The organism is Sedimenticola thiotaurini (assembly GCF_001007875.1).
Classification (GTDB): domain Bacteria; phylum Pseudomonadota; class Gammaproteobacteria; order Chromatiales; family Chromatiaceae; genus Sedimenticola; species Sedimenticola thiotaurini.
The window spans coordinates 288358-403700 of sequence record NZ_CP011412.1 but is presented as its reverse complement, the minus strand read 5'-3'; the positions used below and the strand labels follow the sequence as shown (position 1 = coordinate 403700).

The 115343-nt window shown below is 57.0% G+C and carries 104 protein-coding genes (2 of these 104 only partly in view); 52 read left to right on the top strand and 52 right to left on the bottom strand.

Annotation, left to right across the window (positions count from 1 at the left end):
• Positions 1-465, bottom strand: the 5' portion of a protein-coding gene (locus AAY24_RS01745) for a hypothetical protein (protein ID WP_046858214.1). It extends 48 nt beyond the left edge of the window; only the first 465 of its 513 coding nucleotides appear in the window; the start codon lies at positions 463-465; the stop codon falls past the left edge of the window.
• A gap of 371 nt (positions 466-836) precedes the next feature.
• Here AAY24_RS01745 and AAY24_RS01740 point away from each other — a divergent pair, with 371 nt between their 5' ends.
• From AAY24_RS01740 to AAY24_RS01700, 9 genes are all read left to right on the top strand, one after another.
• On the top strand, positions 837-2777 hold the full coding sequence (locus AAY24_RS01740) for a sigma-54-dependent Fis family transcriptional regulator (RefSeq protein WP_046858213.1): 1941 nt from the start codon (positions 837-839) through the stop codon (positions 2775-2777).
• Positions 2778-3027: 250 nt separating this feature from the next.
• Complete coding sequence (locus AAY24_RS01735) at positions 3028-3525, top strand: 6-pyruvoyl trahydropterin synthase family protein (RefSeq protein ID WP_046858212.1); 498 nt, start codon at positions 3028-3030, stop codon at positions 3523-3525.
• On the top strand, positions 3518-4069 hold the full coding sequence (locus AAY24_RS01730) for a flavoprotein (RefSeq protein WP_046858211.1): 552 nt from the start codon (positions 3518-3520) through the stop codon (positions 4067-4069). Before AAY24_RS01735 ends, AAY24_RS01730 begins: the two co-directional genes overlap by 8 nt.
• Complete coding sequence (locus tag AAY24_RS01725; protein WP_046858210.1) at positions 4045-5457, top strand: DUF6513 domain-containing protein; 1413 nt, start codon at positions 4045-4047, stop codon at positions 5455-5457. The genes AAY24_RS01730 and AAY24_RS01725 overlap by 25 nt, the downstream gene beginning before the upstream one ends.
• A gap of 60 nt (positions 5458-5517) precedes the next feature.
• The gene (locus tag AAY24_RS01720; protein ID WP_199930458.1) at positions 5518-6684 is read left to right on the top strand and encodes a molybdopterin-binding domain-containing protein; all 1167 of its coding nucleotides are present in this window, start codon (positions 5518-5520) and stop codon (positions 6682-6684) included.
• Complete coding sequence (locus AAY24_RS01715; protein WP_046858208.1) at positions 6678-8312, top strand: formylmethanofuran dehydrogenase subunit A; 1635 nt, start codon at positions 6678-6680, stop codon at positions 8310-8312. The genes AAY24_RS01720 and AAY24_RS01715 overlap by 7 nt, the downstream gene beginning before the upstream one ends.
• A gap of 7 nt (positions 8313-8319) precedes the next feature.
• Positions 8320-8892 carry a DUF447 domain-containing protein gene (locus tag AAY24_RS01710; RefSeq protein WP_046858207.1) on the top strand — a complete coding sequence of 191 codons (573 nt, stop codon included), beginning with the start codon at positions 8320-8322 and terminating at the stop codon, positions 8890-8892.
• Positions 8889-9605: a (5-formylfuran-3-yl)methyl phosphate synthase gene (locus AAY24_RS01705; protein ID WP_046858206.1), complete on the top strand. Its 717-nt coding sequence runs from the start codon at positions 8889-8891 to the stop codon at positions 9603-9605. The genes AAY24_RS01710 and AAY24_RS01705 overlap by 4 nt, the downstream gene beginning before the upstream one ends.
• Positions 9605-9967 (top strand): S-adenosylmethionine decarboxylase, encoded by a 363-nt coding sequence (locus AAY24_RS01700; RefSeq protein ID WP_046858205.1) that lies wholly within the window; start codon positions 9605-9607, stop codon positions 9965-9967. The genes AAY24_RS01705 and AAY24_RS01700 overlap by 1 nt, the downstream gene beginning before the upstream one ends.
• 68 nt (positions 9968-10035) lie before the next feature.
• On the opposite strand, the gene AAY24_RS01695 is transcribed toward AAY24_RS01700, so the two are convergent.
• The 4 genes from AAY24_RS01695 to AAY24_RS01680 are packed head-to-tail and all read right to left on the bottom strand — an operon-like array spanning position 10036 to position 13934.
• A complete protein-coding gene (locus AAY24_RS01695; RefSeq protein ID WP_063370440.1) occupies positions 10036-10581 on the bottom strand; it encodes an amino acid kinase family protein in 546 nt (181 codons plus the stop codon).
• Positions 10572-11954: an aminodeoxychorismate synthase component I gene (gene pabB / locus AAY24_RS01690; RefSeq protein WP_046858204.1), complete on the bottom strand. Its 1383-nt coding sequence runs from the start codon at positions 11952-11954 to the stop codon at positions 10572-10574. Before pabB ends, AAY24_RS01695 begins: the two co-directional genes overlap by 10 nt.
• Complete coding sequence (locus AAY24_RS01685) at positions 11945-13000, bottom strand: hydantoinase/oxoprolinase family protein (protein WP_046858203.1); 1056 nt, start codon at positions 12998-13000, stop codon at positions 11945-11947. Before AAY24_RS01685 ends, pabB begins: the two co-directional genes overlap by 10 nt.
• Positions 12990-13934, bottom strand: coding sequence for an ATP-grasp domain-containing protein (locus AAY24_RS01680; protein WP_199930457.1), 945 nt, complete (start codon positions 13932-13934; stop codon positions 12990-12992). The genes AAY24_RS01685 and AAY24_RS01680 overlap by 11 nt, the downstream gene beginning before the upstream one ends.
• 63 nt (positions 13935-13997) lie before the next feature.
• On the opposite strand from AAY24_RS01680, the gene AAY24_RS19080 reads away from it, so the two are divergent.
• Entirely contained in the window at positions 13998-14684 is a 687-nt protein-coding gene (locus AAY24_RS19080; protein ID WP_046858201.1) for a HisA/HisF-related TIM barrel protein, read from the top strand.
• On the opposite strand, the gene AAY24_RS01670 is transcribed toward AAY24_RS19080, so the two are convergent.
• The 8 genes from AAY24_RS01670 to AAY24_RS01635 are packed head-to-tail and all read right to left on the bottom strand — an operon-like array spanning position 14677 to position 22337.
• Positions 14677-15903, bottom strand: a complete 1227-nt coding sequence (locus tag AAY24_RS01670) for a 6-pyruvoyl trahydropterin synthase family protein (RefSeq protein WP_082116984.1) — start codon at positions 15901-15903, stop codon at positions 14677-14679. The genes AAY24_RS19080 and AAY24_RS01670 overlap by 8 nt on opposite strands.
• A gap of 55 nt (positions 15904-15958) precedes the next feature.
• Positions 15959-16471, bottom strand: a complete 513-nt coding sequence (fae, locus tag AAY24_RS01665) for a formaldehyde-activating enzyme (RefSeq protein WP_046858200.1) — start codon at positions 16469-16471, stop codon at positions 15959-15961.
• Positions 16472-16496: 25 nt separating this feature from the next.
• Entirely contained in the window at positions 16497-17420 is a 924-nt protein-coding gene (locus tag AAY24_RS01660) for a triphosphoribosyl-dephospho-CoA synthase (RefSeq protein ID WP_052760995.1), read from the bottom strand.
• Positions 17417-18328, bottom strand: a complete 912-nt coding sequence (locus tag AAY24_RS01655) for an ATP-grasp domain-containing protein (RefSeq protein WP_046858199.1) — start codon at positions 18326-18328, stop codon at positions 17417-17419. Before AAY24_RS01655 ends, AAY24_RS01660 begins: the two co-directional genes overlap by 4 nt.
• Positions 18325-19308, bottom strand: coding sequence for a methenyltetrahydromethanopterin cyclohydrolase (gene mch, locus AAY24_RS01650; RefSeq protein WP_046858198.1), 984 nt, complete (start codon positions 19306-19308; stop codon positions 18325-18327). Before mch ends, AAY24_RS01655 begins: the two co-directional genes overlap by 4 nt.
• A gap of 1 nt (position 19309) precedes the next feature.
• Entirely contained in the window at positions 19310-20422 is a 1113-nt protein-coding gene (locus AAY24_RS01645; protein WP_046858197.1) for an ATP-grasp domain-containing protein, read from the bottom strand.
• A 1-nt stretch (position 20423) separates the two neighbouring features.
• A complete protein-coding gene (locus tag AAY24_RS01640; protein ID WP_046858196.1) occupies positions 20424-21323 on the bottom strand; it encodes an NAD(P)-dependent methylenetetrahydromethanopterin dehydrogenase in 900 nt (299 codons plus the stop codon).
• Between the two features lie 3 nt (positions 21324-21326).
• Positions 21327-22337, bottom strand: coding sequence for a beta-ribofuranosylaminobenzene 5'-phosphate synthase family protein (locus AAY24_RS01635; RefSeq protein WP_046858195.1), 1011 nt, complete (start codon positions 22335-22337; stop codon positions 21327-21329).
• 248 nt (positions 22338-22585) lie between these two features.
• On the opposite strand from AAY24_RS01635, the gene fhcD reads away from it, so the two are divergent.
• The 8 genes from fhcD (at position 22586) to AAY24_RS18825 (ending at position 30072) form a co-directional block, all read left to right on the top strand.
• Positions 22586-23482 carry a formylmethanofuran--tetrahydromethanopterin N-formyltransferase gene (gene fhcD, locus AAY24_RS01630; protein ID WP_046860928.1) on the top strand — a complete coding sequence of 299 codons (897 nt, stop codon included), beginning with the start codon at positions 22586-22588 and terminating at the stop codon, positions 23480-23482.
• The gene (locus AAY24_RS01625) at positions 23479-24294 is read left to right on the top strand and encodes a formylmethanofuran dehydrogenase subunit C (RefSeq protein ID WP_046858194.1); all 816 of its coding nucleotides are present in this window, start codon (positions 23479-23481) and stop codon (positions 24292-24294) included. The genes fhcD and AAY24_RS01625 overlap by 4 nt, the downstream gene beginning before the upstream one ends.
• A 56-nt stretch (positions 24295-24350) precedes the next feature.
• Positions 24351-25919, top strand: a complete 1569-nt coding sequence (locus AAY24_RS01620) for a PAS domain-containing protein (protein ID WP_199930456.1) — start codon at positions 24351-24353, stop codon at positions 25917-25919.
• On the top strand, positions 25916-26536 hold the full coding sequence (locus AAY24_RS01615) for a response regulator transcription factor (protein ID WP_046858193.1): 621 nt from the start codon (positions 25916-25918) through the stop codon (positions 26534-26536). Before AAY24_RS01620 ends, AAY24_RS01615 begins: the two co-directional genes overlap by 4 nt.
• Before the next feature lie 119 nt (positions 26537-26655).
• Positions 26656-27201: an OsmC family protein gene (locus AAY24_RS01610; protein WP_046858192.1), complete on the top strand. Its 546-nt coding sequence runs from the start codon at positions 26656-26658 to the stop codon at positions 27199-27201.
• 18 nt (positions 27202-27219) lie between these two features.
• Positions 27220-28434, top strand: coding sequence for an OmpP1/FadL family transporter (locus tag AAY24_RS01605; RefSeq protein WP_046858191.1), 1215 nt, complete (start codon positions 27220-27222; stop codon positions 28432-28434).
• Positions 28435-28497: 63 nt separating this feature from the next.
• Positions 28498-28875, top strand: coding sequence for a glycine cleavage system protein GcvH (gene gcvH / locus AAY24_RS01600; RefSeq protein ID WP_046858190.1), 378 nt, complete (start codon positions 28498-28500; stop codon positions 28873-28875).
• Between the two features lie 795 nt (positions 28876-29670).
• Entirely contained in the window at positions 29671-30072 is a 402-nt protein-coding gene (locus AAY24_RS18825) for a GFA family protein (protein ID WP_082116982.1), read from the top strand.
• A gap of 537 nt (positions 30073-30609) precedes the next feature.
• Here AAY24_RS18825 and AAY24_RS01595 read toward each other — a convergent pair.
• The 3 genes from AAY24_RS01595 to mtoX all read right to left on the bottom strand — a co-directional run bounded on the left by AAY24_RS01595 (position 30610) and on the right by mtoX (position 34558).
• Positions 30610-31110, bottom strand: a complete 501-nt coding sequence (locus AAY24_RS01595) for a TlpA disulfide reductase family protein (protein WP_046858189.1) — start codon at positions 31108-31110, stop codon at positions 30610-30612.
• A 10-nt stretch (positions 31111-31120) separates the two neighbouring features.
• Complete coding sequence (locus AAY24_RS01590; protein WP_234422225.1) at positions 31121-33076, bottom strand: cytochrome c peroxidase; 1956 nt, start codon at positions 33074-33076, stop codon at positions 31121-31123.
• Positions 33077-33181: 105 nt separating this feature from the next.
• Positions 33182-34558 carry a methanethiol oxidase gene (gene mtoX, locus AAY24_RS01585; RefSeq protein ID WP_082116981.1) on the bottom strand — a complete coding sequence of 459 codons (1377 nt, stop codon included), beginning with the start codon at positions 34556-34558 and terminating at the stop codon, positions 33182-33184.
• A gap of 323 nt (positions 34559-34881) precedes the next feature.
• On the opposite strand from mtoX, the gene AAY24_RS01580 reads away from it, so the two are divergent.
• The 6 genes from AAY24_RS01580 to idi all read left to right on the top strand — a co-directional run bounded on the left by AAY24_RS01580 (position 34882) and on the right by idi (position 41945).
• The gene (locus AAY24_RS01580) at positions 34882-35451 is read left to right on the top strand and encodes an SCO family protein (RefSeq protein WP_052760992.1); all 570 of its coding nucleotides are present in this window, start codon (positions 34882-34884) and stop codon (positions 35449-35451) included.
• Between the two features lie 62 nt (positions 35452-35513).
• Positions 35514-37184 (top strand): NAD(P)H-dependent oxidoreductase subunit E, encoded by a 1671-nt coding sequence (locus tag AAY24_RS01575; RefSeq protein ID WP_234422224.1) that lies wholly within the window; start codon positions 35514-35516, stop codon positions 37182-37184.
• Complete coding sequence (gene fdhF / locus AAY24_RS01570) at positions 37185-39929, top strand: formate dehydrogenase subunit alpha (RefSeq protein WP_046858186.1); 2745 nt, start codon at positions 37185-37187, stop codon at positions 39927-39929.
• Between the two features lie 270 nt (positions 39930-40199).
• Positions 40200-41012 carry a GTP cyclohydrolase FolE2 gene (gene folE2, locus AAY24_RS01565; protein ID WP_046858185.1) on the top strand — a complete coding sequence of 271 codons (813 nt, stop codon included), beginning with the start codon at positions 40200-40202 and terminating at the stop codon, positions 41010-41012.
• A 66-nt stretch (positions 41013-41078) separates the two neighbouring features.
• Complete coding sequence (locus tag AAY24_RS19075) at positions 41079-41402, top strand: hypothetical protein (RefSeq protein WP_199930455.1); 324 nt, start codon at positions 41079-41081, stop codon at positions 41400-41402.
• A gap of 45 nt (positions 41403-41447) precedes the next feature.
• The gene (gene idi, locus AAY24_RS01560; protein ID WP_046858184.1) at positions 41448-41945 is read left to right on the top strand and encodes an isopentenyl-diphosphate Delta-isomerase; all 498 of its coding nucleotides are present in this window, start codon (positions 41448-41450) and stop codon (positions 41943-41945) included.
• A 70-nt stretch (positions 41946-42015) separates the two neighbouring features.
• Here the strand turns inward: idi and AAY24_RS01555 are convergent, their stop codons facing one another.
• The 5 genes from AAY24_RS01555 to AAY24_RS19070 all read right to left on the bottom strand — a co-directional run bounded on the left by AAY24_RS01555 (position 42016) and on the right by AAY24_RS19070 (position 48765).
• Entirely contained in the window at positions 42016-44424 is a 2409-nt protein-coding gene (locus AAY24_RS01555) for a heavy metal translocating P-type ATPase (RefSeq protein ID WP_052760991.1), read from the bottom strand.
• A gap of 47 nt (positions 44425-44471) precedes the next feature.
• Complete coding sequence (gene cyoE / locus AAY24_RS01550; RefSeq protein ID WP_046858183.1) at positions 44472-45329, bottom strand: heme o synthase; 858 nt, start codon at positions 45327-45329, stop codon at positions 44472-44474.
• Between the two features lie 160 nt (positions 45330-45489).
• Positions 45490-46992: a cbb3-type cytochrome c oxidase subunit I gene (locus AAY24_RS01545; protein WP_082116978.1), complete on the bottom strand. Its 1503-nt coding sequence runs from the start codon at positions 46990-46992 to the stop codon at positions 45490-45492.
• A gap of 31 nt (positions 46993-47023) precedes the next feature.
• The gene (locus AAY24_RS01540) at positions 47024-47449 is read right to left on the bottom strand and encodes a cupredoxin domain-containing protein (protein WP_199930453.1); all 426 of its coding nucleotides are present in this window, start codon (positions 47447-47449) and stop codon (positions 47024-47026) included.
• Positions 47450-48606: 1157 nt separating this feature from the next.
• A complete protein-coding gene (locus AAY24_RS19070; protein ID WP_199930452.1) occupies positions 48607-48765 on the bottom strand; it encodes a hypothetical protein in 159 nt (52 codons plus the stop codon).
• A 139-nt stretch (positions 48766-48904) separates the two neighbouring features.
• Between AAY24_RS19070 and AAY24_RS01535 the strand changes: the two genes are divergently transcribed.
• A complete protein-coding gene (locus AAY24_RS01535; protein WP_046858181.1) occupies positions 48905-49579 on the top strand; it encodes a hypothetical protein in 675 nt (224 codons plus the stop codon).
• Positions 49580-49689: 110 nt separating this feature from the next.
• Here the strand turns inward: AAY24_RS01535 and AAY24_RS01530 are convergent, their stop codons facing one another.
• The 11 genes from AAY24_RS01530 to AAY24_RS19065 form a co-directional block, all read right to left on the bottom strand.
• Positions 49690-50016 carry a hypothetical protein gene (locus AAY24_RS01530; RefSeq protein WP_046858180.1) on the bottom strand — a complete coding sequence of 109 codons (327 nt, stop codon included), beginning with the start codon at positions 50014-50016 and terminating at the stop codon, positions 49690-49692.
• A gap of 54 nt (positions 50017-50070) precedes the next feature.
• Positions 50071-50286: a cbb3-type cytochrome oxidase assembly protein CcoS gene (gene ccoS / locus AAY24_RS01525; RefSeq protein WP_046858179.1), complete on the bottom strand. Its 216-nt coding sequence runs from the start codon at positions 50284-50286 to the stop codon at positions 50071-50073.
• A gap of 28 nt (positions 50287-50314) precedes the next feature.
• Positions 50315-52756 (bottom strand): heavy metal translocating P-type ATPase, encoded by a 2442-nt coding sequence (locus AAY24_RS01520; RefSeq protein ID WP_234422223.1) that lies wholly within the window; start codon positions 52754-52756, stop codon positions 50315-50317.
• Between the two features lie 231 nt (positions 52757-52987).
• On the bottom strand, positions 52988-53482 hold the full coding sequence (locus AAY24_RS01515; RefSeq protein ID WP_046858177.1) for a FixH family protein: 495 nt from the start codon (positions 53480-53482) through the stop codon (positions 52988-52990).
• Positions 53483-53581: 99 nt separating this feature from the next.
• On the bottom strand, positions 53582-55015 hold the full coding sequence (gene ccoG, locus AAY24_RS01510) for a cytochrome c oxidase accessory protein CcoG (RefSeq protein WP_046858176.1): 1434 nt from the start codon (positions 55013-55015) through the stop codon (positions 53582-53584).
• 419 nt (positions 55016-55434) lie between these two features.
• Positions 55435-56277, bottom strand: a complete 843-nt coding sequence (ccoP, locus tag AAY24_RS01505) for a cytochrome-c oxidase, cbb3-type subunit III (RefSeq protein WP_046858175.1) — start codon at positions 56275-56277, stop codon at positions 55435-55437.
• On the bottom strand, positions 56267-56479 hold the full coding sequence (locus tag AAY24_RS01500) for a cbb3-type cytochrome c oxidase subunit 3 (protein WP_046858174.1): 213 nt from the start codon (positions 56477-56479) through the stop codon (positions 56267-56269). The genes ccoP and AAY24_RS01500 overlap by 11 nt, the downstream gene beginning before the upstream one ends.
• On the bottom strand, positions 56472-57164 hold the full coding sequence (gene ccoO / locus AAY24_RS01495) for a cytochrome-c oxidase, cbb3-type subunit II (RefSeq protein ID WP_046858173.1): 693 nt from the start codon (positions 57162-57164) through the stop codon (positions 56472-56474). Before ccoO ends, AAY24_RS01500 begins: the two co-directional genes overlap by 8 nt.
• A gap of 14 nt (positions 57165-57178) precedes the next feature.
• A complete protein-coding gene (gene ccoN, locus AAY24_RS01490; protein ID WP_046858172.1) occupies positions 57179-58612 on the bottom strand; it encodes a cytochrome-c oxidase, cbb3-type subunit I in 1434 nt (477 codons plus the stop codon).
• A 232-nt stretch (positions 58613-58844) separates the two neighbouring features.
• Positions 58845-59591 carry a DNA/RNA nuclease SfsA gene (sfsA, locus tag AAY24_RS01485; RefSeq protein WP_046860922.1) on the bottom strand — a complete coding sequence of 249 codons (747 nt, stop codon included), beginning with the start codon at positions 59589-59591 and terminating at the stop codon, positions 58845-58847.
• A 9-nt stretch (positions 59592-59600) separates the two neighbouring features.
• Complete coding sequence (locus tag AAY24_RS19065; RefSeq protein ID WP_199930451.1) at positions 59601-60080, bottom strand: hypothetical protein; 480 nt, start codon at positions 60078-60080, stop codon at positions 59601-59603.
• On the opposite strand from AAY24_RS19065, the gene AAY24_RS01480 reads away from it, so the two are divergent.
• Positions 60055-61236: an efflux RND transporter periplasmic adaptor subunit gene (locus tag AAY24_RS01480; protein ID WP_046858171.1), complete on the top strand. Its 1182-nt coding sequence runs from the start codon at positions 60055-60057 to the stop codon at positions 61234-61236. The genes AAY24_RS19065 and AAY24_RS01480 overlap by 26 nt on opposite strands.
• Positions 61233-64334, top strand: a complete 3102-nt coding sequence (locus AAY24_RS01475; protein WP_046858170.1) for an efflux RND transporter permease subunit — start codon at positions 61233-61235, stop codon at positions 64332-64334. The genes AAY24_RS01480 and AAY24_RS01475 overlap by 4 nt, the downstream gene beginning before the upstream one ends.
• 6 nt (positions 64335-64340) lie before the next feature.
• On the opposite strand, the gene AAY24_RS01470 is transcribed toward AAY24_RS01475, so the two are convergent.
• Positions 64341-64601 (bottom strand): DUF5062 family protein, encoded by a 261-nt coding sequence (locus AAY24_RS01470; RefSeq protein WP_046858169.1) that lies wholly within the window; start codon positions 64599-64601, stop codon positions 64341-64343.
• A gap of 71 nt (positions 64602-64672) precedes the next feature.
• Positions 64673-65272, bottom strand: a complete 600-nt coding sequence (locus AAY24_RS01465) for a TMEM165/GDT1 family protein (RefSeq protein WP_046858168.1) — start codon at positions 65270-65272, stop codon at positions 64673-64675.
• A 355-nt stretch (positions 65273-65627) separates the two neighbouring features.
• Between AAY24_RS01465 and pdhA the strand changes: the two genes are divergently transcribed.
• The 3 genes from pdhA to AAY24_RS01450 all read left to right on the top strand — a co-directional run bounded on the left by pdhA (position 65628) and on the right by AAY24_RS01450 (position 68923).
• Positions 65628-66704, top strand: coding sequence for a pyruvate dehydrogenase (acetyl-transferring) E1 component subunit alpha (gene pdhA / locus AAY24_RS01460; RefSeq protein ID WP_046858167.1), 1077 nt, complete (start codon positions 65628-65630; stop codon positions 66702-66704).
• Positions 66697-67677 carry an alpha-ketoacid dehydrogenase subunit beta gene (locus tag AAY24_RS01455; protein ID WP_046858166.1) on the top strand — a complete coding sequence of 327 codons (981 nt, stop codon included), beginning with the start codon at positions 66697-66699 and terminating at the stop codon, positions 67675-67677. The genes pdhA and AAY24_RS01455 overlap by 8 nt, the downstream gene beginning before the upstream one ends.
• 115 nt (positions 67678-67792) lie before the next feature.
• Entirely contained in the window at positions 67793-68923 is a 1131-nt protein-coding gene (locus tag AAY24_RS01450; protein WP_046858165.1) for a dihydrolipoamide acetyltransferase family protein, read from the top strand.
• 42 nt (positions 68924-68965) lie between these two features.
• On the opposite strand, the gene AAY24_RS01445 is transcribed toward AAY24_RS01450, so the two are convergent.
• Positions 68966-69670 carry a transglutaminase domain-containing protein gene (locus AAY24_RS01445; protein ID WP_052760989.1) on the bottom strand — a complete coding sequence of 235 codons (705 nt, stop codon included), beginning with the start codon at positions 69668-69670 and terminating at the stop codon, positions 68966-68968.
• Between the two features lie 153 nt (positions 69671-69823).
• Positions 69824-70489: a HEAT repeat domain-containing protein gene (locus tag AAY24_RS01440; RefSeq protein WP_046858164.1), complete on the bottom strand. Its 666-nt coding sequence runs from the start codon at positions 70487-70489 to the stop codon at positions 69824-69826.
• Between the two features lie 492 nt (positions 70490-70981).
• Here AAY24_RS01440 and AAY24_RS01435 point away from each other — a divergent pair, with 492 nt between their 5' ends.
• The 3 genes from AAY24_RS01435 to modA all read left to right on the top strand — a co-directional run bounded on the left by AAY24_RS01435 (position 70982) and on the right by modA (position 74097).
• A complete protein-coding gene (locus AAY24_RS01435) occupies positions 70982-72082 on the top strand; it encodes a peptidoglycan-binding domain-containing protein (RefSeq protein ID WP_052760988.1) in 1101 nt (366 codons plus the stop codon).
• A gap of 407 nt (positions 72083-72489) precedes the next feature.
• A complete protein-coding gene (locus AAY24_RS01430) occupies positions 72490-73293 on the top strand; it encodes a TOBE domain-containing protein (protein ID WP_052760987.1) in 804 nt (267 codons plus the stop codon).
• Between the two features lie 57 nt (positions 73294-73350).
• The gene (gene modA, locus AAY24_RS01425; protein WP_046858163.1) at positions 73351-74097 is read left to right on the top strand and encodes a molybdate ABC transporter substrate-binding protein; all 747 of its coding nucleotides are present in this window, start codon (positions 73351-73353) and stop codon (positions 74095-74097) included.
• A gap of 163 nt (positions 74098-74260) precedes the next feature.
• On the opposite strand, the gene trpD is transcribed toward modA, so the two are convergent.
• The 3 genes from trpD to AAY24_RS01410 form a co-directional block, all read right to left on the bottom strand.
• On the bottom strand, positions 74261-75298 hold the full coding sequence (gene trpD / locus AAY24_RS01420) for an anthranilate phosphoribosyltransferase (protein ID WP_046858162.1): 1038 nt from the start codon (positions 75296-75298) through the stop codon (positions 74261-74263).
• A gap of 18 nt (positions 75299-75316) precedes the next feature.
• Positions 75317-76561 carry a heme oxygenase-like domain-containing protein gene (locus tag AAY24_RS01415; RefSeq protein WP_199930450.1) on the bottom strand — a complete coding sequence of 415 codons (1245 nt, stop codon included), beginning with the start codon at positions 76559-76561 and terminating at the stop codon, positions 75317-75319.
• A 96-nt stretch (positions 76562-76657) separates the two neighbouring features.
• Positions 76658-77566, bottom strand: a complete 909-nt coding sequence (locus tag AAY24_RS01410; protein ID WP_046858160.1) for a LysR family transcriptional regulator — start codon at positions 77564-77566, stop codon at positions 76658-76660.
• A gap of 7 nt (positions 77567-77573) precedes the next feature.
• Here AAY24_RS01410 and AAY24_RS01405 point away from each other — a divergent pair, with 7 nt between their 5' ends.
• On the top strand, positions 77574-77960 hold the full coding sequence (locus tag AAY24_RS01405) for a DUF2218 domain-containing protein (protein WP_082116976.1): 387 nt from the start codon (positions 77574-77576) through the stop codon (positions 77958-77960).
• On the top strand, positions 77957-79285 hold the full coding sequence (locus AAY24_RS01400; protein WP_046858158.1) for a ferredoxin reductase family protein: 1329 nt from the start codon (positions 77957-77959) through the stop codon (positions 79283-79285). The genes AAY24_RS01405 and AAY24_RS01400 overlap by 4 nt, the downstream gene beginning before the upstream one ends.
• Before the next feature lie 154 nt (positions 79286-79439).
• Here the strand turns inward: AAY24_RS01400 and AAY24_RS01395 are convergent, their stop codons facing one another.
• Complete coding sequence (locus AAY24_RS01395; RefSeq protein ID WP_046858157.1) at positions 79440-79916, bottom strand: hypothetical protein; 477 nt, start codon at positions 79914-79916, stop codon at positions 79440-79442.
• A gap of 528 nt (positions 79917-80444) precedes the next feature.
• On the opposite strand from AAY24_RS01395, the gene AAY24_RS01390 reads away from it, so the two are divergent.
• Positions 80445-81521, top strand: coding sequence for a hypothetical protein (locus tag AAY24_RS01390; protein WP_046858156.1), 1077 nt, complete (start codon positions 80445-80447; stop codon positions 81519-81521).
• Positions 81522-81654: 133 nt separating this feature from the next.
• On the opposite strand, the gene AAY24_RS01385 is transcribed toward AAY24_RS01390, so the two are convergent.
• From AAY24_RS01385 to AAY24_RS01375, 3 genes are all read right to left on the bottom strand, one after another.
• A complete protein-coding gene (locus tag AAY24_RS01385; protein WP_046858155.1) occupies positions 81655-83304 on the bottom strand; it encodes a P-loop ATPase, Sll1717 family in 1650 nt (549 codons plus the stop codon).
• A 210-nt stretch (positions 83305-83514) separates the two neighbouring features.
• Entirely contained in the window at positions 83515-84282 is a 768-nt protein-coding gene (locus tag AAY24_RS01380; protein ID WP_046858154.1) for an amidohydrolase, read from the bottom strand.
• Positions 84270-85421, bottom strand: coding sequence for a pyridoxal phosphate-dependent aminotransferase (locus tag AAY24_RS01375; protein WP_046858153.1), 1152 nt, complete (start codon positions 85419-85421; stop codon positions 84270-84272). The genes AAY24_RS01380 and AAY24_RS01375 overlap by 13 nt, the downstream gene beginning before the upstream one ends.
• A 263-nt stretch (positions 85422-85684) precedes the next feature.
• On the opposite strand from AAY24_RS01375, the gene AAY24_RS01370 reads away from it, so the two are divergent.
• The 4 genes from AAY24_RS01370 (at position 85685) to AAY24_RS01355 (ending at position 90686) form a co-directional block, all read left to right on the top strand.
• The gene (locus AAY24_RS01370; protein WP_046858152.1) at positions 85685-86392 is read left to right on the top strand and encodes an ABC transporter ATP-binding protein; all 708 of its coding nucleotides are present in this window, start codon (positions 85685-85687) and stop codon (positions 86390-86392) included.
• On the top strand, positions 86386-88905 hold the full coding sequence (locus AAY24_RS01365) for an ABC transporter permease (RefSeq protein WP_046858151.1): 2520 nt from the start codon (positions 86386-86388) through the stop codon (positions 88903-88905). Before AAY24_RS01370 ends, AAY24_RS01365 begins: the two co-directional genes overlap by 7 nt.
• A gap of 1 nt (position 88906) precedes the next feature.
• Complete coding sequence (locus tag AAY24_RS01360) at positions 88907-90016, top strand: lipocalin-like domain-containing protein (RefSeq protein ID WP_046858150.1); 1110 nt, start codon at positions 88907-88909, stop codon at positions 90014-90016.
• Between the two features lie 208 nt (positions 90017-90224).
• On the top strand, positions 90225-90686 hold the full coding sequence (locus AAY24_RS01355) for an Hsp20 family protein (RefSeq protein WP_046858149.1): 462 nt from the start codon (positions 90225-90227) through the stop codon (positions 90684-90686).
• Between the two features lie 38 nt (positions 90687-90724).
• On the opposite strand, the gene AAY24_RS01350 is transcribed toward AAY24_RS01355, so the two are convergent.
• Positions 90725-91051, bottom strand: coding sequence for a c-type cytochrome (locus AAY24_RS01350; RefSeq protein ID WP_199930449.1), 327 nt, complete (start codon positions 91049-91051; stop codon positions 90725-90727).
• 358 nt (positions 91052-91409) lie between these two features.
• Between AAY24_RS01350 and AAY24_RS01345 the strand changes: the two genes are divergently transcribed.
• The gene (locus AAY24_RS01345; protein ID WP_046858147.1) at positions 91410-93065 is read left to right on the top strand and encodes a methyl-accepting chemotaxis protein; all 1656 of its coding nucleotides are present in this window, start codon (positions 91410-91412) and stop codon (positions 93063-93065) included.
• Between the two features lie 93 nt (positions 93066-93158).
• Here the strand turns inward: AAY24_RS01345 and AAY24_RS01340 are convergent, their stop codons facing one another.
• Positions 93159-93434 (bottom strand): hypothetical protein, encoded by a 276-nt coding sequence (locus tag AAY24_RS01340; RefSeq protein ID WP_046858146.1) that lies wholly within the window; start codon positions 93432-93434, stop codon positions 93159-93161.
• Positions 93435-93603: 169 nt separating this feature from the next.
• On the bottom strand, positions 93604-94569 hold the full coding sequence (gene dmeF, locus AAY24_RS01335) for a CDF family Co(II)/Ni(II) efflux transporter DmeF (protein ID WP_046858145.1): 966 nt from the start codon (positions 94567-94569) through the stop codon (positions 93604-93606).
• Between the two features lie 691 nt (positions 94570-95260).
• On the opposite strand from dmeF, the gene AAY24_RS01330 reads away from it, so the two are divergent.
• Together AAY24_RS01330 and AAY24_RS01325 are read left to right on the top strand one after the other, a co-directional pair.
• Positions 95261-95473, top strand: coding sequence for an SHOCT domain-containing protein (locus AAY24_RS01330; protein WP_046858144.1), 213 nt, complete (start codon positions 95261-95263; stop codon positions 95471-95473).
• 84 nt (positions 95474-95557) lie between these two features.
• On the top strand, positions 95558-96727 hold the full coding sequence (locus tag AAY24_RS01325) for a cation:proton antiporter domain-containing protein (protein WP_046858143.1): 1170 nt from the start codon (positions 95558-95560) through the stop codon (positions 96725-96727).
• Between the two features lie 4 nt (positions 96728-96731).
• Here AAY24_RS01325 and AAY24_RS01320 read toward each other — a convergent pair whose 3' ends face one another.
• On the bottom strand, positions 96732-98357 hold the full coding sequence (locus AAY24_RS01320) for a formate--tetrahydrofolate ligase (RefSeq protein ID WP_199930448.1): 1626 nt from the start codon (positions 98355-98357) through the stop codon (positions 96732-96734).
• Between the two features lie 250 nt (positions 98358-98607).
• Between AAY24_RS01320 and pta the strand changes: the two genes are divergently transcribed.
• From pta to AAY24_RS01305, 3 genes are read left to right on the top strand one after another with little or no spacing between them, the layout of a single operon-like run.
• Entirely contained in the window at positions 98608-100716 is a 2109-nt protein-coding gene (gene pta / locus AAY24_RS01315; protein WP_046860918.1) for a phosphate acetyltransferase, read from the top strand.
• Positions 100713-101864 (top strand): acetate/propionate family kinase, encoded by a 1152-nt coding sequence (locus AAY24_RS01310; protein ID WP_046858141.1) that lies wholly within the window; start codon positions 100713-100715, stop codon positions 101862-101864. The genes pta and AAY24_RS01310 overlap by 4 nt, the downstream gene beginning before the upstream one ends.
• 27 nt (positions 101865-101891) lie before the next feature.
• Positions 101892-102074, top strand: a complete 183-nt coding sequence (locus AAY24_RS01305) for a hypothetical protein (RefSeq protein ID WP_046858140.1) — start codon at positions 101892-101894, stop codon at positions 102072-102074.
• 67 nt (positions 102075-102141) lie between these two features.
• Here AAY24_RS01305 and AAY24_RS01300 read toward each other — a convergent pair whose 3' ends face one another.
• Positions 102142-102927: a C40 family peptidase gene (locus AAY24_RS01300; RefSeq protein WP_046858139.1), complete on the bottom strand. Its 786-nt coding sequence runs from the start codon at positions 102925-102927 to the stop codon at positions 102142-102144.
• Between the two features lie 350 nt (positions 102928-103277).
• Between AAY24_RS01300 and AAY24_RS01295 the strand changes: the two genes are divergently transcribed.
• Positions 103278-105041, top strand: coding sequence for a SulP family inorganic anion transporter (locus AAY24_RS01295; protein ID WP_046858138.1), 1764 nt, complete (start codon positions 103278-103280; stop codon positions 105039-105041).
• 527 nt (positions 105042-105568) lie between these two features.
• Entirely contained in the window at positions 105569-107554 is a 1986-nt protein-coding gene (locus AAY24_RS01290) for an SLC13 family permease (RefSeq protein ID WP_046858137.1), read from the top strand.
• A 287-nt stretch (positions 107555-107841) separates the two neighbouring features.
• Here AAY24_RS01290 and soxZ read toward each other — a convergent pair whose 3' ends face one another.
• The 4 genes from soxZ to soxA all read right to left on the bottom strand — a co-directional run bounded on the left by soxZ (position 107842) and on the right by soxA (position 110339).
• Complete coding sequence (gene soxZ / locus AAY24_RS01285; protein ID WP_046858136.1) at positions 107842-108156, bottom strand: thiosulfate oxidation carrier complex protein SoxZ; 315 nt, start codon at positions 108154-108156, stop codon at positions 107842-107844.
• 25 nt (positions 108157-108181) lie between these two features.
• Entirely contained in the window at positions 108182-108646 is a 465-nt protein-coding gene (gene soxY, locus AAY24_RS01280) for a thiosulfate oxidation carrier protein SoxY (RefSeq protein WP_046858135.1), read from the bottom strand.
• A gap of 14 nt (positions 108647-108660) precedes the next feature.
• Positions 108661-109149 carry a sulfur oxidation c-type cytochrome SoxX gene (gene soxX / locus AAY24_RS01275; RefSeq protein WP_199930447.1) on the bottom strand — a complete coding sequence of 163 codons (489 nt, stop codon included), beginning with the start codon at positions 109147-109149 and terminating at the stop codon, positions 108661-108663.
• A 257-nt stretch (positions 109150-109406) separates the two neighbouring features.
• Positions 109407-110339 (bottom strand): sulfur oxidation c-type cytochrome SoxA, encoded by a 933-nt coding sequence (gene soxA, locus AAY24_RS18355; protein WP_082116972.1) that lies wholly within the window; start codon positions 110337-110339, stop codon positions 109407-109409.
• Between the two features lie 446 nt (positions 110340-110785).
• Here soxA and AAY24_RS01265 point away from each other — a divergent pair, with 446 nt between their 5' ends.
• From AAY24_RS01265 to AAY24_RS01250, 4 genes are all read left to right on the top strand, one after another.
• Entirely contained in the window at positions 110786-112579 is a 1794-nt protein-coding gene (locus AAY24_RS01265) for a sensor histidine kinase (RefSeq protein WP_082116971.1), read from the top strand.
• Between the two features lie 2 nt (positions 112580-112581).
• Positions 112582-113973, top strand: a complete 1392-nt coding sequence (locus tag AAY24_RS01260) for a sigma-54-dependent transcriptional regulator (protein WP_052760983.1) — start codon at positions 112582-112584, stop codon at positions 113971-113973.
• 429 nt (positions 113974-114402) lie between these two features.
• A complete protein-coding gene (locus AAY24_RS01255; RefSeq protein ID WP_046860914.1) occupies positions 114403-114900 on the top strand; it encodes a retropepsin-like aspartic protease family protein in 498 nt (165 codons plus the stop codon).
• Positions 114901-115342: 442 nt separating this feature from the next.
• Position 115343 carries a 1-nt sliver of an EH domain-containing protein gene (locus tag AAY24_RS01250; RefSeq protein ID WP_046858133.1) on the top strand. Its footprint extends 272 nt past the window's final position, so only 1 of the gene's 273 nt is visible here; its start codon straddles the right edge of the window (only 1 of its three bases is visible, at position 115343); its stop codon lies beyond the right edge, outside the window.

The window sequence follows — 115343 nt, the reverse complement described above, 5'->3', positions numbered from 1 at the left end:
CCAATTCGGCAGTTTCTGCTCGGCGGCCTGGTGCAGCGCGTCCGACTCCATCAGGATCAGCACCAGCACGGTCACCATCACCGGCAGTACGCCGATCCCACCGATCAGCGCCATCACCGCCACCTCCTTCATGCCCAGGTAGGTATATCCGACCCAACCGAACAGCGCCACCAGGCCAAATACCATCAGGAACATAATGAACACCCGGCTGCGCCCCGCACAGAGTTGCCAGTGACACATGACAAACCAGGAGTCGACCTCTCTGGAGCGCCTCGCCCGCCACAGGGTATAGGCCAGCAGCAGAATGGAGAACACCGGCACCAGCGCCAACGGCTGCCAGTAGGAGCGCACCAACCCCAGGGCAGCGATAAACCAGAGGATGTGATTACCCAGAAGGTTGGTCAGAAAAATCTCATGGGGCACCTTGGCCTTTTTACTATCCTGTTCACTGATTACATACTTCATAGAGCCTCCCGATCGAAGCGTCGTAAAGTATCACTTGTAGGAACAGAATACATCAGAATGTGACGCTCAATCCGGTGCGCTTCTCCCTGTATCGTCCAGGGTAATGGAGTGGGCCGGTAGGGCGCTGAACCACGCCAAAACCCTCCCGGCCCGGCCGCTGATGCGGAGTACCACCGTTCGGCGGATCATCCACCCGGAGATCTGAATTCCCCTTAGGAATCCTGCTCTTGGGAAGATTGCATTGACCGGCAACGGGTAGCTATCCGGGACTGAATCAGGGCCGATACAGATTTGCAATGAACATTCATTCTATGCTAATTATCGAAGCCATTATATAAGCGGATAACCGCAGTGTAAGAGGGGGATGATGGATGGACTTGAGCACAGACAAGGCGCATGGCGGTTTGGTCACGTCAACGGTTCGCGGCTGCGGCACGAACGCTACCCCGGTTCCTGACAGTATTCTTCAGTCGTGGAAACGCTGCCTCGAAGAGTATGATCTGGACCCCGAACGCCGCCCGGAACCCGTGGTGGTGGATCGCTCTGATCTCAAGGAGCGCCAGGAGAGATCCTGTCGCCTGGTGGAGATCGCCCGTTCAGAGATGACCAACCTCTATCAGCAGGTAGCCGGATCGGGACACTCCATTCTGCTCACCGACCACGACGGGGTGGTGCTCAATTACGTCGGTGATCCCATGTTCACCAGTACGGCGGTCAAGACGGCACTCCAGACCGGCGCGGTCTGGAGTGAAAAGACCCAGGGCACCAACGGCATGGGTACCTGCCTGGTGGAAAAGCGCCCGCTGATCATCCATCAGGACGAACACTTTTTCTCCAAGAACACCCGCCTCACCTGCTCCGCCGCCCCCATCTTCGACCCCACCGGAAACCTGGTCGCGGTACTGGACGCCTCGGGTGAGTCGCGCCAGGCCCAGCAGCACACCATGGTGCTGGTTAACATGTCGGCGCAACTGATCGAGAACCGGCTGTTTCTCTGCAAGATGCGCGACAACTATATCCTCCGCTTCCACAGCCGTCCGGAGTTCATCAGCACTCTGGGCGAAGGGGTCATCGCTTTCGATGAGAGTGGCCAGGTCCAGGCCGCCAACCGCAGCGCCATGTTCCAGCTTGATATGGAAGATATTATCGGCCGACCCTTCGAGGAGCTGTTTAACCTGCGTACCAGTAACGCCCTGAGCAACGCCCAGAACCAGGCCATGGTGCCTCTGCCGGTGCGGGACGCCAACCAGGGCAGACGTTTCTACGCCAGCTTCCAGTCCCCCAACCCCGAGACCGGCACCCGACGCTCCCCGGTGCGCTCCACGGCTCGCGCATTCGTACCGGAATCGGTCCGTGATGCGCCCACCCTGGACGGCCTGGAGTTTGGTGACAACCGCATGCGGCACAACATCGAACGGGCCAAAAAGCTGCTGGAAATGGATATCCCCTTCATCCTGCTTGGGGAGACCGGCACCGGCAAGGATGTGTTTGCCAACGCGGTTCATAAAACCAGCAGCCGGGCCGGCAAGCCCTTCGTGGCGGTTAACTGCGCTTCCCTGCCGGAGACCCTGATCGAGAGCGAACTGTTCGGCTATCGACCCGGCGCCTTTACCGGCGCCAGCAAAGAGGGATCGCGGGGCAAGATCGCCCAGGCCCATGGGGGCACCCTGTTCCTGGATGAGATCGGCGATATGCCACTGCATCTGCAGGCCCGCCTGCTGCGGGTGCTGGAGGAGCGCGAGGTGATCCCCCTGGGCAGTGAAACCCCGATCAAGGTGGATATCCGACTGATCAGCGCCACCCACCAGAATCTGCAACTGCAGATCGAGGACGGCACCTTCCGGGAGGATCTGTTTTACCGGCTGAACGGCATCAGTCTGCAGATGCCGCCGCTGCGGGACCGGGAGGATCGGCGCGCCCTGATTCAGCATATCCTGAAGCTGGAAGCGGCACCCCTGGGCGAGGTGAACATTACAGAGGATGCGCTGGACGCCCTGGAGCATTACGAATGGCCGGGCAACATCCGGCAACTGCGCAACATCATGCGCACACTCATCGGGCTCTGTGAGAATAACCAGATCCGGCTGGATGATCTGCCAGAAGAGATTTTCAGTGACTGTGGTGACGCCAGTGGCGAGCCAAGGGCGCGGGCGCGTCCCAGTAACCCACTGGATATCGCTGAACGGGACGCCATCATCCGGGAGCTGGAGGCGGCACACTGGAATGTGACACGGGTTGCCACGAAATTGAACATCAGCCGTAACACTCTGTACCGAAAAATGAAACGGTATGATGTAAAACCGCCACGTTAACCGTGCGCTGGGCCGGTCCGGAAGCGCTCCGGGCCCGGCCAGAGCGGTTCCTGCCGGCCATTTCAGCCCGTTCAGGAGCATCCCCTGGAGTGAAAAAGTGGCACAAAGGTCCACTACGGGCTGGCTGTCACCGTGAGCAGTGGAGCCGGGACGTTCCCGCTCGACCCTGCCCCCTTCCCCACGGCCCCACGGTTGGCCCGGCACTTGCTAACAGTAGTCCCAAGAGAGTTAATCAGCAGGACCCCAAGCCATGAATCACTTTGCCGTGCGCGTACACCCGGGCGAACTCCATTTCAACGCCGCCCACTTCATCACCTTCAACGGGAGTTGTGAAAACATCCATGGTCATAACTTCCATGTGCAACTGGAGGCCCGGGGGGAGAACACCGCAGACGCCTTTGTGATCGACTTTGTCCTGCTCAACAAGCTGGCTGCACAGATCTGCAGCGAGCTGCATGACGGAGTACTGGTACCCACCGCCAGTGACGAGGTGAGCCTGACTGAACGGGAGGAGGAGCTGCTGGAGATCCGCAGTTACGACAAGCGCTTTATCCTGAGCCGCTCCAGCTGCATTCTGCTGCCGGTAGCCAACACTACGGCGGAAATGCTCGCCTACCATATCAGTAACCGGCTGATCGAATCCCTGGAGGCCTGCCAGGGATTGGGTAATCTGCACAGCCTGGAGGTGGCGGTCGAAGAGGCGGATCAGCAGTGGGGCATCTATCACCGGGAGATCAGCCATGTCTGATACAGGTCGCATCGCCTGGGCCATCACCGGCTCAGGGCACTACCTGAAGGAGTGTCTGCAACTGGCGGAACAGCTACCCAATGTGGACCTGTTTCTGAGCAAGGCGGCGGCGGAGGTTCTGCAGGTGTACGGCTATCCGGTCAAGGAGCTGAAGGAACATTTTCGCATTTTCCACGACAACACCGCCAGCGCGCCGCCGGTCGGCCTGTTCTACGAAGGGGTGTACGAACAACTGATCGTGGCCCCCGCCACCTCCAACAGCGTGGCAAAAATGGTCTACGGCATCTCCGACTCCCTGGTCACCAACATCTACGCCCAGGCCGGCAAGTGCCGCATACCCAGTATCGTGTTCGCCTGTGACGTGGCGCCGGAGATGGAGACCGAAGCACCCGGCGGCACCGTCAAGGTCTACCCGCGCCGCATCGATCTGGAGAATACGGAACGGCTGATGGATTTCGAATACACCCGGGTGGTTACCCGCCTGAGTTCACTGGAGGATGCCCTCGGCATACCGCAACCATGTCAGAACATCTCCTCTTTCTGACCGGCTCGCTGGCCGAAGCCAGCCTCAACCAGGTGCTGCATGACCTGGCACCTTCCCCCATCAGCTGGGAGGTGCGACCACTCAAAGTGAAGGTCGCCGCCCTGCTGACCGCCGACATGATCAAACGCCAGTTACCCCATACCGGTAACGCCAGTCGGGTGGTGATCCCCGGTCGCTGTCGCGGTGATCTGCAGGCATTGAGCGAGCACTTCGGCGTGCCGTTCCAGCGTGGCCCGGATGAGTTGCGCGATCTGCCGGAGTGGCTGGGGGAGTCGGGACAACCGGTCGATCTGAGCCAGCACGACGTGCTGATCTTCGCCGAGGTGGTGGATGCCCCCAACCTGACACCGGCCGAAATTCTCCAGCGAGCGGAGCGCTTCCGGCAGGATGGCGCGGACGTGATCGACCTGGGCGGTCTGCCCGACCAGCCCTTCCCCCATCTGGCGGAGAGTGTCCGGTTGCTGAAATCGGCCGGCTTCCAGGTCAGCGTCGACTCCCACCGGGAGGAGGAGCTGCTGACGGGCGGTAAGGCGGGAGCCGACTACCTGCTCAGCCTGACCGAACAGACCCTGTGGATTGCCGACGAAGTGGACGCCACGCCCATCCTGATTCCCGGCACCGAGGGGGATCTGGATAGCCTGCAGCGGGCCTGGGAGAGGCTCGCTGTCCAGGGGCGCCACAGCTATATCGATCCGATCCTGGAGCCGATCCATTTCGGTTTCACTGACTCTATCGTCCGCTATCACGAGGCGCGCCGACGACTGCCGGACGCAGCCATGATGATGGGCGTGGGCAACCTGACCGAACTGACCGAGGCGGACACCAGCGGGATCAACGCCCTGCTGTTCGGCATCATCTCCGAACTGCATGTCGGGGCGGTACTGACCACCGCGGTGAGCCCCCACTGCCGTTCAGCGATCCGGGAGGCGGACCTCTCCCGACGCATCATGTACCGCTCCCGGGCGGAGCTCACCCTGCCGAAACGGCTCCATGGCGGACTCAGCAATCGCCACGAGCGCAACCCGTTCCCCTACGATTCCACCGAGATCCGCAAGGCCGCAGAGCAGGTCAAAGATCGCAACTTTCGTATTCAGGTGAACCAGGACGGCATCCATATCTACAACCGGGAGGGGCTGCACCGGGCGACCGATCCGTTTGACCTGTTCCCCCATCTGGGGGTGGAAGAGGACGGCAGCCACGCCTTCTACCTGGGTGTCGAACTGGCCCGTGCCCAGGTAGCCCTGCAACTGGGCAAACGCTACACCCAGGATCAGCTGCTGGATTGGGGCGTGGCCACACCGGCGGCGGAGGAGAATCTGCTGGAATACGCCAAACCGGGCAGCACCAAAAAGCACCGGAAACCGGTCCCCAGGAAAGCGATTGATTGAGGTTGGCCCGGCTTTTGCTCTCTTCTGGTCATTATGAACAGACACGACAGACTTGATACATTGGCATATATTAGCTGCCCCTTCTGTGCCATGGTTTGTGACGATCTGTCACTGCCACTACACAATAGAGAAACCACCACGCCCCAGTTCGGTTGTAACAAGGCCGACCAGGGTTTTCGCAGCGCGTTGCAGGCAACCCGGCAGACCCCGCTCATTGACGGCGAGGAGGCCAGCTGGGAAGCGGCCATGAAACAGGCCGGCTCCCTGCTCAAAGGGGCAAAACACCCCCTGTTTCATGGACTGGCCGGCGACCTGCTGGACAGCCGTGCCGCAATCAGGATGGCGGATCACTTCGGCGGTTCCATCGACCACCTGCATGGCGACGCTATCGCCCGTAATCTGCGCATCTACCAGCAGAGCGGCTGGCAGATCAGCAGCATGGGCGAGGTACGTAACCGGGCCGACCTGGTGATACTGATCGGCACTGCGCCGGAGCAGCTCTACCCGCGCCTGCGGGAGAAGATGCTGGAGGGTTCCGAGCGGCTGCACGGTGACGTGCCGCCCACCATCCGGGAACTGGGGGACGACTGCCTGGATCTGCTCTCCATCGTGCGGGCACGACTGGCCGGCAAGCCGGTGCAGCAGGATATCGCCGACAGTGAAACGCTGATCGGGCAGATCAATGCCGCCAGCTACCCGGTGTTTGTCATCGCTCCCCTGCCCGAGCAACGGGCGGAACTGATCGTGCGCACCTGCGTGGGACTGGTGCGGGATCTGAATGAAACCCGGCGCAGCGCGCTGCTCATGCTGGGTGCCGGCGATGGGGACACCACCGCACAACTGAGCGCCACCTGGCACAACGGCTTTGGTATCCGTACCTGCCACGCCAAGGGTTATCCCGAGCAGGATCTGCAGATGCAGGCCGGCGACCGGTTGCTGCAGTCGGGTGAAGCGGACCTGCTGGTCTGGTTCAGCAGCCTGCGTTGCGACCCACCACCGGCGGTTGCCCAGCCCACCATTGTGTTCGGCCATCCGGCCATGTCCTTCACCGACAAACCACCGGCGCTGTTTCTGCCGGTGGCGGTGCCCGGGGTTCACCGACGGGGCTATCTGCATCGGGCCGATGGTCTGCGCCTGGTCCCTCTCCCGGCGCTAAGGGAGAGCCCGTTACCCGATAGTGGCGCGCTTTGCGACCAGCTGATTTCACAGGAGCCACGCCGATGCTGATACGACTGAAAGGCGCGCAGATTTATGATCCCGTCAATGAGCTGAACGGCGCCCCCGGGGATGTCTGGGTACGGGATGGCTACATCTGTGCAGCACCGGAAAACCCGGCGGAGGCGGACAGGACCATCGACCTGGAGGGCAGGATCCTGATGGCCGGGGCCATTGATATCCACAGCCATATCGCCGGTGGTAATGTCAACAACGCCCGGCTGCTGTTGCCTGAACAGCATCTGGCGGAGCAGGCGCGGCGTCCCAGGTTCCCCTTCTCCGGGGCCAAATGGTCCGGCAGTGACACCGGCTACCGCTACGCCGAGATGGGCTTCACCACGGTGGTCGAGCCCGCCGTGCTGCCGATCAATGCCCACCAGGCCCATGCCGAACTGGCCGATATACCGATTATCGACACCGCCGGCCTGGCCATTGTCGGCAACGACGATTTCCTGTTGCGCATGCTGCGGGACGGTGCCGAGCAGGCGCGCATCAATGACTACATCGCCTGGACCCTGCACGCCACCCAGTGCCTGGGGGTCAAGGTGATCAATGCCGGTGGCGCCACCGCCTTCAAGTTCAACGAGCGACAGCTGAACCTGGATGACGAGGTGCCGATGTACGGCATGACCTCCCGGGCCATTCTCAACGCGGTACAGCGGGCGGTGGTGCAGTTGGGTATCGCCCATCCGGTCCATGTGCACTGTAACAATCTGGGCATTCCGGGCAACGTCAACACCGCACTCGATACCATCAAGGCCGCCGACGGCCTGCCCATGCACCTGGCCCACGTACAGTTCTACGGCTACGGCGACGAGGGGGATTCCGGTTTCTCATCCGGTGCCCGGGCCCTGGCCGATGCGGTGATGGCCAATCCCAATATCACGGTGGACATCGGCCAGGTACTGTTCGGTCAGACGGTCACCATCTCCGGCGATATCATGCGCCAGTTCGATGCCCGCCATATCGCCAATCCCAAAAAATGGGTGGTGTGGGAAGGTGAAGATGGCGGTGGCGGTATCGTGCCGTTCCGTTACCGGGCCAAGAACTATGTCAATGCCCTGCAGTGGGCCATCGGCCTGGAGCTGTTCCTGCTGATCGATGACCCCTGGCGGGTCTTCTTCACCACCGACCATCCCAACGGGGCGCCCTTCACCGCCTACCCGGAGCTGTTCAAGCTGTTGATGGATCGTCAGTATCGTAACCAGTGGCTGGAGAGCATCAATGCCAAGTCGGCGGATATCTCCCTGCTGCGCCACCTGGAACGGGAGTATGACCTGAACGAAATCGCCATCATGACCCGGGCCGCCCCGGCAAAGTTGCTGGGCCTGAAAGACCGGGGCCACCTGTCGGTAGGTGCCATCGCCGATATTGCCGTTTACCGGCCCCAGGAGGACAAGGCGGCCATGTTCGGCAACGCGGAACTGGTTTTGAAAAACGGCGTGCCGGTAGTGGAGAACGGCCGGGTGATTCAGGTCATCCAGGGCAAGACCCATGCGGTCGCACCCGAATTTGACCGGGGCATCGAATCCGCCATCAGCACCTACTTTGACCGCTATCATCTGATGAAAATGGATAACTACAAGCTCGATCCGCAACATCTGCTTGAAACTGTCGGCAGCGAACTGGTATTCCACTGAGGCGCCCATGAGTGAACGCATCCATGAAGTGATTGTCATCACCCGCAATGCGGACGGTTCCGCCCATATTGCACCAATGGGTATCCGCCAGCGGGAAGAGCGCTGGCTGATCGCACCCTTTCGCCCCTCCCGTACCTTGGACAACCTGTTGCGGGAAGGGACGGCCAGTATCAACACTACCGACGACGTGCGGGTCTATGCCGGCTGTCTCAGCGGACATGTTGACTGGCCCCTGACAGCCTGCGATGCGATTGCCGGACACCGGCTGGAGCACGCCCTGTCTCATCAGGAGCTGCGGGTAGAGCAGGTAAAGGAGGATCCGCAACGACCGGAACTGCTCTGTGTTCCGCTACACCAGGCCAATCATCGCCCCTTCAGCGGTTATAACCGGGCACAGGCTGCGGTGATCGAACTCGCCATACTGGTCAGCCGTCTGCATATGCTGGAGGCGGAAAAGGTGGACAGGGAAATCGCCTATCTGCAAATCGCCATGGACAAGACCGCCGGTAATGAGGAGCAGGAGGCCTGGGACTGGCTGATGCAACGACTCCATGATTTCCGCAGGAGGCAGTGCGCATGACCGGTCTGCTCGCCAGTATCTGCTCCGTCGAAGAGGCGGCCATCGCGCTGCACGCCTATGCCGACATCATCGACTGCAAAGACCCGACCCGTGGTGCCCTGGGCGCCTTAAGCCGGGAACAGATTGCCAATATTGTTGATTACGTGGATGGCAAGCGGCCAGTCAGCGCCACCATCGGAGATTTGCCTGCCGACCCGGACCGCATCCGGATGGCGGTCAGAAATACCGCCAGCTGCGGTGTTGACTACATCAAGCTGGGACTGTTTGAGGAACAGGGGGCCGCCGACTGCATCCAGGCACTGGAGGAGGAGTGCGCAAACCACCGGTTGATTGCGGTCTGTTTTGCCGATCGTTTTAATCCCCTGGCGCTGTTGCCCCTGCTGTCGGTGTACGGTTTTCACGGCGTCATGATCGATACCGCAGACAAACACCGGGGACGTCTGACCGATCTCTGGAGCCCGGCCCGCCTGGCTCGATTTGTCGATCAGGCGCAACGGCTGGGACTGATCTGTGGCCTGGCCGGTCGCCTGACCCTGGCGGATATTCCCACCCTGCTGCCCCTGGGGGCCGACTACCTGGGTTTCCGCAGCGCCCTTTGCGTATCGGGGCGCTCCAGCCGGGTTGATCATGGCGCCATGATGCGGGTCAGGGATGTGCTGCCCCTGAACCTGGATGCCCCGGTGATCAGCGCCCCCCTGCTGGCGGTTCATTAATGACCATCTGTCCGGAGATTTTTCGCCAGCGGGCCATTGTTGAGGGACTCTATGGGGTCAGGGAGATCGACGAACAGACGGTACGGCAAGTGCTGGAGGTGATGACCGAAACCCTCGGCATGACGCCGATCAGCGATCTGCTGATCTTCTCCCCCGATCAGGTCAGTGAACTGCACCACGGCATCGGCGGCTTCCAGGCCTGGGCCGAATCGGGCTGCTCCTTTTATACCTGGCGGGAGCAGAAGCTGTTTACCCTGGAGCTCTACTCCTGCAAACCCTTTGCCGTAACGGACTGCATCGAGAAGTTACAGGAGACCCTGGATGTGACCCGGATCGAGTGGCGCGACATGCCCCCCGAGTAGACAAAAAAAAGGACCGTTGTAGATACGAACGGTCCGAAGCGGAGGTTATATGATTCGTTTCCGGTTGATCATTTTCCCAACAGCGCCGGCCAGTCACTGCTTCCGTCACGGTGCGCCAGCCGCACCTTGACTCCCCACTGTTGCTGATAGGCGTCAAAAGCGGCATCCAGCAACTCTTCCCGCGCTGTGGTCAGGGGTGCCGACTTGATCAGCACCACCCCGTCCGCCCCGACCTGGTGGGCCAGCCAGAGTGCCAGACTGTCGGAGGTGACCCGCCAGCTGCGTTCCACGTCGGGATCATCCGCGGCCGGCAGCCAGACCGCACTTCTACCATCGGTCAGGCTCTGTTTCAGCTTGACCGGACCGGCCGTCGCCAGCAGGCGTGGCTCCAGTCCCGCCATCAGCAGGCCGTACTGATCCATGGCGCTGAGGGCCATGCGGTGGGCGGTGGCATCATCCACACGCCAGCGCTGTTGTGCCTCACGAACCTGATCGGCAAAGGGACCGCCACCCGGCACAATGATGGTCGGATCGACCTGCCCGGCCAGCGTCCCCAGCCACGCCTGTAACTGCGGCGTGTCGTAGAGACTGCCGCCAATCTTGACTACCCACATCGGACCACCTGGTTCTGGTTGAGCAGTTGCAGCAGGGCGGATGCCTTGTCAAAGGTCTCCTGGTACTCCGCATCCACATCCGAGTCATGCACGATGCCTCCACCGGCCCAACAGCGTATCTCGCCCTGGTTGTAAACCAGGGTGCGGATGGCAATGTTGCTGTCCATCTGACCGTCGAAGCTGATATAACCGATGGAACCACAATAGAGCCCCCGGCTGTCCGGTTCCAGTTCGGTAATGATCTCCATGGCGCGGATCTTGGGGGCCCCGGTGATGGAGCCGCCGGGGAAACAGGCACGCAGCAGTCCACTGGCATCCTGATCTTCCGCCAGCTCTCCGGTCACCGTGCTGACCAGGTGGTGAACGGTGGCGTAGCTCTCCACGGCAAACAGCTTCGGCACCCGCACCGAACCGGGCTGACAGACCCGACCGATGTCGTTGCGCAGCAGATCCACGATCATCAGGTTCTCGGCCCGATCCTTGGTGCTGGCCGCCAGCTCCCGGGCCATGGCGGAATCCCCCTCCGGTGTGTCACCCCGGGGACGGGTTCCCTTGATCGGCTTGGTCTCGACCCGCTGGCCGGTCAGCTTAAGGAAGCGCTCCGGGGATGAACTGAGGATCTCGGCATAGGGGGTGCGGAGATAGGCGGAAAAGGGGGCCGCATTCAGACTGCGCAGTTCCTGGTAGGCGCTCCAGCCGTCCCCCTCCGCCGGGGCGGAAAACCGTTGGGCAAAGTTGACCTGATAACAGTCGCCCTCCCGGATATACCGTTTTATTCGGTCAAACGCGTCGCCATAGGTGGCACGATCCATGTTGCTGCGGGTCGGGCCGGTAATCCGGAACGGTAGCCGTTTGGACGGCTTGGCCGGCAGACAGAAGCGTTTTATCAGTGACCACCAGCGCTTCCGGGTACGCTGATCCCGGCCCTGCCCCACCAGCCAGCTGCGGCGCTGCTGGTGATCCACCACCACCGCCCAGTCATACAGGCCGATAACCATCTCCGGCAACTGTTCCCGATCCCTGGCCGGCTCCGGCAACCGTTCGATACGCCGGCCCAGGTCATAGGAGAACCAGCCGATGGCGCCACCGCAGAACGGCAGATCGGGCATCTCCTCTGCAGGCTCGGCCAACGCCTCCCGCAGCAGTGCAAAGGGATCGTCCGGGCTAAGCCGTACCTTATCCCGATGGTGTATTTCGGTAATATTGTCCCGCGTGGTGAGGGTCAGATAGGGGTCAGCGGCCAGAATGTCATAACGGCCGGTCATGTTGCCGGGGCGGCCACTGTCCAGAAAAACCGCCCAGGAGGCATCGGCGATACGCTCGAACAGCGCCGCACTATCCACTTGGTAAGGTATTTCCACTCTCAGACACATAGGGCCTCCCGGTCTCTTTGCAGACGCAACAGCGCCACTGCCGGCGCGCAATCCGCCGCCATCATGGCATCCTCATCGCCATGCGCAAGCAGTTCACCCATATCGATATAACCATAACCGAGCCGGTCTGCCAGGCGCTGCACCAGAAAACGTCCCACTCCGGCACCGATCAACTGGGACGACTCCGCCAGTCCCAGGCTCAATTGACGCTGGCAGGCCAACGCCAGCCGATCCAGTTGCCGGTCGGCGAAAAATCCCGCCAGCCGGTACCAGTCGTAGTCGGACCCATCCGCCAGGTCGGCACCGATCATACGGGCCAGGCGTCGCATGCTGGCCTCAACCGAGTGCTCCTTGCCGTCCGCGGCCGGATAGAGATCGGCGTGTTCCGGTAAATCCCCCAGTATGCGGTAGACATCCGCCGTGGTAGCGAAATGTTCATTGGCCAGGGTCAGCCATTCACCGTGGAATGGTACCCGATCACTGATCGCCATCAAGGGGGTGCGCACGATACCGGCATAGATCATCTCGTCACTGGCGAGTCGATCCCGGTCGCTAAAACCCCGGTTCCGCAACCGATGATGTTCAAAAGGCAGCAGGTCACTGGTGGTGCTCCCCACGTCGATCATGACGCCACTGGGGATGACCGAAGCCGCATAGCAGGTGGTGGCCAGCCAGTTGGCGGAGGCGACCTGTTCAGCATACTGACGGGCTCCATCAGCCGTTACAAACCCCTTCCGGCCAGCGAAAAAGAGCAGTTGTGACGGCGGCAGCCTGGCACTCAACCACGCCACCAGTTCACACACCCCGGCACGGCGATCATCAAACAGATCAACCAGTTCCGCGGTCATGGTAACACGGTGTTCACACTGCTGAAGCGGCAATTCGCCGGCCAACTCCCGGATCGCCAGATCCAGGGATTCCAGCCCCTGCCACAGGGGTGTGGCCCGGATCTCCACCCGCCGCAGAACGGCCTGTTCATCGAGCCACGCCACCTTCAGGTGGGCACCGCCCACATCCCAGCCGATTATGCCCCGCTCAAGCGACACGACCCAGCTCCAGATCGATATTCACGCACTCCCCGGTAATCAAGCCGGTCGGTAACAGGCCGGGACGCTCCGCCATCTGCACAAGCATGGCCCCCAGGTTCATGCCGGTCGATTGACTCAACCCCACATAGGCGGTGGTGAGTCGGGGATTGATCTCCAACACCACCGGTCCCTGCTCGGTCAGGATCAGATCCACCCCCACGTAGCCCCACAGACCCGGGATCGCGCCGCAGATCCCTTTCGCCAGATCAAGCAGTTCACCCTGGTGACTCTTGAGTCCGTTGACCGCACACCCCAGCAGGTAGAAGCCATCATCCATCTGTACCACCCGCTGGATGTTGGTGCCCACCAGACAGACACAGCTCTGCCCCACCATGATCGACATGCTGATCGCCTGCCCGACGATGTAGGGCTGTACCACCCACTCAATCAGGGGATCCCGGCTATCCACATATTCAATCAGGGCGGTTTCATCGGCAATGATGTGAATATCCTGGCAACCCACGCCCTGATCCGGTTTTACCACCAGAGGGTGTTCATTGAACCGGGGGTGGGCACCGAACCGCCAGGTCGGGATCACCGGAACGCCCTGCAGGGCCAGACAATCCACCGTGGCCTTTTTACTGGAGGCCACCGCCACCGCCTCGGCACTGCTGTTCAGCAGCAGCTTACCGGACTCCTCCACGGTACGGCAGAGCGACTCCAGAATGCCGTTGGTTTCCGGTGCAATGGGCAGCACCGCGTCCACACTCTCCACACAGTCCAGCCAGGCGCTCCACCAGTCATCATCAACCCAACAGGTATGGGTGGGCAGTGCCAGCGAATCGAGGCGGGCGTCCCGCATCACAAGCACATCAACAGACTCCAGTTTGCTCAGATCCCGGACAATCGCATTGAGCATCAGATCGCCTTCCGCCCTCAGACTTGGTACCATCTCTTCGTTCACGCAACCGCCGCCGGTTATATACTCAAACACAAACACCCGCATACAAACTCCTTGAATATCATCCCTGTCATCGATCTTCTGCACGGCCAGGCAGTACATGCCCTACGCGGTTGCCGCAGCGATTATCAGCCACTGCAATCGCCCTTATGCCAACAGGGTGAAGTGCTGCCGCTGATCGGAAAATTTCATCACGACTACGGCCTGCAACAGCTCTACGTGGCGGATCTGGATGCCATAATGAGCGGCGGAACGGGCAACTTATCAATTCTGCAGACAATTGCTCACACCTTTCCCGATCTGACGCTGTGGATAGATGGGGGGTTTTCCTCGCCTGCAGCGGTCCACAAACTGCGGTCAGAAATCCCTTTTCGTCCGGTCATCGGCTCCGAGTGCTGGCAGTTCAGAGAGCCGTTCTCACTTGACCAGGCCATACTCTCGATTGATTCGGTCGATGATGAGCTGCGCGATCCATCGGGTATCACAGCGGATAGGGAGCGTCGCCCGGACACCCTGATCCTGATGAATCTGGCCCGGGTCGGATCACTGCAAGGCCCCGACATGGCGCGTCTCGTCCGCTGGCAGGCGATCGCACCGGATGCGGCGCTATACATGGCCGGAGGGGTACGCAACCGGACCGACCTGGAACAGCTGGAAAGGGCCGGCGCAGCCGGTGTGCTGCTGGCCAGTGCGCTGCATAACGGCAACCTGAGCACGGCCGACCTGAAGCTGTTCAGCTGATGGAACATGCCGCTACCCTGGGTTTGCCGGAGCGCTGGATCAGTCGCTGCCGACGCGCCATCTGTTCACTTTCACCCCGAAACGGGTAGAGTACCGGTTCCGCTCCCTGGGCCTGCTGCTCGGCCAGTGACCTGCCCTGGTAGTCGCACCAGGAGCTGGTAGTTTCATACAGCCGCAGACTGCTCAACCCGGGCAGATAGCCGATCAGCTGCTCCCAGATAAAGACACATAACATCTCGGTGCTGGAGCGCCAGGCTAACTCCTCCGCCGCGTAATTCAGATGGTGATGATCAAAACGCTCGATGATCAGATGGTTCACCACCCGCTTCAGATAACCGTAATCCACTACGCAGCCGGTGATCGGATCAATGCGTCCGGTCACCTCCACCTGCAGGACATAACGCCCACCGTGCAGATTAGAACACTTGGCCGGGTGATCGGTGATGAAATGGGCCGAATCGAACACCAGCTCCTTGGTCACGCTGGCGGTCGGTGTGTCCGCCTGAAAACGTTCCCAGGCGGTGGGCATCTCCTGCAGCTGTTCCTGGAGCAGATCCAGCAGCTTCTCCCCATCCGCCAAACTCCTGGTGCGTAGCAGCGCTTCGCCACCGTTATCCGCGGCATCCAGTATCTCGCAGTGAATCTGATGATTGCGGACCAGCTCTTCGCGCACCGTCTCCGCATAAATAGATCGACTGAAGGCCATAAACAGGTAACCGGCGTGCCACTCGGCGCGCTGCGCCACGTAAACTGCCAACGCCCCCAGAAACGCCGGAGGCGGCTCCGGCATGGCCCAGTCATGGACCAGATTGCGCATTGGTGCCCGTAGAAAATTTTTGGCGACGACACGGTGAGTGTCGGCGCGATATTCATAATCCTGGTGAAACTGAAAACCGTAATCGACCAGATGCTCCTGGATCCATAACAGCAGATCCAGACGACGTATCTCACCGGCCACATCGACAAAACCGTCGTGTTCCTGCAACAGACCTGCCCAACGTAGTCCGAGCAGCACCTGGCGTGCCGTTTCGGTGGGTCTGGCGGTGGGTCCGGTATAGTTATCAATATGATCAGGCAGATTGATCTGATCGCTGTGCAGAATCATGTCCAGCGGCAGTTGATGACGTATCGCATACTCCTGGACCGTCAAACCGCTGCATTCGAGTAGATGCCCGTTATCCAACCGGGATAGTGGTGCGCCACATTCCAAACAGTGCATAGCCTGCTCCTGACGGGAAAAAATTGTGGGGCCCAGGGGACCCCACAATCATCACTTAGGCGTGAGCCGCAAACGGATGCTCGTTACTGCTCTTGCCTGCAATCACCTCTGCAGGGGTCGGAGTACCGGCAATGGCCCGCTTGATGGACTGCTTGGTTGCCTCGTAGTTGTAGTCCTGGATCTTGGCATCGTCGGCCGCTTCCCAGTGAATGAACACACCCACGCAGATAAAGACGTCATCCGCCTCATCGGCCGGAATGGTGCCGTCTTCCAGGCAATCCGCCACAGCCATGGCAACACCACGCTGAGCCGGACCAAACATCTGTACGGCCTGGGTGGCGCCCTTGATGGTCACTTTGTTGAACATCATGGTGTGGGGCTTACAGGGCAGGTTGGGTGCCACAACAGCCAACAGGGAGGTGAAACCATCCTTGTTGTTGACCAGTCCGTTGCAGAATGCGGTCTCGGCAGCCGAACCACGCGGACCCATGATCAGGTCGATGTGTGCTACCTCGTTGCCATCACCAACCAGTGCTTCACCAACCAGTGTTTTGTTAATAACTGCCATATCGGTTCTCCTCAAGATTTAAGGCTTATTGTATTTGCGGATTATCGGCCTGGAATGGCTTCATGGTCCGCGGATAATTCCGGGCTACCCCGGTAGTGTTAATCGCTTGCTGCTGCAAACGATGGATGAATACGCCGGCCACACAGAAATCTGCCGTCGTACCAGGATTTATCTCCAGCTGTTTCAGTTTCTGATCCAGTCCGAGCAATAGGTCATGACCCACTTCATCATCTTCCGCCGCAAGGTACTGGCGATGCAGATCGGCTGCCCAACGGGATACGATTGCAGCCTTCTCCTCGCCATGCTTGCGGACTATGTGGCTGTCCGGGTAGCGGGCCAGCATGTGCAGGAACAGATCGGTCAACGCGCTCTTTTCGTCACCGCCCCGCTGCATGAGATGATCCAGATGAGGCACTGCCACACGGCACAACTCACGAAAGCCGTTGCTGTACTGGCGTGCGATCAGATCCCGCTCTGCTGCCACCGTCATCACTGTTGTCAGAGAAGCCGTGGCGGGTCCTGAAACATCATGGTCAGCCGCACTGCCGAGGCCGCCGGGATTGGCCAGCTGTATGGCGGCAAAGACCTGCTGGGTATCCGCAATCCCGGCGGCCGACAACACCTGGCGCAGGCCCTGCTCCAAGGGCTGCTCCGGATACTCCAGCAGCGCCTGGATAACAGGCGCACAGAGCAGGATAATGCCCAGGTTGGTGTTGCAGCCCACCGTGTCCCCGGTCACTTTCACTGCACGATAGATACGTTCACCCAGGGCCAATCCCGGTTGCAGCAGCACTTCGGCACTGACCAGTGCACTGCGCAGAAACAGCTCCCCATCCATCCCGTGACCGCCTGCATGGAACGAGACGTTACCGGGTTTCAGTGCCGCCACATCCAGAAAGCAGGCATCCAGGTAGTGGGTCTCCAGCTGTTGGGTGGTTATCGGGGTCACCGTAACGCCTCACAGGGTTCCGCACACCGAACCTTGGCCAGCAGGTCATCTGCCAGCGCATCGGCAATATTCACCGCCGTGACCCGTTGCAGACCGCGCCAGGCGGGGACGCTGTTGATCTCAATCACCCACCAGTTGCCCTGCACATCCCGCATCAGATCCACTCCGGCGTAATCCATATCCAGACAGGCCACCGCCTGTTCCGCCAGCTGCTTCAACTCCCCTTCCGGCAACGCCGCCTGGCAGGTACCGCCCTGTGCCACGTTGGCCAGCCAGCCCGAGGTGCTGCGCCGCATCGCCGCCACTGCCACACCCGAGATGACAAACACTCGCCAGTCACAGGCCAACTGGTCAGTCTGCGGAATGAAGCGTTGCAGATACCAGACGTGGTGCATCGCATCCGCTTCCGGTAGATCAGCGCAATCCGTTACCCGTACGATCCCCTGGCCCTGGGAACCAAACAGAGGTTTGCAGATCAGGGCATGACCGGCGGCCGCCTCCCGTTGCACAACGCTTTCCGTCATCTGCCGATCAGTACAGATCCAGGTGGCCGGGGTGGGGATCTCCGCCAGCGACAGCCGGGCCGATGTCCAGGCCTTGTCCACCGAACGCTCAATGGCCCGCCCATCGTTGTAAACCCGCACCCCCAGCTCCTTGAGGATGTGCAGTACATTCAGATGAAACACCACCTGCTGCAGTGTGCCGCCGGGTATGCCGCGCACGAAAACCGCATCCGGCAGTGCCGCTTCGAAACCGGGCAACACCACGCTCACCGTCCGACCCAATTCGATCCGAGCCTGTTGCAGCGAACTGAACAGACACTCCACACCGCGGGCCTGGAACGCCTCCCGCAGCCGTTTGCCGTGCCAGCCCGGATCATCGGTGATAATGGCGACCCGCAGTGTCATAGGGCGACCCCAAAGGAGAGCAGCAGCAGTTCCCGGTCAATCGCACCCTGGGTAAAACTGCGTCCCGTATCCAGATTGCTCACCATCACCCGGGCCGGGCTGAACAGCAGCGGATCAATTTTGAAAAAGTCGTAATTGACCGCCTTGAAAATCTCTGCAAAGGGGCGCCCGTAATCATCCGAAGTACTGCTGGGCAGCTTCGCCGCCAACGCCTCGGCGGCGCTGTCTTCGCCGGTCACGAACAGCTGGATCTGTCCGGCAAACAGGATGGCATCATTGGTGCGGCCCATGGCCTGCAGAAAATCCGGCGCCGGGGGTGGCAACGGCGCCGTCGCCATGCCATCCACAATATGGTCCAGTTCAAAGCCCAGTTCGTGCGCCTTGTGCAGCGCCACTTCCAGTACCCGGGCCACCACCTGGGTGGTACCGGCCAGACTGCGGGTGGGGGTCAGGATCAGACACAACCGTTCCGGGGCCACACCACAATCCGCAGCAATCCTGTCGGTCAGTTCCAGGGGCGGCAGCTGATCCACCTCCAGCACCAGGGTGGCGCAGTCGGCACTATCCTCGATGGCCAGGTGATCGTAGAGTTTCTCCTTGCGCGCCAGAATGCGTCCCGGGCCGGAGCCCAGGGCGTGAAAGGCGGACTTCCCTTCACCATGGGAGAGGCTCCAGCCGGCGTATTGACTGCCCAGGCAGGCCACTACCGGCTGATTACTGTGTACCGTGATATTGGAACCCCAACCCGGCACGGTGCCGCTGGCCTGCAGGGAGACATGGCCCTGCCCGCCCATGCAGATCTCGGCAATCCGCCGGCCCGCCTCCAGGCCGCCAAGAGAGTTGATGCCGGCGTCGATGACTGTCACCCCGTTGTCCATCAGCTGGGGCTGTACCCGAAGGGAAGCCGCGTTTGCCAGCATGGCCTCTACCAGTTGGCGGGTCTCCCGGTTCAGCGAGGGAAGTTTTTCTTGCAACGTCATGTCAGGCCGCCTCCTGGCCGGATAATTCAATAAGCAATTTGATCTCTTCAATCCGCTCCTGCAGGAGCCGTTCCACCTGCGCAGCCGTTGCACCATCGGCATGCACTCCACAAATGGGCGAGCCCTGCTCACAGCGGCTGCCGGTGGCCGGAAGATCACTACACCATACCGGCCAGGTGAACTGACCGATGACCAGTTCCCGCTCCGCGTAACAGATGCGGTAGCCCCGGACCCTTCTGTCACCGACGGGGCTCAGCAGCTCGCCTCGGCAGGCGGCGATATGGGCCGCCGCGCCACCCTGGGGGAGCGCCTCTTCATAGAGCTCCAGCGTGGCCGGTGGCCGCGCGTTCAGCTCCAGCAGAAACAGTTGATCGCCATCCAACAGACAGTCGATACTGTTTGCCCCGCGCAGTTGCAGGGCGCGGGTCAGTTTCCCGGCCATCTCCACCATCTGTTGCGCCGGACGCTGCCCGGGGTTGAAACCACTCAGCGCCGTGGAAAAACGGTAATCACCCTGGTTCCCATCCACGGCATGGAGCCGGTTGATACCCAGCACTTCCAGGTCGCGACCGTTGGCCAAAAAGGTCAGTGAACAGACCTGCCCATCGAGCCGGCGCTGGTAGTAGTCTGTCCGGTCATCCACAGGCCCGCCGGTTACGGCATCCCGGACAGCCAGGCCGCCAAAACCGGCCGCACTCTTGATCAGCCAGCCACGGGGGTCCTGGAGTCGCTGGAATGACACCGGCGGGTAGCTGATGCCCTGTTCATCCAGCAGACCGAAAAACTGTTCGGGACTGGACAGCAGTTCCAGCGTCCGGGGGCCGTTACCCAGGCAGGGCCCCAGGGACTCCAGCAGATGCAACTGCGCCGGTGCGGCTTCGAATCCGGCCCCGTAGATCCAGCCGGTTTCGGCCGGCATGTCCAGATCCAGCGCAACTTTCACCAGGCCCGCTGCATCCCTCCGTCCACTCCTGACCATGCGCTGACAGGCCGCCACTGCGTCCCTGTCCGCAAACAGATCCAGGCCGGTCACCCGGTGACCGTGCCGGGCGGCGGACTGCGCCAGATAGCGCACGCTGTTGCCCAGAATCAGGAGTGGCTGTCCCGCTTGCATATCAGGCCTTGTCCCGGGCGACCGCCAGTGCTGCTGCAAAGTCCAGGTAGACCGGACTGTCGCTCTCCACCATCTGTTGCAGCATGGCCCGCTGGGTCTGGTACTTCACGTTACCCACCGCCAGGGCGCCGATCCCCAGCGCACCGGCCGGCGTTGCTTCCAGCACAACGCCGTTGTCCATGACACCCAGGCCGGCAATACCTTCCGGCGGTACCGCATTCACATCGCAGAAGACCTGTACCGATCCGGCCGCTGCCAGGTGTGTCTCACTCAACACCTGCACACCCGCCTTGGCGGCGCTGAACACCAGGTCAGCCTCCGCCAGCAGCGCCGTGATTTCGGTGTCATTGCTACCGACCGCGCCACCGACCTCAATGCCGTATCGCTCTGCACACTGGGTAGCGGCCTGATCGGCCTTCTGCCGGTTTTCATGGCTGATGATGATCGCTTCGGCACCGGCCTGGGCCGCCAGCATGGCGCAGGTCTGACCCACCGGGCCGGTTCCACCAAAAACGATGGCCTTCTTGTTCTGCAAGGAGTCACCGGTGCGCTGCTGCAGCGATTGCTCCACACAGGCCACCATGGCGGCGGCGGTGGTGAAAGCGCCACTGGGATCGGCAAAAACGGACACCTCAAAAGGGGGCACCATCGCCTTGCGGGCTGCTTCGAGCATATCCATGGCGTGGTGAATATCCCGGCCACCGATAAAAATACCGGTGCGCTTGACCCCTTTCGGGCCGCGGGAAAAGATGGCGTCCTGGGTGAAGTCGGCCACCTGCGACACCTGCAGCCCGGTATAGGGGATGCAGTGCTTCCATCCCGCGTCAATCGCCATGTTGACATCAAATGGACTCAAGTTAGGCACTTCGGTAAACATGTGCAGAATGGTGTCGTAATTCATACGCTATCGTGCTTCCTTGGTGAACTGACGGGTTGATTCGATCGCCACACGGCTGCCTTGGTTGCAGGCGGCGGCAATTTCAAAACTGAGCGGCGAGAGATCACCGACACGCTGCCGTGCTCGATCCCGCAGCTGCTCTGCGGAAGCCTGATCGGGCAACAGTACAAATCCGGTCGGCCCCCAGGAGCTCTGCCCGATACCGGCATAGCCCTGTAACTCCGCCCAGTGCAGAAGCTCTGCCACAGCGGGGCTGGTAAAGCGTCCGCCCTGCGCGGGGGCGAAATGGTCGCCCACCCGGCGTTGCAGCTCTGCGATACCGGCCGCGACCGGCTCCAGTTGCTGTTCCCGAATACCGGGCAGTATCTGCATCAGGGTGAGATGGCAGAGATGGGCGGCCTGCTCGGCGGGAAATGGCGGCAGGCGCTTGAAGGCTTCCACCTCCTGCTGGCCATGCAGGCCCTGCCCCCCCTTGTCCATCACCAACAGAATGCGCCACGCTTCGGGGAACGGCATCTGCACGGTTAACGGCGGCGGAGCGGCCTGCTCACTGACGCCACAGTCCACCATGAAACCACCGTGATCGAAGCCACCGATGCCGATGCCCGAACGTCGTCCCCGCTCCATCTGGGTAGCGACCTGGCGGGTGCTGGCCGACAACCCGAACAGCTGATGAATCGCCTGTCCGACCGCCAATGCCATCTGGGTACCGGAGCCCAGGCCGGCATGATCAGGGATCGCCTCCTCCAGGCTGATCTCCACCCCCTTGTCGATACCGAGCAGATCCAGCATTCGGGCCGCATAATCGGCCGCCCGATCGGCCGACGGACCGGTGGCGCTGATAGTTGTTGCGACCTGCATACGCAGGGTTGTACGGAACGCATCGATACTGAGTCCGAGACTGCCAAAACGCCGCCCCAGGGCCCCGCTGATATCCAGAAAACCCAGATGCAGTCGCGCCGTGGTGCTGACGTAGACCCGTCGATGTTGTGGATGATTTGCCCAGTAATTTCTCATACCGGCTGCCACTGCAAACGTCGTGCCTGTTTTTTTCGGGAGCCTAAAACAGCCCCATTCCCGGCCCTGTGCCACACCAGGTGCGTCTGTCATGTGTCACTGTGTCACGGCGTTACGGCGCACCCATGACAATCCGCCCGGATGGAAAGTCCCGGGAATGGGGCACGATCGGGGAACCCGACTACAAAGCGCTTCCCGGCATAACTTTTGCCTTGCAGAGTCCATTTAATCGGAAAAATGGTTATCTGATGCAAATCAATGGCGTCACTATAGAAGATACGTTTGCCGAAGCGTTCGGCATGCGGGCCACCCGGATCATTATCACTGCGTTGAACCCGCGCTGGGCCCGGCAGGCGGGCGAGACTATGACCGGATTCGCCACCTCGGTGATCGGTTGCGGGGTTGAGGCGGGTATCGAGTCCGAGCTCTCCAGCAGTCAAACCCCGGATGGCAGACCCGGCGTCAGCGTTCTGCTGTTTGGTATGTCCACCAAGGATCTGGCCAAGGCGCTGGAGGTGCGCACCGGACAGTGTATTCTCACCTGCCCCACCACGGCGGTATACGCCGGCATGGAGGGCAGTGAGCGGCTGCCGTTGGGTAAAAACCTACGCTATTTCGGTGATGGCTATCAGATCAGCAAACTGATCGATGGCAAGCGTTACTGGCGCATACCGGTGATGGACGGCGAGTTCATTGCGGAACAGGATACCGGCCGCTGTAGCGCCGTTGGAGGCGGTAACTTCCTGGTTCTGGCGGATAACCTGCCCCAGGCCCTGAGTGCCTGCGAAGAGGCAGTCGTGGCGATGCGCAAGCTGCCCAACGTGATCCTGCCGTTTCCCGGTGGCATTGTCCGCTCCGGATCGAAAGTCGGCTCCAAGTACAAGGCGTTGATCGCCTCCACCAATCAGGCCTACTGCCCCACCCTGCGCGGGCTGGTGGATACACAACTGGATAGTGAAACAGGTGCGGTACTGGAGATCGTCATCAACGGACTCACGCCGGAGGACATCACCCAGGCCATGCGGGCCGGTATCAGCACGATCTGCGAACGGGGCAGCGCACAGGGCATTCGGCGTATTTCAGCCGGTAACTATGGCGGCAAGCTGGGCCAGTTCCACTTCAGATTACACGAGGTAATGGCATGACAATTACACTGCGCCAAACCAGCGGGCAGCCTGGCCGGATCGATCTGCGCGGCATCACACCGGACCGCCTGGCCGGATTACCCTTACCGGCGATCGAGCAGTTGCAGGTCAGCGTCGACCATCGTCCGGTTACCCTGGCCGCCTGTTTTCAGATCGAAGGCGACCCGTCCGATGAAGCGTTGATCATTGAACCCGGCGACAGCCAGATCGACTATGTGGGTGCGGGCATGGCATCCGGGACCATCACCCTGAGCGGAAATGCAGGACACTACGCCGGCGCTGCTATGGCCGGCGGCAAACTGCTTATCCAGGGCAGTGCCGGCGACTTCACCGGCAGCGCCATGCAAGGGGGGGAGCTGATTGTTACCGGCAGTGTGGGCAACGCTACCGGCGCACCGGTGGGCGGCGGCATGCGCGGTCAGAGCGGTGGCGTGATACAGGTACAGGGCAGTGCCGGTGACCGCACCGGCGAGTGCCAACGACGCGGACTGGTGATCATCGAAGGGGACGCGGGCAATCTGACCGGCTACCGGATGATTGCCGGCACTATCTATATCGCAGGCAAAACCGGGGAACAGACCGGCCTGGGCATGCGGCGCGGTACCATCCTGCTTAACCGTCGTCCCGAGCCGCTGCCGGTGACCATAAACCATAACGGCACCCTGCCCCTGACCTTTCTTAACCTGCTCACGCGCCAGCTTCGGCACTATCTGGGTGATAAAACACCCGCGCTCACGCCGGCCACCCCGGTAAACCGATTTGTCGGTGACCTGGCCTGCAGTGGCCTGGGCGAAATTATCGTTCTGGAGTAAAGGGGACAATGGAATCGGGACTGTTAATCGGCGGCGCAGTTGCATTACCACTCCTGATGAGCCAGATATGGATGCTGGGTCGTTATAACCGGATCAGGCAGGAACGGAACACGCTGCGTGAACAGTTCCATGACCGGGATACCTACCGGCAGGCCCAGCTGTTCAAGAGCATGATCGACTCCGTACCGGAGTGCGTAAAACTGCAACAGCGGGACGGCACCATCGAACGGATCAACGCCACCGGGCTGTCCCTGCTGGAAACCGATGATCCGGCCCGGATCGTCGGCAAATCGGTCTACAGCGTCATCGCTCCCGAGTATCACCAGGCCTACCGGGAGATGACCGAAAGCGTCTTTGCCGGTAATGCCGGCTCCATGGAGTTTGAGTTGATCACCTTTGGCGGACGACGCCGTTGGCTGGAAACCCACGCCGTACCACTGCGGGATTCTGGGGGGCATATTCAGTCTGCCCTGGCCATTATCCGGGATATTGAAGAACGCAGGCAGATGAGTTACCAGCTGGAGGTTCAACGCAATCGTCTACAGACCATTATTGAATCTGAACCGGAGTGCGTAAAACTGCAGGATCGGGACGGTACCATTCTGGAGATCAACCCGGCCGGCCTCCGTCTGCTTAACGCTACCGACCCGTCGCAGGTGATTGGCAAAACCGTCTACACCTTTATCAATAACGAGTATCACACCGCCTATCAGCAACTCACTGATGAGGTTTTCTCCGCCGCCACGCCCCGATCCATGGAGTTTGAAATTACCGGCATCAACAATGTACATCGCTGGGTGGAGACCCATGCGGCCCCCCTGCTGGACAACGCCGGCAATGTGACTGCACTACTGGCGATCACCCGTGATATAGATGACCGGAAACAGTCCGAGGAGCGGATACACCAGCAACACGCGGAGCTGGCCCATGTGTGTCGCCTCAGTACGATAGGTGAACTGGCCACCGGGCTGGCTCATGAGTTGAACCAACCGCTTTGCGCCATCTCCAGTTATGCCGAGTCTGCCGTGCTGCTGAATGCCCGCCCCTACGGCAACGATCCGGCAAAAGTCGAGCAGATACTGCAGAAAATTGTCTGCCAGACAGAACGGGCCAACAATATTCTGCAACACCTGCGGGATTTTGTGCGCAAGAAAACCCCCAAGTCACAACCGAATCAGGCAAGAGCTCTGATCGAAGACATGATCGAGTTTATCGAGCCGGAACGGCGTCGCCAGGGTATCAAGATCGACCTGGAGTGTGACGAGCAGCTACCTGACATTCTGGTGGACCGGGTGCAGATAGAACAGGTGATACTGAACCTGATCACCAATGCCATTCAGGCCATCACCCAGAGTGAGAATGCGCAGAAGCAGCTCTCAATCAAACTCTCGGCGACGCCCCACAACGTCACGATCTCGGTACGGGACTATGCCGACGGCGTACCGGAAGAGATCCGGTCGAACCTGTTTACCCCATTCATTACCACCAAGGCGCAGGGGTTGGGGATCGGCCTGGCCCTGAGCCACAGCATTGCCGAAGCGCATGGAGGGCAGCTCTGGTATGAACCAAAAAATCCGGGCAGCCTGTTCTCCCTGCGCCTACCCTGCAAGGAACAGCACGTATGACCGAACAACGGGTATTTATTATTGACGATGATCCAGCGGTGCGGGACGCATTGGTGACACTGGTGGAATCGGTCGGCCTGACTGCCGAAGATTATGCATCCGCCGATGAGTTCCTGGACAGCTACTCCAATGAAACACCCGGCTGCCTGATCACCGATATCTGCCTGCCCGGCATGGATGGCTTACAACTTCAACAGGTACTCCAGGAACGGGATATACAGTTACCGTTAATAGCCATATCGGCACACGGCGACATCGCCATGGCGGTCAAAATGGTGCGGCGTAATGCGATCGATTTTATTGAAAAACCGTTTCGCAATCACATCATGTTGCAACGGATTCACGAAGCACTCGACATCGATCATCAACAGCGCCTGCAACGGGCGCGGGATGAAAAACTGAAAGCCAGACTCAGTCTGCTAACACCACGGGAGAAGCAGACGCTTAATCTGCTCCTGGATGGAAAAAGCAATAAAATCATTGCTGCCGAGCTTTCACTCAGTCCCCGTACCGTGGAAGCCCACCGGGCCAATATTCTGAAAAAAATGCACGCCGACTCGGTCACGGCACTGGCCAACCAGATTAATAATAACCACCTATTAATTGAGAATAAGTAGAATTACCGAGAGTTTTCGTAGTCCTGCGAATAGCAACCCATACTTCCAGATAATATCCTCCAGAACAGCCCTCGGGTAACCGGGTGCCACATTATTAAAAATAATCTGGAGGATAGATCATGTCACAGGAAAGCGTAAAAACCGCACTGCTGAATACCATCGAAGGCATCAAGAGTAATCCCGCCATCGCCAATGTGGTGTTTCGTGCCGACACCAAGTGGGAAGAGGATGTACGCTGCAGCGCGCAGATTCGCGACTTCGAACCCTTCACGCTGGATGAGCCTCCGGAGCTGGGCGGACAGGACAGCGCAGCCAATCCGGTCGAGTTGGTGCTGGTCGCCCTGGGTGCCTGCCAGGAGATCATGTACTCCGCTTACGCTTCAGTGATGGACATTCCACTTGAAGCCGTTTCCGTCAAGGCCCGTGGCTATCTGGACCTGAGAGGCATGTTCGGACTGGACGAGTCGATCCCGGCCGGTTTCAGCCGTATCACCTTTGACACCGAGATCAGCAGTCCGGCAGACAATGAAGCTATCAACAAACTGGTTCAGGTGGTGGAAAACCACTGCCCAGTGCTCGACATACTCAGTGCCCCTAAGCCGGTCTCCGGAAAAGTGAAACTGAACGGACAGCTGCTCGAGTCCGTTGATAGCAACGCAGCCTGAGCAGGATCGATAGCAACCATGACATCAGCAAACAGAAAACTCAAACAGGCCGGCCTGCTGACCGGACTCTGCCTGGCCTGTGGTCAGCTGAGTGCAGCCAACTACGCCACTGATCTTAATCTCACCATGATGCCCGCCGCCGGCGGCATGGGAGGCGTAGGTATTGCCCGCCCCCAGGATGCCGGATCAGCCGTGTTTGGCAATCCGGCATCACTGACCCAGTTCAAGGGGACCAATTTCATGTTCGGCGCCTCTTTCTACGCGCAGGATGTGGATGCCGTCCATGACGGTGGTGCGACAGGTACACCCTGGGTGGGTGAATCCGACGCGGGGCCCTATCTGATTCCCAACATTGCCATCACCCAGGCGCTGAACGAGCGTGTCACTCTGGGGCTGGGGCTGGGGGTGGTTGCCGGTATCGGGTCTGACTTCCGCAGCATACCCGGCAGCCTCAGCCCGCTGGCGGAGATCATGGTATTCGGCGCTAATGCCGGAGCGGCCTATCAGGTTAACGAGCAGCTTTCGCTCGGCGCCGTTGCAACCCTTGGCATGGGTTTTGGTCAGGCTGGGCTGAATGGTAACACCGCCTCCACCAGCAACTTTGGTGTGCGGGCAACTCTGGGGGCCAATTACAGCATGGACTCCACTACCCTGGGCGCCTACTACCGCTCACCCTTGTCGATTCAATACGACAACATGGTGCAGTATTCACCCACCGGATTTCACAGCCCCACCTTTGAGCAACCCCAGGAGGTGGGTTTTGGTATAGCCAATGAAGCACTGGCCGGCGGTAAGTTACTGCTTGCAGCGGATGTGGTCTGGAAGGATTGGGAAAGCGCGGATGCCTATCGGGATCTGTACGATAACCAGACGATCTTTTCTCTGGGCGCTCAGTACACCACCGGCCCGTACAAGTTCCGCATCGGCTTCTCCCATGCAGACAGCCCGATCAAGAAAAACGTCGGTTCCCGCGTCGACAGTATCACATCCCTTCTGGTGGGCGGCGCAACAGTACCGCTTAACCCGGTCTTGACCCGCTATGTGCAGGCCACCAACGGTGAAGTGGTCTGGGAAGACCAGGTGACCCTGGGATTAGGCTGGAACATCAACAAAATGCTGACCCTGGATGCCCATGCCGGTGTAGCACTGAACCGGGCCGAGACCATCGGCGAGACCAGGGTTGAGGCGGGCGCCTGGCAAGTGGGTGCCGGACTGACCTGGCACTTTGATTAATCGAGTATTTGACCAATGCCGTCGCTTGCAGAAGCGGCGGTTTTTTATTTCATGGAGTTACCAATGCAGTTACCTGATGATCGTCGTTACAGCCCGGAGCATGTCTGGGCATTAGTGGAAAACAATGAACTGGTAGTCGGTATCACCGACCACGCTCAATCCGCTCTGGGCAGCGTGGTGAGCCTGGATCTTCCGGCTAAGGGACAAAACATCTGCACCAGCGACATATGCGGGACCATCGAGTCCATGAAGACCGCCTCTGATCTGATCGCCCCACTCAATGCCAGGGTGGTGGATATCAACGACAGTGTGGAGATGGACCCGGAAATGATAAACGAAGATCCCTATGGCGAAGGCTGGTTATTGCGCCTGACAGAGTTTGACATGGAGGAGTATCACAAGCTGCTGGATGCGGGCTCTTATCAGGAGTTGATTGAATAACCATCCATATCGCCAGTTGGCAATCGTCTTCCGCTAGAACAGCTGAACTACTACCCGGACTGCGGGTGGTAGTTTTTTCATTGGAACAAATTACCACCCGGATTACCGCACACGCCCGGCTCCCATCGACAACCAATACGCCACTGACTCCGCTGCTGTTTTTGCTGGCGCTAGCGTTATGCCCCTGCGTCCGCCAACACAATAAAATAGCCATCTTCATCCACTCCTATTTGCATCTCCTGGGACATCAGCGACTTTCTGTAGGATGGGATCTATATGGCCATATTTGAAACGGTGAGTTGGCTGTGGGAAATTCCATCAAGACTTGCCATTTTTCACTCCCAAAACGCCACACACTTTGATCGGATTAAATGACGATTGAGCTGCTTTCCTAATATGTTCGCTCAACCGTACTGTCTCTAACCGGTTATATACAAAGAAACCGCGTAAACCGTCGTGTCGCTTGGCCTTCGCATTGATCGGTGTATTACTGACGACATGTACAATTCACTCACTGGCATTAAAATAACCGCGACGGAACGCCCATGTAATCGAAACTCAGAATGGCCGGACTGATCACTCAACAAAGTGCAAAACATATGCGAGCGGATATAGAGTACTGAATGTTCGTCCCTTTTTTACGCCTAAAATCCAATCATACGACTAATGAATAAAACGAATAATACATTCTGAGTGGATAGGCTACAAAACCCCAGAGCGCCCCATATAAGTGCTTATATAGATGTTGTGAAATAATGTAGCTATTCCACCGATAGGTCTGAGTAAGGAGTTCTGATGTCTGATTATTCTGGTTCTTGTTTGTGTGGCACCGTCAGATTTGAGGTGCATGGCGATTTCGACAGTTTTTACCTGTGTCATTGCCAGCATTGCCAAAAGGATACGGGATCTGCCCACGCGGCAAATTTATTTTCCCAGACGGCTAAATTGACCTGGCGATCGGGAACGGAGGCTGTAACTTCTTTCACGCTTCCGGGCACACGTCATAGTAAAAGCTTTTGTAAGCTATGCGGCTCGGCATTGCCGAGCGTTCAGGAGGCGGGTTTACTCGTGGTCCCAGCAGGTTGTCTGGACACGGAAGTCTCGATGACACCAACAGCACATATTTTTGTATCCAGCAGACCAGCCTGGGAGAACGGGTTGGATGGGATACCTGAGTTCGAAGGCTTGCCTGAGTGAACGACAATCGTCCGATCAGTGGCTTTATGAATACTTTTTATCACCGCCCGCTTGATCAACTATCAAACCTCCCGATCTGACCAAGATGGTTTGTTCACCGGTATTTGGCTAGCTGAACATGCGCTGTATTAGCAGGAATGGTTAAAAAGATGAAATAACCCATTGATTACATGTGGCTATATCCCCAGCCTCATCTGGCACTAACAACTGCGCCTGCACCTAACCCTACAGACAGATCCCGTAATTAAAGGTCCCTCCCCTACCACCCCGGACGATCAATTATGGTCGTCCCCCTTGGTTGGTAATAATCACGTCTCCCTTACCAGTGGTTTGTTCCATCTGGCACCCGGGTAGCTGGTGATAGCCCACCGGGTGCTGGAAATGGACAACCCATAAAAAAACCTCCCCTGAAGTGAAAGTTTCAGGGGAGGTCATCAGGCCTGTTATTGATCTTACGTGTGACTACCCGGAAAGCAGTGGCCTGTGGCCTAGCTTCGACTGCCTGGTGGCCGAGAGCGACTGCAGGTGACCCCAGACCTACTCCATGTAGTCCCTGATCACTTTCAGCATGGCAGCGTCATCCCACACCCGTTCACCGACGGCTTCGGCCACAATGCGACCTTCCGGGTCGATCAGGAAGGTGGTGGGTAATCCCCGCACGCCCCAGCTGGTCAGCTCCAGATCCTCATCCACCACTATGGGAAAGGTGAGCTTCAGCTCCTCGGCATAACCCTGGGCATGTTCCATACTGGGGCCGGCATGAATCGCCAGCAGTTCAAACTGATCACCCTTCAACTGCTGGTAAGCACGGTCCAGGGAGGGCATCTCGGCCCGGCAGGGTCCACACCAGACGGCCCAGAAGTTGACCAGTACATACTTGCCCTGCAGATCCTTCAGCCGCTGCTGATTACCATCAATCCCCGGCAGCGTAAAATCGGCAACCGCTTTGGGTGGCTCCACCGGCGACATACTCTCTCCCGCCAGCACATATCCGCAGATCAACCAGAGTACTAGGCCAAACCACTTTATCTTAGTCATAATTTACCTTCTAGTGAGCCCAGTCGGGGTCCTCTTTTGTTAAATCACCAATAGGGGCAGCAAATGCGTCCGCCACAATGGTGTCCACATTATCACCTGTCAGGCTCTCCATAAAGGCCACCAGATCGTCACACTCGCGGTCGGTCAGGCCGAGTGGTTTGATCAGCACATCCAGCAGTTCATTCTCTACCCCGCCTTCGTTGTAGAAGTCCACCACTTCGCGCAGGGTACTCAGGGCCCCGTTGTGCATATAGGGCGCTGTCAGGGCGACATTACGCAGGGATGGGGTGTGGTACTTCCAGCGATCAGCCGGATTCTGGGTCACTTCATAGAGCCCCACATCACCAATCGGCTGGAAACCGGTCTCGGCAATAATATCCTGGCTGATATTCATATAGATGCCCGGAGCCACCAGCATCTTCTGCGACTCTGGTTTGATCCCCATGGATTCCCGGTAGCCCATGCCGGTGTTGTGCATAGCATCATCGGTAAACAGCGCACTCTTCTCACCGATGGTGTGGCAGCTTACACAACCCGCCTTACCAACGAACAGGTCAAAGCCGCGTTTGGCCGCATCGTTAAGGGCATTTTTCTCGCCGCCATAGTACCAGCGATCGAACGGTGAGTTGCCGGATACCAGGAGCCTTTCATAGCTGGCTATGGCCATGCCGAGTGTCTCCATACTCACACCCCGGCCATCAAAAGCCGCCTCGAAAAGTCCCTTGTAATCGGGAATATTGCGTATCTTGGAGATCACCGCACCTACCGATGGATTGGCCATTTCGTTGAAAGCCAGTAACGGCCCCCACACTTGCTGCTCCAGCGACTCTTCGCGCCCGTCATGGAACAGTTTTTTAAGATAGGCGACGTTATAGATGGTTGGCGAGTTGCGCCGTCCACTGCGCCCTTCCAGGCCAACCGCAATAGCCAGCTCGTTATTACTGAAGCCTTGCTCCGGGATATGGCACATGGCACAGGAGAAGGTGTTGTTCAGAGATAAGCGACGGTCGTAGAAGAGTTTTCTACCCAACTGTACCTTTGCCTGGGTAATCGGGTTGTTCTCGGGTTGCGGAATGGCTGGCAGACCAAGGGGAGGCTTTACCAGGTAAGCGCTCAAATCCGCCTCCTTACCGGTACGATCGGCAACCGATTGACTGTTGGTCACATAATCCTTGGTCTCATAACCCACCTTGTAATCACCGGGCCTGGAAAGGCTTGCCACCTTGACCAGGTTATCCTCTGCCGGTGCCTGGGAGTCACTCATCAGAACTGTCTTGGCATCGTTAATGATCAGGCCAGGATTGAGGAAAGAGACGCTGTATATGTTTCTGATCCGTTTTTCCGGATCGATCAGGAATACCCGGAGTATGTGGGAGAAACTTGCCAGCTCCTTGCCGTTCTCGTCATAGTCGCGAATCACCGATTGCTGGTAACTGTCGAGTATGGGCTGCAAGTCGTCGTTTGAGGCAGTGGTCAGGAAACGCCAGTTGTTGTCTTTTGTATAACCTTTGCCGTAAAGGGCCATCACTTCCGGTGTGTCGTAGATCGGATCAAAACTGAGACTCACCATCTCGAACCGATCACGTAGGAATGGATCATTTCTTATTCTTTTCTGTATCTCGTACATCACTGCCGTGGCCAGCGGGCAACCATTGACATCATTGCAGGTGCTGTAGATAAAACTCAGCAGGATAACTTTTCCATCGCTGAAGAATTCATGCAATCGACGCTTGTTGCCTTTCGTGTCTATCACATTTCCGTCAGCGGCCATGCCAATGGGTGGTAATTCATAAGTGCCCGCTTCCGGCGGATCATACAGGGCCTTGGTATAGAAAGGGGCCAGTACCGTTGGTTCTACAGCAGTCGATGACTGGGTGGCGCTACGCGCAATCGGATGGTGCGTCATCAGGGCGCCCAGTAGTATAACGGCTATGGCATATAACCCGCGCTGCTTCACTATGCTCATAAAAGGAACTCCGCACAGACAGGTGGATAAAAAGAATGCCCTCCGGGGGTAGGAGGGCAAAATCCCCTGCCAGCCATATGTGGCAGGGGTGTCGGGAAGACCTGACTATTTGGCAGCGACAGTGGGCTGCTTCTCCTGCGTACGCCGATTGCTGGCATACAGCGAGTAAGCACCAAAGCGCATCTGATGTGCCCGTCCCAGTTTCTCTTTCATGAAGTCAATGGAGAACTTCTCGACCAGTTCCTTGCCGTTCCAGTCGTAGGCTTTGAAGTACTGCTCGTTGTCATCACCTTTCTTATCCCAGTTAGCCAACAGGGAGCTGGTGTAGTAGGCACGCTTGCCGTCCCAGCTCTGGGAGATCATGTTGACCTGTTTGCCGATCTTTTTCTGGTAGGTCAGCTTGGGATTCATGGGGTCGCTCAAGTCATAATAACGCGTACTGCCGTCCATGAAGGTATCAACCCAGAGACCCTGGTCATTGGCGGTAATGGAGATATCCACCGGCAGGGGTACCTTGGAGGGATCGCCGATATCACCCACATCCTTGGCCTGCCATTCACCGTTTTCATCCTCGTAGATGATCCAGATCTTGGAAGTCAGGGCGGTGGTGGTCATGCACCAGTTGTTTTCAGAGCGCCAGGCACAACGAATCTCCAGCGGAGCTCCCGGAACGTCCAGGATCTTCTTTGGTTTACGGGTATGCAGATCCCAGATCACCACGGTATTACCAAACCGCTTCATGGCTTCCTTGTCCTGCAGCATTTTACCGAAGTCCATCATGTAGTTGGACCAGCCGGTAAATGATGAGGTCACCATGACGTTACGACGCGGCAGTGCACGAATATCGTAGTTATAACCATCAGCATACTTACCGCTCTTCACCGCACCCTGCAGATTTTCATCCGTCGGCACCCAGTAGGTTGCCACGTAATCGCCTTCGTTGGTGTATTCCACCAATGCGGTACGTCCACCGTGATCCTGGTTATTGGACAGGCCGGTGATAATCATACGACCGGGCAAGGCGTAGGTGGTGTGGGGACCAACCACACCGCCGCTCTTGGCAACAAAGTCGGTGATGACCTTATGCAGTGTCGGTTTGGCTGGATCGGTATGAACATCGAAGATGAACAACTTGTTGGTATCCAGGCCACCCGCCCAGAGATAACGGCGATCATCGGTCAACCCGGAGTGATGGGCCTCGTTACGACCACCAACCGACAGGGTGTTAATCACCTTGCCGTAGTTCTTGGACTTTGGATTAACATCGATCGTTACCAGTTTGTCCTGACCATCACCCACACCCTCAACACCCAGGGTCCAGACATAGACAAAATCCTCCTGTCCGACGATCTTGGCCATATAAGGTGAGTTACAAGGCTCGTCAGCCAGAGTATTAGCGGGCAGCGCGGTAAACAGTGTCGATGCGGCCAGGGTAGCCGCCATCAAGGTGCGACTGACTGTTCCTTTGTGATGCTTATGCATAAGGTAGTTTCCTCCAACTCTTTGCTCTATTGTTTATTTTCTGGTTTCCGTTCCAAGTGATTAAGGGATACGGCACCAGCCGAATAATCACCCCGCCCTCTAGCGGTGTGTCATATCCCGCAAAAACAGTGCCAAAGTGATAAATGTCAGTATTTACAACCTTTCTGAGGAGATAAGCTTTTTTAGGTTGCGCCGTTGCTGTTACACATGCACACGATGTTGCACAGTCTCTGAAACACTTTTAACTTCCTGGATCAAGCAAATCCGGCTTATAGTTAGTTGGCATTAAAGCTGCATTACTGAATACCATCTGGGAGGATTCGATGTACCAATTATATAAATACCTGCTTATAGCCACGCTTCTGTTTACCGGGAGCAACGCATTCGGAATCGGGGGTGATTTCACTCTGACCGGGTCTGACGGCAAACCCTACTCTTTAAGTGATTCCCGGGGTCACGTTGTTGTACTTTCATTTGGATACACCTTCTGCCCGGACGTCTGCCCCACATCACTGGCAACCATCAGCGCTGCCTTGAGCAGCATCGGAGAAGCTGCGGAGCAGATTGATCCACTCTTTATATCGGTGGATCCAGATCGGGACACACCGGAAAAATTGCGTGAATACACACACTATTTTCATCCCCGTATGAAGGGTCTGACCGGCACGGCAGAGCAGATTGCCGAAGTGGCCAAGCGTTATCACGCCCGTTTTGATTTTGTTGGTAAAGGCGAAACGGAAAACTACACCATCGATCACACTGCCAACCTCTATGTGATCGACCGGAATGGAAAGCTGGCGGCTGTGCTGCCCCACGGTCTTCCGCCACAAGCCCTGGCGGATGGTCTGATGAGTACGCTGGAACAGTCAGACGAACAAACCATAGATAAATAGTGGTTTAAATGTAGCGCAAGACTCTTTGCGTAGATTTGCCCCACCCAAAAGAGGATAGGTTGTTGAAACGAAAAGACGGTCAACAGAAATCCCGCAGAAGGGGTCGGCAGGCTACGCCGGAAGCGCTGGCAGCGGTCACCCCCTATCTTGATGCCGGCACAGCACGCCGCGATCGCCTGATTGAATACCTCCATCGTATTCAGGACGACCGGGGTTACCTGGAGAGCGGTCTGCTGACGGCGCTGGCGGAGCGACTCAAGCTCTCAACCAGCGAGGTGTATGAAGTCGCCAGTTTTTACCACCATTTCGATCTGGTCAAAAGTGGCGAGACCCCGCCCCCGTCGTTGACCGTGCGTGTCTGCGATTCCATCAGTTGCAGTATGGCAGGCGCGGACCCCTTGATTCGGGAGTTGCAGGCCGCCCTGGGAAACCATGTGCGCATTCAGCCTGTGCCCTGCGTAGGACGTTGTGAAATCGCCCCGGTGGCAGTGGTTGGCACCCACCCGGTACCGTTCGCCACCCCCGAGCGGGTGCAGGACGCCATCAACCAGGGTAACCGTGATGAACCGATTCCAGACCAGGCAATGGACTATTCCACCTATCTCGAAGCGGATGGCTACGGGCAGTTGAAAGGGGTGCTCAATGACGGCGAGGCAAATCACGAAACCATTATCCAGACCCTGGAAAATGCCAAACTGCGGGGTCTTGGCGGCGCCGGTTTTCCCACCGGTAGCAAGTGGCGCATTGTGCGCGACTACCCTGCCCCCAGGTTAATGGCGGTCAATATCGATGAGGGTGAACCGGGCACTTTCAAGGACCACTATTACCTGAAACGGAATCCACACCGCTTCCTGGAGGGCATGCTGATTGCCGCCACGGTGGTGGACGCGGCAAAGATCTATATCTATCTGCGCGATGAATATGCCGGTATCCGCAAACTGCTGCAACGGGAGCTGGACGCACTCATCCGCAACCCACCCTGTCCGTTACCCCCGATCGAATTGCGTCGGGGTGCGGGTGCCTATATCTGTGGTGAAGAGTCGGCCATGATCGAATCGATCGAGGGCAAACGCGGCATCCCCCGTTTACGCCCGCCCTACATCGCGGAGAAAGGCCTGTTTGGCCGACCCACACTAGAGCACAACATGGAGACGCTCTACTGGGTACCCGAGTTGCTGGAGAAAGGGCCAGACTGGTTCAGTGCCCAGGGGCGTAACGGACGTTACGGATTGCGCAGTTTCTCCGTCAGTGGCCGGGTGAAAAAGCCCGGCGTCTATCTGGCTCCCGCCGGCATTACCCTGAATGAACTTATCGCGGAGTACTGCGGCGGCATGCAGAAGGGGCACCGTCTGAAGGCCTATTTTCCCGGGGGCGCTTCGGGCGGCATTCTGCCCGCTTCCCTGGCGGATATTCCACTGGACTTCGACACCCTGCATGAGTATGGCTGTTTCATCGGCTCGGCGGCGATCATCATACTCTCCGACCAGGACAGCGTGCGGGAACAGGCGTTGAACGCCATGCGCTTCTTTGCCGATGAGTCCTGCGGCCAGTGCACACCCTGTCGGGTCGGTACCGAGAAAGCGGCCACGCTGATGAGCGAACAGGAGTGGGATCAGCCCCTGTTACAGGAGCTGTGTCAGGTGATGTCGGATGCCTCGATCTGCGGCCTCGGCCAGGCCGCCCCCAATCCGCTGCGCTCCGCTCTGAAATACTTTCCAGAGGAGTTTGCATAGATGGCTGCGAACCCGAGCACTGGTACGGCAACTGTTTCATTCACTCTGAATGGCGCCCCTGTCACAGCACAGGCCAACGAGACCATCCTGCAGGCGGCTCAGCGTCACGGCGTGGAGATACCGCACCTTTGCTATAGCGACAGGCTGCGTGCCGACGGCAACTGCCGCGCCTGCGTGGTGGAAATCGACGGCGAGCGGACGCTGGCCCCCTCCTGCTGCCGCTACCCCAGCGAAGGCATGTCGGTGGCCAGTAAATCACCACGGGCCGCCACGGCGCAGAAACTGGTCCTGGAGCTGCTGCAATCCGACACTCCGGAGGGGCTGTCACTCACCCCACACAATGAGTTGAGTCACTGGTGCGAGAAACTCCAGGTCAGCGGACGCCGTTTTCCAGCACGACAACAACCGGAGCCGGATCGGTCCCATCCGGCAATCACGGTAAGTCTGGACGCCTGCATCCAGTGCGGCCGGTGCCTGCGCGCCTGCCGGGAAGAGCAGGCCAATGACGTGATCGGTTTTTACCATCGTGGCAGCCGGGCACGGATCATCTTCGATATGGATGATCCCATGGGACAATCCAGTTGTGTCGGTTGTGGCGAGTGTGTGCAGGTCTGCCCCACGGGCGCCCTGATGCCTGCCGGTGATGTGGGCCGGCAGACGATAGACCGGCAGGTGGATTCGGTCTGCCCATACTGCGGGGTGGGCTGCCAGCTCACTTATCACGTTAAAGATAATCGTATCCAGTTTGTCGAGGGGCGCGACGGTCCCGCCAACCATGGCCGCCTCTGCGTCAAGGGCCGCTACGGCTTTGACTATGTCAATCATCGCCAGCGCCTGCTGACCCCTTTGATACGAAAAGCGGATGCGCCGAAACGGCCCGAGATGGATATGGATTATGACAATCCATTGAGGGACTTCCGTGAGGCGAGCTGGGAAGAGGCGCTGCAGTACGCCGCCGATGGTCTTAAAAAAGTACTGGACAGCCGGGGGCCTGCCGGCCTGGCCGGCTTCGGTTCCGCTAAGGGCTCGAACGAAGAGGCCTACCTGTTTCAAAAACTGATTCGTACCGGCCTGCACACAAACAACGTGGATCACTGTACACGGTTGTGTCACGCCTCATCCGTGGCGGCACTGCTGCAGATGGTCGGCTCCGGTGCGGTGACCAATCCTGTCGCCGACGTGGACAAATGTGAAGTGATTGTACTGATCGGGTCCAATCCCACGTCCAACCATCCGGTCGCCGCCAGCTTTTTCAAGAATGCCGCCCGGGCGGGAAAAACCCTGATCGTGATGGATCCGCGAAAAACCGACATCGCGCGCCATGCGCACCATTTTTTGCAGTTCCACCCCGATACCGATGTGGCGATGCTGAATGCCATCATGCACGCGGTCATTGAATTGGACCTGGTGGACAAAGCATTTATTGAACAGCGTACCGAAGGCTACGAGGCACTCAAGCAGCATCTGCAGGAGTACACCCCGGAACGCATGGCACCGATCTGCGGCATACCGGCCGAGACCCTGTATGAAGTGGCCCGCATCTATGCCAGTTCAAAGGGTTCCATGATCTTCTGGGGCATGGGCGTATCCCAGCATGTACACGGCACCGACAACGTGCGCTGTCTGATTGACCTGGCCCTGATCAGCGGACAGGTCGGCAGGGAAGGTTGTGGATTACACCCCCTGCGCGGCCAGAATAATGTACAGGGTGCCTCCGACGTGGGCCTGATGCCCATGGTCTATCCCGACTATCAACGGGTGGACAACCAGGACGCCCGGCACCGTTTTGAAGCACTCTGGAACACAACACTCGACCCCGATCCGGGCCTGACCGTTGTTGAGATCATGCACGCCATCCTGGATGGAGAGATCGCCGGCATGTATATCATGGGGGAGAACCCCGCCATGTCCGATCCCAATCTGAACCACGCCAGGCAGGCGTTGGCCTCCCTTGAGCATCTGGTGGTGCAGGACATCTTCATGACCGAAACCGCCCACTACGCGGATGTCATCCTGCCCGCCTCCGCCTTCCCGGAAAAAACCGGCACCTTTACCAATACCGATCGCAACGTGCAGATGGGACGGCAGGCTATCGATCCTCCCGGTCAGGCGCGCCAGGATCTGGAGATCATTTTGGCCATGGCGGAGCGGCTCAATCTGAACTGGGACTACAACGGCCCACAGGATGTATTCAACGAGATGCGCCGTGCCATGCCCAGTATCGCCGGCATCACCTGGGAGCGATTAAAAAAGGAAAGTTCGGTCACCTATCCCTGCCGTAAGGAGGGTGACCCGGGGCAACCGGTCATTTTCCAGGAGCGTTTTCTACGCGCCGATGGCAAGGCGGCCCTGGTGCCGGCCCACTACAGTCATGCCGATGAATTACCGGACGATGCCTATCCCTGCATCCTGATCACCGGCAGGCAGCTGGAGCACTGGCATACCGGTGCCATGACCCGTCGGGCGAGTGTCCTGAACAACCTGGAACCCCAACCGGTGGCGATGCTGCACCCGGAGCACCTGCAACAGATCGGTGTGCAGTCGGGACAAGCGATCATTCTGCGCTCCAGACGCGGGGAGATAACCACCCGGGTCAGGAGTGACAGCGGTGTCACTCCGGGACAGGTGTTTCTGCCCTTCTGCTATTACGAAGCGGCGGCGAACCTGTTGACCAACGAGGCCCTGGATCCTGATGGCAAGATCCCGGAATTCAAGTTTTGTGCAGTTCAGGTGGAACCGGCCTGAACCGGAAGGCGTTATGGAGGATTAATAACAGTCCCGGCATAACAGCGCCTGTTGAAACTGCAGCGCAGGAAATAAACACCTGCTGTTACCGGTCGGCACCAGGTACGACTCATCCTTTTTAAGTACGACTGCCCACAGCATGCCAGGCAGTCAACTGTTACTGGGTTCAGTAGCCTCTCTGCTGGAGCCTTCTTTGAAATCAAGCAGTTCAGCCCTGCCTGTTGTCAGGGCGACACTACTGCAAATCTGTGTAGTAATTGGAGAAATTTAATGAGTAACCTTGCTCCCGTCCTTGAAGACATTCAAAGCAGCGCCGATGAACGGCAGATCCCCATCAACAAGGTAGGCATCAAGGGGATTCGTCATCCGGCACTGGTCAAAGACCGCAGTGGTGGCGAGCAGCGCACCATTGCCGATTTCAGTCTCTATGTCAGTCTGCCACAGCACTTTAAAGGCACGCACATGTCACGCTTTGTTGAGATCCTCAACGAGCAGGAAAAGGAGATCACGGTGCGCTCGTTCCATGAAATGCTGTTCAAGATCAGCGAGCGGCTGGAGGCGGAAAGCAGTCATGTGGAGATGCATTTCCCTTACTTTATCGAAAAATCCGCCCCGGTATCCGGGGTAAAAAGCCTGATGGATTATGACATCAGCTTCCTGGGCGAGTTAAATGAAGAGGAACTGGCGGTGAGTATCAAGGTCGCGGTACCCGCCACCAGTCTCTGTCCCTGCTCCAAGGGGATTTCCGAATACGGCGCGCACAATCAGCGTTCCATGATTACGGTCACCGCACGCATCGACGGATTCATCTGGATCGAGGAGCTGATCGACCTGATCGAGGGACAGGCCTCCTGCGATCTCTACTCGGTGCTGAAACGCCCGGATGAGAAGTACGTGACGGAAAAAGCCTACGACAATCCCAAGTTTGTGGAGGATATTGTGCGGGACATTGCCAGCCGGCTGAATGCTGAAGAGCGCATTACCGCTTATAGCGTGGAGTCAGAGAACTTTGAGTCGATCCATAACCATTCCGCCTATGCATTGATCACCCGGGACAAGTCACTCCCGACATCAACTTTTTAGACAGCCACCAAAATCAATCATACGGATCATATTAACTTTAAAACCAACAAGAATCGGAGGTATTGAATGTCCGCAACCTACCCGGAAGATAGCGTTCTCAGAAGACACGCCATGGCGGCAGAACAGATGATGGGAAGCCCGGGAGTCGGCCACCCACCGACAGACTCCGTGCTGTTACGGCACTACCGGCAGTTGATCGACAGCCTGAGCGCTTCGGAACCGGCCAGCTACCGGGCCCAGACAACTGCCAAAGCCACAGTCGAACCAAAGCCAGCGGCAGCTACTGCCCGGCCCGCAGTTCAAGCAGCACCCGCAGCATCCGTGCCAGCCGCAACGACGCCGCCCAGTGGTGGATTGATTGGTTTTTTCAAGCGCTTATTGGGCTTCTGAATAAGCGTGAAGCAGACAGGAAACTGGATTGGACAGGAGTTTCACGTGGATGAGTATGTTGTACTGGTAGATGACCAGGACCGGCAGATCGGTATTAGAGAAAAAATCGAGTCACATCGCCAGGGCTTGCGGCACCGGGCTTTCTCGGTAATCCTGATGGACGGTCCCAACATACTGCTGCAACGCAGAAGTGGTCACAAGTATCACTCGGCCGGTTTGTGGGCAAATGCCGCCTGCGGTCATCCAAGGCCGGATGAAAATCTCCCGTCCGCCGCTCACCGAAGGTTGAATGAAGAGATGGGCATCCAGTGTGATCTCACCTGGAAAGCCGTCACCCATTACCAGGCCGACGTGGGGAAAGAGATGACCGAGAACGAAATCGTTCATCTCTTTTTCGGTAACTATACCGGCCCAGCCTACCCCAACCCGGACGAAGCGGATGATTGGGGCTGGTTCCGGTTGGATTCCATACGCGAACATATTGAATCCGCCAGCTGTTACAGCTACTGGCTCAAGGAGTACTTCAGGCAACGGCTCATCTGAGCCGTCAGTTGTCTGTCACCCGATCCGATCGCATGCCAGGCGATGAAACCTACCGATTAACCGGCTTCGGCTACACGCGGTGATTCACGGTTTCCAGCGGTAACTTATCGCCCAGCCGGGACCAGTCCTCAATCTTGTGTAACCTGTCCTGCTCTGCTGCGTCCGTGGCAAGCGCCCAGCCCGCTCTTTCCAGGCTGCGCGATGAATTCCAGACCACCAGAAAGCTGCTTGATGCCATGGCCAATGCGGCAAACAGCGGGTTCAGCAATCCGGACAGGGCCAGAGGTATGGCGATGGCGTTATACAGCAGCGCCCAACCGATATTCTGTCGAACCCGCCGCCGCACACTGTACAACAGGTCCAGAGCGATACTGACCCGGTCCAGCCGATCACCCGGAATAATCAGGTCTGCCGCTTCCGCGGCCAGCGAGGTTGGCACACCAAAGGCAATACCCAGATCCGCCGCTGCCAAAGCCGGTCCATCATTACTGCCATCGCCGATCATGATCACACCGCCTTTGTCCCGGAGTTGACCGACAATGGCCGCCTTGGATTCAGCGGGAATGCCGGCATGACAGGTGTCGACCCCGGACTCATAACCGTCGGTGTGTTCAGCCCCGGTCAGCATCACCACTTCATAGTGGCGACGTAATCTGGCCACAAAGGGGCGCCACTGGGGACGCGGCTGATCGTTCGTGACAATCGCACCAACCGCCTGTCCCTCCCAGCCCACGTAAGAGACCACGCCAGCGGCAGAAACCGAACGGAGCTGCGCCTGAAGCTGATCCGGTATGCTCCATCCCAACAACATAAAGAGCGCCCGGCTGCCCACCGCCACCCGCTTGCCTTCCACCATTGCCTCGGCACCCTTGCCCGGGTGTATGGTCGGGTCTGACGCCCCGTAACGGTCATCCAGTCTGCTGATCGCGGCGGCCACCGGGTGTTGTGAAAAACGCTCGACCGCGGCGGCATACCATGCGGCCTCCGCCGGGCCGTAGACTGCGCTGACCTCCATTTTGCCGGTGGAGAGGGTACCCGTCTTATCCAGTGCGACCGACTTTATAGCCGCTATCTTTTCGTACACCGACGGCCGCCCGATGATAATGCCGTGTCTCAGTGCGGTGCTGACGGCGACGGCGGTGGTCAGGGGTACCGCCAGGCCGAAGGTACAGGGACAGGAGACAATCAGCGTGGCCAGTCCGGCCAACAAGGCCGTTCCAGTATCAGCACCTTGTAACCACAGACCGGTTGTGATCGCGGTGGCCAGAAACAGCACCAGCGGCACAAATACCCTGGCGAATTTATCCGCCAGGCCCAGCAAGCCACCGGAAGTACTTTGCACCCGCCAGAGGATGCGACTGAGCGCCTCCATCTGGCTCTCCACCGACTCGCCCACCATCACGGTCAGTTCACCCTCAACCAACCGGGTACCCCCCAATACCGGCTCGCCAATGTTCCGTGTGACCGGATGGGGCTCGCCGGTCATGAGCGATTCATCCAGTGCCCCTACCCCACTATGGATGGTGCCGTTAACCGGTATGAACTCCCCCTGCGATACCAAAAACCGGTCACCCGGACGCAGTGTGGCCAAGCTCCTTTCAACAACCTGCTCACCCTCCAGTACCTTTATGTGCGGATTCCAGGCAGAGATTATCCGTGACAGCTCCGCCGTTGCGTTTAATTTGGCATTCTGTTCAAAGTAGCGCCCGGCCGTAACCACCGTGACGATCACTGCCGCCACATCAAAATAGAGATCATGCGAACCGATCAGCATCTGGTAGATGCTGTATCCATAGGCCGCCAGAATAGCGATAGCCAGCAGGTTGTCCATATTGAGGGCGGCTGCCCGGATACCGATCCATGCGCCCCGCAGTATGGGAAAACCGACATAGAAGATCAGTACTGTCGTCAGGATAAACATCACCCGGGGCGCGGCATAGAACGCCAGCCAACTCATGGACTCCAGATCCTCCGGCGGCACCAGGCCCAGATTGCTGGGATAGAAAAAGGCCAGATACAGCATCATCACCATAGCGGCCAGGCTGACACCGGTGAGCAGTCTCAACAACGAGCGGTTGTCCTCCCGCTCGGCAGCCGCTTCCGAGCGCAGGCCTACCTGATAACCCGCATGGCTCAACGCCCCTGGCAGCTCTGACTCCTGAATCAGATCGGCATCGTAGATCACCTTGGCGGTGGAGGTGGCATAGCAGGCAGTGACATCCATCACCCCCCTGACCCGTTCTCCCAGCTTCTTCAGCATCAATTCGCAGGACGCACAGTGCATCCCCTCGATTCTCAGAAAGGCTTCCTTACCCTTGGGCTGGGGATCGCTCTTCTGCGCTCTGTCGGACCGGTAGGCGTTAAAGACCGCCTCGCCAAAGTGACTGTAGACCGCGCTGCACCCGAAGCAGCAGAAGTCGTAGCCATCCTGCTGCACGGGGGGATTGGGAGTCGGCAAACCACACAGTTTGCAATGCATGACCACTCCTTGTTGCTGCCGGTCAAGACAACTATGGGATTTCCGCATCACGCCAACAACAACCTGTCGATCAGGGTTCCGGCCAGTAACAGGGAGAGTTGAATCAGCGAGGCGAAAAAACTGGCCATTGCAGGTTTGCGTCCCGCATCCTGAATCATCTTCAGGTTTCGATAGATAAAGTAGCCGCCACCACTCACCGCGCCCAAAAGGTAGATCCATCCCATGCCATAGAAATAAGGCATGATCGAGATAGCCACCAGGATCAAGGTATTTCCAAGGACCACCCTGGCCGCGTATCCATTTCCGGCCACGGCGGGTAACATGGGTACACCGGCGGACATATAGTCCCGGTTCTGGGCGATCGCCAGGCTCCAGAAATGGGACGGTGTCCAGAAAAACAGCACCAGGGCTAGTTGAATGGGAACCGGGGTCAATACCGGATCGACAGCCGCCGCACCGGCCAGCACGGCGAAACTGCCCGATGCGCCACCGATGACAATATTCATCCAGGTACGGCGCTTTAACCAGACCGTGTAAACCACCGCATAAAAAAATGCGCCCAGAAAAATGTAGAGTGCCGCCATGCCATTCAGTACTACTGCGGCAATGGCCACGCTGACCAGCAGCAAACCGTTAATAACCCACAGCCAGAATGGCCCCTTGGTGAAATAACCGGTGACGAAGGGTCGGTTACTGGTACGGGGCATCAGCCGGTCGAGATCCGCTTCATAGTACTGGTTGAACGCCCCGGCGCTGGCGGCGGCCACCAACACCGTGATTGCCAGCACCAGTGTTTCCGTTAGCGAGACTGTTCGCCCCGGCGTTGCTGCCATTGCCACGAGGGCCGTTAACATCATGATGAAACCTATTCGCAGTTTGAACAGGTTGATAAGTTGCTTGATCATGCCATCCACCTTGCTCCTCACTTCCGGCTCTGACGGCCGGTTATTTGACGGGTCGTGAATTATGTCGATGCGGGCAGGCTCTAGGAGGAATCGACCTGCCCGCTCGACAAGCGCAACACGGGAGTGTGTTGCGCGCCCACAACCGGGATCAGAAACGACTTCAGGAGATTGATCTCGATTTGAAGAAGTTCTGCATATAGGTGAAGAATCCGGCCATCAGGAAAAGACCGAATACGAGAATAGCGACACCCGCGATTGTCCAGCCGATGGGACCGGCATCCCACTCTGCGAAACGCCTCGGCATACCCATTGCCCCACCGGCTGCAAACGACAGCAGCAGTCCGATCGCACCAATGGTGTAGAGGGTGACAAACCGGTTACCCAGTTTTTTATCCAGCTTTTTACCGGTGATAACCGGATAGTGGTGGTACAGCACCCCCATCCACATCAGGCACATGGCGATCAGTACCGACATGGCATGACCACCCACCCAGATGGTGCCGTGAATGTGGGAGGAGACCGCCACATTACCGGCAACCATGGCGTTGATACCATCCATGATGTAGACCACGAAGCCCGCCAGGATGGCCATCAAGCCGGGTTCCGGTTTGATGCCGTGCTTCCAGATGGTTGCCAGTATGGTAAAGATGGAGAGTGCGGCACCAATACCGGTTGCCCAGCTCATAAAGTTGCCGTGGTAGGCCAGTGCGGAGGGCAGACCCGGGTTGGTGGTATAGAAGTGATGGAAGAATGAGGTAACCGAGGTTACCAGCAGTATCCAGAGCGCCAAGTTTGCCAGTTTGTCACTGTACAGCTTGCGTGTGCCATCCGCCAGATAGAGTGGCAAGGTTGCATAGACGGCACTGATAACCATGATCGCCATGGCTTCCATCAGGTTATGGGCGAAGATGTAGAACACGTACTGGAACACCACCGGCTCGGTCGCCCAACTGATCGCTTCCAGGGATACAAAACCATAGAGCCCCAGCAGGATCGAATAGATAACCACCATCAACGGAGTCCCGGTAACCAGCAGGATCATGATGGACATCACCATGCCGAGCATGCCCGGATCCTTCAGGGTACGGGCCGACAGGAGCAGCTCTTCCCGCTGTTCACCGAAAAACGACATACGGATAATCTGGATCGGATACAGGAAGATCATTGAGGTCAGTACCATGGCGATACCGGTAAAGCCGAGCACCACCATCCCCATGCTCCACTGACCCATCTGAGCGCCCACCAGGGGTAGCGGATACATGATGGTGTAGGAGATCTTCAAGCCACCCAGCACGGCCAAGGTGAGCAGCAGCGCCCCGCCATTCATGCAGATATAGATCGCGGTTGTCAGCTTGCCGGAAGCCGATTTACCCATGCAGCCACCGGAGCGATGCAGACTGATCCCCATCATGAACTGGAACAGGAAAGGGAACGCTAATGCAGCACCGTGCAGTGTAATCGCCGTGTAGAACAGGTTGGTATCCAACCCGCCGAATTGAATCACCGGCATCAGGAGACCCAGCAGGATGGCTACGATCAGCCAGACCAGTGATGTCATGATCATCATGGCGGGCCAGGTGTTGATATCAGAGAGCCCTGTACTCTCATCCACATCAAACATGCGTCCCAATACGGGAGTGCGTCTTATTGTTGCTGTTAACATGTCAAATTCCTCTTATCATCTTGCGCCGAGCCTAAGCGTCTTTTTTCACCACTGTCAGTTCATCCTGCATACCGTGATGGGCGATGCCGCAATACTCCAGACAGCGCACTTTGTACTTACCCGGTTCAGTGAAGGTGTAGACAAGCGAGGCAGGCTTCTCCAGGCCTGGGATCAGCATCATGCTGAAGAGTATTTTTCCGTTCGGATGGTAGACCGTGAAGCCGTGCATCGTGTCGGCGCTCTTGGCCGAAAAGCGCACCGGTTGCCCCACTTCAAACTCCCGATCGGAGATTTCATAACTCCAGGAGCGGGCGGTCACATCCACGTTCTGGATAACCGGTGCTGCTTTTTCCGCCGTGGCGGTCCGGGACATGGGCATGTAGGTAATGCTGAGAAAGTTGACCACGATAAAGAGCACAACCACCGTGCTGATCCAGCCGATCTCTGTACGTGTCATCTTCCTGGATTCGGTGCCGGCTGGCGTCGGATCTGCGAAACATTTTTGATATACGATATAGGGAAAAACCATTAAAAACGGGATCTGAAACAGGAGCATCAAGGTGAATGCGCCCCACCCCGTCTGGTAGATGAAATCAAGCATTTTCTGATACCTCATCAATGATTAAGAGACAAACGAACCCCCACAGCCGACATACCATTGCTGCCAATGGCGGACCGTTATTGGATAACAGCAGAAATCGAACGAGCGGTGGATTAACCGGGTTCAGTTGCAAATATCAAAGCGAATGGCATGAAACATCCTCCTCAAGGTGACTGTTTTTATAAATACGCTGTCTGGCATCCCTGCAGTGCTGTCGATTCTTGAATGATCAACTTAAATATCGAATGACCTCCATGGGTCCATTCCGGACAGGTATGTGCGTAAAACTGCTTCCCGCAACGCAAGCAAACCCACCTTAACCGTCCAGCTATGCAAGTTATGTACCGCCTTTTGTTATCAGAGTGGCCCCGGATTCCTATAAAAAGTTAAGACTGATTCCATTCCTTAAAAAATCATTATGATTTTTATGGTATTTTTTTATTATGGTTATTTAATAACTACATAATCACGTAGAACTACGTATTGAAAATCACGTCTTGCTAGGAATCTCCATGATCCATTTCCATCCCATATCTGGCACAGGATGTCACAATCATCACGGAGTTTTAAAAGAATACTGGTACAGTAAGCAGACCTTTGCAAAGAAGGGGCGTACTTGCTAATTGCTGTCCCGTTATAGCTGTTCACCTGGGACCGGAGGCTACCACAACCTGGCCGCACTGTTACCTGTTTATCCAAATCAATTAGTTACATAAGCAACCTTATGCGATAACTTGAAAAACGACGCAACCGGCTGACCAGCTTTATTAATCCTTGATGATCGACTGGTTGGCAAGTCGACGATCAAATGGAAGCAGTCACAGGGCAGGCTGAATTGAGAATGTGAAATTGGCAGGAGAAAAACGCCAGGGAACAGGAGAGAAGGAATAAGGCGTACCGATCCCTATCAGCTGGTTGGATTACCCCGCCCTTACTGGGAAGTCCGGGCGGTGCGATTACACGATGAGCCAGGTAAGAAGCGGGATTGGACCAATGCAAGCCTGCATTTTCGCTCAGGCGCTCTCATCGGTCTGTTTTGCTTTATGGCGCGCGTAAAAATAGATCACCAGATTCTTTGACCCGAACATGACCGTGACAAAGGCCAGACCAATCAGAAAACCGATCCAGGGCTGATCCTTTAGCAGGTTAATAAACCAGAGTGTGTTACCCATTATCGTCGCACCATATTCTCAAGAACCATTGTCGGGTAGAATAACAGCCTGACAGGATGGCCGTAATGATAATTCGCAACCATTCCGCTATTCCATATATTGCTAACGAATCAGAGTTCATCCACAGGCAGGAGAAACAGTGGAACGCAAAATCTTTCTCGGCATACTCATCGCAACCCTGATCGCACTGGCTGCCGCCATTCTGCTGCCTGGCGGGCGCAAGGTGGATGAACACCCGAAACTCCCATGGAACACCCAGGTAGACGCCCAGGGCAATCTTTCAGTTTTCAATATCGTGCTGGGAAAGAGCGATCTGGCCCAGGCACGTGAAAGTTTTCAGGATAAGGGCAAAGCCAATCTCTTCCTGACTCCGGACGATCGTTATGTAATTGAAGTCTATTTCCAGAGCATCTATCTGAGCGGATTAAAGGCCGATGTGGTCCTTACCATGGATCTTCCTGAAGCGCGCGCCAAAGCTATGTTTGAACGGGGCGAACGGATCAGCAAACTGGGCACCGGAGCCAGGAAAGTAGACCTATCCAGTAGCGACATGGAGCAGCTGGCCCGGGAGAAGGTTGCCTTTATCACCTATATCCCCGCCGCTGATCTCGACGAGGAACTCATCAGCAGCCGCTTTGGTGAGCCGGATCGCAAGATTCAGGAAGCAGAGTCGTCAACCACACACTGGCTCTACCCGGAAAAAGGCCTGGACATTGCCGTCAACCCGGACGAAAAAGAGGTGTTTCAATACGTCAACCCGGCTGATTTTGGGCAGATTTTAAAACCATTGGTTAAGTCGTCAGAAAATCAGTAGGTTCCGACTGGATAGCGCCCCCGGATAACCTGGAGATGGGCAAGAAGTGGGTCGACCAGCCTTGCTGCTTTCGATCTTAACGGTGATCCCTAACCGGTCAGTCCGTGGAATCAGCTGCTCCGGTCCTTGGAAAGCTCATCCTGGATATAACGCCGGACAAGGCTGTAGCCGTTCAGCGTCGTCACCAACAGCCAGAACAGGATAATCACCGCCAGTACCAGTACCGCGGCCATCAGTTTGGGAAACAGGAACGCCACCACCACGGTTATCAGGACAACCAGCAGCGTCACTACCGCTGCCCGTCTGAGCATGCCTTTCAGTACCGCATCACCCTGTGCAGGCGTGCTGACGCCGGCTTCCTGCAGTGAACGCCTGAGCGATTCGTAACTGCGCTGCTGTTTCTGTTCTACCCGACCAAACGGGTCATTGAGGTTCACTGCTACGGCCCGCCCACTGAAGCTGGAGAGAAATCATCCATCCTTGACTGTGACTTAATCGGTTTTATCCGACTTGTCACCGTTGGCATCCTGAGAATTTTTATCAGGCTGGGTCGGTTTGGTCTCAGTGAGGTCATCATCCATCAGGATGCGACTGGCCTCGCCTTCCAGATCATCAAATTGCCCGCTTTTCGCAGCCCAGAAAAATACCACTACCCCCACCAGGCCCAGTATCAGCATGCCGGGAATCAATCCATAGATTACATCCATGCGGCCACTCCAGTTTCGAAATAGTCACTCATCGTTGTTCGCCTCTAAACAGGGTGCGGATGCGTGCAGCATTGCCTATTACCAGCAGGGAACTGATCGGCATCGAAATAGCCGCCACCAGCGGTGTCACCAGGGCAGACATCGCCAGCGGTACCATGATCAGATTATACGTGATTGAGATGCCGATGTTCTGCCGTATTGTGCGCAACGTGCGTCGGGACAACCCGGAAGCCAGCCGCACCTTTTTCAGTTCGCTGCTCATCAACACGATATCGGCGCTGGCAATGGAGACATCGGTGCCGGAACCCAGGGCGATTCCCACATCGGCCCGTACCAGCGCCGGTGCATCGTTTACACCATCACCCACCATGGCCACCTGGTGGTCGTTTTTCTGTAAGCTGGCGATAACCTGGTCTTTCTGCTCCGGCAGCACTTCGGCAATCACGTCCATATCCCCCAGCCGGGCAGCTATTGCCTCCGCAGTACGCTGCTGATCACCACTCAGCATGGTCAGCTCCATTCCAGCCGCCTTAAGATCCGCCACCAAGCTGGCCGCATCATCTCTGAGCGGATCCTCCACGCCGACCAGGGCACACTCCAGACCATTCACGGCGCAGTGCAGTGAACCGGTGCCGAGCTGACCCAGCTGATCCGCCAACTCCTGGAATTTTGCTTCTCCTGTCACTCCGTTTTCCTTCAACCAGGCCGGATTACCGATCACCACATCTGCACCATTAACCCGTGCCGAGACCCCATAGCCGGGACGGTTAACAAACGCTTTTCCCTGTAACTGCTGCCTTTTCAAACCGATCGATTCAGCACACTCCACCAGGGCAGTGGCTACCGGATGTTCAGAAAATTGCTCGACCGCCAACAACTGCCCGAGTAACTGGCGAACTTCCTGATCCGCCGGAGTGCCCGGTCTCCACAGCGTATTTTTGGTCTGGATCACCGTAACCCGCATCGCGCCTTCCGTCAGGGTGCCGGTTTTATCAAATACAAAATGATTGATCGATGAAAAGCGCTCCAGCACATCGCCATTTCTGATCAGGATCCCGTAACGCGCTCCCAGGCCGGTGGCCACGGCAATGGACATGGGGGTCGCCAGTCCGAAAGCACAGGGACAGGTGATGATCAGCACGGCCGTTGCGGCCATCAGAGCCGTCTCAAAGTCAGTTTCCAACCACCAGAAGAACGTGGCGGTTGCCAGCCCGATGGTGATAGCGACAAACCAGGGCACAATCCGGTCTGCCATACATTGGATGGGCGCCTTACTGGCCTGAGCCTCTTCCACCAGGCGAATGATCCTGCCAAGGGCGCTGTCTTTCAGCAGCCCGGTCACTTCGACCTGCAGGGCACCATGGCCGTTGATGGTGCCTGCGGAGACGGTCATCCCGGTAGTTTTGGTCACCGGCACCGATTCACCGGTCAGCATAGCTTCATCGACAGCACTTTGACCTTCCAGAATCACGCCATCGACCGGAATCCGTTCACCTGGTCTGACCAGGACCCGGTCACCCGGTTTGATCGAACGTATGGGTACCACCTTCTCCCCTTCCGCTGACAGCCGTGTCGCCACCCGGGGTTGCAGATCCAGCAGCCGCTGGGTGGAGGCCACCGCCTGGCGCTTGGAAATCGCCTCCAGATAGCGTCCGACCAGGATTACGAAAATGAAATTGACCACTGTGTCATAGTAGACTTCGCCGGTGGTGGTACCACTCAGCATCACGTAGATGGAATAGAGATAGGTGATACTGGCGCCAATCGCTATGGGCACATCCATACCCAGGTGGAGGTTTCTCAGCCCGGACCAGGCCCCCTTGAAGAAGGGATAACCGGAATAGATCAGGGTGGGGGTTGCCAGGAAAAAGCCGACCCACTGAAACAGCGTACGGAACTCACCCTTGTCTGCCCCGCTATAGAGCGCAATAGAGATCCATAACAGGTTCATCATGGTGAAACCGGCAAATCCCATGCGATAAAGCAGGTGCTGGTTTTCACGTTTGAGCCGATCCTCGGCGGCATCCGGATCGTAGGGCACTGCGCCGTAACCGATCTGGCCCAGGCGTCGAATAATGTCAGAGAGTTTGAGGCGACTGTTATCCCAGGACACGTGCAGTCGCCTACCGGACAAATTAACCCGCGCCTGTGTGACACCCGCCATGTTCAGCAAGGAATGTTCGATCAGCCAGACACAGGCGGCGCAGTGAATCCCCTCCACCAGCAGATGGATATCCCGAGTCTCACCCAGGCTATCCACGAACTCTTCCTGTACCTCATCCAGATCATAAAGGGCCAGCTGTTTGGGCAGTTCAGGAGGTGGGGCGAGCGCTGTACCATCGCCCATCCGCTGATAAAAGCCATCCAGGCCAGCGGCATAAATCGCCTCACAAACAGACTTACAGCCGTTACAACAGAACTCCCGTTGCTCACCCTTGATGAACGCCACTACTTCTTCATCAACTGGCACCGGAAGTGTGCAATGAAAGCACTGTTTAGAACTATTGGCACTCACCTGGAGGAACTCCCCACTAACATATGATCAACTCTTCAACAGGCCTGGCCGAATGCGACCACTCACCTTTTCTTTCTTTACATAAGAGTATGCCGGGCATCTCTGCCCGGCCGGGGGAATTTTGATGTCACAGAGAGACAGCCGTGTAATGGACCGAGCAGTCAACCCAACCGTCAGTATAACGGCTTAGTTGACGCCCGCACTAACCCTGTACGGCAGATTATATTCATCATCCCCATGCTTCGCGCTGATAAGAATATCCCACACGCCCAGTTGGGGGAAGCTGACATTGGCTTCATAGACGCCGGAATCGGTAGCTTCCATTGGGATGGAAAAATCCAATTTTGAATTGGCCGGCCGATAGGCATAGAAAGTGACCAAATCGGGGGCTACCGGATAGCCGTCTGAACCAGTAATCCGAACACCATAACGGGCCGGAATGCCGACGTCGACGCGCTCGGGAGCAATCACTTTCATTTCCCAGCCGGGATCACGAGCTTGCCGTTTGAGCATGTTCTTTTCATAATCCTGCCCACGCTCATAGTAGTCATCCACCACCAGCCCTGGGTTGTTGGTCAGCGCCAGGTAGATCATCACCCCGTTGGCCATCAGAAACACCACTAACAATCCGATCCAGCCCTGTACCCACGGATTGCGCCAGGGAGATTGCTTTTCAGTCATCGTCGTCACATCAGCCTCTTACAGCTAGAGTCCGGAATAGAAATTCCGGACTCCTGCCTACTAGTAATCCACACACCTTGAAGAGAGGGTGTAATATCGTTACTGCTTTGGTCCGATGAATACACTTTCTCGTTTACTGACCAACCGCTTGCCGGTTTTATCCGTAGACTCGGCATAAAACACCAGTGGTTGAGACTCAACCTTGAGTTTGTCACGTGGAATACGCACAAACACAGTTCGCGGTGTCACCGCACCTTTTCGCGCGGTGACCGGTTCATCTGCACCTACCAGAACCGCCCCGTCCACTCCCGGAACAGTAATGCTGACCTTAAGATCTTCGGTCAACTTGTTCAATACCTTGATGGTGTATTTATTCTGGATTGAGCCATCACTCTGCAGCACGTAGAGTGGCTGCCGGGAATGAATCACCTTGATTTCAATAGCGTCCAGCGTAGCCATGCCATACCCAATACCGGTGATAGCCAACAACAACACCAGACTGTACACCCACACCCGCGGCCGCTTGTGCATGGGCCGGTTCTCTTTGCCGTTCAGCATATCCAGCGACTCATAGCGGATCAATCCCTTTGGCCGCCCGACCTTTTCCATCACCGAATTACAGGCATCAATACAGAGGGCGCAGGTAATACACCCCTCCTGCTGCCCCGCCCGAATATCTACGCCGGTGGGACAGACCGCCACACACTGGTTGCAATCGACACAATCGCCGGTGGAGCTATCGGCATCTTTAGCACCTTTTTTAACCCGTCCACGGGGTTCCCCACGATGGAAATCGTAAGTGGGAAGCACTGTGGTATTGTCGACCATCACACCCTGAATACGGGCATAGGGACAGAGCCAGAAACAGGCCTGCTCACGCAGATAACCGGCCAGCACATAAGTACCCGCGATGAAAAGCAGGATCGTGATAACTGCCGTAGGAGCAAGATTAAAGTTGACCAGATCAATCCACAACTGGTAGGCATCCGTAAACCAGGCCACGAAAGAGATACCGGTCAGTGCGGCAATAACTATCCAGATCAGATGTTTGGTCGCCTTGATTCTCACCTTGGTGAGGGTAAGGGGCCCCTGATCCAGCTTCTTGCGTTTCTGTGGCGGCCCCTCCAACTTCTCTTCAAGCCAGGTGAAAACGTCAGTCCAAACTGTCTGAAAGCAGAAAAAACCACACCAGACCCGTCCGGCCAACGCCGTCACCACCGCTAGCAGAATGGCAAAGAAAAGCAGCAGCAGGGAGAGCATCCAGAAGTCCTGCGGCAGAATTGTTACGCCCAGCAGGTGAAACTGTCGATTTGGGATATCGAAAAGAACCGCCTGACGGTCATCCCATCGAAGATAGGGGCCGAGGAAAAAGGGAACCCACACCAGGCTGGCTATCCATTTCCAGATACGCCACTTACCAGGAACACGCTTTGCGTGGATCTTCTCCTCACCCGTATTAATCTTCCAGTGACCCGCTTCCGCATACAATTCATCAACTACTGCATCATGTTTTGATTGTGGATTGCCACTCAACGAAATCACTCCTCTAAAACACTTGTAGACCGCCTTGCATACTCAAAGAAATGCACGACATACAATCGCAATGAACCGTAAGTATAAGTCTACTGGAAGGGCAGGTTTGGAAAAATGCGATTTGTCAATAATCGCCCTGCATTATATCACCAATAAAAAAGGGGGTTCACCCCCCTTTTTTATACACCTATGAATTTAATGGATTTATTTTCTATGGTTCTCTGCGTCCCTATCGATAAACCCCTTCACCTTGAAGCCCAAATAAACAACGATCACTACGCAAATTGCGACAGAAACTACAGACCCAATTACTACTGCATCAACATTCATCATATACCTCCGCAGATATGTACTACCTGAATGTTCACCCTGCCGTCAGAAGAGCATGCTCTCCCGGCGGCAGGGTCTAACGCGACCGCTTACTGTCCACCGCCTAACTTGTAGACATAAACAGCGAGCTTCTTGATGTCATTCTCCGACAGACGATCACCAAACTTAGGCATTTCTGCCTCACGGCTCAGAGGATCGCTTGCGTCATTAACACCATGTTTAATGGTCTGCTTGACGCTGGCCAACTGATCATCCGCCTTGAAGCGCCACACCGCATCGGTGAGATTTGCTGACCCGAGGGCCTGCATACCTTTGCCGTCGGGACCGTGACAGGCGAAGCAACCCTTACCCATGAACAGGGGCTCAGAAGCCGGATTGCCAGACATCACCGCAGCAGCCAGCTTATCGATCTCCTCATCGGTCAGCAGCTTGGCATGCGAGGTCATAATACCCTTCCTGCCATTGGTGATGGTCTGCTCGATGGTTTCAATTGCTCCACCGTAAAGCCAATCATCATCAACAAGCACCGGGAAATCAGGACCACCCTGGCCGCTGGAGCCGTGACAAGCAGCGCAGTTATCACCAAACAGCACTTTGGCTGAGGCAATCGTGTAACTGGTCAGGCCCTCATCCGCCAGAATCTCCTTTGCGGTCATGCCCTGCAGCTTGCTCTCCCAGACCGAACGAACCTGCTGAACTTCATCCAGGCCTTCCTTGTACTCGTTAATCTGAGTCCAGCCCATGATGCCCTTGGTATAACTGTTCAGACCCGGCCACATGGGATAGAGGATGCCATAGGCAATCCACCAGAGAATCGAAGCCCAGAAGGCGATCATCCACCAGCGTGGTGCTGGATTATTCAGTTCCCGCAGATCATCGTCCCAAATATGACCGGTATTGTTTTCACCCGGAAATGGATTTTTATCCGCCATTTTTATCTCCGCTATTTATCTGTTCATCATCCAATGGGATGTACTTTTGTTTTTCAAAGTGATCCCGTTTCTTTGGACGCAAGACATAAACATACAGACCAAGCATTAACAGGAAGATGACCACTGTAAGGATGGTGCCCACCCAATCACTGGTGGTCATCGCCTGAAAATCGGTCGCGAAATAGTCCTTCAGACTATTCACGATAGACCTTGCTTTCGTCCAGATTCACCATGGTTCCGAGTACCTGCAGGAATGCCACTACCGCATCCTCCTCAGTCTTTCCTTTCAACTGCTCAGGAGCTGCTTCGATATCGGCATCGGTATAGGGAACACCGAGTCTCTGCATGCCACGCATGTGAGCCTGCATGGTTTCACCATCTAGCATCGCATGCTGCAACCAGGGGTAGTTGGGCATGACCGACTCGGGCACAACGGAGCGAGGCGCACGCAAGTGCTTACGGTGCCAGTCATCAGAGTATTTGCCACCCAGTCTCGCAACATCCGGACCGGTACGCTTCGATCCCCACTGGAAGGGGTGGTCGTACATCGATTCGGCTGCTAGCGAATAGTGGCCATAACGCTCTTTCTCATCACGGAACGGACGAACCATCTGTGAATGGCAGAGATAGCAACCCTCGCGGATATAAACATCACGTCCTGCCAGTTCGAGCGGAGTGTAAGGACGCATGCCGTCACCCGGCTTATGATCAGCCAGGGTCTGTCCAGCCTTACGCTGCCAGACAATCTCGGGATGCTTGTTGTACTCCATGGTGTTATCCAGGTAGAACAGCGGCACAATCTCAACGATGCCACCTACACTGAGCACCAGTGCCAGCACAACCAGCAGGCCCCAGATGTTCTTTTCCATTTTTTCTTGCATTGACATTTCCAAACTCCCCCTTAAGCAGTCGCAATTGCGGTGCGTGCCTGCTGCACACTACCCTGGGCTTTAGACTGAAGCACGGTCATGACGATATTGAACACCATGATTGCCGCACCGGTCAGGAAGACCATGCCGCCAATGGCGCGCATTGCGTAGTAGGGGTGCATAGACTCAACTGATTCTGCAAAGGTGTAGGCCAAGGTGCCGTACTCATCATAAGCACGCCACATCAGACCCTGCATGATACCGGACACCCACATGGCGACGATGTAGATCACCGTACCGATGGTGGCGGTCCAGAAGTGAGCATTGATCAGCTTGGTAGACCACATCTGCACATGGAACACTTTGGTCATCATGTGATAGATGGCACCAATACCGACCATGGCGACCCAACCCAATGCACCGGAGTGAACATGTCCAACTGTCCAGTCGGTGTAGTGCGAGAGGGCGTTAACAGTCTTGATCGACATCACCGGACCCTCAAAGGTCGACATGGCGTAGAAGGCCAGAGAGATGATCAGGAAGCGGAGTACGTAGTCGGTACGCAGCTTATCCCAGGCACCCGAGAGGGTCATCATGCCGTTCACCGCGCCACCCCAGGACGGGATGATCATGGCCAGAGAAACGGCTGCACCCAAAGAACCGGTCCAGTCAGGCAGTGCGGTGTACTGCAGGTGATGCGCACCCAGCCAGACGTAACCGAACATGAGTGCCCAGAAGTGGATCACTGACAGACGATAGGAGTAAACCGGGCGACCGGCCTGCTTCGGCACGAAGTAGTACATGATACCCAGGAAGCCGGCAGTCAGGTAGAAACCTACCGCGTTGTGTCCCCACCACCACTGGATCATGGCATCCTGCACACCTGAGAACAGGGAGTAGGATTTGAACATACCGACCGGAATAGCCAGGCTGTTAACCACGTGCAGATAGGTGATCATCACCATCATGCCGAGGAAGAACCAGTTCGACACATAGATGTGTGAACTTTTGCGGTTCGCAATCGTCATGATGAAGTTGATGGTATAGGAGAGCCATACGACCGCAATGGCGATATCGATAGGCCACTCCAGCTCGGCGTACTCTTTGCTCTGGGTGATGCCCAGCGGCAGGGTGATTACTGCGGAGACAATAATCAGGTTCCAGCCGATAAAGGTAAACCAGGCCAGTTTGTTACTCCAGAGACGAACGCCACAAGTGCGCTGCACTGAATAGAAGGCCGCTGCCATCAAGACACAGCCGCCAAACGCAAAGATCACCGCGTTGGTGTGTAAAGGACGCAGGCGCCCAAAAGTGATGTACGGTATATCAAAGTTTAACACCGGCCAAGCCAACTCCGAGGCAATATATACCCCGACGAGAGCGCCTACCAACAAGTAGACAGCAGCCATGACGGTGAACCAGCGTACAACACCCAGGTCGTACTTCTGTTCAGCTACGGCGTCCATGAACCCCCCTTTATTTACCAAGTTAAAAAGACAATTACCAAGCACTGATATTCAAACCGGATAATTCATCCGGTTATTCCCAAAAATTGGGGCTATAAGACACCTGCGCGTGATATTTGTCAAGCTCCAATGTGTACTTTATCAGTAATTTCAAAAATCTAACTTATTGTTTAACAAGTAATTATTGATACATGTGAGTGAAATGACCTATATCAATGAAATGGCGCATTTTTTAAACTCCCCTTGAATTCTGACTATTAGTCCCAACGCGAGATCCCAGCTCGAACGCCAACGGGCGACTTAGATTCAGCTGGCCTGGAGAGAACTGAACCCCATACGCCAGCACCTCGACACCCGCCTCCACCGCCTCCACCAGGGTTTCGGCATACGCAGGGTCGATATCCCAGGCCGGCTCCACACGCTGAACACCACTATGGGCCACGTTAAAGAACAGTACGCTACGCTCCCCCGACTCCACTACTGCCATCAGTTCCCGCAGATGCTTACGACCCCGACTGGTCACCGCATCCGGGAAAGTACCCAGACCGCCCTCTTCCAGCAGCGTCAGGTTTTTCACTTCCACAAAGCAGTTTGGTAAGCCCGGTTCCGATAACAACAGATCGATGCGACTCCTTTCCCTGCCATAGGGACGCTCGGTCTGAATTGTGGAGTAGCCCTTCAGCGCCTCGATACGGTTCGCCATAATGGCTTCCCGGACCAACTCATTGGCCCGACCGGTATTGATGCAGGCGAGATAACGCCCGGCAACCTCCACCAGCTCCCAGCGGTAGCGCAATTTTCGTTTTGGAGAATTTACATCCTGCAACCAGACCCGACTGCCTGGTTCGGCACAATTTTTCATGGAACCGGTATTGGGGCAGTGGGCAACCACCACAGAGCCGTCGGCAAGCTGTACATCGGCAAGAAAGCGTTTGTAGCGACGAACCAATCGACCTTCCAGCAAATCAGGGAGATTCACCACAGCACCTCAACGGGATCCAACCGGGCCTTTACAGATATTTTTACCATCGATTGACTCTATATTAATTACACCAGGGATGAAGCTTACCCCTTCGGCCATCTGTTGTTTCTTCGAAAACTCCGGCGATAGCCGCATTGCCCGCCCTGTATTACAGCTATAAGTTATTGAAATAACAGGTATCGCATAGTCCGCTTCCGCACCTTTGGGCGGCACGGTGGTTACAAGGATAGTTGAAACAATCCCGGATTTCGCGCAATTATCCCTACCGAGGAAAAAATCATCAGCCGACATTCCTGCTTTGCTGCATCTATCGGGAGCCGGGATTATTATTAACCGAAGCCCATATAACGAATAATATTCTTTGTTCAGCAAAGATTTAACGGACATGCAGGCATTTTCCGATACACTCTGCGCAGAGCGACCGTTTCCCAATCCACCAAATTGCTGATAAGACTTCCAGATGCGACGAACAACCGGGCTATTCATACTGACACTGCTGATCGTGCTTGCCCTCTTCGGATGGCTACTTTCCCAACGTTTGATAGAACAGCACCAGACCGGCGACTCCTCGGTCAAGCAAACCCAGCCGATTCCGGTCGAGGTCGCAGCGGTTGAGCGGGGTCACATCGAACGGCAGCGAACCTTTTCCGGCACCCTCCAGGCCCAGGCGGAGATCGTCGTAGCCCCAAAGGTGAGCGGCCGAATCCTGCAACTCATGGCGGACCTGGCTGATCCCATCAACCAGGGGCAGGTGGTAGCACGGCTGGATAATGACGAATATGTACAGGATGTGCGGCAGGCGGAAGCCGAACTGGCAGTGGCCCGGGCCAATTTGGCCGAGGCCCAGAGCCAGCTGAAGATCGCCGAACGGGAGCTGGAACGGATAGAAAAACTGCGCCAGCGGGGGGTCAGCTCAGAATCCCAGCGGGATGCCGCCAAGGCCGATCAGCTGACCAAACAGGCCCATGTCCAGGTCACCCGTGCACAACTGACCCGGGCCGAGGCGGCACTGGAAAGTGCCCGCATTCGACTGGGCTACACCACAGTCACCGCCGACTGGCGAGGTGACAACGACCAACGGATTGTCGCAGAGCGCTATGTGGACGAGGGTGAAACTGTCAGCGCCAACGCCCCACTACTGCGCATTGTGGAGCTGGATCCGATCACCGTCGTATTCTTCATCACTGAACGGGATTATGCTCTGTTGCAGCAGGGGCTGCCCGCCAGCCTGACCACCGACGCCTATCCGGGTGAGTCCTTCAGCGGCACAATTGAGCGCATCGCCCCGGTGTTTCGTGAAAGCACCCGGCAGGCCCGGGTTGAAGTGCAGGTGGACAACCCCCTGCTGAAACTCAAACCGGGTATGTTCGTACGGGTCACTGTGACCCTGGAAAAGATGGACAATGCCACCATCGTCCCGGAGCAGGCCCTGGTCACCCGGGATGGCAACAGCGGTGTGTTCCTGGTCTCCGACGATGGCACCAGGGTCAGCTGGCAACCGGTCACCGTCGGTATCCGGCAGGACGACCGGGTGCAGGTCAATGGACAGCCGCTCACGGGAGAAGTGGTAATCCTGGGCCAGCAGCTGCTGGATGACGGCTCCCTTATCCGGGTGGCGGGAAAACAGACGAGGACACTATGAATCTGGCCCGCGCAAGTGTCCGGAGACCGGTATTTGCCAGCATGCTGGCGCTGATCGTGGTGGTGCTGGGCAGCGTGGCCCTGAGCCGGCTGCAGATCGATCTGCTGCCCAGTATCGAACTGCCCACCCTCACTGTTCGCACCCAGTACGAAGGGGCGGACCCCATTGTCATGGAGCGCCTGGTCACCCAGATCGTCGAGGAGATCATCGCCACCGTGCCGGGCGTGGAGGAGATGACCTCCATCTCCTACGAGGGCAACAGCCGGGTTCGGGTCAGCTTCGGCTGGGGCAGCAATATTGATACCGCCGCGGTCGATGTCCAGGCCACCCTGGAAGATGAAGTCAGTGAACTGCCGGACGACGTTGTGGGTCCCCGGGTGAGCAAATTCGACGTGGACAGCTACCCGGTGGTGATCCTGGGCATCTCCAGCAAGCTGGACCCGGTGGAGCTGACCCAGATTATCGAGCAGCAGATCCGTTACCGTTTTGCCCGGGTGCCCGGCGTGGCCCAGGTGGATCCCTGGGGCGGTTTCAACCGGGAAGTGCGGATCGAACTGGACCCGGTCAAGCTCAACGCCCTGGGCCTGCCACTGAATGACATGCTGTCCGCCATCCGGGACGCCAACCTGGATCTGCCGGCCGGCAAGCTGGAGCAGGGTCGCTACCAGATCACCCTGCGCGCCCCGGCCGAGTTCACCAACCTGGACCAGATTCGCAATACTGTGGTGGGTCAGCGGGATGGTGCGGTGATCACCGTGGGACAGATCGCAACCGTCCGGGACACTTATGAAAAGCCGACCCGCATCATCCGGGTCAATGGAGAACGGGGCGTACGCATCGCCATCCGTAAGCAGTCCGGTGCCAATACCGTGGAGGTGGCGCGCCGGGTGCTGGACGAGGTGGCTGCAGTCAACCAGGCGTTCCCACAGATCCACATCACTCCGGTAATCAATCAGGGTAATTTCATCGAGCGCGCCATCACCAACGTTGCCCGTTCGGTGCTCTATGGTGGCTCACTGGCGGTACTGGTGCTGCTGTTTTTCCTACGCAACCTGCGCAGCACCCTGGTGATCTCCCTGGCCATACCGATCTCCATGCTGGCTACCTTCGGCCTGCTCTACTTCGGTGGCTTCACTTTGAACCTGATGACCCTGGGCGGGCTGGCCCTGGGCGTAGGCATGATGGTGGACAGCTCGGTGGTGGTGCTGGAAAACATCTTCCGACACCAGCAGGAGACCGGACAATCCCCCGCTGACGCCGCCGTCCGGGGTACCAACGAAGTGGCCTCGGCGGTGGTTGCCGGCACCATCACCACGCTGGTGATCTTCCTGCCACTGATCTTCGTGCGGGGCGTCTCGGGAGCCCTGTTCAAGGAGCTCGCCTACGTCATCATGTTCTCCCTGTTCTGCGCCCTGCTGGTCTCACTCAGCCTGGTACCGATGCTCGGCTCCCGCCTGCTCAAGGCCCATCCGGTGACCGGCGGCGATGGTTGGCGGGCGCGCCTGGCGGCCCGCGCCGGGGCCAGCTTCGAAGCCATGGAGAACGGCTATCGCAATCTACTCGCAGCGGTACTCCGGCAGCGATTAATTACCATTCTCTCCGCCCTGGCCATTTTTGTCGCCAGCCTGTTCCTGGCGCCTCTGATCGGCACCGAGTACATGCCGCCCAGCGATGAAGGCGAAGTCAGGATCAGCGGTGAGATGGAGGTGGGTACCCGTCTCGACCTGATCGATCGGCAGACCCGCCTGATGGAACAGATCGTCTACAACGCGGTGCCGGAGAGTGTCTCATCGGTGGTCAGTGTGGTGACATCCGGATCCCGGGGCAGCTCCAAGGCGATCGGGGAAATCAGGCTCTCCCTGCTGCCCGCCACCCAGCGGGAGCGCTCCAACCTGGAGATTGCGGCGGATCTGCGCAAGCGGCTGGAGAACCAGATACCCGGCATGAAAATCCGGGTCCGGGCCCCCCAGGGACAGTTCCTGCTGGAGCGGCTGTTAGCCAGCGTGGAAGGGGTAACGGTGGAGGTCAGGGGTTATGACATGGATACCCTGGCCCTGCTGGCGCAGCAGGTTTCCAGCTCCCTGGTCGATGTGCCCGGCGTGACAGACATCGAGCTGAGTCGCGACGCAGGCATCCCCCAGCAGGAGATCCACGTCAAACGGGACAAGATCAGCGACCTGGGACTCAGCGTGCGGGACGTGACCGAGGTGATCGAAACCGCCGTGGCAGGTTCCAAGGCCGGTGAATACCGGGTGGAGGGAAACGCCTACCGCATCCTGGTACAACTGGAGGATGCGGAAAAACGCTCCCTGGATGAGATTCTCGACCTCACCCTGCGCACGCCGGATGGCGAACTGGTGGCACTGCGCAACCTGGTGGAGAGCAGTGCCGGCGAGGGTCCGGCCACGATTGAACGCAAGGACCAGCAACGCCTGATTACCGTCACTGCCAACGTGGCCGACCGGGATCTCGGCTCAGTGGCCGCAGATATCCAGGAGCGGCTCAATCAGATTCCCCGTCCGGTCGGTTATGATCTGCTTATATCGGGTAACTTTGAAGAGCAGCAGAAGGCCTTTGATGAACTGCTGGTCTCCCTGCTGCTGGCCCTGCTGCTGGTATACATGGTACTGGCTTCCCAGTACGAATCTCTGGGTGATCCGCTGGTGGTGATGCTGTCCGTACCACTGGCCGCAATCGGGGTACTGGTGACCCTGTTTCTGAGCGATACCACCCTGAACCTGCAGTCCGCCATCGGCTGTATCATGCTGGGCGGTATCGTGGTCAACAACGCCATCCTGCTGGTGGATCAGGCCGGGCGGCTGCGCCGTTCCGGACTGGCGACCGACATCGCCCTGGCCGAGGCGGGACGCCGCCGTTTGCGTCCGGTGCTGATGACCACCCTGACCACCATCCTGGCGCTGCTGCCCCTGGCGTTGGGTATCGGCGAAGGTGCCGATGCCCAGGCTCCACTGGCCCGGGCCGTAATCGGCGGACTGAGCGTCTCCACCCTGATTACACTGGTGCTGATCCCGGCGGTCTATTCACTGTTTCATCGTGATCCATCGACAGCGGAGCAAAGCGCTGTAACCCCGGATTAAACCGGCTTACTGATTGAGCGGATGATCCGCCGGCAACAGCTTGGAGATCCAGATGGCCAGCTTATGCCGCATCTCCTGATAGCCTGACTGATCCTTGGCCAACGGCTGGATCTGCTTGTCGTGTACCAGCAGGCGGTAAAGGAACTCCACCTTCAACTGCTGGGAATCGCTCTTCTCAAACTCTGCGGCGCCCCGTTTTTCCGCATAGATCATCCCCACCCGGATGGCCTCCTTGAGCAGTTCTTTCTCATTTTTCAGTTTTTTCATAGGCAAATCCTTTTCGCTTCATCTGGATTCGACGTGCGGTCTCTATAAAGCAGCATGGCGGGCCGCATTAGTCAAACCGTGGCCGTCGATAACATCGCCGCCCGCCAGGCCGCCAGCACGCCAAACAGGATAAAAATCACCCCGCTGGCCCGGTGCAGCCAATGCAGCGGCAGTCGTTGCAACAGGGTCCGGCCGGCCCAAACTCCCAGCCCCGATACCAGCAGCAGCGCCAGGGTAGCGCCGATCCAGACCGGCAACGGCAGCAGATTCCCAGCCAGGCCGGCCACCGCGATCTGGGTCTTGTCACCGAACTCGGCCACCAGTATCAGCAGCAGCGTGGTGAGAAAGATGCCATGTCCCGGGCTCTCCTCGACCGCTTCGGACTGCACTTCCTCAGCGGCCAACAGGGCATGAATCCCAAATCCACTGAACAGCAGCGCCACCAAACCGGCCATCACCTGCTCCGGCACCCAGACCGCCACGCCGGCACCAAACAGTACAGCCAACAGATTAAGCAGGGCAAAAGCGGCCGCCGCCCCCAGAATGACTGGCCAGTGTCGGTGCCGCGTTGCCAGCGACAGGCAGACCAACTGGCTCTTGTCGCCCACCTCGGCCAGGGCGATCAGGGTGAAGCTGGAGAGTGAAACAGTGAGCGATTCCGGGAAAGCCATCAGATAGAGCGTTAAACCGATTAATAGTGGGCCTGTCAGCCATGGAACGGAGCGCCATTCTATCCCATTCCGGCCCGCCGCACTGCACCAAATCGCCCCGTTTCCATGGCGACCCTGAACTTCACCGTGCGCAGGATGTACTAAACTGGAGAGTAACCAACTTTGCTGTGAGAAACGGTTTTCAGGCGTCATCACCTTAACGCCACCCGCGTGCTTCAGACACGCGCCGGCGTCCCATAACAGCCATACAGCCTGAAACATTGACCAAACGATCCGTTGTCAAAACAGCACCTTGCTGCCCACTTCAGATCGTCACTTGAGCACCGCTTAAGTGCTGCATTACAGGAGGTCAGGTTTGAATCAATCACGCGCTTTTCAGATCGAATACCACCAGTTTCTGGATCCCGATGGGGTGCCGGTCGGTGATCTACCGCCCCTGGCGGAAGAGACCGAGGCGCTCCAGGCGCTCTACCGGAACATGGTGTTTACCCGCCTCTATGATGAGCGGGCCATCGCCCTCCAGCGCACCGGCCAACTGGGCACTTTCGCCTCCTCCCTCGGGCAGGAGGCGATCGGGGCCGGGGTCGGACACGCCATGCGTCCCGAAGACATCATCCTGCCCAGTTTCCGGGAAAACGGCGCCCTGCTGTTCCGCCACTTCCGGGTGCGGGATCTGCTGCTCTACTGGGGTGGTGATGAACGGGGCATGGCCAATCCCAAACTGGGTGACGACTTTCCCATCTGCGTGCCCATCGCCACCCACACCACCCAGGCCACCGGCGTAGCCTTCGCCATCAAGTACCGCAAACAGCCCCGGGTAGTGGTCTGCCTGCTGGGGGATGGGGGTACCTCCAAGGGGGATTTCTACGAGGCGATCAACCTGGCCGGCGCCTGGAATCTGCCCCTGGTCTTTGTGATCAACAACAACCAGTGGGCCATCTCCGTACCGCGGAATCTGCAAAGCCGCGCGGAGACCCTGGCCCAGAAGGCGATTGCGGCAGGCATACCCGGTGTGCAGCTCGATGGCAATGACCCGATCGCGGTGCGCCATTACGTCGCCGAGGCGATTGAAAAGGCCCGGGACGGCGGCGGTCCGACCCTGATCGAGGCGATCAGCTATCGTCTCTGCCACCACACCACCGCCGACGACGCCACTCGCTATCGCAGCGAGGAGGAGCTGGAAGCGCATCGCAGGCTGGATCCGGTGCCGCGCCTGAGGCGCTTCATGGAGCGTCGCCAGATCTGGTCGGAGGAGCAGGAGACCCGGTTGATCCAGGCTTGCCAGGCGGAGATTGAACAGGAGGTACGCCACTACCTGGACACGCCTCCGCAAAAGCCGGAGAGCATGTTCGATTCACTCTACGCAGAACTGCCCCGGGAACTGCAGGCGCAACGCCAGTCTCTGCTGGGCAAGGAGGTGAACCATGACTGAAATCACCCTGGTGGAAGCGGTCAACCTGGCCCTGATGCATGAGATGGAGCGGGATCCGGCGATGGTGATCCTGGGCCAGGATATCGGCGTCAATGGCGGTGTCTTTCGCGCCACCGTGGGGCTGCTGGAAAAATTCGGCAGTGAGCGGGTCCTGGACACTCCCCTGGCGGAGAACATGATCGCCGGTACGGCGGTCGGCATGGCCACCCAGGGTCTGCATCCGGTGGCGGAGATCCAGTTCATGGGCTTCATCCCCCCGACCATCGATCAGTTGATCAGCCACGCCTCACGCATGCGCAACCGCACCCGGGGCCGTCTCAGTTGCCCCATGGTGCTGCGGGCGCCCTACGGCGGCGGCATCCACGCTCCAGAACACCACTCCGAAAGCACCGAGGCGATGTTTGCCCATATTCCGGGTATCCGGGTAGTGATCCCCTCCTCCCCCACCCGCGCCTACGGCCTGCTGCTGGCAGCCATCCGGGATCCCGACCCGGTGGTGTTCCTGGAACCGAAGCGGGTCTACCGGCTGATGAAACAGGCGGTTGAGGATAACGGCGAGGCGCTGCCGCTGGATACCTGTTTCGTGCTGCGTCCGGGCAGCGACATCACCCTGGTCAGCTGGGGGGCCATGCTGCATGAGACCCAGCAGGCTGCCGAGCAGTTGGCCGGTGAGGGTATCGAGGCGGAAGTGATCGACCTGGCCACCATCAAGCCGATCGACATGGAGACCATTCTGGAATCGGTAGGCCGCACCGGTCGCTGCGTTATCGTGCAGGAGGCCGCCCGCACCTGCAGTGTCAGCGCCGAGATCGCCGCCCGCCTGGCGGAAGAGGGATTGATGTCCCTGTTCGCGCCGATTCGCCGGGTTACCGGCTTTGACACCGTGATGCCGATGTTCCGCCTGGAGGGACACTACATGCCCGGCACAGAGCGCATCATCGACGCCGTCAGACAGACCATGGAGTATGCATGAACAATCATCAAGCAATTCGATTTTCACTAAATGTCGTCCGTCGGGGTGCGGCACACGACTGCATGGATGCAGGAGGTAGAGCAACGCAGGGAGCGGTTGCCGAGGGAGGTGCCGCATGAAACTCTTCAATCTACCCGATCTGGGTGAAGGACTGCAGGAGGCGGAGATCGTCACATGGCAGGTGAAACCGGGAGACAGCGTCCAGCAGGGCCAGTTGCTGCTGTCGGTGGAGACCGCCAAAGCGATTGTGGAGATCCCCTCGCCGGAGGCCGGCATCATCGCCAAGTGCTATGGGGAAGATGGCGACATCGTCCAGGTGGGGGACCCACTGGTGGAGTTTCGGATCGAGAGCGGGACGGCAACAGCGCCGCCACCCCAACCAAAGCGGGAAGATCCCGGCGCCGTAGTCGGTGAAGTCAAGAGTGGCGCCGAGGTGATCCGGGAGCGGCCCAGCGAAATCAGCAATCGGGCCGGCGGCGGTATCAAGGCAACCCCGGCGGTGCGCGCCCTGGCCAAACAGCTGGATGTGGATCTCTCCATCGTCACCCCGACCGGCCCCAAGGATACGGTCACCGCTGCCGACATACAGCGGGTGGCGAAGATCCTCGCCGAGGTCGGCCCCATGGAGCTGCTGCGGGGTGTGCGCCGTTCCATGGCCCGCAGCATGGCCCAGGCCCATGCGGAGGTGGTTCCGGTCACCCTGTTCGACGTGGTGGACATCCAGCACTGGAAAACGGGTGAAGATGTCACCGTGCGCCTGATCCGGGCCATCCTGGCGGCCTGTGAAGCAGAGCCGGCGCTGAACGCCTGGTACGACGCCCACGCCATCGGCCGGCGTCTGTTGAAGAAGGTACACCTGGGTATCGCCACCGACACCCCGGATGGGCTTTTTGTACCGGTGATTTCGGATGTCGGGCAGTATTCCGCCGGCCAGCTGCGGGAACAGCTGGACCAGATCAAGCAGGCAGTAAAGGAGCGCAGCATCGCGCCGGACCGGTTGCGGGGTAACACCTTCACCCTCTCCAACTTCGGCACCATCGCCGGACGGCACGCCAATCCGGTGGTGGTACCGCCCACCGTGGCCATCCTCGGCGCCGGACACAGCTACGATGCCGTGGTGGCGGTGAATGGTGAACCGCACGTACACCGGGTGCTGCCCCTGTCACTCACTTTCGATCACCGGGCGGTGACCGGGGGTGAAGCAGGACGTTTCCTCGGGGTTCTGATGCAGTCCCTGTCTGAATGAAGAGAGAGTAGCGGGACGGTCGACGGCTGGCAGAGAGACCGGTCAGGCCGTCCCGTTTTCGGCCCGCCCCCGGTGTCCGAACAGTTCGTCGTCCAGGTCATTCCGATGATGCAGCCAGCGTGGATGGTTGCTCTCGAAATCTGCCAGGATGCGTTCATAGGGTACATCTTCAAACACACCCCGCTGACGCTCATAGGCCATGTGACGATTCCCGGACTGGTCGAACGGCTGCAGCAGGGAGTCATGGCGCCCGTCAAACTCAAGCACATGGACACCGAAACGTTCGCACAACGCCCGGTTAAACGCCGGCGTTGCCTTCACCCAGCGCCCTTCCAGATAGAGATCGGTATAGCTGTGCCAGTGATAACGATTGCCACCGATCAGCTCATCCAGCCGCTTTGACGCTAGGTGATTACGCACGTCCGCATAGCCGACCCGGGCCGGAACACCGATCGCTCGGGCACAGGCCGCTAGCAGTGCTGCCTTGGGAATACAGAAACCGCGCCCTGCGGCCAGGCAGTCACTGGCGCGAAAATAGCGTGGATCGGGACCCACCAGGTAGGGGTCATAGAGTATCTCGTCCCGCACCGCCAGATAGAGGCGGATGGCGCTATCGATTGCCCTATTCCCCGGGACTTTATAACGCTGCACAAAATCGAGCACCCGCGGATGATCCGAGTCGATAAATCGTCCCGGTTGCAGATACTGCTGCGGACGTTGACAGGTTTCAGACGTAGCATTAGACATACGGGTGCTCCTCACGGCACATCGTACGGGTTGAAGTTTCCATCGGATTGGAAAACTTTCAACAGATAATCCGGCAATAGGATAACGGCCACCAGTATACCGGCCGGCGGGGAAGCATCTAATCAGATGCCCCGATCCCGTACAATGGGCCATTCACTTCAGCAGGGACTCCAGGCTCTCTTCAGCCACTTCCCGCACGTCGGCATTTTCATCCTGCAGCAGCGGCAGAATAAATGCCCGCGCCTCACTGCCATGACTCAGGGCCAGGTAGTGGCAGGCATCACCCCGAACCCGGGGATCGGCGTGCCGGGTCAACTGGCCCAGTTGCGGTATGTACGATTTCAACAACGGCTTCCCTTCGTACTCCTCCATGATCACGCCGATACCGAGGCGCACATGCAGTTTCTCATCGGCAAAGTCCAGCAGCTCAATCACCCGCGCCATGGCAGCGGGATCTTTCGCAATCATCGACAGAATCCGCTCCACTTCACCTTCGGCCAACATGGTTTCGATATAGTCCCGGATACCCCGGTTGGTGGTGGAGGTCTGGGCCCACTCCCGCAACTCCGCCAGACTGCGCTCTCCGGTCAGCTCGAACGGGCCGATACGAACCCATGGAACCGAACGCACATCCAGTTCATCCGCGGTCTCTGGGCGCTGTTCCAGATTGATAACTTCGAGCCTGGAGAGTACGCCCTGCTTCACCAGATCCGCCAGGCTTTGCAAAACCGACGAACAGTGTACGCAGTGGGTACTGAGCAGCATCAGGGCTTCAGGTGCCCGACTGTCATTTTTTTCGTTACTCTTACCGTTGTTCATGCTGATTGGACTTTCACCCGGATGGCCAGGAGCAGTTTCATGCCGAGATACCATTTATGGTCATTGGCCGTATCATAACAAAGTTAAGTTCCCGTTAACCCGCACAATTCAGTGGTGATTAGGCGGTCTGCTGCACGGCTATCCATCCTGCCGGTCTGGCCGTTTATCAGAAAATGGCTAAGCTGACGCAGATGTTCCGGTCAGCCGTGTGAAAAACGTTGCGATTACAGATGTAAAACCGCAGCTAATCCACTGTTTATGAACTGTCAAACGATGTTCACAGGGCACAATAACCGGTCCATCGGATAGCGCATAACCGTCTGCTACAACCCGTTATTCGTATCCCATTCGGGGATTACATCCTGCTGTTCACAATTATTGACAAACCAACTCACCGGTCACGCGTAGACTGCCTGCAGGGATTGGTGCTGTTGATGGTCTTTAACAATACCAGTGACTTTATGACATACCACCGGATAGGGAGTTAAAGACATGAACAGAACCAGAATTTTTTTAGCATTAGGTGCGGCAACCATCGGTTTGACCTTGGGCGGCTGTGCAACCACAAACAACAACCGGGTGACAGAGCTGGAGTCTGAGTTGAATCAAAGTCAGGCCCAATTGATGCAGGCCCAGAAAGAGAAGGCCGATATGGAGATGGCCATGGAAGAGATCACCGCCGAGCACATGACCAAACAGCCGGCCATGGCCAGTGCGGATAGCGGCAGTCTGCTGCCACCGGACGCGGTAGCTGGACACTGTTACGCCCGGGTATTGACACCAGCCACCTATCAATCGGTACAGAAAAAAGTGCTCGTCAATGAGCCCACAGAGCGGGTTGAAGTTATCCCGGCCCGATATGAGTGGACCGAACAGCGTGTACTGGTCAAAGAGGAGTCGGTAGAGGCCAAGCTGATTCCGGCCCGTCACGAATGGAAAACCGAAGAAGTTCTGGTCAGGGAAGCGTCTGAAGAGTTGGTGGAAATTCCTGCCACTTACAAGACCGTCTCAGAACAGGTCATGATCAAGCCGGCCTACACCACCTGGAAAAAGGGTCGTGGTCCGATTGAGCGCATTGACAACAGCACCGGCGAGATCATGTGTCTGGTGGATGTGCCCGCCCAGTACAAAACCGTCTCCCGTCAGGTTGAGGTGACTCCGGCCCGGACTTCCAAACGGGTCATTCCTGCCCAATACAACACCGTTAAACGACTGGTGATGGTGGAGGAGCCGCGGATGGCAACCGTCACCGTTCCAGCCGAGTACAAGGTGGTAAAGGTTAAAAAACTGGCGTCCCAGGCAGCGGAGAAGCGTTATGCCATTCCGGCCGTCTACTCAACCATTACCGAGCAGAGCAAGGTATCGGACAGCCGCATGGAGTGGCGCTCAATTCTTTGTGAAACCAACACTACCCCGGGCGTGGTAAAACGGATTCAGGCGGCACTGAAACAGAAGGGTTACAAGCCCGGTCAGATCGATGGTGTTATTGGCCACGAGACCCTTTCCGCATTAAAAATGTATCAGCGCGACAGCCGGCTTGCGGAAGGTCAGCTGACCATCAAGACCATGGAGTCGCTCGGTGTGTCGTTATAACGGCCAGACTGTCGACCTGATCTGAAGGTTACAGTGTTGCAAACCCAGCAGGGTGGACACAGATTCTGTGTCCACCCTTTTTATGTTCTGAACACGCAAACCCTTAGCACTGCCGATTCCATCCAATCTCCGTTCTCCCGACGTCTGTCGATCAACCATACAACCCGCTCCATCTGCCCTGCCACTCCAGGTCCCCACTCCCTGTAGGATTTGCGACCAGCCCGTTATGCGTTTTTGTTGCATGTCGCACAAGCGATCGTAGCAACAGACCAATCCCGCCATTCAAATCAATAAGTTACCGGTCTGGTACGGAGTTTGCTCCTGACATTCCAACAGCAGCAGACAAGTGAGGAGACCGTTATGCAGACCGTTTTCATATCGATCAGACCTTTCACCGGAGCAGGACCATGAGCAACACACTATCGCACGTGGATGGCCGTCTCTGGATGAGTGGCAACAACGGTGTGGACCTGACAGCGGAACGGGTAGAGCTACTGGAAGCGATTGATGAACGGGGCTCCATATCTGCCGCCGCCAAGGCCCTCGGCATCAGTTACCGGAGTGCCTGGGACGCTGTTAACCGTATCAATAACCTGGTCGATCCACCCCTACTGATTCGTCGACCCGGCGGCTCCCAGGGTGGAGAGACCCTGCTCACCGAGCAGGGCAAAAACATGATCGAGGCCTTCCGCCGTATGGAAGCGGAGTACCGGCGGGTACTGGCGGGCATGAGCCGGGAGATGGCAGACCTGGATCAACTGCAGCAACTGATGAGGAGACTTGCCATGCGTACCAGCGCACGAAATCAACTACGGGGAACTGTTATCGAGACCCGGACCGGCCCGGTGAATGCCGAAGTCACTCTGGCCATCAACCGCGACGCCCGTCTGACCGCAACCATCACCCGGGAAAGCCTGGTGGAGATGGGACTGACCGAAGGGCGTGATGCCTATGCCCTGTTCAAGGCCAGTTCAGTCATCGTGGCACCGGCCAATGAGTGCCTGCGCAGCAGTGCCCGCAATCGACTCTGTGGCCTTGTCTCCCGCGTTCATACCGGCCAGATCGGCAGCGAGGTGGTGATTGAAATGGAAGGCGACAAACATATCGCCGCCATTGTCACCAAGGAGAGCGAGCAGGCGCTGGGATTGCGCAAGGGAATGGCTCTTTGCGCCCTGATCAAGGCGAGCCATGTCATTCTCGGCGTTGATTGATTCCCCGTGGCAAAAATCCCTTTTTATGACAAACCTTAATCGCAATGGAGTAGTCAGATGTATGTAAAAAAATTGTCCCGTACCCTGGGTGTGCTGAGCCTGATTCTGGGCAGCACGGTGGCACTGGCGGATAGTGTCCATGTGGCCGTGGCGGCCAACTTCACCGCGGCCATGAAAGAGATTGCCGCCGATTTTGAAAAATCCAGCGGACATCATGCGGTGTTGAGCTTCGGCTCCACCGGCAAGCTCTATACCCAGATTGTCCACGGCGGCGCCCCCTTCGAGGTGTTCCTTGCCGCCGACCAGCGACGACCCGAGTTGATGGAGCAGGCGGGCCAGGCCAGTGGGCGCTTCACCTATGCGGTCGGCAAGTTGGTCCTGTGGAGCAGTGATGCCAACCGGGCGGTTGATGAGCACTCCCTGAGCGAGGATGATTTCCAGAAGCTGGCCATCGCCAATCCCAAAACCGCACCCTATGGTGCCGCTTCAGTGGAGGTGATGCGCAACCTGGGCCTGTACCAACAACTGGCGCCGAAGCTGGTGCTCGGTGACAGCATCTCCCAGACCCATCAGTTTGTCGCCACCGGCAATGCTCAGCTTGGATTTGTCGCATTAGCGCAGATCGCCCTGGATGGTTCAGGAAGCCGCTGGCCGATACCCGACAATCTGTATACCCCCATTCGTCAGGATGCGGTACTGCTGAACCGGGGCAAGGATAACCCGGCCGCTCCGGCACTGATCGACTACCTGAAGAGCGACGCCGCCCGGGCCGTCATCCAGCGCTACGGCTACGGTTCGGAGTAGTTTGCGCCGGCAGGACAGTCCCGTCACAACGGGACAGCAACAGAAAGGCCGGTTGTCCTCCCGGACAGCCGGCCTGTTTTATCCCGTTACGGTCTGCAACTGGTTCGACTGACGCTGGACAGCGTGGGCAGAAGCAGCTGGCATTTCAGCAACCGCAGACCTCTCACCCACGCAGTTCGCGCAACTTCTCCATGGCCGCACCACTGGACAACAGATCCCGCGCCAGCGCGATACCCGCTTCAATAGTGTTACTCTTTCCACCCAGTTGAATACGTACCCCGGCGTTGTAAATCAGGGCGTCCAGGGGCTCTTCCGCGGTCCCGCCAAGCATTGCTTCGATCAACACGGCCGACTCGACCGGTGCCAGGCAGGGGTGGTGTTTCTTCTCCTGCAACCCGAAGTCACCCGGCGCCAGGGTGTACTTTTCAATCCGCCCCTCGCAATACTCCACTACCGGCGTGGGCGCCAGCGGCAGTTCATCACTGCCATCCACACCCTGCACCACCAGCACCCGTTGCTGACCCCGTTCACCCGCCGCCGTGGCAAAGCGTTCCAGGAATGATTCATGGGCTGCGCCGATCAGGGTGCGCTGGGCGCCGGCAGGATTCAGCATCACCTCACAGGCGTGCAGAAAGGATCGATAGAACAGCACCTGGCGGTACGGCTTGAGCCGCTCAACGCCATGCAGATAGCGGCTGGCATGGAGATGACCGAACCCCTTCCGCTCAATATCCCGGGCCACCTGCTCCGGCTCCCGGGCTGCGGCAATCCCCAGCGCCTCCAGCAGGCGGGCACTGGTCACACCATCCTTGGGTGGCAGGCCGGTGTTGGAATGCAACACTACCGGTACCCCGGCGGCAGCGGCCACAATAGCTGCCGGCACACTCAGATTGAGCGCTTTCTTGCGACCATCGTAAGGCCCATTACAGTTAACCAGGCCCTCGACCCCGGGAGCAATCAGGGTAGCCGCCTCCTCCATGGCATCGAGAAAACCTTTCATCTCCTCCACCTTGGTACCTTTGAATCGCATGGCGGTGAGGAAGGCGCCGATCTGGGCCGGATGGGCCTCGTTGGAGAAGATAAAACGGAGTGCTTCCCGGGCCTGCTCCCGGGTCATATCCCTGGCCCCGTGGCGCCCCTTGGCGGTCAGTATGAGACGCTTGCGGAAGCGCTCGCCCGCATCACTGGAAAATTTCTGCATGGTAAAAAACTCTATGAATCAGGAAAAAACAAACGGCAGGCTTTCGCTGCGTCGGTACGCTTCTCCACCGATGACACGATCGGAGGCCACCTCTCTGCGCGCCTGGATAAGCGCATCGGCAATACGCCGGTCTTTCAAGTGGTATTCCGGGGCCAGGCCGATGGCGTTAATATCGGGACAATCCTCTTCGAACACATGGCGATAAACATCGCTCATCATGTTGTAACGACTGGACATCAACGTGTTGGTGGCCTGCTTGATCTGCACCAGGGCATCGTTTTCATGGTTGAAGAAGCTGGTGATCAACATGACTGAAATGGCATGCAGTACGTCGTACTGCACATGGGCGATAAAGACAATCAACTGCTGCTGGGTGAGCGGAACACTGTTTTTCCATCCCCAGCGGATCATGCCGCCCAGCAACAGGCTGAAGAATTCCGGCACACCCCACTCCATGCCGAGACCAACAGAAGCCAGGGACTCAACCAGGGTAAAGGAGGGGTGATCCGACAGCAGCCGTTGGGTGAGTACGTTATCCGCCACACCGGGCAACATCGCCACGTCCTGCTCCTCAAACGGAACCCCCAGACCTTCGAACAGATTCCGGTACATCACGATGTGGGTGGTCGAAGTGAGCAGCCCATGCAGGTCCGGGTAGTCCTCCACCGCATGGGTCCCTACCCCGTATTCATCCGCCAGCAGCTGTGCCAGGACAATCTGGGCCAGTTCGGATACCCGTTCGTTGATGCTGCCATAAGGAAGCGGCATCAGACCGGAAAAACGGCCCAGAGCAAGGGCCACACACTGACGGGTATTTTTCACCTGGTTGAAATAGTGCTTGGCAAACCGGGTCAACTGGGGTTGGTCAAAATCACCTGCGAATATCCGTAGGAAAAAGGGATGCCGCCAGACCGGGTGATCCATCACATGGTTGTGCAGGGTTATAAACAGCTCTTTCAATGCACCGGATTGAAACAGGGCCAGTTCATTGAAGCGGTTATCGGCATCCTTCTCAGCAATCTCCCGCAACTCGTTGAGCAGGCGATTGAGCGGGTTTTGCGGATCCTCCAACCGATCAATAATCTCCAGAAAATCTTTCTGCTGACTTTTCTTGAACGCCTCCAGTACCGTTTCTGCTGGCATGGAGAGGAGATCCGGTAAGGGGTGTACACCGGGATTGAGAATGGCTGAGCCATCTTCCAGTTCGACAAGCAAATCGGAGAAGGGACGACCTTTACGAGGGGGGCTGGGGACTTCATTCATACTGCTACCCATTGATTGATTAATGCTGAAAAACAGTTGGGCGTATTGTGACCTCGGGAGCAAACAAACTCAATAAACCTGAGCATTTCTCGGGATTTAATCCACAACCTGTATCGCTTCCGTGATGCACTTGATGCGTTGCCGCAGCCACTGGTGGGCCGGGTCGGTATGGTCCCGTTTATGCCATGCCAGATACATAACGTATTTTCTGGTCTTGAACGGCAGTGGTGCAGTGGCAAACCCCAGCAGGTTGATTCTGGCCATCAGACTCAGTTGGGTAGTGATCAGATCGGTGCCCTTGAGAAATCTGGATACCGCTGTAAATCCGGGTACCGACACGCTGGGCTTTTTCAGATCCAGTGCCGCCACATCGGACAGATGATGATAGGCCGACTCGTTGTCGGCAAAAGAGACTTCGATGTAATCCGCCTCAAGATACTCTTTCAAGGTGCCCGGGGGCTGTCGGACTTTGCTGTCGTAATAGCAGACCAATCGATCCTCAAACAGCCGTGTCTGGAAAATGTCCGGCCCTTCCGGGGGAAAAGGCGTGACCAACAGCTGACAGCGTCCCTGACGCAGCAGGTCGGTGGTAGGGATACCGGATGGGATAAAGTGAAACCGGCCATCCACCCCCTCGCGCCGCAGATCCTTCAGCAAGCGAGGAAAGATCAGGTCCCGCTGAAAATCGTTGGCGGCGACGGTCCACTCCTGGGAGCCGATCAGGGGATCAAACAGCCGCTGATCAGTTAACTCTTTCAACTCATCCAACACAGACCGGATGGGCTCCCGTAGCGCAATCGCCCTCTCCGTGGGAACGATATTACGACCGGAACGCACAAACAGGGGATCACCCAGTGCAATGCGCAGTTTATCCAACTGGTGACTGACGGCGGACTGGGTCACGCCCAGGCGATCAGCCGCCCGGGAGACAGAGATCTCTTCCAGGACCACCAGGAATGTCCGCAAACTCCGCCCATCCAGCGATAAATAATCGATTTCTTTCATAGATATTATGAATATACCACTGTTTATTCGAATACTTGAAGCCGTAATACTCCCCAACAGCGAAATCAACAGACCAGGAATACCGACACTTTTAAAGCCTGCAATGATGACAGTAACCCACATAGCTACCGGAACCGGTGACATCTACCTGAAAAAGCTGTGCCACTATTTTGCCCGCCAGGTACCGGCCACCTATTCCGGGACAAAGGCCCGTATCGAATTTCCCTTTGCCCCCTGCTACATCGATATTGACCAACGACAGATGAAAATAAGTATTGAAACGGACAACCAGGATGCGCTGACAGAAGCTGAAAACAGGCTGACAGAACAACTTGCCCGGCTCACACAACAGGACGCATCAACCATTCGTTGGGTTAGGAGTGAACCATTGTGAAACCCATAAAGTCGATCTACATTACCCTGCTGCTGGGACTCACCCTGCTGTGGCTGATAGCAGATCCCTTGTTGTCAGCGGACTATCAGTTTTTTGCCCTGCGAAAATCCTTCATCAACTACACCGGCATTATCGCCATGGGTGCGATGAGTGTCGGTATGATGCTGGCAATCCGTCCGGTCAGTATTGAATCCTTCACCGGTGGCCTGGACAAAACCTACCGGTTACACAAATGGCTGGGAATCACCGGACTGGTTTTCGCCATCATCCACTACCTGTGGAAATATGTTCCCAAGTGGATGGTTGGTTGGGGCCTGCTGGAGAAACCGGCCCGCGGCCCTCGCCCGGTACAGAGTTCGGAGATCCTGAACTTCTTCCAACACCAGCACGGCCTGGCGGAAACCATTGGTGAATGGGCCTTCTACGTTGCCGTGCTCCTGATAGCACTGGCCCTGATCAAACGGTTTCCATACCGCTACTTCTTCAAAACCCATCGTTTCCTGGCCATCGCTTACCTGTTCCTGGTGTTCCACGCCGTCGTATTGATGAAATTCAGCTACTGGGGCGAGATCATCGGTCCATTGATGCTCCTCCTGATGATCGGCGGGACTATCGGCGCATTTATCTCCCTGTTCCGAAAAGTCGGTTTCAAACGCCGGGCGCTGGGTGTCATCGAAGAGCTCCACCGGCACAAGGACAACCGGGTACTGAAGGTTCTCATCAGGCTGAAGGATCGCTGGTCCGGACATGATGCGGGGCAGTTTGCCTTCGTCACTTTTGACCAGCAGGAGGGTCCGCACCCCTTCACCATATCATCCGCCTGGCAGGACGATGGGCGCCTCTGTTTTCACATCAAGGGGATTGGGGACTACACCAACACCCTCCCGGACAAATTGAAAAGCGGTGATCTGGTCACCGTGGAAGGCCCCTACGGACGTTTCAATTTCAGCAGCGACAAACCCCGTCAGATTTGGGTGGCAGGCGGTATCGGCATTACCCCGTTCATCGCCCGAATCCAGGCACTGATGAACAAAACGGATGGAAAAATAATCGATCTCTTCTACAGTACCGATGCACCGGATGAGGAGTTCATCGACAAGCTACGAGACAGTGCAAAAGCCGCCAATGTAAACCTGCACCTGCTGATTCCCGCTAAAGATGGCTTCCTGACTGCAGAACGGATACACCAGGCGGTTCCGAACTGGCAGGACGCAGACATCTGGTTCTGTGGGCCAAAGGGGTTTGGTGAATCCCTGTTCCAGGACTTCACCCAGGCCGGCCTACCCACCAGGGGATTCCACCAGGAGCTGTTTGAAATGCGTTAATTTGCAGGTCAAGGGGCTGGAGTCACTCCCCCCAAGGGTCCTTACCAAACCCTAAATCGAACCATGACTCTGGCCCCGACTCTGCAAATACAACCGGACTTCCGCACCGGTTGGTTGGGGAGCAAAAACCAACATCCATAACGATGGACCCACCCTACCGTTTCCAGGCATCCGTACCCCATGACAAGGCGAGTTCATCCCGGCACGCATGGGCGAGCTTAAGGGCCAACGGTTTTAGAACAGCCTGACTGCTGTCAGCATCCAGCGCCTGCCGAAAGGCGATCATTGCACCCGCCACACTCCCCCGCTCAACCAGTCCCAACTCCCCCCAGTAGAGCTCCCGAAACCGCTTGCTGGCTTGCCGGACCTCCTCCGCATCTGGCGATGTGGCGATTGTGGCGGTCACCCGGGTGGCCTCCGTATAGAGTTCGAGTTGCTTGTCCAGGTACGGCCGGGTCGCCTCGATGCGCCGGGTCTCTGCCATACGCTGCGCCTCGGCCGCCTCCCTTTCGGCAGTTTTGTTCGCCGTGTCGCGGTAGGTATAGATGCCCCAGAAGAACACCCCGACCGCCAGCAGGGGGCTGATCATCTTCAGCAACAGCTCGAGCCGGTTTTGAGTAGTCTCAACCATGTGGAAATCGATAAATCAACCTGTAATGTCTGATAGACTAGCAGACAATGGAAAGAACCCCCGGTAATTGACTCTTCAAACGTAGCGCCTGCCCCCAGACTGGTTTAACCCTTCGTATCATTTTTTTACACACTTTTAACCTCGATAAGCCGGCCCCGCATTTATTCTTTGTATACCGATCAATCAGTAACAAAAATATCTCCCCCGTACGAGGGAGACGAATAATTTTACGGATGAATGACAGGACAATTTGTTACCGATTGATTTTAAAGTAATAAAAATAGTGGCATATGAATTGCTGTTTTTAATGGCGTGATACCGAGCAGTTAAAGAAGATTTCGTCTGACGGAGATAACTATTTTTCCAGTTTAACCTGTATCGCCAGAAATATTGCTCTTCGTCCTATTTGAACAGCTCCAGCTGTTACTTCACCTGGTCGTTAGGTGACACGCGGATATTTACAGATTCAAGCCTATCCAATATATCGCGTCCAATATATCGCGCAGATTTTCCAGTGGGGTTAGTGCCATGAAACACACTTGTCTGACCATGTTGCTGATGATTACCACAATAGACGCGCACGCCAGCACGACAAATACCAGCTGGATTCCGCAGGTCCAGAATTACTTCATGGATGTAATCCTGGACTCTGTTTCCCAAGAGGCCGAAAACATCTCTGTACATCCGGGATCGTGGCCCATTACCGAACTGGAGAGCATCGACATTTACCAGGAGGCTCTCGCTGCCAATACGGCGCAAGACCCGGTGGAAATCCACGACGTACAATTTGAGCTTTCCGGCGCATGGGTCAGATGCCTCGGCATCATCGTTAGAAAAACCGGGGATATTGACAGGTTCAACAATAACAACATCATCGCATTGGCCCGCATGGTTAAACTGGGTAATTGCCGGGAGGTTACTACCCGTAGAACGTTGCCAGTAAACCTTTCAAAGTATGTCATTTTCCCAAGTGTGCTGCCCTTTGGGTCAAAGTCCGGCTACAACCGTTACAGGTCAATTAAAAGCATAGACACAAACAGGAAGCTATTGGCCTGCACATCCAGTGAATCGAGCCCCATGACCCAGGGTCCGCTCCATGCAGTGGCTATATATCAGACGGACAATAACTATATCGTCGGCTGGGAGAGCGCCACATCGTCCCCTGACCCGGAACAACCGGACTATCCGGTAAAAATCAATAACTATTATGACCCGTCATCCATTGATGAAGTGAAGGATAACATCCACTACTTCCAGCCCCTCAACGGTCGGGGGCAGATTGTATTCAGTAACAATGATTGCACGACAAAAACAGACGCTACAGAAGAACTACTTTATCTGGATTGCTATATCGGCGAGAGAGATCCCATTCATCCGAAGATCAACCAAATCAGCACCAACGTCATTATGAAAAAAGTGATCGACTCCCGCTTTCTTGATCGCGGGACAGATCGACCTGCTCATCTCTACGACTATGTAGCCACAGAAATCACCATTACTTTCCATGCTAATACGATGCGGGGAAAAAGAAGATTTTCGACCGGGTTTGAATTTAAAAACAACAATCCAGATAGTTCAGTGAAACTGTCAGAATGTATCTTTTAACTAATGGCAAATAGTTTCGTTAGAATTATAATTTGATCAAGATTTGTTAGGCATACCGCCCGTAACTAGATGCCATGCATTAATACACCCATTATCCACATGGACACACAAATCGCACCTACGCTACTTGATCTCAAGTTTTATTAACAACCACTATCCCCAGAGCGCGATAAAACATCGGGTGTACAAATATTAGAGAACTAGGCTTAAGCTGACCTTGTGATATAGGCCTTCCACCCTTATGCGTCCAGTTAACCGTCGAGCTAGGACCAGGTTTAATCCCTAGTAATCCTGTCACATGCAAATCGCGAATTAAAGAGTTACGTACAGAGTTGAAATTTCCTGAGGCGCTGTAAAGAGTATCTAGTAAATTAGCAAGCGGTCCTTTTTTATCCGTAAGATTATCTAAAACTTCCAAATATCGTTCTTCAAACCACTGAACTGTTAAATCACTAACCTTAAAGCTAGCTTTCATTCCATAAAACATCTGTGCAACTTCGAACAATTCTGGATATATTATTTGCCACTCAGTAGCAAGAGATTGAAGTCGATCATATGAATACTTTTCCTCCGCCCTTTTTATAGTATGTGCTGTAATCTTATTATTACCCACTGCTTGATGAACACATTCGTTGACAAATGCAATCATATCCCTTGGCCTGTAAAATGTTCTTTCACATAAGTAGTCGATTGTAGTCTGCTTATCGACACGAGCAGGAAAAATATCATCCCAAGAAACTGGCGTGCTCGTATATTGTCTAGTAACCAAATAAGACACTCTCTTATCAATTAATTCTTTCAAGTGTGGTATAGACCATCCTAGGCGAAGATAAAGAGATTCATATTTTTCTTCTTGAAAACCAAGATCTCTACTTGAGTGAATGACTTTCTCCAATAAGTCTTGGCGCATCGCTATTAATATTTTCACAGCGGGAATCTTCTTTAACCTACGTACAGAATCTATCAATGACTTTATAAGACTGTACTTTATCCTTACATCCACCCACTCTTCATCCAATCCATCAATAAGTATGTAATATCGTTGTTGTGTATCATAAAATATATCTTCACCTAGAACCGATACTATATTCTCTAACTCCCGTATCTGAATCTCCGATACCACCTTCTTACCGATATGTATTACTTGAACTTTTTGCTCTTCCGATAGGTTTCTCGCTCCTTCCACACTTAAGTCTATCCCAGGTATTTCACTACCAACTGAGGAGGATAAGTTACTTTCAATTTTTTGAGTTAGTTCATGCATGCGTTGCTCTGTAGTGAGCCAGAACTTATTCCCCCATTGCTCAAGATAATCAACTGCCATCTCCTTATTTTTATCTCGCTTATAGAGTAGCTTCCTAATGTGCCGGGTATAATCTTTTTGAGCATTCTCATTTGTGATATGAAACTTCGCCTTAAGGAGTTCAACCACTAGTATGTGTCGCCATAGCAAAGCATAAAATACTGAAAGGCTAACACCGGCTTCTTCGAAAAATCCTATAACATTATTGTTCGCTATGTAGTTTAACGATAAAGAATGAGGAGACAATGAAATTACATTTTCTTCCGTATTTAAAATATGACTCATTAAGGCACTTTTACCGGCACCAGTCCTCCCTACTATCACTCGTTTTGAGTTTTCTAGATTCAATAAGACATCAAGATCCCCAGTATCAACGTAACAGGGACCCAGGAATGCAGTATCATCTTCAGCCGCTGCTGCACCAATGTCATCATGCGTTGAAAAACAGAAAGTTTCTTTACACGAACACCCTTTTGTCATTATTTAACCTCCCCAAACCAATCCTTTATTCCTTATATTTTCATAAGTGCACAGCACAACATCAAATTTGCTACTCACCACATCTCACCGGAGCACTACGGTAAGCAGACTACCAAATATCCACGTAATAATGAACTAAGTTCTTGATTAGGAATAGGCCTCTATTAGGATTTGTATAACAAACTTGACAAGAACTGCGATCGGAAGGAATTAGAGGTTGAAATAATCCGCATCCAGATGTGCGGGGAAGGTTTCGCGGTAACTGATCAGTTTTTCGTGGCTGAGTTGGACAGTGAACAGCCCCGCCTCACTGCCGGCATTCAACAGCTCTTCGCCCCGGGGGGAGATGACCATGCTGTCGCCGCTGTAGGTGACATCATTGCCATCTTTTCCGATCCGGTTCAGGCCGGCCACGTAGCAGAGGTTCTCTATGGCCCGGGCGGGCAGCAGTTTCTGCCAGTGCAGACGCCGCTTCTCCGGCCAGTTGGCGACGTAGAGCAGCAGGTCGAAGTTACTGTTGTTGCGGCTCCAGACCGGGAAGCGTAAGTCATAACAGACCAGCGGACAGATGCGCCAGCCGTTGAGATTGACCAGCAGTCGTTCGTTACCTGCTTTGTAGTGACGGTGCTCTTCCGCCATGCGAAACAGGTGGCGCTTGTCGTAGAAGGCAAAACTGCCGTCCGGCCGCATCCAGATCAGCCGATTGTAGTAGTGGCCGTCATCCTCCACGATCAGGGAGCCACTGATCACCGCTCCGCTCTCCTGCGCCAGACGGGTCATCCAGTGGATGCTCTCGCCGGCCATGGTCTCGGCCAGACGGAAGGACTCCATGGAGAATCCGGTGCTGAACATCTCCGGCAACAGAATCAGGTCGGACGCCGGCGCCTTCAGGATCAGCGCCTCAAAATGCTCCCGGTTCGCTTCCGGTTGCTGCCAGCGAATGGTGTCCTGAATCAGAGTAAGGGTCAGATCTTGCACAATAACTCCGCTGCCTGGGTAAGCGTTTCATCCTCTTTGGCAAAACAGAAGCGCACATAACGGACTGTTGTTGGTTCTTTATAGAACACGGAAACCGGTATTGCAGCCACGCCTCTCTCCCGGGTCAGCCATTCGGCCATGGACAGATCGTCCTGATCACTTATCTCACTATAATCCATCAGCTGGAAAAAGGTGCCCTGAGTGGGGGAAAATTGAAACCGGGATGGAGCCATTTGCTCGCAGAACAGGTCCCGCTTGTGCTGGTAGAAGGCCGCCAGTTGCTGATGGTGCTCCGGACAGCTGGTCATAAAATCGGCCAGGGCCAGCTGGATCGGCGTCACCGCCACAAAAGTGACATACTGGTGCACCTTGCGCAGCTCTGCGGTGAGGGGGGCCGGTGCAATACAGTAGCCGGTTTTCCAGCCGGTGACATGGTAGGTCTTGCCAAACGAGAAGACCACGAAGGCACGCGCCGCCAACTCATCGTGTTGCAGCAGGCTCTGGTGGGTTTTACCGTCATACACCAGATGCTCGTAGACCTCATCCGACAGTAGCAGGATATCGCTCTCCCGCACCAGTTCGGCCAGGCTGTCCAGATCCGCCGCCGAGAGGGTCGCCCCGGTCGGGTTGTGGGGCGAATTGAGGATGATCATGCGGGTACGCGGGTTGATGGCATCCCTGACCCGCTGCCAGTCGATGGCGAAATCGGGTGGCAGCAGCGGCAGGTGTACCGCGCGACCACCACTTAACTCGATGGCCGGTTCATAGCTGTCATAGGCGGGATCGAATACGATCACCTCGTCCCCCGGCCGGACGCAGGCGGTGATGGCACAGTAGAGCGCCTCGGTGGCGCCTGGGGTGACGGTCACTTCCTGCTCCGCCGAGACCGCACGGCCGTAGCTCTGTTCTACCTTGGCGGCTATCGCCTCTCGCAGGCTGGCCACCCCGCCCATGGGTGCATACTGGTTGTGCCCCTGCCGGACGTGATAATCGACCCGTTCCAAAAGCGCCTGTGGCGCACTGAAATCGGGAAAGCCCTGCCCCAGATTGATCGCCTGGTGACGGTTAGCCAGTGCACCGATCACTGTGAAGATGGTGGTGCCGACAGTGGGTAACTTGCTGTTGATGGTTATGCTCATAGTGTGGACAGTTATTCCGGTTGATGGCCTAGTGTGCCAAATACCTTTTCCGGGTGATAGCCGGACCGGGCGGGATAGCCACACCCATCTGGCATTATGGCCACGGAAACGGGAAGATAAAAACAGTCCCAGAGGAGCTCACCCGAGCCTGGCGGGCCGACGCTGCCGGGAAACGGCCTGAGGGTCTCCTCCGGGTCAACGGTAGCTCATATTTGCTTTGTCCGCTTGACGTCTTTGCGACAGATTTATGAAATGATCAGATTATGAGAGAGATACCCAACAAACCGCTGCTGGTCGTAGAACAGTTGTCCCACAGCTACCGAGAAGGGGGGGACAGCCGCCCTATCCTGAACGGTATCGACCTGCGGGTGGCGGAACATGAATGTATTGCCCTGCTGGGCCGAAGCGGTTCCGGCAAATCCACCCTGCTGAACATGCTGGCCGGTATCGATACCCCGCAAGCGGGCCGGATTGAGATACTGGGAGAGGATATCAACGCCCTCTCGGAACGGGACCGTACTCTGCTGAGACGCCGTCACATCGGTTTTGTCTACCAGTTTTTCAACCTGATCCCGACCCTCACCATTGCCGAAAATGTCGGCCTGCCGCTGGAGCTCAACGGGGTCGGGGAACAGGAGATCAGCCGCCTGGTGGGTCTGATCCTCTCCGACATCGGCCTGGGTGATCGCTGGAACGCCTTCCCGGACCAGCTCTCCGGCGGCGAACAGCAGCGCGTCGCCATCGCCAGGGCGCTGATCCATACCCCGCCCATTGTGCTGGCCGACGAGCCGACCGGTAACCTGGACGCAGAGACCGGCGACCAGATCCTGGCCATCCTGCTCGGCCTGACCAGGCAGCTGAAACGTACCCTGATCATTGTCACCCACAGCCAGGAGGTGGCGGAGCGGGCCGATCGTATCCTGACCCTGAACGACGGCCTGTTGAGCGAGCAGGGAGCGCTCCATTGTTAGGCTCCCGACTCAGACGGGCCGGTTACCGGCACCAGCGACGCCATGTCTGGCAGTCGATTCTGTCGGTACTGGGTATCGCCCTGGGGGTGGCGGTGGTAATGGCGGTGGGGCTGGCCAACCAGAGTACCAGCCGGGCATTCCAGATCACTATGGAGCAGATCTCCGGCCGGGTCACTCATCAGCTGATCGCCGGGTCGAGCGGGTTGCCGGAACAGCTCTTCACCGATCTGCGGCTGCAACTCCCCGATCTGCCCAGTGCCCCGGTGGTGGAAGGGGTGGTCCGCATTGGTGACGAGCAGCTGACCCTGCTGGGCCTTGATCCACTCTCGGAACGCCCCTTCCGAAACCTGATGCCCACCGGTACAACCGGCGTCCTGAAGCAACTGCTGACCGGTGACGACGGGGTGCTGATCTCCGCCTACAGCGCCCGGCGGCTCGGAGTGGCGGAGGGTGAACGGATTACCCTGAATATCGGTGGCACCTCGCAGCAGGCGCAAATCCTCGCCCTGTTCGGCCAACCGGAGGAAGCGGCCCTGGACGGTGTACTGGTAACCGATATCGCCGTTGCCCAGACGCTGTTGCAACGCTTCGGCAGCCTGGACCGGATCGACCTGGCTCTGGACAACACCCAGGCGGCCCGGTTGCGGGCGTGGCTGCCCCCGGGTGTTCGCCTGGTGGAGACCAAACGGCGTACCGCCGCCATGGCCGATATGAGCCAGGCGTTCCAGACCAACCTGACCGCCATGAGTCTGCTGGCGCTGCTGGTGGGCGGTTTCCTGATCTACAATACCGCCACCTTCTCGGTCCTGCAGCGACGCCGCCAGTTCGGCATCATGCGCCTGCTGGGGGCCACCCGGGGAGAGGTGTTCCGCGCCATTCTGGCGGAACAGATGCTGATCGGTCTGCTCGGCACCTTGGTCGGTATGGGAGCCGGCATCCTGCTGGCCCGGGAACTACTCTGGCTGGTCACCCGCACCATTAACGACCTCTATTTCGCCCTCACCGTGAGCCAGCTCGACCTGTCGCCACAGATCCTGCTGACCGGAACCCTGCTCGGCCTGGTCACCACCTTTATCGCTGCCTGCGTGCCGGCCTGGGAGGCGACCCGCTCCAACCCCCAGAGTGTCAATCGCCGCTCGGTCATCGAACGGCGCAGCCACCGGGCACTGCCCTGGCTGTTGCTGACCGGCGTGGCGGGCATGATCGGGGGCGTCCTGCTGGTGCAGGCATCAGAACGCAGCCTGCTGATGGGCTTCGCCGCCCTGTTCTGTTTCATCATGGGGTACTGTCTACTGGTACCAACCCTGGTGCCGCCGCTCGCCCGCCTGCTGCAATATCCGCTGAAATGGCTGTTCGGCACCATCGGCCGGCTCGCCTCCCGGGGCATCGACGCCACCCTGAGCCGCACCGGGCCGGCCATCGCCGCCCTCACCCTGGCCATCGCCGCCACCATCGGCATGGGCATCATGGTGGAGAGTTTCCGGGACACGGTGGGCCAATGGCTGGCCCAGACCGTCCAGGGCGACATCTATGTCACCGCCCCCCACAGCGCCTCCAAGCGCGCCTCTGCCCCGTTGCCGGAAGGCCTGCTGGAGCAGGTGCGGGCACTGCCCGGCGTGGCCGACCTGAGCAGCGGCCGCCATGTCACCCTGGAGGGGGAAAAGGGCCCGGTCAGCCTGCTGGCCATCGGCCTGTCCAGCGGCAGTTATCGCGGTTTTCATTTCAAGGGGGAGACCCTGCCCGATCTCTGGGAGCGTTTCAGTAGCGGCAACCTGGTGTTGATCTCGGAGCCCTATGCCTATCACAACCGACTCCGGGTGGGGGACTCCCTGGCGCTGCTCAGCCCCGATGGCCTGGTCGACTTCACGGTCGGCGGGATCTTTTTCGACTACGGTTCGGATCGGGGGCTGGTGATCATGCCACGGGAGCACTATGCCAGACTCTGGCACGACGATCAGATCACCACCCTGGGTATCTACCTGCAGCCGGACCAGCCGACGGAACACCTGCTAACCCGAATCAAACAGTTGGCCGGTCAGTTCGAACGCCCCCTGCAGGTGCGCGCCAACCGGGAGATCCTGGCCCAGTCGCTGGAGATTTTCGACCGCACCTTCACCATCACCCGGGTGTTGCGCCTGCTGGTGATCGCGGTGGCCTTTGTCGGCATTCTCAGCGCCATGATGGCGCTGCAACTGGAGCGGGCCCGGGAGCACGCCATCCTGCGCGCCACCGGCCTGACGCCGGGCCAACTGCTGGGCCAGGTGATTCTGCAAACCCTGTTGATGGGACTGATGGCGGCCCTGCTGGCCATGCCCCTGGGCTGGCTGATGGCGGAGATTCTGATCCATGTGATCAATCTGCGCGCCTTTGGCTGGAGCATGCCGAGTCAGCTCTCCCCCACCATCCTGGTGGAGGCGGTCGGCTTCGCGCTCATTGCCGCGTTACTGGCCGGGCTCTATCCCAGCCTGCGCATGGCACGCACCCGGCCCGCCCTGGCCTTGCGGGAGGAGTAGTATGAAACAGTTCTGTTGTTGGCTGCTGATTATCCTGTTGAGCGGTTGCAGTAACCCCCCGGCCCCGGAGGCAAAATTTTCCGCCATCGGCCTGCTTTCGGATCTGGACCAGGCCGGCTTTGCCCGCGCCGTCGAACCCCGGCCATTCCGTTTCCCCCGGGAGCACGGCGAACACCCCGAGTATCGCAACGAGTGGTGGTACTTCACCGGCAACCTGCACAGCGATAACGGTCAACGCTTTGGCTACCAGGTGACTTTTTTCCGCTTCTCCCTCAAACCACCAGGCAGTGACAGGAGCCCATCCAGCTGGGCCGACAATCCGGTCTGGATGGCCCACGTGGCATTGACCGACAGCGCGGGCAAACGTCACCTGGCGGAAGAGCGACTGGTCAGAACCGGTCCCGGCCTGGCCGGTGCGGAGCGCGAGCCGTTCCGGGTCTGGGTGGAGGATTGGCAACTGGCCGGCAGCGGCACAACCTTTCCCTGGCACATCCAGGTCAGCGCCCGGGAGTTCCACATCGACCTGGAGCTGACCGCCGACCCGGCCATCGGCGTGGTGCTGCAGGGTGACCAGGGTTTGAGCCGGAAAAGTGCCGAGCCAGGTAACGCCTCCTACTACTACTCCTACCCCCGCATGCAGACCCGGGGGCAGATCACGCTGGATGGTACGCCTGTCGCGGTACAGGGAAACTCCTGGTTCGATCGGGAGTGGGGCACCAGCGCTCTATCGGCGGATCAGACCGGCTGGGACTGGTTCTCGTTGCAGTTGGGTGGTGGCGAGAGCCTCATGTATTACCAGTTGCGTGACAGCCAGGGCAAGCCGGACAGCTTCAGCGCCGGCACCCTGATATCGGCCCTGGGCGCCACAACACCATTAAGCCGGGATGATGTGGAACTGACGCCGCAGCGCTGGTGGCAGAGCCCCACCGGCAGGCGTTACCCGGTGGAGTGGCGCCTGCACCTTAAACCGCTGAATCGCACCCTGACGGTGAAACCGGTGCTGGATGGCCAGGAGATGAACCTGAGTGTGCGCTACTGGGAGGGTGCCATGGAGGTGTATGAACAGGAGCAACTGACAGGCCGGGGGTATCTGGAGATGACCGGTTACTGAATCCGTGCCGAGGTGAAACGCCTATAATCCGATGGCATAGCAAAACACCAGATACTCTTGGTATCAAAATCTCGCTACAGGCTCTTGAAATCAAAATCTGCTGTCCCTAACTCATAGTTAAGTGGATGCCACCAGGGTCCACGAAACCGTGTGGTTCAACTGAACACACAAGATCGAAAATATCGCTTGAGTAACGAGGATATCTACTATGAGAGCTTACGACTTATCCCCCCTGTTTCGCAGTGCCATCGGCTTTGATCGGCTGGCCAATACGCTGGAATCGATTCACAACGCCAACACCAGCGGCGGTTACCCGCCCTACAACATCGAGTTGATGGACGAGGATCACTACACCATCACCATGGCGGTGGCGGGCTTCACCACCGAAGATCTGGAGATCGAAATCAGGCAGAATATCCTGCATGTCGCCGGCCATAAACCGGAAGAGGATCAGTCCAACCGGACCTTCCTGCATCGTGGCATTGCCAATCGGGACTTTGAACGCAACTTCCAGCTGGCGGACCACATCCGTGTCGAGAACGCCACCATCGAAGATGGCATGCTGGAGATAAAGCTGGTCAGGGAGATTCCGGAAGAGATGAAACCGCGCCGGATCGAGATCCAGAAGCGCAGCGGTAATGTGATTGAAAGCGAGGCGGAAGCCGCCTGATCCACACCAGCCGGACCCGGTCCCATGATCGGGCCCGGCTATTTCGCCCCCAGATATTTCAGATAAATTGCAATTTTCACCTGCTCTTGCTGTGGCATCCTGGCGAATACCGGCATGGCCTTTTTCCCGCCCGAAGCGGACTGAACCTTGTGCATAACCTGCAACACTGACAGATCGGTGTGGCGGTTGGCCGGAACACCTTTCAGAAAGACCCCACTGCCATCCGCTTTATGACAGGGGGCGCAGTGATAATCGAAAAGCTCCCGTCCCGTTTTGAGATCGGGGTGATCGTGCTGATCAAGATCACAACCAGCCGATCCCATAACCAGCCATAGCAGAAAAAGCACCGTTAACGGTCGCCCCATAACGCCCCCGTTGTAGCGGAATCCGGAATACCCACCTGCCCAGTTTTTTCCTGTCGGTAACGGATCGGGCGGCCCTGCCTGGAGCAAAAATCGGACTCCCATTCTTCAACCATAGCCTAACTACTTTTATTCCAGTTAAATCAGTCAATTAACTGTAATTTTTGTGTTAAAAAAACTTCAGATTCAGCCACCTCCGCCGACAAAAATATTGAGCACTGACCGTAGTATAGAAACAGTAATCCTCTGTCTCCAAAGCCGTGCCTTGAGGAGATCATCTTCACCACCGGCGTAACGAAGTTGCCAGATGAAAACTAACCATAACTATCCCTTACCCCCCCTAACCCCCGGAGGTAACAAAATGAATTTACTAAGTAAAATTACCATCAAGGCACGGCTGATCTTCCTGGTGACATTTGCTGTGCTGCAACTGGCAATACTCGGATTGATCAGCATCAACGCCATGAGCAGTGCTGAATCGGGATTGAAAAGCGTTTATGAAGATCGCCTGATTCCCACCGGCCAGCTCAGCCAGATAATTGATCTGATGCGGGATAACCACAATCAGCTGTTGCTGGCCCTGCAACATTCACCGGATTCCCATACATTGGCTATGCATAATCATCCGGTAAGCCTCCATTTAGAGCTGGTGGAGAAGAATATCGCCACCAGCAACACGCTCTGGCAGGCAATTCTAAAGACCCAGTTGACGACAGAAGAGAGAGACCTGGCATCTGATTTTGCCAACAAAATGAACAGCTTTGTTCAGAAAGGGTTGAAAGAGGTTGACGATCTGATCCGGGCAGGAAAATATGAGGCCGCCAACCTGCAGTTGCTGAAAGAGACCGGCCCCACCTTTCAATCGGCTTACGCGGCGGCAGAGAAGTTATGGCAACAGCAACTGGATGTTGCCAGAGCAACCTATAACGACACTCGGGCGGAGAACGAGTTTGTGCTGAATACCGCCATAGTCCTGTTGATCGTCGGGGTCATCCTGCTGAGTCTGCTGGCTATGGTCACCATCAAGGGCATCAGCAGTGCAGTCACCCACCTGACGGAAACATCCAGCCAGTTAGCCGCCGGCAACCTGACCGTACACTCTCAGTATGATTCCCATGATGAACTGGGTGACATCGCCGACGCCTTCAATACCATCTGCGACAAATTCAGAACCGTGGTCAAGGAGCTGAGCGACACAACCGTGCAGTTGGCCGCTGCCGCCGAAGAGACTTCGGTGATTACCGGCGAGTCCAGTGTTCGCATCAAACAACAGCAGTCGGAAACTGAACAGGTCGCCACCGCCATGACCGAGATGACCGCCACGGTGCAGGATGTGGCACGCAACGCCGCCGAGGCGGAGCAGTCAGCCTTGCAGGCGGACAGTCTCACCAACGATGGCCGCACCGTAGCAGGCCAGGCACTGAATGCCACCCGTGAACTGGCTCAGGAAGTGGAGCAGACGGCAAAGGTGATTCATGACCTGGAAGCCGAGAGCGTTAACATCGGCGGCGTACTGGATGTGATCAGGGGTATTGCCGAACAGACCAATCTGCTGGCACTTAATGCGGCCATTGAAGCGGCGCGGGCCGGCGAGCAGGGACGGGGATTCGCGGTGGTTGCCGATGAGGTTCGCACCCTGGCCGGGAGAACCCAGGAGTCCACTCAGGAGATCCAGTCCATGATCGAGCGTCTACAACAGGGCACTGGAGAGGCGGTCACAGCCATGCAACGAGGCCAGGAAAAGGCGGAGCACAGCCTCTCCCGGGTGGAACAGGCCGATCAGGCGCTCGAAGAGATCAATCAGGCTGTCTCCCGCATCAAGGATATGAACGCCCAGATCGCCACCGCAGCCGAGGAGCAGGGCGCCGTGGCTGAAGAGATCAACCGTAACATCGTATCGATCAACGATCTCTCGGTACAGTCAGCCCAGGGAGCGGAACAGACCGCTGTCGCCAGCACCCAGCAAGCCCATCTGGCAGCCGACCTGCAGGCCATGGCGGCTAAATTCCGTACATAAAGCGTTCGCCATGAAGCGGAGCGGGCCGGCTCGCCCCGCTTCTGCAGACCACCGAAATGACTGCCCTACCAGGGATGGCTGGGGCCGGTGGATTCAGGCAATCCGGATCCGCACCACCTTCATAACTTCAAATTCGATCCCGGCTACCCTATCCACTGCCGGATAGTAGGTTACATTCACCCGCTGCCCCTGGAGTGATTTATAGCGGCGTTTGCGCTTGTAAACAAAAGGTACCAACTGTCCATCCATCGTCAGCGTATTGATCAACCAGTCGCCCTGCTCACGCTGTACGTGGGAGGCCACTTTCAAACCATCTGACTGTGTCAGGTTGCGGTGTTTCTTCAGTAATTTGTCAACGTTTGAGGGCATGACAACAATTGATCACCCACGGTTGTTAAAGATACCGGCTAATATACAGCTGTTTTCTTCCATGCGGGATTTTAATGTCGCTTGGTGACGATGCGCCGCCCCCTGATAACCGGTTGCAATTGCAGCATGCCGGTTCAGTTCAGCAGGTTTTCAACAGTGACTGATCGGTTCAGAGTACCTGTTGACGGGGTGGCATGACACAACTCTCGCCCTCACAGCCACACACCTCGATGGTGACATGGCCCAGAGAGTGGATATCCCGGATCAACTCCTTGTAATGTTCCGGGTCCCGGGGATCATGGGTCACCAGGGAGATGATGACACCGTAACTGCCCGGTGCCAGTTGCCAGATATGCAGATCTACAATGCGGTTGTCTGACTCCTTTTCGATGGCATCCACAATGCGTCGACCTATATCCGCGCTGGGCACAGAATCAAGCAGCACGCTACTGGTATCCTTGAGCAGGCCCATACTCCAGCGAGTGATCAGAACGGCGCCGACCATGCCCATCATTGCATCCATCCAGATCCAGCCGAAGTATTTGCCGGCAAACAGGGCCACAATGGCCAGTACAGAGGTCAGGGCGTCGGCAATCACATGCAGATAGGCGGCCCGCAGATTCTGATCCTGGTGATGGTGATGCCCGTGATGATCCGCCGCGTGATGGTGATGTTCAGCGGAACCACCATGCAGCAGCCAGGCACTGACCAGGTTGACCACCAGCCCCAGCACGGCCACCAGAATCGCTTCGTTAAAACGTATCGACTCGGGTGAGAGCAACCGATTGATAGACTCCACTCCCATCAGCAGTGCCACCATCACCAGGGTAATGGCGCTGGCAAAACCACCCAAAGCGGTGACTTTTCCGGTGCCAAAACTGAAACGCGGGTTATGTGCATTGAGCCGTGCGTATCGATAGGCAAACAGGGAGATGCCCAGAGCCGCCACATGCGTACCCATATGCCAACCGTCGGCCAGCAGGGCCATGGAACCGAACAGATAACCTGCCCCGATCTCCACCACCATGGTCACTACGGTCAGCACAACCACCAGTCGGGTGCGGTGCTCCCCTTCCGAAGTATCTGAATTGAAGTCGTGGTTGTGGCGCCACTGTTCCAGCGAGTGGGTATGCATATGGAGTCCCGGACAATACAAAAACAGGTTCACTGGATTATAGGGATTTGTGTTGACCGGAACACCCCTGCACCGGTATGTGTTTGGCTGGTCGCCATGAACCCGGTGTTCAGGACTTTTCTTCACTCGGAATCAGGGTGTGGTTGAAGCAACAGCTACAGTGGTTGATTCCTGGCACTGCGATAGGCGTTGAGCTCCCGCAGTCCCGCCAGTTGACGCGGCTGCCCCTGGCACCGCCACAGTGCCAGACCCACCTGGAGGTATTCCCTGCAATCCGCACCACCCCGGACAACAGCCCCAGCCGATGCCCCCCGGTTTGGCCCCGGCTTCCGGTATACGGCATCACCGGGGTTTATCTGTCTGATCACCCTTCCACCCGGCAGGGTTGCCGGGTCACACCCTATTCGCCCTGTCCGGGATTGCAAAGCCGGCCGTTCAGGCGCTTCAAGCGTCCCTCCCCGGGTCACAAAACAGACAATCAGAGACAACACCGGTTCATCGAAAACCAACATGGCATCACCTATTCAGGGTCGCACTCCTCCCTACATTTAGTCGAACAGCGAAAAAAGACAAACTACATTTCCCCGGGGGTTATTGTTGACCGGTAACAGCATCCTCGCCGACCCCGGACCACTCGCTTTGGTGTATAATAGTCCACTCTCACAGCAGGTTTTTTCCTACGGAATCTCACATGACACTGGAAGATCAACTTATCAAAGTCGCTACCGGGCTGGCATTTATCATTCCCGGCATCCTGCTGCTGCGCTGGTGGCTGACCCGATCCACCGGCTCTCCCGAAGAGTGGGCCGAGTATCACATCAGGATACTTGAGCAGAAGTATGCCAAGGGGGAGATCGATGATGAAACTTACCGCACCCGGCTGAATGAATTGCAAAACGAGTGACAGCAATTCTGTTCCGCACGCCAGTCCCGATGTTTCAACCTGCCAGATTCAATTCCGACAACCGACCATGAGCCATCTGTTTACATGACAGAGCATCCGATACTTTTTACGATTTTCCTGATTTTCTCTGGCGCCGCGGTGTTTGCCACCCTGGCACTCTATGCGCGCCAGGCGCTGCTGATCTCCTATATTCTGTTGGGTGTACTGCTGGGACCGTCTGCCGCCGGGCTGGTGGACGACAGCGAGCTGGTGCGGGATATGTCCAGCATCGGCATTATGTTCCTGCTGTTTCTGATGGGCCTGGAGCTGAATCCCCGGGAACTGCTGCTGTTACTGAAAAAGACCACCACTGTCACCCTGGTCAGTTCTGCCCTGTTTGCCCTCGGTGGCGGACTGGTCGCCTGGCTGTTCGGATTCACCCTGCAGGAGTCACTGATTGTGGGTGCTGCCATGATGTTCTCCAGCACCATTATCGGTCTGAAGCTGTTGCCCACCACCGTGCTGCATCACCAGCATACCGGCGAACTGGTTATCAGTATTCTGCTGTTTCAGGATCTGATCGCCATCCTGCTGCTGCTGGTGATGAAAGGCGGCAGCGGTGATGAATCGCCCCTGCTGGAGGTGCTCAAGCTGGCCCTTGCCCTACCCCTGCTGATCGGGGTTTCGGCGCTGTTCGTGAAGTTTGTCTTCTTCCCGTTGATGAAGAAATTCGACACCATCAAGGAGTACATATTCCTGATCACCATCGGCTGGTGTCTGGGTCTGGCCCAGGCCGCCACCGCGCTGGGGCTGTCCCATGAGATCGGTGCCTTTATCGCCGGCATATCCCTGGCCACCAGCCCGGTTTCGTTTTTCATCTCGGAAAACCTGAAACCGCTGCGGGACTTCTTCCTGGTGCTGTTTTTCTTCTCCCTGGGAGCCGGATTTGATCTGCACATGCTGGATGATGTGCTGCTGCCGGCTCTGCTGATCGCGGCCCTCATGCTGCTGTTAAAGCCGGTCATCTTCGCCCGCCTGCTGCGCAGTGTAGGTGAAGAGAAGAGCCGGGCAACCGAGGTAGGCGCCCGGCTCGGGCAACTGAGCGAATTCTCACTGCTGCTGGCTGTACTGGCCTGGGAGAGTGAGTTGATCGGGCTGAAGGCTTCCTACCTGATTCAGTTGGCGACCCTGCTCACCTTCCTGGTCTCCACTTACCGGGTGTTATTCAGGTATCCGACCCCCATGGCGCTGTCGGCAAAACTGCGCCGGGACTGATAACTCACACGCCCAGCACCTCCCCTTCATCACTCAAGTCGATGCGATGGGCCGCCGGACTGGCAGACAGCCCCGGCATGGTGACTATGTCCCCGGTCAGGGCCAGCAGGTAACCGGCTCCGGCGGAGATGCGTACCGCCTCCACCGGCAGTTCAAAGCCATCCTGCTGTCCGACCCGGCTGGGATCACTGCTCAGAGAGAGATGGGTCTTGGCAACACAGATCGGCAGTTTGTCATAGCCGAGGGATCGAATCCGTTCCAGATCTTTCAGCGCTGTGCGGCTGAACACCACTTCACTGGCTCCGTAGATGGTGCTGGCCACCGCCTCTATCTTCTGCTCCGGCGACGCATCCAAATCGTACATGAAACGGACCGGTGGCTGGGGCCGGTTGGCGGCCGCCAGCACCACTTCCGCCAGTGATTCACTGCCTGCCCCGCCTTGGCTGAAGCCATCGAAGCGGGCCACCGCCAGCCCCTGTGCGCGACAGTCGTCCTCGATGGCAACCAGGTCCGCCTCAATATCGTCAGCAAACCGGTTGATGGCGATAACCGGCTCAAAGCCAAACGCCCGCACGCTCTCCACGTGGTGATAGAGATGGGCCATGCCGGCACGAATCTCGGCAACCGTGCCACTGGAGGTCGGCTTTCCACCGCCATGGAAGCGCAACGCCCGGGCCGTCACCACCAGTACCACGGCGTTGGGCCAGAGTCCGGCACTGCGGCACTTGATATCAAAGAATTTCTCTGCCCCCAGGTCAAAGCCGAAGCCGGCCTCGGTGATCACGTAATCGGAGCGGGCCAGGGCTTCCTTGGTGGCGATGACACTGTTGCAGCCGTGGGCGATATTGCCGAACGGGCCACCATGCACCAGCGCCGGCACCCCTTCAGTGGACTGCACCAGATTGGGCAGAATGGCGTCCTGCAACAGGGCCGCCATCGCCCCCGTCGCCTTCAGGCTGGCCCCGGTCACCGGCGCCCCCTGGCGGTTAAAACCGACCAGGATATTGCCCAGGCGCCGTTTCAGGTCCGGCAGATCCTCGGCCAGGCAGAGAATACCCATCACCTCAGACGCTGCGGTGATGTCAAAACCGGTCTCCCGCGGTACCCCGTTGAGCCGGCCACCCAGGCCGATCACCGCCTGGCGCAGGGCCCGATCATTCATATCCAGTACCCGGCGCCAGAACACCTGGCGATGCTCCAGATCCAGCTCGCTGTGAAAGTGCACCGCATTGTCCACCAGCGCCGCCAGCAGATTGTGGGCCGCGCCGATGGCGTGCATGTCACCGGTGAAGTGCATATTGATCCGGGTGGAGGGCTCCAACTGGCACTGCCCACCACCGGCACCGCCCCCCTTGATACCGAAAATCGGCCCCAGTGAAGGCTCCCGCAGCGCCAGGGCGACCCGGCTGCCCAGGCGCTGCATCCCCTGGGCCAGACCGATCGAGACCGTGGTCTTGCCTTCACCGGCACGGGTGGGATTGATTGCCGAAACCAGCACCAGGCGGCCCCGGGGGCGCTGGGAATCCTGTCTCAGGGTGGCCAGGCGGATCTTGGCCATCTGGTCGCCGTAGGAGATCAGATCGGCGGAGGTCAGTTCAAGCTGGGCAGCAATTTCCTGAATCGGACGCATGGGCAACTCCTTTCTGCGCTAAGTGGCTGTTCTGCTATTAAAACACAAGCCCGGCGTGTCCGTTCGCCATGCCCTGTCGGGCGGCACAGCGCACCGGACTGGGCGGGGCAAGGCGCCGGTCGGGCGCCGCAAAATCCACGGCAACTGCCCCCAGGCATGGAAAAGGATGGCAATCTCATGGCAAATTCCTTATCCTTCCGCTATGTTGCGCCGCATCATGCCGGCGCCCGCAACCTTGAAAAGAGCGATCATGTTAAGAAGTGTCTATATCGCCGGCGCAGAGCCCGGCAGCGGTAAATCAATCGTCGTTCTGGGAATGATGGAGATGCTCAGCGCCATCACCAAACGGGTCGGTTTTTTTCGTCCTGTTGTCCCGGAAAACGGTGGCAGTGACAATCTCACCCACCTGATTACCCAACGCTACAACATCGACCTGCCGGCCAGCTCTCTGTATGGCTGTACGGACGAAACCGCCCGCAACCTGCTGGCCGAGGGGCGCTACGCTGAGCTGCAGAAGCAGATCATGGCCAAGTACAAGCTGGTGGAGAAGCAGGTCGATCTGATGATCTGCGTCGGCACCGACTTTTCCGATGTCACTTCGGCGCTGGAGCTGGACTTCAACGCCGATCTGGCCAATAACCTGGGCTGCCTACTGATGCCGGTTATCAAGGGCTATGGCCGATCCGCCCACGAAACTGTCGATGCGGTGCGGGTGCTGGAAGAGTCCCTGAACAATCGCGGTTGCGAGCTGTTGGCGGCGATCGTCAACCGGGTCGACCCGGACAAGATGGATCAGGTGATTGCCGAGTTGACCGTCTCCTCCATGCCGTCGCTGCCATTCTACGTGCTGCCGGAACACCGCACCCTGGAAAAGCCCACCGTGGGCGAGATCGGACGCTCCCTGAAGATCAACTGCCTGAATGGTGACCAGGAGTCCCTCAACCGGGAGGTGAGCCACTACAAGGTAGCCGCCATGGAGATCCCGAATTTCCTGGATAACATCGAGGAAGACAGCCTGATCATCACCCCGGGGGATCGCTCCGATATCATCCTCTCCACCCTGGCGGCGGATGTCTCGGTAAACTATCCGAAAATCGCCGGACTGTTGCTGACTGGCGGTCTGAAACCCGCCGCCCAGGTGACCCAGTTGCTGGACGGCTTGAACAAAACCCACATGGCAATCCTCAGCGCCCCCTGGGACACCTTCTGCACCGCCCTGAAGGTGAACGAGGTGGAGGGGAGCATTCTGCCCTCGGATGATCGCAAGATCGCCGCGGCGCTGGGCATCATGGAGAAGCACATCAACGCGGAGGAGTTGACGGCACGACTATCGGTCAGCCCCACCCGTCGCAAGACGCCGCTGATGTTTGAGTACGAGATGATTCAACGGGCCAAGTCGGTGCGCAAACATATCGTGCTGCCGGAGGGTTTCGATGAGCGTATCCTGCGGGCGGCGGAGATTCTGCTGCTGCGCGAGGTGGTAGACATCACCCTGCTGGGTTCGGAAGAGAAAATCCAGCAGCGAATCGCCCAGCTGGGTCTCAACCTGCAGGGCGTGAAAACCATCGATCCGCGCACCTCGCCCTGGCGCCAGACCTTCGCCGATACCTATTTCAAGCTGCGCCAGCACAAGGGTATCTCGGAACAGATGGCCTACGACGCCATGGCCGATGTCAGTTACTTCGGCACCATGATGATCCATCACGGCTACGCCGATGGCATGGTGTCGGGTGCGGCCCACACCACCCAGCACACCATCCGCCCGGCCTTTGAGATCATCCGCACCAAACCCGGCTGTTCGCTGGTCTCCAGCGTATTCTTCATGTGCCTGGAGGACAGGGTACTGGTGTACGGGGACTGCGCGATAAACCCCAATCCGGATGCGGCACAATTGGCGGACATCGCCATCAGCTCCGCCGGCACCGCTGCCATGTTCGGCATCGAGCCCCGGGTTGCCATGCTCTCCTACTCCACCGGTGTCTCCGGCAAAGGCGATGATGTGGAGACGGTAAGGGATGCGGTCGCCATTGCCCGCCGCCTGCGACCGGACCTGAAACTGGAAGGTCCGATCCAGTACGACGCCGCTATTGATCCCGGCGTGGCCCGTTCCAAAATGCCGGACAGTGAAGTGGCCGGCCAGGCCACCGTATTCGTCTTCCCCGATCTGAATACCGGTAATAACACCTACAAGGCGGTGCAGCGCTCCGCCAACGCGGTAGCCATCGGACCGGTGATCCAGGGCCTGAACCGGCCGGTCAATGACCTAAGTCGGGGCTGTACCGTGACCGACATTGTCAATACCGTCGCTATCACCGCCATCCAGGCGCAACAGAATGACCAGCCGGAGACGCCAACGTGACTATTCTGGTAATCAATGCGGGCAGCTCGTCAGTCAAGTACCAGCTGTTCGATATGCAGCAACAATCCTCCCTCGCCACCGGACTGATAGATCGAATCGGGGAGCCGGGGGCGCCGGTGGCCAGCCACCAGCAGGCGCTGGAGCAGATGGTTGAGCATCTGAAATCGAGCGGCCTGCTCACTTCCCTGGATCAGCTAAGCGCCGTCGGCCACCGGGTCGTGCATGGTGGTGAACAGTTCAGGCAACCGATGCTGATCGATGACGATGTGATCAATACGATCCGGCGCGTGGTGCCCCTGGCCCCCCTGCATAACCCGGCCCATCTGAAGGGCATTGAGGTGATGCAACGTCTCTGTCCCCAGGTACCCCAGGTGGCGGTGTTCGATACCGCGTTCCACCAGACCATGCCGGATTACGCATTCCACTACCCCCTGCCTATCCAGTACTACCGGGAGTACAAAGTCCGTCGCTACGGCTTTCACGGCACCTCGCACCACTACGTGGCCAAGCAGGCAGCCGAGTTCCTCGACACACCGATCGAATCCCTCAACCTGATCACCCTGCACCTGGGTAACGGCTGCAGCGCAGCCGCCATCCAGGCCGGTCGCTGCATCGACACCAGCATGGGTATGACACCGCTGGAAGGGTTGATGATGGGCACCCGCTGTGGCGATATCGACCCGGCGCTGCACTTCTATCTGCTGCGCAAGGCTGACCTGACAACGGAGCAGTTGGAGAAGATCCTCAACAAGGAGAGCGGCCTGAAGGGAATCTGCGGCTGCAGCGATATGCGCGAAGTGAGCGAAAAGGCCGCACAGGGTGACGATAGCGCCCGTCTGGCCCGGGAGATGTTCGCCTACCGGATCAAGAAGACCATCGGCAGCTATTACGCAGCGCTCGGTCGGGTGGACGGGATCATCTTTACCGGTGGTATCGGTGAGCATGACGCCGGTCTGCGGGAGCTGATCTGTAGCGGGCTGGAGGGGCTGGGCATCAGTATCGCCCCTGCCAACGCCGACACCCCATCCGACCAGATCCAGCCTCTGCACAGCGGGGACTCCCGGGTTCAGATCCTGGCCATCCCAACCAACGAGGAGCTGGAGATCGCCCGTTGCGCCCAGCAGCTTGTTGGATCGGCAGACCACTGAAGCCGCACCAGGGGCTAGAATAGGCTCATGGACAATGATACAGCCACCATACTTGAAGCCATGGAACAGGCCGCCATGTCCGGATTGTGCCGCGATGGCCAGCTGGAGATCGGCATGCAGGTGGCCCGTACCATCCACCCGGACATGAGTGAAGCGGAGTTGCTGGCTATTGCCGAGGCGGTCTACAAACGCACCCTGAACAGCGACTAGCGCACCAGCCTCCGGAATCCACCACTATGAACCCCGGTAAACCCGGCCGGGACGGCCGGATAAACGGTTAATCAGCATCCCTTATCCCCTCTTCCAGTGAATCACCCCAGGTAAGGGCATGGGGATCAAAGCCGTTCTGCAGGGTCGGCTTGATCACCTGAAAATAGGGTGAGATATCAAAATCCCGCGGGGTGAACAGGCTGTGGTGCCGTATATGCAGCAACTCCTGATAGCAGTCATCAGAGGCGCGATCTGATGACTTACCTGGCCCGATCTCGGGTAGAATCGGATAGCGTACCGACTGATAGGCCTGGGCAATCAGTGAAGAGCAGATCGCCCGGGTGGGATCACCGCTACCCAGTGCCAGCATGCGGCGACGCCAGTGGGACGGCACGGGCGGTGTCTGGATCAGGTAACGCGCCAGGTCGATTATGTTTTTCAGATCGTACTGCTGGCCGATCCTGGCCACCGCATAGGCCACCACGGCATCGATTTCGGCCGGGCTGAGACCCACCGGTCGACAGATCCGGGTATGCAACTGCCAGTAATCACTCAACGGGATCAGCCGCACGCCCGCCAGCACATCGACCTCCAGCAGTTCGCCCCCATCACCGGTCAGATCGGCAGACGTCGGTCTATCCGAGACATAAAGTGCGGCATGGGACCAGGTTGACTGGGTCAGGTATTTCACGGCCGTACTGAAACGGCTGGAACCCTCCACCAGCAGCACGTCGCCCCTGCGCAGGCTGGCTGCCAACCGATCCGCTGTGCAGGTGGCGGGACGGACACCACGCTTGCTCGGCTGGTGCAGATAGTGGGCCAGGCCACGGCCAATCCAGCGCAGAAAATTCACCCCCGCTCCTCGCTCAGGCTGGTCAGGCCATACCACGCCATGTCAAGCATCGTATGGCCGCCATGTATAAGCTGTAACTTACCCTGACGGTAATATTAATAAATTAGAAAAGACTACTTGATTATAGTATGCTGTGCAGCGCAACATCAGCGCCCGCTAATCCGCTCTGGATGCTGTGAAATCAACAACTTGCAACACCTATCTGCTTGACTGCTCACCCGTCTGGAAGAGGTTCAGCGTACCTTCCGACACAGGCCGTGATAGTGACCGCGTGCCCGGCGGATAGTACAACCCCCCTGTCCCGGTAGATCGGTGGACTGGCTTTGACACGAGGTAATCACAAAGAATAGATGCGTATTTCGGCACTGCAACCCGGATGGAGTTTCCTGTTCCCGTTCACCCAATGGCTTCCCAACATCAAACGAAACGATCTGCGCGATGATCTGATCGCTGCCCTCACCGGGGCCATTGTGGTCCTGCCACAGGGGGTCGCATTCGCCACTATCGCCGGCATGCCGCCGGAGTACGGTCTCTACGCCGGCATGGTGCCAGCCATTATCGCCGCCCTGTTCGGCTCCTCCAGACACCTGGTTTCGGGACCCACCACCGCCGCTTCAGTAGTACTGTTCTCCTCCCTGTCGATCTACGCCACACCCGGTAGCGCCGATTACGTCACCCTGGCCCTTACGCTCACCTTCATGGTAGGTGTTTTTGAACTGGTACTGGGCCTGGCCCGCATGGGCGCCCTGGTCAATTTCATCTCCCACTCGGTGGTGATCGGGTTTACTGCCGGCGCTGCCGTCTTGATTGCCGCAAAGCAGCTGAAGTATTTCTTCGGACTGGAGATGGATAGCGGTGGCCATCTGCATGAGATCGCCTTCAATTTTGCCCGCCATGTACCGGAGATCAACCCCTGGGTCACCGCTATTGCCCTGATCACCCTGCTGTCCGGCATCGCCTTCAAACGCTGGTTGCCACGCATCCCCTACATGATCGCCGCCATGCTCATCGGCACCCTGGTTTCGGTGCTGTTGAACTACCTGTTCGGGCAGGATACCACCCACATCTCCACCGTTGGCGCCCTGCCGGCCACTCTGCCGCCGCTGTCGGCTCCCGACCTGACCCTGCAGCACATCAAGGACCTGGCCCCCACTGCCCTGGCGGTCACCCTGTTTGCCCTGACCGAAGCGGTTTCCATCGGCCGCTCCCTGGCGGCCCGGGGCGGCTACCGGATTAACGGTAACCAGGAGTTCATCGGCCAGGGTCTCTCCAATATCGCCGGCTCCTTCTTCTCCGGCTATGTGGCCACCGGCTCATTCAACCGCAGCGGTCTGAACTACCAGTCCGGCGCCAAGACACCACTGGCCGCCGTGTTTGCCGCCCTGATGCTGATGGCGATCGTGCTGCTGGTGGCGCCCTATGCGGCCTTTCTGCCCAAGGCCGCCATGGCCGGCATCCTGTTTCTGGTGGCCTGGGGCCTGATCGACTTCAAGGAGATCGGACATGTACTGAAATCCTCCAAGCGCGAGAGTGCCGTGCTGCTGGTGACCATGCTCAGCGCCGTTTTCCTGGAGTTGGAATTTGCCATCTTCGCCGGGGTGCTGCTCTCCCTGGTGCTCTACCTGGAGCGGGTCTCCAAACCCAACATCGTCACCCGGGTGCCGGATCCGCGCCTTTACAAGCACGCGTTCTCCAGCGATCCGGACCTGCCGGAGTGCAAGCAACTGAAGATCATCCGTATCGACGGTTCGCTGTTCTTCGGTTCGGTCAATCACCTGCAGGAGCAGTTTGACCGGATTCGCGCCACCTATCCGGAGAAGAAACATCTGGCCATTATTGCCAGCGGCATCAACTTTGTGGACCTGCAGGGCGGCCATGCCCTGGTGGAGGAGGCCCAGCGTCGCCGGGATGCAGGCGGCAGGCTCTACCTGATTAACGTCAAGGAGCGGTTGTGGGATGCACTGGAGCGCAGTGGCGATCTGGAAGTGATCGGCGACCGGAATATCTTCCAGTCGAAGAACGCGGCGATCCACGCCATCTACCAGAAGCTGGACAAGTCGGTGTGCGCCGATTGTCAGCACCACATCTTCCAGGAGTGCGACAGCAAACCATAACCGACACAGCGGTACCAGACAGCCCCGCGGGAGATTTTCGCTCCCGCGGCGGCGTGCGGCCCTCCAAAACTAACCGGCCGCCTGCGCCGGCAACCGGAAAAAACAGCGCGGCTGTGATGCCGACACGCCTTCTCTCCCCCGATACCCAGTGGAAAAACAGATCGGGCCGCCCCCTCCCCACCTTTTTGCACCCTGTAAATACCGACAGGCAGGCTCTTCAGGGGTTGCGCTATAAGTAGTAGTTTGCGCTACCCGCAAATTTATAAATTAGAACGGCCATACTATTTACGGTATCTTTTCGGTGCAGTTAATCAGCGCCGCTGATCACTCGTTCCTGAAGCCCAGTAATCAACCGCCCATCCCATCAGGTGATCCTGTGGAGACTCGCCACAACGCCTGTCGGGTGCGGCTGCACCTGTTGTCGGTGTGCGATCAGAATCGGGAGCAGGAAACTGCCATAACAGGGGTCCACAACCCCGGGGCAGTCCGTTTTATCAATCGAACAAGCAGTTTTAGGGAGCCGATATATGAACACGCTGGCCGATGAGGAGCAGACAGTCTCACAGACCGGAAGACTGCCCTGGAAACAGATCATCTCCGCCGGAATCTTCCTCTGTGCCGCCATTCTGCTGGCCATCAATGTCCCCTCCATCGAGATTGCCTGGGTAAGCGCCCTGCTGCTGCTTACCATCTACCTGTTCGCCTTCGAAGTGGTGGGCGTCGACGTGGCCGCCATTGTGATCATGGTGTTGCTGGGACTCACCTCCCTGGCCGCTCCCCTGATGGGATTGAGCGCCGGTCTGGTGGACACCCAGCACCTGTTCGACGGTTTCAGCTCCAACGCGGTGATCTCCATCATTGCGGTGATGATTATCGGCGCCGGTCTGGATCGTACCGGTATCATGAGCAAGGTGGCCGCCTTTATTCTCCAGATCGGCGGCAAGACCGAGGGACGTATCATCCCCATCATCTCCAGCACAGTGGCGATCATCTCCTCGTTCATGCAAAACGTGGGGGCCGCCGCCCTGTTCCTGCCTGTGGTCTCCCGTATCTCCGCCCGGGCCGACCTGCCCATGTCCCGGCTGCTGATGCCGATGGGCTTCTGCGCCATCCTGGGGGGCACTGTCAGCATGGTGGGTTCATCCCCCTTGATCCTGCTCAACGACCTGATCGCCACCTCCAACAGCGCCCTGCCGGAGGAGCAGCAGATGGAGGCCTGGAGCCTGTTCTCAGTCACCCCGATCGGGCTGATGCTGGTGGCTACCGGAGTCATCTATTTCGTCCTGGCCGGTCGCTTCGTACTGCCCGCCACCAAGAGCGAAAGCAGTACCACTGCTGCCGGTGCCCTGCAGTACTTCCGAGACCTCTATGGAGTCAGCTTCAGCCTGTTTGAGCTGGTGGTCCCGGACGACAGCGACCTGGTGGGCAAACAGCTGGATGACATTGAAACCCTCTACAAGGTGCGGGTCATCGCCAACAAACGGGCTGGCGCGGAGAGCCAGGTTGGCCCCGGCACCCTGGCCCGGGACACGGCCATTGAGAACGGCATGGTGCTCGGGGTTATCGCCGAGTCCCGCAATATCGACCATTTTGTTGAAACCTTCGGTCTGAAGAAACGCAATGAACTGCGCACCTTTACCGAATCCCTGGCCGCCACCAAGGCCGGTATCGCCGAGGTGCTGATCCCCCCCGGCTCCAAACTGATCGGCAAGAGCGCCCGGGACGTCTGGATGCGCAAGGTCTACGGTATCGCCATGATCGCGTTGCACCGGAACGGCGAAACCATGCGTGAGGGGGACGACATTCGCAGCATTCCGTTCGTCGCCGGCGATACCCTGGTCGTCCACACCACCTGGGAGGCGTTGGCGCGCCTGGAGAAGGATCGCAACTTCGTGGTGGTGACCACCGAGTATCCCCGAGAAGAGCTGCGTCCACACAAGGTGGGCTGGGCCGCTCTGTTCTTCCTGATTGCCCTCTCCATGGTGCTGTTCACTGATATCCGTCTTTCGGTCGCTCTGCTCACCGGCGCCGTCGGCATGATCCTTTCCGGGGTGCTCTCCATCGAGGAGGCCTACGAAGCAGTGAGCTGGAAAACGGTGTTTCTGCTCGCCTCCCTGATCCCGCTGGGACTGGCTGTGGAGAGTACCGGCACGGCCAAGTGGATTGCCGAACAGACCCTTTCCGTGGTGGGAGAACAACCGATCTGGGTGATCCAGTCTGCGGTCGCCCTGCTGGCCACCTTCTTCACCCTGGTGATGTCCAACGTGGGCGCCACGGTGCTGTTGGTCCCGCTGGCGGTCAATATCGCTGTCGGTGCAGGGGCCAACCCGGCCGTCTTCGCCCTGACCGTGGCCATTGCCACCTCCAACTCTTTCCTGATTCCAACCCACCAGGTCAATGCCCTGATCATGGGGCCAGCCGGCTACCGGGTGGCGGATTTCATGCGCGCCGGGGGCATCATGACCGTGCTGTTCCTGGTGGTGATGATGATCGGTATGAACCTGTTCATGTAGACCGATCGCAGTGGAGATCAATCGGCGCTGAATGTCCGGCGATCCTGTGCCATAGCTTGCATAGTGAAAAGCGGACTTCAGTGCCCTTACTCAGGAACCGGGAGTAATATTCCTGTTGCGTCCTTCCAGTGGGTCGTCCGGGCCAGGCATAACGTGAAGAAAAGCGGCGCCCTCTTGGTATTTGATGAATCACTTCGCACCAGATTGGCAACCGTAATTCACCTCAGCCAGGTTGGCAGAGCACCGCTTTTCCAGATTGTGCATCTACTCAAGCAGCCATTGTGCAACTAACGGACATTAACTTCCGAAGTATCAGTTGCGCCCTGGTTGTCGATCCAGGTCAGGCGAACCACGTCGCCTTTACTGGCACCTTTAAACAGAAAAGTCACATACGGGTCCGATGAAACAGCACCGCTCCAGTCACTGGAGGCAACCTGCTCACCATTGTGTTCCACCGTAACCGAACTGATAAAATAGGCCGGAATAGTCTTGCCCGTTTTTGCATCCTTTCGCAAGCCGGTTTCCATAGGGTGCTTGATAATCGCTTTTACTGTGCAAATATCGTCGGATAACTTTGCACGCATTTTTATCGTATCTGCCATTGTTCAATTCCTTTATCTCTGCACATCAGCCGCCACAGCCGCCAATAGTCACTTTTACTTCTTTTTGCGTGCTGTAGAGTTTTCCATCCGCCTTTACTATTGCTACCACATTGGCAGTCTTGGCCATCTTTATCCGCGTACCCACATAACCCATACTCTTCGGGCCGAGCTTAAACGTCGCAACAAGCGGGTTCACATTGTTTTCCGCCAGAATGGCGATACTTTCAATACCGGTAAGATCGCTGGAAACAGTGACCGGCACCACCGCACCATTCTCCGCGATGTCCGGTAACTTCAGTGATATCCTGTCACTCGGCTCAGCATCAACCTCACCATACAGGCGGGTCAATGCGTCTTTCAGCGCCTGCGCCTCGAAAGCATCCTGTGGTCTTGCCGCAAGCACACTTCGTGAAGTGAGTGTCCCGGTGCCCGCCACGAACATAGCCGATCCAATCATCGCTATACGCTTCATCACCAATCTACGTTTCATGTCTATCACTTTTTTTACTCCTTATGATCACTATCCTTGAGAGAGTAGAGAAACGCCATCACGTCCCTGATTTCAGAGTCAGTGAGCACGCCATTTGTACCGAACATGGGCATATGTGCATCGGGGTTATACCAACGGGTGTCGTACAACCTTTGATAGGTGTAGCTGTAGGGTAAGTCACGACTACCATAATTCATAAGGCTTGGCCCAATGGTGCCGGACTGGTCACCCCCATTGATCTCATGACAGGCGAGACAGTTACCCAGCGGAGTGGAAAATGCGATGGTTTTTCCCCGCTCCGGGTCTCCCAATTCACCTTTCCATTCCACTTCTGAAACCGGCGGAGGCGGCAACTTACCGCAGGGATCGGTGTAACTGTGACAAGGATATATCGTGGTATCACGAGCGGGAGTATCGGCGGCATTGGTTATATTGCTGAAAAGCATTGCCGATCCGAGAAATAACATACAGAAAACTGTTTTCAGAGATGCTTTGTTGTTCATTGGTTTACCCATATATGATCAATCAAATTCCAAGCAGTGTTGTAATACCGGAACAGACGGATACTTTCGAAACTTCGGGATAAATGGTGACTGTACAAATCACTCGCACTACCCACTAACCTTATGGGCTTTACATGGAAGCGCCCCATTTATCCGGGCAGGCGATCCATAGTCAGCCCGGTTCCGAAAGAGACTCTGTTACCTGCAGATCTCAACAACCCACCAGGATGCGGTTATTCACGTTGCTGCTGCGGGATTCAATCCAGTGCCTCACCGTAGTAGCTGGATAACACGTTCACCTTGTGGCCGTTGGAAAGCGCCCGTAGGAACACTTCAATATCGGTATACTCCTCACTACCTTCCGGTTCCGTTTTCATGCGTGACATGGAAGCGCATGCCTTGATCTGATGTTGCAGGGTGACCAGGTAATGTCTTTCCGGGTAATCGGGGAACTCAAATATCGGATAGGATGCTGCATCACCATAGGGAGTAGATGGACGCATACCGCGTAATTTCTTTAGCACAGAAGGTGGCGTGTGACAGGATGCACAGGCGAAACCAAACTGGCCAACACGTTTGAAAAAGGAGTTCCTGCCGCGTTCGAAAGACGCTTTTTGCGGTCCCTCGCTCACGTCGACCTGGATCGGTACCCCATGACTTTGAGCGGTAACGAAAGCAGCGAGCAGGTTATTACTGCCTGAAGTTACCGGAAGATCAGTGCCAACATACAATTCACCGCAACGTTTAATACGCGTGGTCAGCGACACCATACGATTTAGTGTGCTATCAAACTTAGGATACTGTGCCGCGACACCCTCCAGTTTCTCCGCATCATCGCCATGACAGGATGCGCAGCTCTTTCCCTTAGTACCCGCCTTGGTGTATACCGCCTTCGCCTCTTCAAACAATATCTCTCCATTGAACTCATCAGGTCTGAGCCAACGGATATTTTTATAATTCATAACCTCATCACCCAGCTTTTCCGCCATGGATTTCTCTAAGGCTTTTTCATCCTTCCAATGGGAGTAGGTGTTGGTCAGGTTGCGGTCGCCTTCGACGCCCGGGAGAGCCTTTTCCCGGCCCGGATGGAACTTGCCCACCCCTTCCACGGCCACGTCACAGACTGCACCCGCCCCATAAAGAGTGAACAGCGATACTATTAGCAGTTTTGCTTTTATTCTTTTTTTCATAAAAGTCCTCCAACTCTTCTCACTCTCCGTAACGAGAGTCAGAATTAAATACTGCAATCACGGTGCCAACGCCAGAATATAATGTAACTTATTGTTTTTAATAAAGCCGGTGGTTAATGCGCCATACTCGAGAAAGCCGGTATGGGATCAAATCCCAACCGGCCACCTTATGCATGGGTAAATTTCCTAAGGAACTAGGATACTTGATACGGGAATTAAAAATCACCGCGCCACTAAAGAGAGGATTTAAAAAACTACTCTGTTGAGTAATACAATTCCATCCCGTTTCCATACAACCGAAAGTTCCACAGGGGACGATTTACCAAAAATACCGCTACGTGTATGCTAGGCTGACACGAGCGTCCTACGATGACTGCCTATGCCGCATCCAGGACCGGTTTGAGTAACCCCCGATCAACTGTCTGAATACACTTAACTACACAACGATGGCAGGTAGTGAAAATCCGTCTGTATCCGACGCTTCTGATAGTGGATCAGGGACACCGGCCGGCAAATCCACAACACTGCATCAGAGAAGGAAAAGGTGCCCGCTGTTTGGCTCATTTACCGCTCGTGTAAGCATCAGTGCTGCCATCATGGTTGCCATTTCAGCAGCGATCTCGATGTTCAGTCTCGACTACTTCCTGAGTCGCGATCTGGAGTTAATCCACACTTCCCAGGTAAGAGAACAGGTGCAGCGTGTCGATACCTATGTTAAGCGGCAGGTTGCAGACCTATCCGCGTTCGCCAGCGCGGCGATAAGAAATAAAGACCTGCGAAATAACATTCTCAGTTATATGAGCGGCAGGACATCGAGACGCTGGTTGCAATCCTTTGTGACCTCGACCACGTCCCTGTATAAGCTCAATTCCATGACACTGTGGAATGCCGATGGCGGGCTGGTGGTCGCCACCGAGAACATCATTGGCAATATGGCACTGCAGTTAGGTAACTACCCCATCGATACGCCCCGTTATCCTCAGGCCGGTCTGCTGGATCTCGGCGGCCAATTGTGGGCCGTATCCACCGCCCCAATCATGGAGGGCCAGGAGATCATCGCAGTGATCCAGTTTTCCCGACTGCTCAATGATCGCATCATGCAGGATCACTTTCTGGACATAGGCATCAGCGTCACCACCCCACAGGCCAGAAATGTCAATACAACGATGGCCGGCACCCTGGACATCACAACAGTGGATGGGCGACCACTGGTCATTTCGGTTGATAAATATGACTCCATTGATCTCTCTGGACTTACATCCAAAGCTTATATAACCGGGGGTATCGCCTTATCGTCTGCCGCTCTTGTCTTGATTATTTTATTGTTGATGAGAAAGGAGATCCGACCATTTCGTGTACTGCAGGAATCATTCGCCGCGGTTGGGCATGGAGACTTCGACCAAAAAGTCGCCATCCAGGGATGCAGTGAAGCGGTTGCACTTTGCGATAGCTTTAACCGGATGCTGTCTGACCTTTCCCGGCTACGGGAAGCCGAGGCAGCGGTTGAACAGGATATCAGGCTGGCAGCAATTGGTCGCCTGGCTGCTCGTGTTGCCCATGATATCAACAATCCATTGAGTGTGATTCGTGCGATCTCCGATCTCTCCAGACGGCAGATGCGGGATAAAGACGATACCGTAGCGTCAGATATGAACCGCATCTATGAACAATCGAATCGCTGCTTGCAGATAGCGGAAAACCTGGTCGCCTTCTCCAGGCCGAGAAATATCAGCCTGGAACCGTTGGAGTTACATGAGCAGTGCGCACAATATCTTCAGGAACGTAAACGTCAATATCCCCGATTCCAGTATGAACTCATCGCCTCTGACACGGCTTACATGATAAATGGAAACCGCAACTATCTCTGGCAGATTCTCGACAACCTGACAGACAATGCGGTGGAGGCCAATAACGGGGAATTGGTGCAGTACCGCTGCTATGCGGATGGCGAACTGGCTGTCGTGGAGATAACAGATTACGGGCAGGGATTCGCAACGGAATCAGAAAAGGATATTTTCGAACTGTTTTACACCACTAAACCGCATGGTACCGGCCTGGGGCTGCCAAACGCCATGGCCATCGCCCGTGCCTTTGGCGGTACCATACGGATCACAAATCCACAACTGGGACAGATCGCAGTTTTCATGAATCTTGCGGAAGCGGAAACCACACAAGCGGTGGACCAGGTCCCGTTGTCATCCCCTTATGCCATCGCAACTGAAACGCCACTGGTAAATTAGTAATGACATCTGATGCAACACAAGGATCATTTCCGTCCGACTCCAACCTGTCGAAAGTCGCTGTAGTAGAAGATGAAACCGCGGTCGCGGAGATCCTGGTACGCATATTAAAAGAACTTGGCGTCAAGCATGTGGATCAGCACGATTCCGTGCAGGACTTTCTCGATCATATAGATGAAGATTTACCGGAACTGGTGTTTACAGACTTACTCATGCCGGGTAGAGATGGTTTCGATCTGATTAAGGAGATGCAGTCCCGGCATCCACAGGTTCCTATCATTGTGGTCAGTGCGCACGCATCCCTCGATAATGCTGTAAAAGCCGTTAAATTAGGTGCTTTTGACTTCGTTGCTAAACCCTTCGATGTGGATGGGGTCTCTGCGGCCTTGCAGAAAGCGATGAGCCAGCGCTACGTCCGGCAACGTCTTCAGGGAAAGCCGGTACAACTGCAGCAAGACAGGTATCTTAATGCCATTCTGGGCAATAGTGCTGCAATGACTTCCCTTCGCGAGATGATCGCCATTGCCCGGGAGGTTGAAGCCAATGTGCTGGTGGAAGGCGAAACCGGCACGGGAAAAGAGCTGGTAGCCCACGCCTTGCACGGCGGTGCGGGTCCCTTTGTAGCCTTGAATGTCGCAACTATTGCCGATGACATAGCGGAGTCTGAACTTTTCGGGCACAAACAAGGTGCCTTCACCGGCGCCGTTTCAAACAGAAAAGGTATCCTCGAATCCGCGATTGGCGGCGTCCTGTTTCTTGACGAAATAAACTCCATGACACAGAAGATACAGGTCCAACTTCTACGTGCGATCCAGGAGCGTAAGGTTCGTCCGATCGGTTCGAACCGGGAAGTGGATGTTAAGTTCCGTCTGATCTGTGCGACCAATGAGCCGCTCGAGGATGCGGTTGCATCGGGGCGTTTCCGCCTGGATCTGTATCATCGCATTAATCTGATCCATATCCGTATCCCGCCACTACGGGAACGCCCTGAAGATATCCCTGATCTCGCCCGGGAGTTTTTCGCTCGATACTGTCAGTTGCATCACCGTCCCGTATCAACCATAGAGGATTCGGCTATCAGCGCGCTTCGACAGTACGAATGGCCCGGCAACGTAAGGGAGCTTGAGAATGTCATAGAGAGAGCCGTGATTTTCTCATCAGCCGAAGAAAACCTCAGCATTGATGTGTTAAGTCGGGTTTTTTCCTGTAAGAATTCAGGGCAGGCCCTTACGACTGGATTTACTGTCCCCTTGACCTTAACCATGAAAGAACTGGAAGTACGTTACTCGAGAGCAGTGCTTGATGAAGTGGGCGGAAACAAATCTGAAGCCACAAGAATATTGAAAATTGATTACAAAACCCTTGAGAGACGTCTGAAAGAGACGAAAACCTGACCGCCTGCCCTGTGCATCTGGATAGACTGGTCACTCATCGTGACGGACAGCCCGGGGCAAGTGGGAAAACCCGACAGAGAGCGAGTGACGGACCAGCGGCAGTTCGACAAAATGAACACAGTCGGAACGTTTTTTCCACGGAAACACCTTCCTCTAGCCGTTCAGACAAGGAGATCGAAGGCTTTCTGATCTCCGTTTGATACCCCTGTGCCCCCCTTACTCCAATCCGTTATTTCCAATCTTTTCTAAATTTTTCCCCAAATCAACCGATACTTAACTTAACAGCCGCTCTTCAGGCAGGCGCATAACATAGGTCCCGGGAATTAATTCTCCCGGCATCTTATACCGCATTGTTTGATATCACTGGATGAAGTATCAGCCGGCCCACACTCTGCCGTTTATCCATGAACTGGGACAGGGAATCAGATGATGAAACCAACCATAAGCAGCTTCGCCGGGCTCTGTGCACTATTAATCAGCAGTACTGTTGCTGCCGAGGACTTCGGCACCAGTATCCCGATGCGCGCGGGCAACGCGACCACCTACTATGTCAAAGCAGCGGTGGGTGACCTGGAGGCGATGGATTTCATGGTGGACACCGGCTCTGGCTACACCACCATCAATGAACAGACCCTGGGGGAGCTGGAACAGAACCAGCAGGCGGAGTATCTGCGGGAGTTGCGGGGCATTCTGGCCAACGGTACCGAGTTGGTGGTGCCGGTCTATCGACTCACCCGGATCAATATCGGAGGCGGCTGTCAGCTGGACAATATCGAAGCCGCGGTGTTTCCGGGCAATACACGCCAGATACTGGGCCTGAGCGCGCTGAAACAGGCCGGTCCGTTTATTTTTTCCTTCGACCCACCCAATCTTATTCTCAGTAACTGCCCCTCCAGCGAACTGTTGGCCAGCGCCCCGGAGAAGTAGACCGCCCCATCAGAAAGACAACCAATCGATCTGTTGCGAAGCGCCGTCCATCGATTGTCGTCCAGGGGAGACCTTATTACCGGTATCCCCAACCCACCCGGTCAGATTGCCCCCACCACCGGTTCATTACTCTCCAGAATCGGCGTGACGACCACCCCATACAGCACAAAATTCCGGAAGATGGGGCTGAATGGCGCCCCCGCCAGCACGCTACCGGACCCTTGTCGCCAATTTGCAACAGGGAAATATCGTACTAAATCAGCCAGTTGAAAAAAGCGCCCGTAAAGCTGTTGCCTGTGGGCGACAGATACCGCATCTGACAGGTATCCATCACCCGAAGAATCCTAATAAGTAACTGATGTTATTAATATTTAAATTGCTGGCACAGATACTGCTCTAGTCTGGGTGTGGATCTACCACTAAGAAATTTTGGAGATAAATAA

What these genes read in the sequence shown, in the direction of transcription:
- AAY24_RS01740 (WP_046858213.1), top strand. Translation starts at nt 837, where the DNA reads ATGGACTTGAGCACAGACAAGGCGCATGGCGGTTTGGTCACGTCAACG.
- AAY24_RS01735 (WP_046858212.1), top strand. Translation starts at nt 3,028, where the DNA reads ATGAATCACTTTGCCGTGCGCGTACACCCGGGCGAACTCCATTTCAAC.
- AAY24_RS01730 (WP_046858211.1), top strand. Translation starts at nt 3,518, where the DNA reads ATGTCTGATACAGGTCGCATCGCCTGGGCCATCACCGGCTCAGGGCAC.
- AAY24_RS01725 (WP_046858210.1), top strand. Translation starts at nt 4,045, where the DNA reads ATGTCAGAACATCTCCTCTTTCTGACCGGCTCGCTGGCCGAAGCCAGC.
- AAY24_RS01715 (WP_046858208.1), top strand. Translation starts at nt 6,678, where the DNA reads ATGCTGATACGACTGAAAGGCGCGCAGATTTATGATCCCGTCAATGAG.
- AAY24_RS01710 (WP_046858207.1), top strand. Translation starts at nt 8,320, where the DNA reads ATGAGTGAACGCATCCATGAAGTGATTGTCATCACCCGCAATGCGGAC.
- AAY24_RS01705 (WP_046858206.1), top strand. Translation starts at nt 8,889, where the DNA reads ATGACCGGTCTGCTCGCCAGTATCTGCTCCGTCGAAGAGGCGGCCATC.
- AAY24_RS01700 (WP_046858205.1), top strand. Translation starts at nt 9,605, where the DNA reads ATGACCATCTGTCCGGAGATTTTTCGCCAGCGGGCCATTGTTGAGGGA.
- AAY24_RS01695 (WP_063370440.1), bottom strand. Translation starts at nt 10,581, where the DNA reads ATGTGGGTAGTCAAGATTGGCGGCAGTCTCTACGACACGCCGCAGTTA.
- pabB (WP_046858204.1), bottom strand. Translation starts at nt 11,954, where the DNA reads ATGTGTCTGAGAGTGGAAATACCTTACCAAGTGGATAGTGCGGCGCTG.
- AAY24_RS01680 (WP_199930457.1), bottom strand. Translation starts at nt 13,934, where the DNA reads ATGGTACCAAGTCTGAGGGCGGAAGGCGATCTGATGCTCAATGCGATT.
- AAY24_RS01670 (WP_082116984.1), bottom strand. Translation starts at nt 15,903, where the DNA reads ATGCACTGTTTGGAATGTGGCGCACCACTATCCCGGTTGGATAACGGG.
- fae (WP_046858200.1), bottom strand. Translation starts at nt 16,471, where the DNA reads ATGGCAGTTATTAACAAAACACTGGTTGGTGAAGCACTGGTTGGTGAT.
- AAY24_RS01655 (WP_046858199.1), bottom strand. Translation starts at nt 18,328, where the DNA reads ATGACACTGCGGGTCGCCATTATCACCGATGATCCGGGCTGGCACGGC.
- mch (WP_046858198.1), bottom strand. Translation starts at nt 19,308, where the DNA reads ATGACGTTGCAAGAAAAACTTCCCTCGCTGAACCGGGAGACCCGCCAA.
- AAY24_RS01645 (WP_046858197.1), bottom strand. Translation starts at nt 20,422, where the DNA reads ATGCAAGCGGGACAGCCACTCCTGATTCTGGGCAACAGCGTGCGCTAT.
- AAY24_RS01640 (WP_046858196.1), bottom strand. Translation starts at nt 21,323, where the DNA reads ATGAATTACGACACCATTCTGCACATGTTTACCGAAGTGCCTAACTTG.
- AAY24_RS01635 (WP_046858195.1), bottom strand. Translation starts at nt 22,337, where the DNA reads ATGAGAAATTACTGGGCAAATCATCCACAACATCGACGGGTCTACGTC.
- fhcD (WP_046860928.1), top strand. Translation starts at nt 22,586, where the DNA reads ATGCAAATCAATGGCGTCACTATAGAAGATACGTTTGCCGAAGCGTTC.
- AAY24_RS01625 (WP_046858194.1), top strand. Translation starts at nt 23,479, where the DNA reads ATGACAATTACACTGCGCCAAACCAGCGGGCAGCCTGGCCGGATCGAT.
- AAY24_RS01620 (WP_199930456.1), top strand. Translation starts at nt 24,351, where the DNA reads ATGAGCCAGATATGGATGCTGGGTCGTTATAACCGGATCAGGCAGGAA.
- AAY24_RS01615 (WP_046858193.1), top strand. Translation starts at nt 25,916, where the DNA reads ATGACCGAACAACGGGTATTTATTATTGACGATGATCCAGCGGTGCGG.
- AAY24_RS01610 (WP_046858192.1), top strand. Translation starts at nt 26,656, where the DNA reads ATGTCACAGGAAAGCGTAAAAACCGCACTGCTGAATACCATCGAAGGC.
- AAY24_RS01605 (WP_046858191.1), top strand. Translation starts at nt 27,220, where the DNA reads ATGACATCAGCAAACAGAAAACTCAAACAGGCCGGCCTGCTGACCGGA.
- gcvH (WP_046858190.1), top strand. Translation starts at nt 28,498, where the DNA reads ATGCAGTTACCTGATGATCGTCGTTACAGCCCGGAGCATGTCTGGGCA.
- AAY24_RS18825 (WP_082116982.1), top strand. Translation starts at nt 29,671, where the DNA reads ATGTCTGATTATTCTGGTTCTTGTTTGTGTGGCACCGTCAGATTTGAG.
- AAY24_RS01595 (WP_046858189.1), bottom strand. Translation starts at nt 31,110, where the DNA reads ATGACTAAGATAAAGTGGTTTGGCCTAGTACTCTGGTTGATCTGCGGA.
- AAY24_RS01590 (WP_234422225.1), bottom strand. Translation starts at nt 33,076, where the DNA reads ATGAGCATAGTGAAGCAGCGCGGGTTATATGCCATAGCCGTTATACTA.
- mtoX (WP_082116981.1), bottom strand. Translation starts at nt 34,558, where the DNA reads ATGCATAAGCATCACAAAGGAACAGTCAGTCGCACCTTGATGGCGGCT.
- AAY24_RS01580 (WP_052760992.1), top strand. Translation starts at nt 34,882, where the DNA reads ATGTACCAATTATATAAATACCTGCTTATAGCCACGCTTCTGTTTACC.
- fdhF (WP_046858186.1), top strand. Translation starts at nt 37,185, where the DNA reads ATGGCTGCGAACCCGAGCACTGGTACGGCAACTGTTTCATTCACTCTG.
- folE2 (WP_046858185.1), top strand. Translation starts at nt 40,200, where the DNA reads ATGAGTAACCTTGCTCCCGTCCTTGAAGACATTCAAAGCAGCGCCGAT.
- AAY24_RS19075 (WP_199930455.1), top strand. Translation starts at nt 41,079, where the DNA reads ATGTCCGCAACCTACCCGGAAGATAGCGTTCTCAGAAGACACGCCATG.
- AAY24_RS01555 (WP_052760991.1), bottom strand. Translation starts at nt 44,424, where the DNA reads ATGCATTGCAAACTGTGTGGTTTGCCGACTCCCAATCCCCCCGTGCAG.
- cyoE (WP_046858183.1), bottom strand. Translation starts at nt 45,329, where the DNA reads ATGATCAAGCAACTTATCAACCTGTTCAAACTGCGAATAGGTTTCATC.
- AAY24_RS01545 (WP_082116978.1), bottom strand. Translation starts at nt 46,992, where the DNA reads ATGTTAACAGCAACAATAAGACGCACTCCCGTATTGGGACGCATGTTT.
- AAY24_RS01540 (WP_199930453.1), bottom strand. Translation starts at nt 47,449, where the DNA reads ATGACACGTACAGAGATCGGCTGGATCAGCACGGTGGTTGTGCTCTTT.
- AAY24_RS19070 (WP_199930452.1), bottom strand. Translation starts at nt 48,765, where the DNA reads ATGGGTAACACACTCTGGTTTATTAACCTGCTAAAGGATCAGCCCTGG.
- ccoS (WP_046858179.1), bottom strand. Translation starts at nt 50,286, where the DNA reads ATGGATGTAATCTATGGATTGATTCCCGGCATGCTGATACTGGGCCTG.
- AAY24_RS01515 (WP_046858177.1), bottom strand. Translation starts at nt 53,482, where the DNA reads ATGACTGAAAAGCAATCTCCCTGGCGCAATCCGTGGGTACAGGGCTGG.
- ccoP (WP_046858175.1), bottom strand. Translation starts at nt 56,277, where the DNA reads ATGGCGGATAAAAATCCATTTCCGGGTGAAAACAATACCGGTCATATT.
- ccoO (WP_046858173.1), bottom strand. Translation starts at nt 57,164, where the DNA reads ATGTCAATGCAAGAAAAAATGGAAAAGAACATCTGGGGCCTGCTGGTT.
- ccoN (WP_046858172.1), bottom strand. Translation starts at nt 58,612, where the DNA reads ATGGACGCCGTAGCTGAACAGAAGTACGACCTGGGTGTTGTACGCTGG.
- AAY24_RS01480 (WP_046858171.1), top strand. Translation starts at nt 60,055, where the DNA reads ATGCGACGAACAACCGGGCTATTCATACTGACACTGCTGATCGTGCTT.
- AAY24_RS19065 (WP_199930451.1), bottom strand. Translation starts at nt 60,080, where the DNA reads ATGAATAGCCCGGTTGTTCGTCGCATCTGGAAGTCTTATCAGCAATTT.
- AAY24_RS01475 (WP_046858170.1), top strand. Translation starts at nt 61,233, where the DNA reads ATGAATCTGGCCCGCGCAAGTGTCCGGAGACCGGTATTTGCCAGCATG.
- AAY24_RS01470 (WP_046858169.1), bottom strand. Translation starts at nt 64,601, where the DNA reads ATGAAAAAACTGAAAAATGAGAAAGAACTGCTCAAGGAGGCCATCCGG.
- AAY24_RS01465 (WP_046858168.1), bottom strand. Translation starts at nt 65,272, where the DNA reads ATGGCTTTCCCGGAATCGCTCACTGTTTCACTCTCCAGCTTCACCCTG.
- AAY24_RS01455 (WP_046858166.1), top strand. Translation starts at nt 66,697, where the DNA reads ATGACTGAAATCACCCTGGTGGAAGCGGTCAACCTGGCCCTGATGCAT.
- AAY24_RS01450 (WP_046858165.1), top strand. Translation starts at nt 67,793, where the DNA reads ATGAAACTCTTCAATCTACCCGATCTGGGTGAAGGACTGCAGGAGGCG.
- AAY24_RS01445 (WP_052760989.1), bottom strand. Translation starts at nt 69,670, where the DNA reads ATGTCTAATGCTACGTCTGAAACCTGTCAACGTCCGCAGCAGTATCTG.
- AAY24_RS01440 (WP_046858164.1), bottom strand. Translation starts at nt 70,489, where the DNA reads ATGAACAACGGTAAGAGTAACGAAAAAAATGACAGTCGGGCACCTGAA.
- AAY24_RS01435 (WP_052760988.1), top strand. Translation starts at nt 70,982, where the DNA reads ATGAACAGAACCAGAATTTTTTTAGCATTAGGTGCGGCAACCATCGGT.
- AAY24_RS01430 (WP_052760987.1), top strand. Translation starts at nt 72,490, where the DNA reads ATGAGCAACACACTATCGCACGTGGATGGCCGTCTCTGGATGAGTGGC.
- modA (WP_046858163.1), top strand. Translation starts at nt 73,351, where the DNA reads ATGTATGTAAAAAAATTGTCCCGTACCCTGGGTGTGCTGAGCCTGATT.
- trpD (WP_046858162.1), bottom strand. Translation starts at nt 75,298, where the DNA reads ATGCAGAAATTTTCCAGTGATGCGGGCGAGCGCTTCCGCAAGCGTCTC.
- AAY24_RS01415 (WP_199930450.1), bottom strand. Translation starts at nt 76,561, where the DNA reads ATGAATGAAGTCCCCAGCCCCCCTCGTAAAGGTCGTCCCTTCTCCGAT.
- AAY24_RS01410 (WP_046858160.1), bottom strand. Translation starts at nt 77,566, where the DNA reads ATGAAAGAAATCGATTATTTATCGCTGGATGGGCGGAGTTTGCGGACA.
- AAY24_RS01405 (WP_082116976.1), top strand. Translation starts at nt 77,574, where the DNA reads ATGAATATACCACTGTTTATTCGAATACTTGAAGCCGTAATACTCCCC.
- AAY24_RS01395 (WP_046858157.1), bottom strand. Translation starts at nt 79,916, where the DNA reads ATGGTTGAGACTACTCAAAACCGGCTCGAGCTGTTGCTGAAGATGATC.
- AAY24_RS01390 (WP_046858156.1), top strand. Translation starts at nt 80,445, where the DNA reads ATGAAACACACTTGTCTGACCATGTTGCTGATGATTACCACAATAGAC.
- AAY24_RS01385 (WP_046858155.1), bottom strand. Translation starts at nt 83,304, where the DNA reads ATGACAAAAGGGTGTTCGTGTAAAGAAACTTTCTGTTTTTCAACGCAT.
- AAY24_RS01375 (WP_046858153.1), bottom strand. Translation starts at nt 85,421, where the DNA reads ATGAGCATAACCATCAACAGCAAGTTACCCACTGTCGGCACCACCATC.
- AAY24_RS01370 (WP_046858152.1), top strand. Translation starts at nt 85,685, where the DNA reads ATGAGAGAGATACCCAACAAACCGCTGCTGGTCGTAGAACAGTTGTCC.
- AAY24_RS01360 (WP_046858150.1), top strand. Translation starts at nt 88,907, where the DNA reads ATGAAACAGTTCTGTTGTTGGCTGCTGATTATCCTGTTGAGCGGTTGC.
- AAY24_RS01355 (WP_046858149.1), top strand. Translation starts at nt 90,225, where the DNA reads ATGAGAGCTTACGACTTATCCCCCCTGTTTCGCAGTGCCATCGGCTTT.
- AAY24_RS01350 (WP_199930449.1), bottom strand. Translation starts at nt 91,051, where the DNA reads ATGGGGCGACCGTTAACGGTGCTTTTTCTGCTATGGCTGGTTATGGGA.
- AAY24_RS01345 (WP_046858147.1), top strand. Translation starts at nt 91,410, where the DNA reads ATGAATTTACTAAGTAAAATTACCATCAAGGCACGGCTGATCTTCCTG.
- AAY24_RS01340 (WP_046858146.1), bottom strand. Translation starts at nt 93,434, where the DNA reads ATGCCCTCAAACGTTGACAAATTACTGAAGAAACACCGCAACCTGACA.
- dmeF (WP_046858145.1), bottom strand. Translation starts at nt 94,569, where the DNA reads ATGCATACCCACTCGCTGGAACAGTGGCGCCACAACCACGACTTCAAT.
- AAY24_RS01330 (WP_046858144.1), top strand. Translation starts at nt 95,261, where the DNA reads ATGACACTGGAAGATCAACTTATCAAAGTCGCTACCGGGCTGGCATTT.
- AAY24_RS01325 (WP_046858143.1), top strand. Translation starts at nt 95,558, where the DNA reads ATGACAGAGCATCCGATACTTTTTACGATTTTCCTGATTTTCTCTGGC.
- AAY24_RS01320 (WP_199930448.1), bottom strand. Translation starts at nt 98,357, where the DNA reads ATGCGTCCGATTCAGGAAATTGCTGCCCAGCTTGAACTGACCTCCGCC.
- pta (WP_046860918.1), top strand. Translation starts at nt 98,608, where the DNA reads ATGTTAAGAAGTGTCTATATCGCCGGCGCAGAGCCCGGCAGCGGTAAA.
- AAY24_RS01305 (WP_046858140.1), top strand. Translation starts at nt 101,892, where the DNA reads ATGGACAATGATACAGCCACCATACTTGAAGCCATGGAACAGGCCGCC.
- AAY24_RS01295 (WP_046858138.1), top strand. Translation starts at nt 103,278, where the DNA reads ATGCGTATTTCGGCACTGCAACCCGGATGGAGTTTCCTGTTCCCGTTC.
- AAY24_RS01290 (WP_046858137.1), top strand. Translation starts at nt 105,569, where the DNA reads ATGAACACGCTGGCCGATGAGGAGCAGACAGTCTCACAGACCGGAAGA.
- soxZ (WP_046858136.1), bottom strand. Translation starts at nt 108,156, where the DNA reads ATGGCAGATACGATAAAAATGCGTGCAAAGTTATCCGACGATATTTGC.
- soxY (WP_046858135.1), bottom strand. Translation starts at nt 108,646, where the DNA reads ATGAAACGTAGATTGGTGATGAAGCGTATAGCGATGATTGGATCGGCT.
- soxX (WP_199930447.1), bottom strand. Translation starts at nt 109,149, where the DNA reads ATGAACAACAAAGCATCTCTGAAAACAGTTTTCTGTATGTTATTTCTC.
- soxA (WP_082116972.1), bottom strand. Translation starts at nt 110,339, where the DNA reads ATGAAAAAAAGAATAAAAGCAAAACTGCTAATAGTATCGCTGTTCACT.
- AAY24_RS01265 (WP_082116971.1), top strand. Translation starts at nt 110,786, where the DNA reads ATGGCAGGTAGTGAAAATCCGTCTGTATCCGACGCTTCTGATAGTGGA.
- AAY24_RS01260 (WP_052760983.1), top strand. Translation starts at nt 112,582, where the DNA reads ATGACATCTGATGCAACACAAGGATCATTTCCGTCCGACTCCAACCTG.
- AAY24_RS01255 (WP_046860914.1), top strand. Translation starts at nt 114,403, where the DNA reads ATGAAACCAACCATAAGCAGCTTCGCCGGGCTCTGTGCACTATTAATC.